The organism is Rhizobium sp. WYCCWR 11128 (genome assembly GCF_013416305.1).
GTDB classification, from domain to species: domain Bacteria; phylum Pseudomonadota; class Alphaproteobacteria; order Rhizobiales; family Rhizobiaceae; genus Rhizobium; species Rhizobium indicum.
Genome location: NZ_JACCEZ010000005.1, coordinates 115,344 through 230,686, shown reverse-complemented (window position 1 = coordinate 230,686; position 115,343 = coordinate 115,344). Strand labels below are relative to the sequence as shown.

The 115,343-nt window shown below is 61.8% G+C and carries 103 protein-coding genes and 2 pseudogenes (2 of these 105 cut by a window edge); 55 read left to right on the top strand and 50 right to left on the bottom strand.

Going from position 1 to position 115,343, the window contains the following annotated elements; all coding sequences use genetic code 11:
• The 8 genes from HX898_RS17925 to HX898_RS17890 all read right to left on the bottom strand — a co-directional run.
• Window positions 1-194, bottom strand: the 5' portion of a protein-coding gene (locus HX898_RS17925) for a hypothetical protein (RefSeq protein WP_138389741.1). Its footprint begins 13 nt before the window's first position; the window shows 194 of its 207 coding nt (coding positions 1-194); it begins with the start codon at window positions 192-194; its stop codon lies off the left edge, out of view.
• A 64-nt stretch (window positions 195-258) separates the two neighbouring features.
• Complete coding sequence (locus HX898_RS17920; protein WP_138389742.1) at window positions 259-498, bottom strand: DUF982 domain-containing protein; 240 nt, start codon at window positions 496-498, stop codon at window positions 259-261.
• Window positions 499-855: 357 nt separating this feature from the next.
• Entirely contained in the window at window positions 856-2,226 is a 1,371-nt protein-coding gene (locus HX898_RS17915) for an alpha-glucosidase/alpha-galactosidase (protein WP_180195277.1), read from the bottom strand.
• Between the two features lie 22 nt (window positions 2,227-2,248).
• On the bottom strand, window positions 2,249-3,916 hold the full coding sequence (locus HX898_RS17910) for an ABC transporter ATP-binding protein (protein WP_130746810.1): 1,668 nt from the start codon (window positions 3,914-3,916) through the stop codon (window positions 2,249-2,251).
• 10 nt (window positions 3,917-3,926) lie between these two features.
• Window positions 3,927-5,063, bottom strand: a complete 1,137-nt coding sequence (locus HX898_RS17905; protein ID WP_180195276.1) for an ABC transporter permease — start codon at window positions 5,061-5,063, stop codon at window positions 3,927-3,929.
• A gap of 1 nt (window position 5,064) precedes the next feature.
• Entirely contained in the window at window positions 5,065-6,072 is a 1,008-nt protein-coding gene (locus HX898_RS17900) for an ABC transporter permease (protein ID WP_180195275.1), read from the bottom strand.
• Window positions 6,073-6,249: 177 nt separating this feature from the next.
• Window positions 6,250-8,337: an ABC transporter substrate-binding protein gene (locus HX898_RS17895; RefSeq protein WP_171598090.1), complete on the bottom strand. Its 2,088-nt coding sequence runs from the start codon at window positions 8,335-8,337 to the stop codon at window positions 6,250-6,252.
• 123 nt (window positions 8,338-8,460) lie between these two features.
• The gene (locus HX898_RS17890; protein WP_180195274.1) at window positions 8,461-9,927 is read right to left on the bottom strand and encodes an alpha-glucosidase/alpha-galactosidase; all 1,467 of its coding nucleotides are present in this window, start codon (window positions 9,925-9,927) and stop codon (window positions 8,461-8,463) included.
• 60 nt (window positions 9,928-9,987) lie between these two features.
• Between HX898_RS17890 and HX898_RS17885 the strand changes: the two genes are divergently transcribed.
• A complete protein-coding gene (locus HX898_RS17885) occupies window positions 9,988-11,013 on the top strand; it encodes an AraC family transcriptional regulator (RefSeq protein WP_180195273.1) in 1,026 nt (341 codons plus the stop codon).
• Window positions 11,014-11,038: 25 nt separating this feature from the next.
• On the opposite strand, the gene HX898_RS17880 is transcribed toward HX898_RS17885, so the two are convergent.
• Window positions 11,039-12,100, bottom strand: a complete 1,062-nt coding sequence (locus HX898_RS17880; protein ID WP_138389747.1) for a class I SAM-dependent methyltransferase — start codon at window positions 12,098-12,100, stop codon at window positions 11,039-11,041.
• A 250-nt stretch (window positions 12,101-12,350) separates the two neighbouring features.
• On the opposite strand from HX898_RS17880, the gene HX898_RS17875 reads away from it, so the two are divergent.
• From HX898_RS17875 to HX898_RS17850, 6 genes and pseudogenes are all read left to right on the top strand, one after another.
• A complete protein-coding gene (locus HX898_RS17875; RefSeq protein WP_180195272.1) occupies window positions 12,351-12,671 on the top strand; it encodes a helix-turn-helix transcriptional regulator in 321 nt (106 codons plus the stop codon).
• Window positions 12,672-12,674: 3 nt separating this feature from the next.
• Entirely contained in the window at window positions 12,675-12,935 is a 261-nt protein-coding gene (locus HX898_RS17870) for a hypothetical protein (RefSeq protein ID WP_171598094.1), read from the top strand.
• 9 nt (window positions 12,936-12,944) lie between these two features.
• Window positions 12,945-13,184 carry a hypothetical protein gene (locus HX898_RS17865; protein ID WP_164575672.1) on the top strand — a complete coding sequence of 80 codons (240 nt, stop codon included), beginning with the start codon at window positions 12,945-12,947 and terminating at the stop codon, window positions 13,182-13,184.
• Between the two features lie 53 nt (window positions 13,185-13,237).
• Window positions 13,238-13,360, top strand: a pseudogene (locus HX898_RS33250) (bifunctional methylenetetrahydrofolate dehydrogenase/methenyltetrahydrofolate cyclohydrolase); the annotation flags it as partial.
• Between the two features lie 100 nt (window positions 13,361-13,460).
• Window positions 13,461-16,022, top strand: a complete 2,562-nt coding sequence (locus HX898_RS17855) for an FAD-dependent oxidoreductase (RefSeq protein ID WP_180195270.1) — start codon at window positions 13,461-13,463, stop codon at window positions 16,020-16,022.
• Between the two features lie 380 nt (window positions 16,023-16,402).
• Window positions 16,403-17,923, top strand: a complete 1,521-nt coding sequence (locus tag HX898_RS17850) for a mechanosensitive ion channel family protein (RefSeq protein WP_180195269.1) — start codon at window positions 16,403-16,405, stop codon at window positions 17,921-17,923.
• A gap of 11 nt (window positions 17,924-17,934) precedes the next feature.
• Here HX898_RS17850 and HX898_RS17845 read toward each other — a convergent pair whose 3' ends face one another.
• Window positions 17,935-18,672: a phosphatase PAP2 family protein gene (locus HX898_RS17845; protein WP_171598097.1), complete on the bottom strand. Its 738-nt coding sequence runs from the start codon at window positions 18,670-18,672 to the stop codon at window positions 17,935-17,937.
• 192 nt (window positions 18,673-18,864) lie between these two features.
• On the opposite strand from HX898_RS17845, the gene HX898_RS17840 reads away from it, so the two are divergent.
• Window positions 18,865-19,407 (top strand): hypothetical protein, encoded by a 543-nt coding sequence (locus HX898_RS17840; protein WP_171598098.1) that lies wholly within the window; start codon window positions 18,865-18,867, stop codon window positions 19,405-19,407.
• Between the two features lie 6 nt (window positions 19,408-19,413).
• Here the strand turns inward: HX898_RS17840 and hutH (HX898_RS17835) are convergent, their stop codons facing one another.
• From hutH (HX898_RS17835) to HX898_RS17815, 5 genes are all read right to left on the bottom strand, one after another.
• Window positions 19,414-20,901 (bottom strand): histidine ammonia-lyase, encoded by a 1,488-nt coding sequence (hutH, locus tag HX898_RS17835; RefSeq protein WP_180195268.1) that lies wholly within the window; start codon window positions 20,899-20,901, stop codon window positions 19,414-19,416.
• Window positions 20,898-21,674 (bottom strand): ATP-binding cassette domain-containing protein, encoded by a 777-nt coding sequence (locus HX898_RS17830; RefSeq protein WP_180195267.1) that lies wholly within the window; start codon window positions 21,672-21,674, stop codon window positions 20,898-20,900. Before HX898_RS17830 ends, hutH (HX898_RS17835) begins: the two co-directional genes overlap by 4 nt.
• A 27-nt stretch (window positions 21,675-21,701) precedes the next feature.
• Window positions 21,702-22,406: an ABC transporter permease subunit gene (locus tag HX898_RS17825; protein ID WP_180195266.1), complete on the bottom strand. Its 705-nt coding sequence runs from the start codon at window positions 22,404-22,406 to the stop codon at window positions 21,702-21,704.
• Between the two features lie 10 nt (window positions 22,407-22,416).
• Complete coding sequence (locus tag HX898_RS17820; protein ID WP_180195265.1) at window positions 22,417-23,142, bottom strand: ABC transporter permease subunit; 726 nt, start codon at window positions 23,140-23,142, stop codon at window positions 22,417-22,419.
• 218 nt (window positions 23,143-23,360) lie between these two features.
• Window positions 23,361-24,203 carry a transporter substrate-binding domain-containing protein gene (locus tag HX898_RS17815; RefSeq protein WP_171598102.1) on the bottom strand — a complete coding sequence of 281 codons (843 nt, stop codon included), beginning with the start codon at window positions 24,201-24,203 and terminating at the stop codon, window positions 23,361-23,363.
• A gap of 196 nt (window positions 24,204-24,399) precedes the next feature.
• On the opposite strand from HX898_RS17815, the gene hutC (HX898_RS17810) reads away from it, so the two are divergent.
• Window positions 24,400-25,155 carry a histidine utilization repressor gene (hutC, locus tag HX898_RS17810; protein ID WP_011654961.1) on the top strand — a complete coding sequence of 252 codons (756 nt, stop codon included), beginning with the start codon at window positions 24,400-24,402 and terminating at the stop codon, window positions 25,153-25,155.
• A gap of 38 nt (window positions 25,156-25,193) precedes the next feature.
• On the opposite strand, the gene hutC (HX898_RS17805) is transcribed toward hutC (HX898_RS17810), so the two are convergent.
• Window positions 25,194-25,913: a histidine utilization repressor gene (gene hutC, locus HX898_RS17805; RefSeq protein ID WP_171598104.1), complete on the bottom strand. Its 720-nt coding sequence runs from the start codon at window positions 25,911-25,913 to the stop codon at window positions 25,194-25,196.
• A gap of 162 nt (window positions 25,914-26,075) precedes the next feature.
• Entirely contained in the window at window positions 26,076-27,422 is a 1,347-nt protein-coding gene (locus HX898_RS17800) for a formimidoylglutamate deiminase (RefSeq protein WP_180195264.1), read from the bottom strand.
• 122 nt (window positions 27,423-27,544) lie between these two features.
• Here HX898_RS17800 and hutI point away from each other — a divergent pair, with 122 nt between their 5' ends.
• From hutI to HX898_RS17770, 6 genes are all read left to right on the top strand, one after another.
• The gene (gene hutI, locus HX898_RS17795) at window positions 27,545-28,822 is read left to right on the top strand and encodes an imidazolonepropionase (RefSeq protein WP_180195263.1); all 1,278 of its coding nucleotides are present in this window, start codon (window positions 27,545-27,547) and stop codon (window positions 28,820-28,822) included.
• Window positions 28,819-30,354: a histidine ammonia-lyase gene (gene hutH, locus HX898_RS17790; protein WP_180195262.1), complete on the top strand. Its 1,536-nt coding sequence runs from the start codon at window positions 28,819-28,821 to the stop codon at window positions 30,352-30,354. The genes hutI and hutH (HX898_RS17790) overlap by 4 nt, the downstream gene beginning before the upstream one ends.
• 202 nt (window positions 30,355-30,556) lie before the next feature.
• Complete coding sequence (hutG, locus tag HX898_RS17785) at window positions 30,557-31,360, top strand: N-formylglutamate deformylase (RefSeq protein ID WP_180195261.1); 804 nt, start codon at window positions 30,557-30,559, stop codon at window positions 31,358-31,360.
• A gap of 24 nt (window positions 31,361-31,384) precedes the next feature.
• Window positions 31,385-33,058: a urocanate hydratase gene (gene hutU, locus HX898_RS17780; RefSeq protein ID WP_180195260.1), complete on the top strand. Its 1,674-nt coding sequence runs from the start codon at window positions 31,385-31,387 to the stop codon at window positions 33,056-33,058.
• A gap of 5 nt (window positions 33,059-33,063) precedes the next feature.
• The gene (locus HX898_RS17775) at window positions 33,064-33,639 is read left to right on the top strand and encodes a HutD family protein (RefSeq protein ID WP_180195259.1); all 576 of its coding nucleotides are present in this window, start codon (window positions 33,064-33,066) and stop codon (window positions 33,637-33,639) included.
• Window positions 33,640-33,814: 175 nt separating this feature from the next.
• Complete coding sequence (locus HX898_RS17770) at window positions 33,815-34,444, top strand: J domain-containing protein (RefSeq protein ID WP_180195258.1); 630 nt, start codon at window positions 33,815-33,817, stop codon at window positions 34,442-34,444.
• Between the two features lie 21 nt (window positions 34,445-34,465).
• Here the strand turns inward: HX898_RS17770 and HX898_RS17765 are convergent, their stop codons facing one another.
• The 5 genes from HX898_RS17765 to HX898_RS17745 all read right to left on the bottom strand — a co-directional run bounded on the left by HX898_RS17765 (window position 34,466) and on the right by HX898_RS17745 (window position 38,232).
• Window positions 34,466-35,167 (bottom strand): DUF899 family protein, encoded by a 702-nt coding sequence (locus HX898_RS17765; RefSeq protein WP_180195257.1) that lies wholly within the window; start codon window positions 35,165-35,167, stop codon window positions 34,466-34,468.
• Window positions 35,168-35,473: 306 nt separating this feature from the next.
• Window positions 35,474-35,734: a DUF982 domain-containing protein gene (locus HX898_RS17760; protein WP_180195256.1), complete on the bottom strand. Its 261-nt coding sequence runs from the start codon at window positions 35,732-35,734 to the stop codon at window positions 35,474-35,476.
• Window positions 35,735-36,087: 353 nt separating this feature from the next.
• Window positions 36,088-36,837 carry a sulfite exporter TauE/SafE family protein gene (locus tag HX898_RS17755; protein ID WP_180195255.1) on the bottom strand — a complete coding sequence of 250 codons (750 nt, stop codon included), beginning with the start codon at window positions 36,835-36,837 and terminating at the stop codon, window positions 36,088-36,090.
• 148 nt (window positions 36,838-36,985) lie between these two features.
• The gene (locus HX898_RS17750) at window positions 36,986-37,300 is read right to left on the bottom strand and encodes an EamA family transporter (protein WP_033183755.1); all 315 of its coding nucleotides are present in this window, start codon (window positions 37,298-37,300) and stop codon (window positions 36,986-36,988) included.
• A gap of 749 nt (window positions 37,301-38,049) precedes the next feature.
• The gene (locus tag HX898_RS17745; protein WP_138389764.1) at window positions 38,050-38,232 is read right to left on the bottom strand and encodes a hypothetical protein; all 183 of its coding nucleotides are present in this window, start codon (window positions 38,230-38,232) and stop codon (window positions 38,050-38,052) included.
• Window positions 38,233-38,302: 70 nt separating this feature from the next.
• On the opposite strand from HX898_RS17745, the gene HX898_RS17740 reads away from it, so the two are divergent.
• Window positions 38,303-38,944, top strand: a complete 642-nt coding sequence (locus HX898_RS17740) for an alpha/beta family hydrolase (protein WP_138389765.1) — start codon at window positions 38,303-38,305, stop codon at window positions 38,942-38,944.
• A 41-nt stretch (window positions 38,945-38,985) separates the two neighbouring features.
• Here HX898_RS17740 and HX898_RS17735 read toward each other — a convergent pair whose 3' ends face one another.
• From HX898_RS17735 to pcaQ, 3 genes are read right to left on the bottom strand one after another with little or no spacing between them, the layout of a single operon-like run.
• Window positions 38,986-39,657 (bottom strand): RES family NAD+ phosphorylase, encoded by a 672-nt coding sequence (locus HX898_RS17735; protein WP_138389766.1) that lies wholly within the window; start codon window positions 39,655-39,657, stop codon window positions 38,986-38,988.
• Entirely contained in the window at window positions 39,654-40,175 is a 522-nt protein-coding gene (locus HX898_RS17730) for an MbcA/ParS/Xre antitoxin family protein (protein ID WP_138389767.1), read from the bottom strand. The genes HX898_RS17735 and HX898_RS17730 overlap by 4 nt, the downstream gene beginning before the upstream one ends.
• 57 nt (window positions 40,176-40,232) lie before the next feature.
• Window positions 40,233-41,153, bottom strand: a complete 921-nt coding sequence (gene pcaQ / locus HX898_RS17725; RefSeq protein WP_138389768.1) for a pca operon transcription factor PcaQ — start codon at window positions 41,151-41,153, stop codon at window positions 40,233-40,235.
• Window positions 41,154-41,248: 95 nt separating this feature from the next.
• Here pcaQ and pcaD point away from each other — a divergent pair, with 95 nt between their 5' ends.
• From pcaD to HX898_RS17695, 6 genes are all read left to right on the top strand, one after another.
• A complete protein-coding gene (pcaD, locus tag HX898_RS17720) occupies window positions 41,249-42,058 on the top strand; it encodes a 3-oxoadipate enol-lactonase (RefSeq protein ID WP_180195254.1) in 810 nt (269 codons plus the stop codon).
• Window positions 42,055-42,459, top strand: coding sequence for a 4-carboxymuconolactone decarboxylase (pcaC, locus tag HX898_RS17715; protein WP_171598132.1), 405 nt, complete (start codon window positions 42,055-42,057; stop codon window positions 42,457-42,459). Before pcaD ends, pcaC begins: the two co-directional genes overlap by 4 nt.
• A gap of 9 nt (window positions 42,460-42,468) precedes the next feature.
• Complete coding sequence (gene pcaH, locus HX898_RS17710) at window positions 42,469-43,218, top strand: protocatechuate 3,4-dioxygenase subunit beta (protein WP_012763508.1); 750 nt, start codon at window positions 42,469-42,471, stop codon at window positions 43,216-43,218.
• Between the two features lie 2 nt (window positions 43,219-43,220).
• Entirely contained in the window at window positions 43,221-43,832 is a 612-nt protein-coding gene (gene pcaG / locus HX898_RS17705) for a protocatechuate 3,4-dioxygenase subunit alpha (RefSeq protein ID WP_138389770.1), read from the top strand.
• Between the two features lie 173 nt (window positions 43,833-44,005).
• A complete protein-coding gene (locus HX898_RS17700; protein ID WP_138389771.1) occupies window positions 44,006-45,052 on the top strand; it encodes a 3-carboxy-cis,cis-muconate cycloisomerase in 1,047 nt (348 codons plus the stop codon).
• Window positions 45,053-45,119: 67 nt separating this feature from the next.
• Window positions 45,120-45,887 (top strand): SDR family oxidoreductase, encoded by a 768-nt coding sequence (locus tag HX898_RS17695; RefSeq protein ID WP_171598133.1) that lies wholly within the window; start codon window positions 45,120-45,122, stop codon window positions 45,885-45,887.
• 120 nt (window positions 45,888-46,007) lie between these two features.
• Here the strand turns inward: HX898_RS17695 and HX898_RS17690 are convergent, their stop codons facing one another.
• The 7 genes from HX898_RS17690 to HX898_RS17660 all read right to left on the bottom strand — a co-directional run bounded on the left by HX898_RS17690 (window position 46,008) and on the right by HX898_RS17660 (window position 51,629).
• On the bottom strand, window positions 46,008-46,838 hold the full coding sequence (locus HX898_RS17690; RefSeq protein ID WP_138389772.1) for a shikimate dehydrogenase: 831 nt from the start codon (window positions 46,836-46,838) through the stop codon (window positions 46,008-46,010).
• 4 nt (window positions 46,839-46,842) lie between these two features.
• Window positions 46,843-47,910, bottom strand: coding sequence for a Gfo/Idh/MocA family oxidoreductase (locus HX898_RS17685; protein ID WP_171598134.1), 1,068 nt, complete (start codon window positions 47,908-47,910; stop codon window positions 46,843-46,845).
• A gap of 43 nt (window positions 47,911-47,953) precedes the next feature.
• On the bottom strand, window positions 47,954-48,718 hold the full coding sequence (locus HX898_RS17680; RefSeq protein ID WP_138389774.1) for an amino acid ABC transporter ATP-binding protein: 765 nt from the start codon (window positions 48,716-48,718) through the stop codon (window positions 47,954-47,956).
• 53 nt (window positions 48,719-48,771) lie between these two features.
• Window positions 48,772-49,413, bottom strand: coding sequence for an amino acid ABC transporter permease (locus HX898_RS17675; RefSeq protein WP_011654831.1), 642 nt, complete (start codon window positions 49,411-49,413; stop codon window positions 48,772-48,774).
• Window positions 49,414-49,423: 10 nt separating this feature from the next.
• Window positions 49,424-50,092, bottom strand: a complete 669-nt coding sequence (locus tag HX898_RS17670; protein ID WP_017991876.1) for an amino acid ABC transporter permease — start codon at window positions 50,090-50,092, stop codon at window positions 49,424-49,426.
• Between the two features lie 31 nt (window positions 50,093-50,123).
• Window positions 50,124-50,567, bottom strand: a complete 444-nt coding sequence (locus HX898_RS17665; protein ID WP_138331593.1) for a type II 3-dehydroquinate dehydratase — start codon at window positions 50,565-50,567, stop codon at window positions 50,124-50,126.
• A 231-nt stretch (window positions 50,568-50,798) separates the two neighbouring features.
• Window positions 50,799-51,629, bottom strand: coding sequence for a transporter substrate-binding domain-containing protein (locus HX898_RS17660; RefSeq protein ID WP_062940503.1), 831 nt, complete (start codon window positions 51,627-51,629; stop codon window positions 50,799-50,801).
• 247 nt (window positions 51,630-51,876) lie between these two features.
• Here HX898_RS17660 and HX898_RS17655 point away from each other — a divergent pair, with 247 nt between their 5' ends.
• Window positions 51,877-53,772 (top strand): sugar phosphate isomerase/epimerase and 4-hydroxyphenylpyruvate domain-containing protein, encoded by a 1,896-nt coding sequence (locus HX898_RS17655; protein ID WP_171598135.1) that lies wholly within the window; start codon window positions 51,877-51,879, stop codon window positions 53,770-53,772.
• A 109-nt stretch (window positions 53,773-53,881) separates the two neighbouring features.
• Here the strand turns inward: HX898_RS17655 and HX898_RS17650 are convergent, their stop codons facing one another.
• Window positions 53,882-54,556, bottom strand: a complete 675-nt coding sequence (locus tag HX898_RS17650) for a GntR family transcriptional regulator (RefSeq protein WP_138331591.1) — start codon at window positions 54,554-54,556, stop codon at window positions 53,882-53,884.
• Between the two features lie 73 nt (window positions 54,557-54,629).
• Window positions 54,630-55,298 carry a GntR family transcriptional regulator gene (locus HX898_RS17645; RefSeq protein ID WP_029872168.1) on the bottom strand — a complete coding sequence of 223 codons (669 nt, stop codon included), beginning with the start codon at window positions 55,296-55,298 and terminating at the stop codon, window positions 54,630-54,632.
• Window positions 55,299-55,796: 498 nt separating this feature from the next.
• Between HX898_RS17645 and HX898_RS17640 the strand changes: the two genes are divergently transcribed.
• The 3 genes from HX898_RS17640 to HX898_RS17630 all read left to right on the top strand — a co-directional run bounded on the left by HX898_RS17640 (window position 55,797) and on the right by HX898_RS17630 (window position 58,153).
• A complete protein-coding gene (locus HX898_RS17640) occupies window positions 55,797-56,627 on the top strand; it encodes an MBL fold metallo-hydrolase (protein ID WP_171598136.1) in 831 nt (276 codons plus the stop codon).
• A gap of 257 nt (window positions 56,628-56,884) precedes the next feature.
• Entirely contained in the window at window positions 56,885-57,259 is a 375-nt protein-coding gene (locus tag HX898_RS17635) for a GFA family protein (RefSeq protein ID WP_131713100.1), read from the top strand.
• Window positions 57,260-57,283: 24 nt separating this feature from the next.
• A complete protein-coding gene (locus HX898_RS17630) occupies window positions 57,284-58,153 on the top strand; it encodes an alpha/beta hydrolase (protein WP_171598137.1) in 870 nt (289 codons plus the stop codon).
• A 10-nt stretch (window positions 58,154-58,163) separates the two neighbouring features.
• Here the strand turns inward: HX898_RS17630 and HX898_RS17625 are convergent, their stop codons facing one another.
• Both HX898_RS17625 and HX898_RS17620 read right to left on the bottom strand, forming a co-directional pair.
• Window positions 58,164-58,916, bottom strand: coding sequence for a polysaccharide deacetylase family protein (locus tag HX898_RS17625; RefSeq protein ID WP_171598138.1), 753 nt, complete (start codon window positions 58,914-58,916; stop codon window positions 58,164-58,166).
• Window positions 58,916-60,004 carry a glycosyltransferase family 4 protein gene (locus tag HX898_RS17620; RefSeq protein WP_138389782.1) on the bottom strand — a complete coding sequence of 363 codons (1,089 nt, stop codon included), beginning with the start codon at window positions 60,002-60,004 and terminating at the stop codon, window positions 58,916-58,918. Before HX898_RS17620 ends, HX898_RS17625 begins: the two co-directional genes overlap by 1 nt.
• A 179-nt stretch (window positions 60,005-60,183) precedes the next feature.
• Between HX898_RS17620 and HX898_RS17615 the strand changes: the two genes are divergently transcribed.
• Window positions 60,184-61,902: an adenylate/guanylate cyclase domain-containing protein gene (locus HX898_RS17615; RefSeq protein ID WP_138389783.1), complete on the top strand. Its 1,719-nt coding sequence runs from the start codon at window positions 60,184-60,186 to the stop codon at window positions 61,900-61,902.
• On the top strand, window positions 61,902-62,780 hold the full coding sequence (locus HX898_RS17610; protein ID WP_138389784.1) for an FkbM family methyltransferase: 879 nt from the start codon (window positions 61,902-61,904) through the stop codon (window positions 62,778-62,780). The genes HX898_RS17615 and HX898_RS17610 overlap by 1 nt, the downstream gene beginning before the upstream one ends.
• Before the next feature lie 154 nt (window positions 62,781-62,934).
• Here the strand turns inward: HX898_RS17610 and HX898_RS17605 are convergent, their stop codons facing one another.
• From HX898_RS17605 to HX898_RS17595, 3 genes are all read right to left on the bottom strand, one after another.
• Window positions 62,935-63,267, bottom strand: a complete 333-nt coding sequence (locus tag HX898_RS17605) for a hypothetical protein (RefSeq protein ID WP_138389785.1) — start codon at window positions 63,265-63,267, stop codon at window positions 62,935-62,937.
• Between the two features lie 186 nt (window positions 63,268-63,453).
• Window positions 63,454-63,897, bottom strand: a complete 444-nt coding sequence (locus HX898_RS17600; RefSeq protein WP_138389882.1) for a DUF805 domain-containing protein — start codon at window positions 63,895-63,897, stop codon at window positions 63,454-63,456.
• Between the two features lie 247 nt (window positions 63,898-64,144).
• A complete protein-coding gene (locus HX898_RS17595) occupies window positions 64,145-65,050 on the bottom strand; it encodes an NAD(P)/FAD-dependent oxidoreductase (RefSeq protein ID WP_138389786.1) in 906 nt (301 codons plus the stop codon).
• A gap of 130 nt (window positions 65,051-65,180) precedes the next feature.
• Here HX898_RS17595 and HX898_RS17590 point away from each other — a divergent pair, with 130 nt between their 5' ends.
• Window positions 65,181-65,636: an Rrf2 family transcriptional regulator gene (locus HX898_RS17590; protein WP_171598140.1), complete on the top strand. Its 456-nt coding sequence runs from the start codon at window positions 65,181-65,183 to the stop codon at window positions 65,634-65,636.
• Between the two features lie 344 nt (window positions 65,637-65,980).
• Window positions 65,981-67,771 carry an ABC transporter ATP-binding protein gene (locus HX898_RS17585; RefSeq protein WP_180195253.1) on the top strand — a complete coding sequence of 597 codons (1,791 nt, stop codon included), beginning with the start codon at window positions 65,981-65,983 and terminating at the stop codon, window positions 67,769-67,771.
• Window positions 67,772-67,839: 68 nt separating this feature from the next.
• Here HX898_RS17585 and HX898_RS17580 read toward each other — a convergent pair whose 3' ends face one another.
• Window positions 67,840-68,319, bottom strand: a complete 480-nt coding sequence (locus tag HX898_RS17580; protein WP_180195252.1) for a class I SAM-dependent methyltransferase — start codon at window positions 68,317-68,319, stop codon at window positions 67,840-67,842.
• 173 nt (window positions 68,320-68,492) lie between these two features.
• Here HX898_RS17580 and HX898_RS17575 point away from each other — a divergent pair, with 173 nt between their 5' ends.
• A complete protein-coding gene (locus HX898_RS17575; RefSeq protein WP_180195251.1) occupies window positions 68,493-69,719 on the top strand; it encodes a DUF3095 domain-containing protein in 1,227 nt (408 codons plus the stop codon).
• Window positions 69,720-69,790: 71 nt separating this feature from the next.
• On the opposite strand, the gene HX898_RS17570 is transcribed toward HX898_RS17575, so the two are convergent.
• Window positions 69,791-70,165, bottom strand: coding sequence for a tudor domain-containing protein (locus HX898_RS17570; protein WP_138331576.1), 375 nt, complete (start codon window positions 70,163-70,165; stop codon window positions 69,791-69,793).
• 166 nt (window positions 70,166-70,331) lie between these two features.
• On the bottom strand, window positions 70,332-71,669 hold the full coding sequence (locus tag HX898_RS17565) for a nucleotide sugar dehydrogenase (protein WP_138331575.1): 1,338 nt from the start codon (window positions 71,667-71,669) through the stop codon (window positions 70,332-70,334).
• Between the two features lie 455 nt (window positions 71,670-72,124).
• Between HX898_RS17565 and HX898_RS17560 the strand changes: the two genes are divergently transcribed.
• From HX898_RS17560 to HX898_RS17515, 10 genes are all read left to right on the top strand, one after another.
• Window positions 72,125-73,468, top strand: coding sequence for an adenylate/guanylate cyclase domain-containing protein (locus tag HX898_RS17560; protein WP_180195250.1), 1,344 nt, complete (start codon window positions 72,125-72,127; stop codon window positions 73,466-73,468).
• Between the two features lie 152 nt (window positions 73,469-73,620).
• Window positions 73,621-75,510 (top strand): ABC transporter ATP-binding protein, encoded by a 1,890-nt coding sequence (locus HX898_RS17555; protein WP_180195249.1) that lies wholly within the window; start codon window positions 73,621-73,623, stop codon window positions 75,508-75,510.
• Window positions 75,510-77,417 carry an ABC transporter substrate-binding protein gene (locus tag HX898_RS17550; RefSeq protein ID WP_180195248.1) on the top strand — a complete coding sequence of 636 codons (1,908 nt, stop codon included), beginning with the start codon at window positions 75,510-75,512 and terminating at the stop codon, window positions 77,415-77,417. Before HX898_RS17555 ends, HX898_RS17550 begins: the two co-directional genes overlap by 1 nt.
• A 3-nt stretch (window positions 77,418-77,420) precedes the next feature.
• On the top strand, window positions 77,421-78,419 hold the full coding sequence (locus HX898_RS17545; RefSeq protein WP_003548391.1) for an ABC transporter permease: 999 nt from the start codon (window positions 77,421-77,423) through the stop codon (window positions 78,417-78,419).
• Window positions 78,419-79,591 carry an ABC transporter permease gene (locus tag HX898_RS17540; RefSeq protein WP_164067319.1) on the top strand — a complete coding sequence of 391 codons (1,173 nt, stop codon included), beginning with the start codon at window positions 78,419-78,421 and terminating at the stop codon, window positions 79,589-79,591. The genes HX898_RS17545 and HX898_RS17540 overlap by 1 nt, the downstream gene beginning before the upstream one ends.
• A 96-nt stretch (window positions 79,592-79,687) precedes the next feature.
• Complete coding sequence (locus HX898_RS17535; protein WP_164048236.1) at window positions 79,688-80,896, top strand: glycosyltransferase family protein; 1,209 nt, start codon at window positions 79,688-79,690, stop codon at window positions 80,894-80,896.
• Window positions 80,897-80,905: 9 nt separating this feature from the next.
• A complete protein-coding gene (locus HX898_RS17530) occupies window positions 80,906-82,153 on the top strand; it encodes a glycosyltransferase (protein ID WP_180195247.1) in 1,248 nt (415 codons plus the stop codon).
• Window positions 82,135-83,295 carry a glycosyltransferase gene (locus HX898_RS17525; RefSeq protein ID WP_180195246.1) on the top strand — a complete coding sequence of 387 codons (1,161 nt, stop codon included), beginning with the start codon at window positions 82,135-82,137 and terminating at the stop codon, window positions 83,293-83,295. Before HX898_RS17530 ends, HX898_RS17525 begins: the two co-directional genes overlap by 19 nt.
• Before the next feature lie 182 nt (window positions 83,296-83,477).
• Window positions 83,478-86,192 (top strand): ABC transporter transmembrane domain-containing protein, encoded by a 2,715-nt coding sequence (locus HX898_RS17520; RefSeq protein ID WP_138331567.1) that lies wholly within the window; start codon window positions 83,478-83,480, stop codon window positions 86,190-86,192.
• A gap of 101 nt (window positions 86,193-86,293) precedes the next feature.
• Window positions 86,294-86,761, top strand: a complete 468-nt coding sequence (locus HX898_RS17515) for a cyclic nucleotide-binding domain-containing protein (RefSeq protein ID WP_029872144.1) — start codon at window positions 86,294-86,296, stop codon at window positions 86,759-86,761.
• Between the two features lie 35 nt (window positions 86,762-86,796).
• Here HX898_RS17515 and HX898_RS17510 read toward each other — a convergent pair.
• Window positions 86,797-86,991, bottom strand: a pseudogene (locus HX898_RS17510) (hypothetical protein); the annotation flags it as partial.
• Window positions 86,992-87,029: 38 nt separating this feature from the next.
• The gene (locus HX898_RS17505; protein ID WP_180195245.1) at window positions 87,030-88,361 is read right to left on the bottom strand and encodes an MFS transporter; all 1,332 of its coding nucleotides are present in this window, start codon (window positions 88,359-88,361) and stop codon (window positions 87,030-87,032) included.
• Between the two features lie 378 nt (window positions 88,362-88,739).
• On the opposite strand from HX898_RS17505, the gene cyoA reads away from it, so the two are divergent.
• Genes cyoA through HX898_RS17480 form a run of 5 tightly spaced genes read left to right on the top strand, consistent with a single transcriptional unit; the run spans window position 88,740 to window position 93,762 of the window.
• On the top strand, window positions 88,740-89,906 hold the full coding sequence (gene cyoA, locus HX898_RS17500; RefSeq protein WP_180195244.1) for a ubiquinol oxidase subunit II: 1,167 nt from the start codon (window positions 88,740-88,742) through the stop codon (window positions 89,904-89,906).
• A gap of 42 nt (window positions 89,907-89,948) precedes the next feature.
• Window positions 89,949-91,952: a cytochrome o ubiquinol oxidase subunit I gene (gene cyoB, locus HX898_RS17495; protein ID WP_138331564.1), complete on the top strand. Its 2,004-nt coding sequence runs from the start codon at window positions 89,949-89,951 to the stop codon at window positions 91,950-91,952.
• 6 nt (window positions 91,953-91,958) lie between these two features.
• A complete protein-coding gene (cyoC, locus tag HX898_RS17490; RefSeq protein WP_028756183.1) occupies window positions 91,959-92,579 on the top strand; it encodes a cytochrome o ubiquinol oxidase subunit III in 621 nt (206 codons plus the stop codon).
• On the top strand, window positions 92,576-92,977 hold the full coding sequence (cyoD, locus tag HX898_RS17485; protein ID WP_129419331.1) for a cytochrome o ubiquinol oxidase subunit IV: 402 nt from the start codon (window positions 92,576-92,578) through the stop codon (window positions 92,975-92,977). Before cyoC ends, cyoD begins: the two co-directional genes overlap by 4 nt.
• Window positions 92,974-93,762: an SURF1 family protein gene (locus HX898_RS17480; RefSeq protein ID WP_180195243.1), complete on the top strand. Its 789-nt coding sequence runs from the start codon at window positions 92,974-92,976 to the stop codon at window positions 93,760-93,762. The genes cyoD and HX898_RS17480 overlap by 4 nt, the downstream gene beginning before the upstream one ends.
• Here the strand turns inward: HX898_RS17480 and HX898_RS17475 are convergent.
• The 3 genes from HX898_RS17475 to HX898_RS17465 form a co-directional block, all read right to left on the bottom strand.
• On the bottom strand, window positions 93,757-95,685 hold the full coding sequence (locus tag HX898_RS17475; protein ID WP_171598149.1) for a PAS domain-containing sensor histidine kinase: 1,929 nt from the start codon (window positions 95,683-95,685) through the stop codon (window positions 93,757-93,759). The genes HX898_RS17480 and HX898_RS17475 overlap by 6 nt on opposite strands.
• A gap of 68 nt (window positions 95,686-95,753) precedes the next feature.
• On the bottom strand, window positions 95,754-97,160 hold the full coding sequence (locus HX898_RS17470) for an FAD/NAD(P)-binding protein (protein WP_171598150.1): 1,407 nt from the start codon (window positions 97,158-97,160) through the stop codon (window positions 95,754-95,756).
• Window positions 97,161-97,513: 353 nt separating this feature from the next.
• Window positions 97,514-98,131: an NAD(P)H-dependent oxidoreductase gene (locus HX898_RS17465; RefSeq protein ID WP_171598151.1), complete on the bottom strand. Its 618-nt coding sequence runs from the start codon at window positions 98,129-98,131 to the stop codon at window positions 97,514-97,516.
• 122 nt (window positions 98,132-98,253) lie between these two features.
• Between HX898_RS17465 and HX898_RS17460 the strand changes: the two genes are divergently transcribed.
• From HX898_RS17460 to HX898_RS17440, 5 genes are all read left to right on the top strand, one after another.
• Window positions 98,254-100,215, top strand: a complete 1,962-nt coding sequence (locus HX898_RS17460) for an ABC transporter ATP-binding protein (protein ID WP_171598152.1) — start codon at window positions 98,254-98,256, stop codon at window positions 100,213-100,215.
• Window positions 100,216-100,307: 92 nt separating this feature from the next.
• A complete protein-coding gene (locus HX898_RS17455; protein ID WP_171598153.1) occupies window positions 100,308-102,206 on the top strand; it encodes an ABC transporter ATP-binding protein in 1,899 nt (632 codons plus the stop codon).
• Window positions 102,207-102,417: 211 nt separating this feature from the next.
• On the top strand, window positions 102,418-102,717 hold the full coding sequence (locus HX898_RS17450; protein WP_138389802.1) for a hypothetical protein: 300 nt from the start codon (window positions 102,418-102,420) through the stop codon (window positions 102,715-102,717).
• Between the two features lie 212 nt (window positions 102,718-102,929).
• Complete coding sequence (locus HX898_RS17445; RefSeq protein WP_171598154.1) at window positions 102,930-103,970, top strand: LacI family DNA-binding transcriptional regulator; 1,041 nt, start codon at window positions 102,930-102,932, stop codon at window positions 103,968-103,970.
• 127 nt (window positions 103,971-104,097) lie between these two features.
• Window positions 104,098-105,135 (top strand): LacI family DNA-binding transcriptional regulator, encoded by a 1,038-nt coding sequence (locus tag HX898_RS17440; RefSeq protein ID WP_180195242.1) that lies wholly within the window; start codon window positions 104,098-104,100, stop codon window positions 105,133-105,135.
• Window positions 105,136-105,314: 179 nt separating this feature from the next.
• On the opposite strand, the gene HX898_RS17435 is transcribed toward HX898_RS17440, so the two are convergent.
• Window positions 105,315-106,514, bottom strand: coding sequence for a multidrug effflux MFS transporter (locus tag HX898_RS17435; protein WP_138331556.1), 1,200 nt, complete (start codon window positions 106,512-106,514; stop codon window positions 105,315-105,317).
• 268 nt (window positions 106,515-106,782) lie between these two features.
• Between HX898_RS17435 and HX898_RS17430 the strand changes: the two genes are divergently transcribed.
• Window positions 106,783-107,523, top strand: coding sequence for a TetR/AcrR family transcriptional regulator (locus HX898_RS17430; RefSeq protein WP_138331555.1), 741 nt, complete (start codon window positions 106,783-106,785; stop codon window positions 107,521-107,523).
• 29 nt (window positions 107,524-107,552) lie between these two features.
• Here HX898_RS17430 and HX898_RS17425 read toward each other — a convergent pair whose 3' ends face one another.
• Window positions 107,553-107,993 (bottom strand): response regulator, encoded by a 441-nt coding sequence (locus tag HX898_RS17425; protein ID WP_138331554.1) that lies wholly within the window; start codon window positions 107,991-107,993, stop codon window positions 107,553-107,555.
• 281 nt (window positions 107,994-108,274) lie between these two features.
• On the opposite strand from HX898_RS17425, the gene HX898_RS17420 reads away from it, so the two are divergent.
• Window positions 108,275-108,814, top strand: a complete 540-nt coding sequence (locus HX898_RS17420; RefSeq protein ID WP_138331553.1) for a L,D-transpeptidase family protein — start codon at window positions 108,275-108,277, stop codon at window positions 108,812-108,814.
• Window positions 108,815-108,880: 66 nt separating this feature from the next.
• Here HX898_RS17420 and msrA read toward each other — a convergent pair whose 3' ends face one another.
• Window positions 108,881-109,585, bottom strand: coding sequence for a peptide-methionine (S)-S-oxide reductase MsrA (gene msrA, locus HX898_RS17415; protein WP_171598156.1), 705 nt, complete (start codon window positions 109,583-109,585; stop codon window positions 108,881-108,883).
• 199 nt (window positions 109,586-109,784) lie between these two features.
• Here msrA and HX898_RS17410 point away from each other — a divergent pair, with 199 nt between their 5' ends.
• Both HX898_RS17410 and pbpC read left to right on the top strand, forming a co-directional pair.
• Window positions 109,785-115,253 (top strand): alpha-2-macroglobulin family protein, encoded by a 5,469-nt coding sequence (locus tag HX898_RS17410; RefSeq protein WP_180195241.1) that lies wholly within the window; start codon window positions 109,785-109,787, stop codon window positions 115,251-115,253.
• Window positions 115,250-115,343 carry the 5' end (the start) of a penicillin-binding protein 1C gene (gene pbpC / locus HX898_RS17405; protein ID WP_180195240.1) on the top strand. Its footprint extends 1,985 nt past the window's final position, so 94 of the gene's 2,079 nt are visible here — the first part of the coding sequence; the start codon lies at window positions 115,250-115,252; its stop codon lies beyond the right edge, outside the window. Before HX898_RS17410 ends, pbpC begins: the two co-directional genes overlap by 4 nt.

Sequence of the window (115,343 nt, the reverse complement as noted above, 5' to 3'; positions counted from 1 at the left end):
TTGTCGTTGAACGGCAGTCCGCGAGTTCTCCATTCGTCCCTCAGTATATCTTCCAGGTCCTCGACCGTGAATTCGTCGAAGTTTGCCCAGAGCTGCACGGCCAGCGCCTTCAAATTCGACGTTGTTTCTGAGTCAGCTTCGGCCGCCGCGGCAAGCCGATAGATTTCCTGGCGGAGTGCATCAATCTCTGTCATGTCGCTCCTCATGGCACTGCGCCAGCACCTCCTGTTCGATGGCAGGCAACGAACAAGGTAATCCCTAAGTTTGTCGCAGGATGCCGGCCTCCTTCGCCGCAGCCTCAAACGCAGCTCGCGCTTCCGCACCGGGAACAACGCCATTCGCCGCGTCCAGGCATACCTTCCGCGCTGTCGCGTAGCTCGGGCTTCTGTTGTCGGGCCAGGATTTCTTCAAAAATGCGACCGCCTCTCGAGCGCTCCTGATGACGTGAAAACGATCATCTATCTTCAATTCGACGTTCGCATCCCAGATGCTGATCATGGCGTCCTCCGTGGGGCAGGCTTCCCACAAACGTATATTAGGAAGATCTGTTCCAAGCGGACGATCCGGCCGGAATTTCGGCAGCAGCATGAGGCTCTTTCGTTTTAACCCAACAACCGCTCGCGATAGCCGTCGCTGTCGCGCTGCGTCCTACCGCCGTGCTTCGAAAGCTTCGCCTTATCTTCGGTTAAGCGCCTTCGATTCGGCTCTGAAGGTGCATTCAAGAAAGTGGTGACAGGATGTCGATCCGGCCAGGCGAGTCACGTCCCCAAATCGCAAAACGCCCCATCCCCACACAAAAAACCCCGCGGTTGTTGCGACCGCGGGGCTTCTTGACGCCTCACCTGGGAGAGGGGGTCAGGCGGCCTGGACTTTGCGAGCCGTGCGTGCCCATTCGGGCAGCCAGTCGCCGTGGGTGGCGAGCAGATCGTCGACCAGCGACCAGATCTGGTCGAGGTCGAGTTCGGCGGCCGTATGCGGGTCCATCATCGCGGCGTGATAGATGTGCTCTCGATTCTCGGTCATCAGAGCCTGCACCGTCAGTTCCTGGACGTTGATATTGGTGCGGATCAGCGCGGTCAGCTGCGGCGGCAGGTCGCCGATGAAGGTCGGCTGGATGCCGGAGGCATCGACGAGGCAAGGCACTTCGGCGGCGCAATTGGTCGGCAGCGAGGTGATGCAGCCATTATTGCGGACATTGCCGTAGATCACCGAGGGTTCGCCGGTCCAGACCGAGTTGATGATCGAGGAGGCATATTCCTTCGACGGCGCGACCTCGATCTTGTCGGCCGAGCGATAGGCCTCCGCCTGGCCTTTCCAGCGCTCGATCTGCTCGATGCAACGCTTCGGATATTCATCGAGCGGAATGCCGAATTTCTCGATCAGGTCCTCGCGGCCCTCCTTGATGAAATAGGGCGTGTATTCGGCGAAATGCTCCGAGCTTTCGGTGACGAAATAGCCGAGCCGCGTCAGCATCTCGTAGCGCACCTTGTTCGGGCAGCGCGGGTTCCAGCCGGGCTTCGGCGCCCTGCCCTCGCGATAGGCGCGAAGCAGGTCGGGATAGAGGTTGCGATAGGAACCGTCCGGCTGGCGATGCTCGAATTTGAGATAGAAGGCCATGTGGTTGATGCCGGCCGCGCGGTAGCGGATTTCCTCGTAGGGGATGTCGAGGTCATGGGCCAGTTCCATCGCCGTGCCCTGCACCGAATGGCAGAGACCGACCTGGCGGATGGTCGGATATTTCTCGGCGATTGCCCAGGTGTTGATCGCCATCGGGTTGACATATTGCAGCATGATCGCCTCGGGGCAGACGGCGAGCATGTCCTCGCAGACCTTCCAGAGATGCGGCACGGTGCGAAGCCCGCGCATGATGCCGCCGACGCCGAGCGTATCGGCGATCGTCTGGCGCAGCCCGTATTTCTTCGGCACCTCGAAATCGGTGACCGTGCAGGGTTCATAGCCGCCGATTTGGAAGGCGACGACGACGAAATCGGCGCCCGAAAGCGCCTTGCGCTGGTCGGAATAGGTTTCCGCCTTCGCCTTCACGCCGAGCGTCGAGATCAGCTTGTTGACGACGACGGCGCTTTCTTCCAGCCGCTGCGGATTGAGATCCATCAGGGCGATCGTCGCACCCGACAGGGCCGGACGCTGCAACACGTCGCCGACGATGTTCTTCATGAAGACGGTGGAGCCTGCTCCGATGAACGTGATTTTGGGATTTGCTGCCATTATAACCTCCGGCATTCGGCAATTATGCTACCTCGAAAGCGGCCTTGACGAGCCGTTCGGTGTAGGCGGTCTTGGGATGGGATAAAACTTCGTTGACGGGACCCTCTTCGACGATCTTGCCATGCTGCATGACGATGACGCGATGGCAGAGCGCCCTGACGACCTTGAGATCGTGGGAGATAAACAGGTAACTTAAGCCCCGCTCGTCCTGCAGCTTGCGCAGAAGTTCGATGATCTGCGCCTGGACGGAAAGGTCGAGCGCCGATGTCGGCTCGTCGAGCAGAATGAATTCCGGTTCCAGCGCGATGGCGCGGGCAATGGCGATGCGCTGGCGCTGGCCGCCGGAGAATTCGTGCGGGAAGCGCGACAGGATATTGCCCGGCATGCCGGCGGCAATCAGCGCTTCGCGCACCCGGTCCTGCCGTTCACCCTTGGTTGCGCCCAGCCTGTTGACGACGAGCCCTTCCTCGATGATCTGGCCGATCGTCATGCGCGGATTGAGCGATGAGAAAGGATCCTGGAACACCACCTGCATGCGGGCGCGCAAGGGCCGCATCTCGGCCCTGGAAAGGCCGTGGATCGGCTGATGGTCGAAATGGATCTCACCGCTGTCGGGCGTGTTCAGCCGCAGGATCGCCTGGCCGAACGTCGTTTTGCCGGAGCCGGATTCACCGACCAGCCCCAGCGTCTCGTGACGGCGCAGCGTCAGGTCGAGGCTATCGACGGCGACAAGCTCACGCATCGCCGGCTTGAGAAAGGTACCGTGACGCATCATGAAGGAGACGCGCACGCCCTTGGCATCGAGGATGACATCCGACCCTTCGGGCAGCGGATTGGCCTGGCCACGCGGCTCGGAGGCGAGCAGATGCTTGGTATAGGCGTCCTGCGGATTGGCAAACAGCGCTTCGGTGGTGTTGTGCTCGCGCACTTCGCCGTACTGCATCACATAGACGTAATCAGAGAACTGCCGCACCACGGTCAGGTCGTGGGTAATGAGGATGACCGCCATCCCCAGTTCTTTCTGCAGGTTGCGGATCAGGTTCAGGATCTGCGCCTGAACGGTGACGTCGAGCGCCGTCGTCGGCTCGTCGGCGATCAGCACATCGGGATCGTTGGCAAGCGCCATGGCGATCATCACGCGCTGGCGCTGGCCGCCGGACAGCTGATGCGGATATTGCATGAGCCGCGCGGCGGGATCGGGGATCTGCACATGTTCAAGCAGTTCGAGCGCCCGCTTTTGCGCATCCCTCTTGCTGATCCGGCGATGGACGCGGATCGCTTCGACGATCTGGCTGCCGATCGTATAGATCGGGTTGAGCGAGCTCATCGGCTCCTGGAAGATCATCGAGATGCGGTCGCCGCGCAGCTTGCGGCGCGCCCGCTCGGAGAATTTCAAAATATTGCTGCCGTCATAGGCAACCGTCGATTTCTCGGAGACGACAGCGCGCTTCGACAACAGCCCCATCACCGTTCGCGCCGTTACCGACTTGCCGGAGCCGGATTCGCCGACGATCGCGATCGTCTCGCCGCGATAGAGCTGAAAGGAGACGTCTTTGACGGCTTCGACCATGCCGTCTTCGACCTTGAAGTTCACCGCCACATTGCGGGCGTCGATAATCGGCGTGTCCGAACGGCCATCATGGTCGTGGCGGACGGGCGGGGCGAAGGAATTGACCAGTGCAAGAGCCATATCAATCACCTCAATAAGGATCGACGGCGTCGCGCAATCCGTCGCCGAGCGCATTGAATGCGAAGACGGTGATGAGCACGAAGCCGACGGGGGAGAGAATCCAGGGATAGGAGCCGATCACCGAATAGGTCGCCGTGTCCTGCAGCATCAGACCCCAGGAGATCAGCGGCGGCTTGACGGCGAAGCCGAGGAAACCGAGGAAGGATTCAAGCAGCACGACGCTCGGTATATGCAGCGTCACCGCGACGATGACGTGGCTCATCACATTCGGGAAGATGTGCTGCATGATGATGCGCGTGTCGGTGGCGCCGACGGCCATCGCCGCCCGGACATAATCGATGCGGGCGAGCGCCAAGGTCTTGCCGCGCACCTCGCGCGACATCTGCGCCCAGCCGAGCGCCGACATCACGGCGATGACGAAGGCAAGGAAGACGTTGGTCGGCGCCGTCACCGGGATCAGCGAGGTCAGCGCCAGATAGAGCGGCAGTTGCGGGAAGGCGAGCACCAGTTCGACGAAACGCTGCAGCCAGACATCGAAGGTGCCGCCGAAATAGCCGGATACCATGCCGACGGTCGTGCCGATGATGGTGACGATGAAGACCACCGTCAGGGCGATCGTCAGCGAGATGCGCGAGCCGATGATGGCGCGCGACAGCACGTCGCGGCCGAACTTGTCGGTGCCGAGGAAATGCACCGGCTGGCCATCTGTCGAGCCGAAAAAGTGCCGGTTGGCCGGTATCAGGCCGAAAAGCCGGTATACGGCGCCCTTGACGAAGAAGCCGAGCAGCCTCGGATTGTCGTAGTCGATGCCGACGATCGGCTGGAAGGTGACCGGGTCGAGCTCTTCGGAATCCGACAGCGCGTAGACGCGCGGCTGGAAGACGAAATTGCCGTCCTTGTCGTGGAAGCTCATCACCTGCGGCGGCGCGAAGCCGACATCGGTCGCCTTCGGGTCCATCGGCGCAAAGAAATCGGCAAAGATCGCCATGACGAGCAGCAGCACGACGAGCACGAGCCCTGCCATGCCGGTCCAGGAGCGCCTCAGCCGGCGCCAGACAAGGGCGATATAGCTCTCATGCCCACGCGATTGTTTTTTGGTCTCGATGTCGGTTGTCGGCGGCGTTGCAGAAGAGTCGAAAGCCAACATCTCAGGCTCCTCCATATTGGCGGACGCGGGGATCGAGCAAAGCGAGCAGCATGTCGGCGATGATGTTGCCGACGATCAGCGTCGCCGACAGCACCATCATGAAGGTGGCGGTGACATAGACGTCGCCGACCGCCATCGAGCCGACGATCGCCGGGCCGACGGTCGGCAATGCGAAAATGATCGCGGTTTCGATCTCGCCAGTCAGCATGTAGGGCAACACGACGCCCTGGTACATCACCAGCGGGTGCAGCGCATTCGGTACCGCATGGTGCATCACCACGGCCGCGCCGGAAAGCCCCTTGGCCTTGGCCGTCTCGACATATTGGGCATTCAGCGTATCAAGCAGATTGCCGCGCATGACGCGCATATTGTAGGCGAGCCCACCGAAGGTGGCGATCGCCACGACCGGCCAGACATGGTGAACCAGGTCGACGAATTTCGCCCATGACCAGGGCGCTCCGCCATATTGCGGCGAGAAGAAACTGCCGATCTCGGTGACGTTAAGCTGGAAGACCAGGAGATAGACGATGATCAGCGCCATCAGGAAGCGCGGCACCGTCATGCCGAGGAAGGAAATCCCCGAAAGCAGGCTGTCGATCCAGCTGTATTGGCGCGTCGCCGCCCAGATGCCGAAGCCGATGCCGAGCACCGAGGCAAAGAGATGGCAGACAAGCGCCAGAAGCAATGTCCGCGGCAGGCGTTCACCGACGACATCGGCGACCGGCTTGTTGTAAAACATGCTGTAACCGAAATCGCCGCGCGTCACGATCCCGCCGATCCAGTTGACGTACTGGACGACCAGCGGCTTATCGAGGCCATGTTCAACCCGGTAGAGCTGCGCCTGCGCTTCGGCCTGGGCATAGGACGCGCCGCCCTGGTTGATCAGCTGGGAGCGGATGTAATCGGCGTAGTCGCCGGGCGGGGCCTGGATGATCGCGAAAGTCACCACGCTCAGGATGAAGAGAATGGGGATCGCAGAGGCTATGCGCACGAGCAGGAATCGTAACATCGAACGGTTCGCTTCTCCTTGCCGCCAGTCGCTCCTTGTCAGCGCGGCCGGCTTGTTGGTTTTGCCCGGCCGCGCGCTGCACGCGCGGCCGGAAGCTCACTTCAGCTGGGAGGGAGCTCTCCAGCGCGTCGCATCACATGCGACGCGCTTTAACTCTTTGTTTCCGGGCGGCATGCATCAGTTTATGGGACCCTTTTCGCCGGGTTTGCCGGGCAGCTGTTCGGGGAACAGCTCGTATTTGCCCTGCTTGTCGGCGGCCACCCACAGGCGTTCGCGGATCACCGAATCTTCAGCCCAGTTGAACATCATGATCGGCGTACCCTGGGGCACGTTGGAGAACCGCTTGTTGACGATCAGCGCGCCCGGATATTCCGTCAGGCCCACAGTGTTGACATGCTCCGTCGAGATCTTCTGATACTGCTTCATCAGATCGACGCGCTCGTCGTTGTTCTGGCTCGTCCTGAACTTGTTGACGACGTCGACAAGCTCCTTTTCGAAGGGCATCAGATCGAGCTGATCATCCTTGCCGGCGCGATGGTGCCAGCTGGTGCGCGGGCCGACAGGGGCAAGCTGTTCGGTATTCTGCACCACCGACGACAGTTCCGTCGTGTTGCGCTGGATCAGCCAGTCGAAGCGGCCGGCATAATGGGCGTCGTCACGCTTGGCACCATCGAGCGAATTGATGACGATCTTCAGCCCAAGTTTCTCCATCTGGCCGACGACACCTTCGGCAAGGCTCTTGTCGGTCGTGTACTGATTGTTGATCAGCATGACGATTTCGACATCCTTGCCGCCGAGCGTCCCGGCCGGGAAGTTCACGATGCCGTTGCCGTCGGTGTCCTTAAGACCGGCTTTGGCGAGTTCCGCCTTGGCGCCCTCGAGATCAAAGGGGTAGTAGACGGTCGAGTTGCGGTCGTAGAAGCTGGTGCCGGAGGAGAGCCCACCGGGATAGATCGCGGTGAACGGTCCCTTGACCAGCGAGTCGCCGATTGCCTTGCGGTCGAGCGCCATGGTGACGGCCTTGCGGAAGTCCTCGTTGCGGTTCAGCTCGCGGATCGCCTCACCGCGCTCGTCCGGGCTGCCCCAGCCGTTGGCGGAGAAGTTCATGCGGAGATTGTAGCCGATCAGGCGCGGGCCGAAGGCAAGGCGGGCGGGCGCCGTTTCTTCCGCGGCACGCTTCAGCGAGGCGACGAAGTTTTCCGGCTGCTCGAGGTTCGAGAAATCGGCGGATCCTGCCACGGCCTGAACGTCACGGTCGGCCCAGGTCGAGAGCTTGTAGTGCAGCTCATTCAGATAGGGGAGCTGATCGCCCTTCTCGTCGACCTTCCAGTAGTAGGGGTTGCGGCGCATGACGATGATGTCGTCCGGGCGATATTCGACCGGTACCCAGGCGCCCATGACCGGCATGTTCATGAACTCGGGCGGGAAGGCGTTCTTGAACTGGTCGTAGGTGTTCTTCGAATATTTCGGATGCTTCGCCTTCAGGATGTGCGACGGACCCGGGCAGAAATTCGGGTAGGACATCGTGTAGAGATATTGCTTCGGGAAAGCTTCCTTGAAGGTCCATTCGACGGTGTAATCGTCGACCTTCTTCAGCGTCGTCCCGGCGCCGAAGGCTTCCGGCGAGGCCCCCCCGCCGAGCGGCGAGACGTTCGGGTCGACGACTTCATCGTCCCAGTAGAACATGATGTCGTCGGCATTGAACGGCGCGCCGTCCGACCATTTGGCGCCTTCGATCAGGTGCATGGTCAGCTTATGGCCGTCTTGCGACCAATCCCAGCTCTTGGCGAGGTTCGGCAACGGCTCAGTGTCTGAGGCCTGCACCTGGAACAGCGGCGCGGTGCGCGTCAGGCATTCGGAAAGGCCGATATCGATGCCACCCCAGCCCTGCGTCTGGCCGGCGCCATAGTTCCAGCCTTCCGGCCGGCCGCCGATGACGTGGCGCATCGTATCGCCGTAGACACCGATGCCGTCTGGCATATTGCCGGTCTTGAAGACCATAGGCTCCTTCGGCAGGCGATCCTTGACCGGCGGCAGCTTGCCGGTGGCGACGAAATTCTTCGTGACCCAGTCGGGCTCGTGATATTCGGGCAGCGCCTTGAACTCCAGGATGGAGTCGCGCGCCACATAGTTGATCTTGCCTTCGGCCGGAAAGTCCGCCGGTGCAGGTGGGATGGTTGGCTCGGAGGCATATGCATTCAGCGCCGCGGCTGAGACGCTGAGCGCCAGTCCGGCCAGGATGCCTGCGTTACGGAAATTCATCATCGTTTCTCCCTCTTGTTCCGGAGCGCGATCACGCGGCTCCTTTTTCCTCGAACGACATGAAAGCGGGCCTGACGCCATGGATTTCCCTCCCGGAAACCCATGACGACCCATCCTTCAAGAAAATCAGACGGCCTGTTTCAGCGCCGCCTTTTCCGCGCGCAGCTCCTCGATTGAGCGAACGTTGCGGCGTGCGGCCCCCGCCCAGTCGCGGGTCTGCACCTTCGATTTCGACAACCGCTCCTTGGCGGCCGGCACGGCATGGGCATATTGCGGCAGCCAGCGCGCCTGGGCAACGACCATTTCATCGACCATCTGCCAGACCTCTTCCGGCGTCGAGACGGCGCCGACCAGCGGATCGTGCAGCACGGCAAGCTTCAAGAGGTCGATATCGCCCGATATTGCCGCATGCACCGACATGCGCTGGACGTTGATCGAGGCGATGCAGGTGGCTGCACAGGCTTCCGGCAGGGTAACGCCGGAGACCATGTTGATGCCGAAGCGATCGACGAAGCCGGGGGATTCGATGATCGCATCGGACGGCAGGTTGGTGATGACACCATTGTTCTTGACGTTGAAATGGCCGCGATAGACCCGGTTCGTCTCCAGCGCCTCAAGGATATGGCTTGCATGTTCGTTCGAGCGCTTGGCGGGATCGATCGGCTTTGCGGCGGATTCCAGGAATTGCGGATATTCCGTCTCGAACCAGTTGCGCGTTTCGGTGGAATGGCGGAGATAGCCGCCGGTCTCGCCGTGGATCCAGTCGGACATGTCGATCCAGCGGGTGATTTCGTCCGGCCGCTTGCGATACCAGGGCAGGTATTCCGAGAGATGGCCGTTGCTTTCGGTGGAATAGACGCCGAAACGCTTCAGCACGTCGATGCGCAATTTTTCCTGCTGCGAATAGACCGGATGCGCCTCGAAAGCGGCGACCAGTTCGTCCTTGCCGATCCTGCGGCCGTTGAGGCGCAGGTCGATGAACCAGGTCTGGTGGTTGATGCCGGAGCAGATATAGTCGAGCTCGCTCAGCGACTTCGCGCCGAGCACCTCGGCAATCTGTTCGGCGCCATGCTGGACGCCGTGGCAGAGACCGACGGTGTCGACCTTGCCATATTCGATCGCCGCCCAGGTGTTCATCGCCATCGGGTTGGCATAGTTCAGGAATTTCGCGCCGGGCTCGGCGACCTCGCGGATATCCTTGCAGAAGTCGAGGATGACCGGGATGTTGCGCTGGCCATAGAGAATGCCGCCGGCACAGATCGTATCGCCGACGCACTGGTCGATGCCGTACTTCAGCGGGATTCTGATATCATCGGCATAGGCCTCGAGCCCACCGACCCGGACGCAGCTGATGATGTAGCGCGCGCCTTCCAGCGCCTGGCGCCGGTTGGTCGTCGCCGTCACCTTCGTCGGCAGCCCGTTCGCCTCGACGACGCGGTCGAGGATCGCCTTGATCATTTCCAGATTATGCTCGCTGAGATCCGTCAGCGCGAATTCGACGTCGCGAAACTCGGGAACGCACAATATATCGGTAAACAGCTTCTTGGTGAAACCGACGCTGCCCGCACCGATGATAGCGATTTTGAAACTCATGATCTTCACCTCGACCCAATCGAATGCTAAGGAAAAGAAGGTTATGGAGGATCAGGCCGCATGCTGACGCATGTGGCTGAAAACGCCGTAAAATCTGCCTTTTTCCTCCCGGCCGCTCTATCGGCCGTGGTCTCTTCCTCTTGTCGGCCGGGATTATGCCCGAAATCGGCAGGGCGACCAGAGAAGGATTATGCTTTCAGGGGTAAATTTGTGCTGCAGGATTTGATCGCCAACGGACAGTCGATGAGGACGGTTTCGCTGCCCCGCGGCCGCCAGCGATTGCACGCCATGCCGACCAGCGCCGGCTACGAAGTGCGCGAGAACGAGAGCTATGACTGGGACGGCCGCCGGCGCGGCCAGACGCCCTTCACCGTGCTGCAGCACACGATCAGCGGCAGCGGCCAGCTGCGCTACCAGCACCGCAACTATCGCCTTCAGGGCGGCGACACGCTGCTCGTTCTGGTGCCGCACAATCATCGCTACTGGCTGGAGAAGGGCGATCGCTGGGAATATTTCTGGATCTCGATGAATGGCGAGGAAACGCTGCGCATCCACCAGATGGTGCTTTCCACCGCCGGCCCGGTGCTGAAGCTGCAGCCCTCGACCATCGACCATCTCGCCGATTGCAGCCTGCGCCTCGTCAAGGGCGCGACGTCGCCGGGTGCTGCCTCGGCGATTGCCTATGAAGCGGCGATGGCGCTTTACGACGACGTCTTCGGCTCGCCGGCCTTTGCCGCCGAGCTCAGCCTCATGCAGCCGGTGATCGACCATATCAATGCCAATCTCGAAAAGCCGCTGCCGGTCAGCGAGCTTGCCGGCATCGTCGGCCTCAGCCGCGCGCATTTCTCGCGCAGCTTTGCCGAGAGCGAGGGCATGCCGCCGGCCGAATTCGTGCTGCAGCAACGCCTGCAGCGCGCCGTCAAGCTTCTGACCAAGGCCGACTTCCTGCCGGTCAAGGAAGTCGCCATCATGTGCGGCTTCGAGGACCCCAACTATTTCTCCAAGGTCTTCCGCCGCGTCTACGGCACCAATCCCACCGAATTCCGCACGACGGGCATGTATGCCAGCATCGGAAAACTGAGATAGCCGGCCGCCTGGCAACCCAGAACCTTCAGGCCCGCACCTCGAACACCATGTTGAACGGCGTTTCCGTGGCGCGGCGGAAATGCGTGAATCCGGCGTCGAGCGCGACCTTTCGAAGCTTCATTTCTCCCGCCTGTGCGCCGAGCCCAAGCCCCACCTCCTGGGAGAGTGACGCCGGCGTGCAGATCATCGTCGACGCTCCGTAATAGACGCGGCCGACCGGGTTGAGATTGTCCTTGAGATGGTCATGGGCAAAGGGCTCGACGATGAGCCACGTGCCGTTCGGCCCAAGCGTTTCCTTGACATGCCGGCCGGCGCCGACCGGATCGCCCATGTCGTGAAGGCAGTCGAACATGGCGACCATATCATAGCCGCGCCCCGGAAATTCCGCCGCAGAGCCCTGCTGGAAGGTCACGCGGTCCGAAACACCCGCATCCTTCGCGGCGGCCTTTGCTCTTTCGATCGACGGGCCGTGATAGTCGAAGCCGGTAAAGCGGGAGGCGGGATAGGCCTGCGCCATCAGGATGGTCGATGCCCCATGACCGCAGCCGACATCGGCGACACTGGCGCCGGCCTTGAGCTTTGCCTCGACCCCGGCAAGAGCCGGAATCCATTCGGCCACGAGATGGCTGTTGTAGCCCGGGCGAAAGAACCGTTCGGTGCCTCGGAAAAGGCAGGTGCTGTGCTCATGCCAGCCGAGACCCTTGCCGGTACGGAAAGCATCGGCGACCTTTGACTCGTCCATCCACATGGATTGCACGACCTCGAAGGCGCCGACGAAAAAGGCCGGGCTGTTTTCCTCGGCAAACACCATCGCCTGTTCCGGCGTCAGGCTGAAACGATCGGTCTTTTCATCGTAAGCGACATAATCGGCAGCCGCCTGGGCGCTCAGCCATTCCCTGAGATAACGCTCCTTTATCCCCGTTTTCGCGGCAAGGTCCTGGACGCTCATCGGCGTTCCGTCGGCCATCGCCTTATAGATTCCGACCTGGTCGCCAAGCACGACCAAGGCACCTGACATGGCGGCGCCGACGTCCCCAACAAGACGGCCGACAAGCGCATCGAGTTTTTGCATATCTGGCTCACGCATTGTTACCTCCCGGGTGCGTGATAAAGGTAATCTAAATTAGACTTTAATAATATTCAGTCAATCAACCTGGTCGTTCGATAGATGAGCGTGGAGTATTAAAGGCCGAAAGAATGGAATAGGCGTGCCCATTCCAGGGCTCACAACATGCTGTGCCGTCATGCACCCGCTCTCATCATCGCTTGTATCGAGATTACGTTTTTAATATAATCTCCCCGAGGCAGAATCACACTTTTGATGCAAGGTTATTGTTTTGCGTCTATCTTCCGCTCAATGCCGCGCCGCTCGTGCCCTCTTGGCTTGGTCTCAGGACGATCTCTCGTCGGCCTCAAAAGTCGCCAAAGCGACGATTGCTAATTTCGAGGCCGGGAAGCGCTCTCCCTACGAACGAACCCTTCAGGATATGAAACACGCCCTGGAAGGCGCAGGTGTTGCTTTCATCCCCGAAAATGGCGGGGGTGCAGGTGTTCGCCTTGCAAAACGCGCCGATGCGTCGATCGACACGAATGAGACCGAGACGGTTCAATATGAAGAATATCTCAAAAACGACGCACCGCCCGGTGCAGGTGGCTGAATGATGGCAAAGAAAGAAAAGCTCGAACACTCCGAACTGGCAGGAGAATTCACCGATGACGGGATCACCGTGCTCGTCGATATCTTCCGTACATCGGGCAGCAATGAAGACTGGACGATGGAGGTGGTCACGCAGGCGGAAGATCTGATCCGCTGGGACGAGCCATTTGCGACTGACCGGGATGCCTTCGACGAATTCCTGGCCATCGTCGCGCGGGACGGCATCCGATCGTTTCTCGAAGATGAAGAACCATCCGTGCATTGAGGAATATTTGTGAAAAGCATCAATGATCTCGTCGCATCGGCGAAAACCGTCTGCGATCGATACCGGGCCGGGCGGATGGAGCGCGAGACCGTGCGGGAATGGGTTCTCGGACTTGGCGCCTATCCGCCGCCGCATGGAGAGCGCGTGCGGGAAGCAGCGGAATGGTTCCGGCTGCACAATCGCGAGCCTGTTTCCGAAGACATCGTGCTGGTGGACATCGACCGACTTGCAGCGATTGCAGCGCCTTGATCCTCGCGGCGCTGGCGCTGTTTTGCGGTTGTCTCGCCGCCTCGATCCGGACTGGCGCAATTACACCGTTACTAGGCGGCGTAGGACCAATGACGATCATCAGCCTTATGCATAATACCCTCATCGCAGCGTCCATGCAGAGCGGTCTGGGGGTTCCGCTATTTCGGCAAATGTGACACCCCTACCGCTGACATGGCTCCTGCATCTCACGCGCGAAGCGTACGTCAAGCGCGGCTAGGTCATTTTAATTCGTGCGATAAATAGAAGGAACAGCACGTGGCAGCATTTCCGGAAAAGGCAAAGGTCGTCATCATCGGGCTCGGCGGTATCGTCGGCGCCTCCATCGCACATCATCTCGTCGAGCGGGGATGGGACGATATCGTCGGCATCGATAAGTCGGGCATACCGACGGATATCGGCTCGACAGCCCATGCCTCGGACTTCTGTTACACCACGAGCCACGACTATCTCTCCGTCTGGACTACGCAATATTCGATCGATTTCTACGAGAAGATGGGGCACTACGCCCGCATCGGCGGCCTCGAAGTGGCGCGCACCGGCGACGATGCCTGGATGGAGGAAATCAAGCGCAAGCTTTCCTCGGCGCGCGCTTTCGGCACGCGCGCCCATTATGTCAGCCCTTCCGAGATCAAGGAGAAATTCCCGCTGATCGAGGAAGATCAGGTGATGGGCGGCCTTTACGATCCGGATGCCGGCCTCGTCATTCCGCGCTCGCAGACGGTTGCCGGCAAACTGGTCGATGCCGCCGAAAAGGCCGGCAAGCTGCAGGTGTTCGGCAACACGCCGGCCAAGTCGCTGATCGTCGAAGGCGGCCGCATCAAGGGCGTCGTCACCCATCGCGGCACGATCATGGCCGACCACGTCATCGTCTGTGCCGGCCTCTGGGGGCGCCTGATCGCGGAGATGGTCGGTGAAGACCTGCCCGTCATGCCGGTCGACCACCCGCTTACCTTCTTCGGTCCGTATAACGAATTCGAAGGCACCGGCAAGGAAATTGGCTTCCCGCTGCTGCGCGACCAGGGCAACTCCGCCTATATGCGCGATACCGGCGACCCGGCAACGACGGAGGGCGGCCAGATCGAGTGGGGCTATTACGAAGCTACCAATCCGCGCATGTGCCATCCGCGCGATATTCTCGAAAAACACGAAGCGCGCCTTTCGCCCTCGCAGCGTGACCTCGAGATGGAACAGATCATCGAGCCGCTCGAGCGCGCCATGGAACTGACGCCGATCCTCGGCGAACTCGGCTATAACGAGGGTCACTCCTTCAACGGCCTGCTGCAGGTTTCGGCCGGCGGCGGCGCATCCTGCGGCGAGAGCCAGAAGGTGCGCGGTCTCTGGTATTGCGTTGCCATCTGGGTCAAGGACGGCCCGGGCTATGGCAAGCTGATCGCCGACTGGATGACCGATGGCCGCACTGAAATCGATCACAACAGCATCGACTACGCTCGCTTCTATCCGCATCAGTTGACGGAAGAGTTCATCGAGGGCCGCTGCTACGAAGCCGCCCAGAAGATCTATTTCCCGGCTGTTCACACCCGCGAACCCTATGCATCCGGCCGCAACGCCAAGCGCTCGCCCTTCTACGAGCGCGAAAAGGAGCTCGGCGGCTACTTCATGGAACTTGGCGGCTGGGAGCGTGCGCATGGCTACGCCGCCAACGAGCACCTTCTGGAGAAATACGCCGACCGCGTCCCGGTCCGCGAGAATGAATGGGACAGCCGCCATTTCTGGCGCGTTTCGAATGCCGAGCATCTGGCGATGAGCGAGGATTGCGGCATCGTCAACCTCAGCCACTTCCACATGGTCGATATCGAGGGACCTGACCATGTCGAACTGATGGAATGGCTGTGCGCCGCCAAGGTCGGTGGCGATGCGAACATCGGCAAGGGCGTTTACACCCACTTCCTCGACGACGAAGGCATGGTGCGCGCTGACTTCACCGTCTTCCGCATGGCCGACCGGTGCCGTCTCGTCAACGGCGCCGATGCCGGCCCGCGCGACCTGCACTATATGAAGCGCGTCGCCGAAGACCGCGGCCTTGACGTGATCATCACCGACGTCTCGGAAAAATTCGTGACGATCGGCATCTGGGGGCCGAACGCGCGCGACACGCTGAAGAAGGCCGTGGCCGATCCGGCCGGGCTCGATCAGGAAAACTTCGCCTTTGCGGCGATCAAGCCGATCGAAATCGCCGGTAAGCCAATCACCGCCTTCCGCATCTCCTATGTCGGCGAGCAGGGCTGGGAACTGCACATGAAGTATGAGGACGGCCTCGCCGTCTGGGATGCGCTGCGCTCGACCGGTGTGATGGCCTTCGGCGTCGAAACCTATGCAAACTCGCGCCGCATGGAAAAGAGCCTGCGCCTGCAGAACGCCGACCTCTTGACCCAGTACAACCTGATCGAAGCCGATCTCGCCCGTCCGAAGGTCAAGGAAGCCGATTTCCGCGGCAAGGCAAAACATCTGGAATACAAGGCGCGTGAGCACCAGCCGGCCATGCTCTGCACCCTTGTGATGACCGAGAATACCGACAAGTCAGGCGTGAAGCGTTATCCCGTCGGCAGCATGCCGGTTGTCGATCCCGCCACCGGAGAGGTTCTGGTCGACGAGCTTGGCCGTCGGTCGTACACGACCTCGGTCGCCTACGGCCCGACGGTCGGAAAGAACATTGCTTTGGCCTATCTACCCTGGTCGCATTGCCAGGTCGGACGCAGGCTGAATGTCGAGTATTTTGCCGAGAGCTATCCGGTGGAGGTTGTCGGCGTCGGGTACAAGCCGATCTATGACCCAGAAAATCTGAAGCCGCGCACCTAAGCGCATCGGCCCCGCAAATCGGAATCGATTTTCGGAAAGCACGTGCGAGGATTGAAAGTGTTACAGCGCCGCGTGTCTTAAAAGACGCGCGGCGCTGTAAGCGCTCCAGCACTTGTGACGCCGCAAGGATGGAACACCACAGACATGAGGTTGATCGTCAGCGCCACGCTGAACGGCGGCTCGGATGGTCGCTGGTGACCCAGATCCGTCACCTGTCCGCTTCCGATGCTCTGGGTGCTGGCGCTATTTTACGGTTGCCTCGCAGTCGGATTGGAAGTCAGGATGCGGCGAAGCCATCATTAGAATTCAAGAGTGAGGCATGATGTCGTCCGAAAACCGCTCACACTTTTCAGCATCATGCTCTGGCGAGTGCACAGTCGATGCTTGATAATCCCACATGGTCCGGAGTGCTTGCCGATCCTGTCGTCCAGGCCGGGACGTTGGCCGTGGTCGGTGCGATCATCACGCGCATAGCGCTTCGGCCCTTCCCGAGCTGGAAGCTCGCCGGCCAGGTGTTTTTCTTCGCGGCGCTCACCGTCCTGCTGCTTTATCACGACATCGTGCCCTACGAAGTCGGGCCGACGACGGCTTCGACCTTCGAACGCGTCTTCATCGCCCTTGCCAAGGTGGTCTGGTGGATCAATGCCGCCTGGGCGCTGATCGCCTTCGTCCGCGTCTTCCTGATCTTCGAGCGCCAACCGCGCGAAGGTCGTCTCGTTCAGGATCTGGTCATCGGCCTGATCTATCTCGGCGCGATACTCTCGGTGGTCGCTTATGTCTTCAGCTTTCCCGTCGGCACGCTGATCGCCACCTCGGGTGTCTTTGCCATCATCCTCGGCCTTGCGATGCAGAGCACCCTGAGCGACGTCTTTTCCGGCATCGCGCTCAATCTCGGCCGGCCCTATACGATCGGCGACTGGATCGTGCTGAATGACGGCGTCGAGGGTCGTGTCGTCGAAACCAACTGGCGCTCCACCCATCTGTTGAACGGCTCGAACGACCTCGTCGTCCTGCCCAACAGCTTTCTGGCCAAAGTCGGCCTGACCAATCTCAGCAGCCCCGACCGCAGTCACGGCGCCTCACTGACGGTCCGGGTCGTGCCGACGATCGGGCCGTCGGCGATCATCGAGGTCATGCGCGCCGTGCTTTTGAGCAGCGGCTCCATCCTGGCCGAGCCGAAACCCGGCGTGCAGATCAAATCGCTGACATCAGATGCAGTGGAGCTGGAGCTCTCCTTCCGCGTCAGGGATATCGGCCAGACGGGGCCGGCGAAGAACGAGATTTTCGATCTCATCTACCGCCATATCAAGGCCGCCGGCCTCACCTTGGCACGGCCGCTCGACGCCGCCGGCCCACCGCCCGACCAGTTGCAGTCGGAAGAGGTGGTGAAGCCGCACCGGCCGACGCCGCTCAAGCTTCTCGACGCCATCCCGTTGTTTTCCTCGTTGACCGAGGACGAGAAGGAAACGATCGCAGCCTCGATGACCAGGCGAACCTACAAGAAGGATTCCATTCTTATCGAGCAGGGCGATACGGTCGCATCGCTGATGATCGTGCGCAGCGGCGCCCTGGTCGCCACGCGTCAGGAAGGCCATAAGGAAATCGAACTCGGCCGGCTGGCGCCGGGCGATTATTTCGGTGAGAGCGGACTGTTGATCGGGGTCGGCGAGGCCGCCAGCCTGCGGGCGCTCACCTTCGTCGTCGTCTACGAGATCGCCCAGGCAAGCCTGACGCCGCTGCTGCACGACCGGCCCGGCATCGCCGAAGAGCTTGCCGCTACCCTCTTACACCGTATCGAGACCGGCCAGCATTCCTTCGCGGCCGAAGGCGCCACGTTGCACGGCCGCTCGGTGAGCTCGCTGGTGACGCGTATCCGCCACCTGTTCCAGGTGCCGCAATAGGCTCCGCGCTGCTATCTGCTGTCGCCGTTTCCAGCCTCGACGGCCTCATCTGGCGCGCGGCTCGGAATGAACCGCTTCGAGATCAGCCAGCAGCCGAGCGCCCAGAGCGCGCCGGCGCACCATCCGGCGAAGACGTCCGTGGGGTAATGAACGCCGAGATAGATCCGGCTCAAACCGACGACGACGGCAAGGAAGACGCCGGCACCCATGACGAAGATCCGCGTCGACGGATAACGCTGCGTTCGCGCCACGAGCGCGCCTAGCGTCAGATAGGTCACCGCCGAGACCATCGCATGTCCGCTGGGAAAGCTGAGATCGCTCACTTCGACCAGATGCGGCACGATATCGGGACGCGGCCGGGCGACGAGAATCTTCAGCGTCGCGCTCGCCAGCCAGCCGGTCAGCACCGAGGAAACGACGAAGATGGCGATCGGCCAGCGCCGGTCGAACAGAAGATAGATGGTGATCAGTGCCGTCAGCAGCGAGAGGACGGTAATGCCGCCGAGGGCGGTGATATCGTCGACGGCATGCGTCAGCCAGTCGGGGCCGATCGGCACGGCAAGATCATCCGCGCGTCTCAACGCCAGCAGGATCACCTCGTCGAAGCGAAAGGTCTCGCCTTCCAGGACTTCGCTGGTCAGCCGCTGGAGCACGAACAGCCCGCCGGCGATCGATGCGAGCGTAATCAGCGTCAGCGGTTCATAGGCGGTAAGCCTTGTCAGAAAACCTCGTCGTTGAACCTCGGTCATGCCTGCCGTCGAGCTCCCTTTAATCGTGCCGGTCCTCGCCAAATCGGCAATGTGAAGCGAGGTTTCAAGACCTTGCGGGATTCAAGGACATTCCCGAGGGCGGCCGTAACCTGATCTGGACACGCTTGGTAGCAAAAGCTCAACCTTCTTTTGCTATCGCTGGAGACGATTGCGGTGGAGGTGATTTCGGCGATGAAAATTCCGACAGTGATGGTTCTGATGGCAGCCCTCCTGCAGCCGGTCTCAGCCTTCGGCGAGACCGAATGGATCGGTGGCGCGAGACAATGGTCGGTCGGTTTCGCCAATGAGAGCCCGCATCCCTATTGCCGCCTGCTGTGGGACAGCGAAATCGGCAAGACCATGGAATTCCGCCAGAGCGCGACCGAGACGTTCTGGCTGGTCGCAAAGACCACATGGGACATTCCGGCCGGCACCAAGACCGAGGTGACGCTGACCGACCGCATGGCGACGAAGGTAATCGCTGCCGATTTCTTCGACAAGAACACGCTTCGCCTCTGGGGTCCGGCCAGCAAGGGGAGCGCCGGACTGAAGAAGATCATCAAGAATTCCTTTGCCGGAATGCCTGACGTGCAGATCACCTTTGCCGGTGACGAAGGCGACTGGACGCTGCCGCTCTCGCGGGTGGAGCAGCTCTACCCGACCTTCGTCCAGTGCCTCAAACGTCTCGAGGCCGGCGAAAAACCAAAGCAGAATTCCGAGACCCAGCCGTTCTGAGGCCGATTATAGCGGCGGCGCAGTCTCGCGGATCAGGCTGCGGACAGCCTCGATATCGCCGTTGAGCGGCCGCTCGTCGCCGTAATGGGAAACATGTTTCCGCACGGCTTTATAGACAAGGTCCGTGCCTGCCGCCCGCGCCGCCGTCGCCGCCAGGAAATCATGCGCCTGTGCCGCCGCCATCAATTCGATCGCCAGGATATATTCGGCGTTGTCGATGACGGTGAGCAGCTTGCCGGCCGCGGCCGTCGGGTGCGCGAGAAAATCCTCCTGCAGGCCCGAGGTCAGCCCGCCGTCCATGGCCGCGGGTGCGGCAAGGCGGCGGTTCTCGTTGCTGAGTGCGGCAGCGGTATATTGGGCGATCATGAACCCGGAATGGCTGCCGGCATCGCTGGCGAGGAAGGGCGGCAGGCCGCTCACCAGCGGATTGACCAGCCGGTCCATGCGCCGTTCGCTGATCGCGCCGATCTGCGCGAGCGCAATCGCCAGGCTATCTGCCGCCTGCCCGAGCGCCGGGGCAACCGCATGGGCCTCGGAGGAGACGATCGGTTGTTCCGGCGTGCCTGAGACAGCCGGATTGTCCGTCACCGAAGCAAGCTCCTGATTGACGACGCGGGCGGAATTGTCGAAGACATCGCGGGCGGCGCCATGCGCATGCGGCACCGAACGAAGGCTGAGCGCATCCTGCGTGCGCCGGCCGAAGGCGGCGGCGACAAGGCCGCTGCCCTGAAGCCGCGCACGCAGCGTCGCGCCCACTTTCTCGATTCCCGCCGATGGGCGCAGCGCCAGCACGGTCGCGTCGAAGGCGGCGATCTGGCAGCCCGCCGCTTCCAGCGTCAGTGCTGCGATCGCATCGGCCCAATCGAGCAGCCGCTCGGCGCGCGAAAGCGCGACAGTGGTCAGGCCCGTGGCGCAGGCCGTGCCGTTGACCAAGCTCAAGCCCTCCTTGGCGCCGAGCACCAGTGGTTCGAGGTCGATCGCGGCAAGCGCCTCGCGGCCGCTCATGCGCCGGCCGGCCAGGTGAGCGCTGCCTTCGCCGATCAGAACAAGCGCAATATGGGCATTGTGGACGAGATAACCGGCGGAGCCCTTGGACGGCACGTCGGGAATGCAATTATGTTCCAGCAGGGCCGCAAGATGCTGGACGATCGCGCGCCGCACGCCGGAATGACCATGGGCGAAATTGGCAATTTGTGCGGCGATGATGGCGCGCACCTCGCGGGCAGCCAGCAATGGCCCGACGCCGCAGGCATGGCTAAGCACGATGCTGCGCGACAACAGGCTCTGCGAGGCGCGATCGACCACCGTATCGGCCAGCGCCCCGACGCCGGTATTGACGCCGTAGGCGCGCACTCCCGTCTCGACGATACTGGCGACGATGCGGCTTGCCTGCTCGACGCGTACCCAGGCGGTGGGCGACAGCGCGAGCGCTTCCCCTGCCCCGACGCGCGCGACGTCGCGCCAGGTCAGCACTTTATCGATCGTGATCGTCATTGACCGCTTCCGAAATGGCCGATGAACTGGCGGAAAGCGGGTGTCGCGCCGCCGGTGAACATTTCGTCCGGCTTGCCGCTGCTTTCGATCAGGCCTTCGCGCATGAAGACGACGCGGTTCGAGACGTTGCGGGCAAAGCTCATTTCATGGGTGACGACGAGCATGGTCATGCCTTCCTCGGCAAGCGCGCGCATGACGCGCAGCACCTCGCCGACAAGCTCCGGATCAAGCGCCGAAGTCGGCTCGTCGAAGAGCATGACCTTCGGTTTCATCGCCAGCGCGCGGGCGATTGCCGCACGCTGCTGCTGGCCGCCGGAGAGATGAGCCGGATAGGCGTGGCGCTTATCGGCGATGCCGACCTTTTCGAGCAGCGCTTCGGCCTCGGCGATGCAGTCGGCGCGCGGCCGCTTCAGCACGTGGATCGGACCCTCGATGACATTCTGCAGGATCGTCATGTGGGACCAGAGATTGAAGGACTGGAACACCATGCCGAGTTCGGAGCGGATATGGTCCACCTGCTTCTGGCTGACCGGCTTGCTCCGCCCGTTCTTGTGCACCATGCGGATCTCCTCGCCGTCGACCCAGATCTCGCCGTCGCTTGCGGTTTCGAGCATGTTGATGCAGCGCAGAAAGGTCGACTTGCCGGAGCCGGAGGCGCCGAGCAGCGAAATCACATCGCCGTCTTCCGCATCGAGGGAAATGCCGCGCAAGACCTCGTGCGTACCGAAGCTCTTGCGGATATTGCGGACCGATAGTCGGGTTACGCCTGGCATGGGTGCTCCAATCGGGTCAAAAACTGCTTACGCCTTTAGCGCGTGCGGGGCCGCGCGGCGGTGTCGGGAGAGCGAATATTCGAGCAGAGCCATGCCCTGCAGGATGATGAAATTGAGGACGAGATAGATGACCGCCGCGCAGAGAAAGACTTCCATCGTGCGGTAGGTCTGCGAGATCAGCCGCTGGGCGACGCCGGTCACTTCCCAGACGGTGACGAGGCTTGCGAGCGCCGTCGACTTCATCATCAGGACGATCTCGGTGGAGTAGGCCGGCAACGCGTGGCGGAAGGCGATCGGCGCCAGGATGCGGCGGACCAGCAGGAAGCCGGACATGCCGATCGAGCGCGCCGCTTCGATCTCCTTCGGCGAGACGGCGCGAATGCCGCCGCGGAAGATCTCCGCCGTATAGCCGGCCGTGCAAAGCGCCAGCGACAGCACGGCGCAGACCATCGGCTCGCGCAGGAACGGCCAGAGGAAGGAATAGCGGATGAAGCCGAACTGGCCGAGGCCGTAGAACACCAGGAACATCTGGATCAGCAGCGGCGAGCCGCGGAAGATGAAGATATAACCCTTGGCGAAGCTCGTAAGCACCGGGTTGCCGCTGGTCCGCATCCAGACGATGACGAGCGCCAGCAGGCCACCTGTGATGATCGACAGCGAAAACAGGATGAGCGTCGTCGGTACGGCTTTGAGCAGGGTGACCATGGTCGAGGCGATGAAGGTGAAATCCATTGTCGCCTCCTTACGCCTGGCCCATGGCGGATGCCGGCATGCTGCGATTGGCGCGGCGCTCCGCCCCGTTGAAGATGCGGTCAGAAAGGCTGGTCAGGAGAAGATAGAGGCAGCCGCCAGCGATGAAGAACAGGAAATATTGCCGGGTCGAGCCCGCCGCCACCTGGCTGGTGCGCATCAGCTCGGCAAGCCCGGTGACGGAGATCAGCGCCGAATCCTTGAGACTGAGCTGCCAGACGTTACCGAGGCCGGGAATGGCGAGGCGAAACACCTGCGGCATGATGATGCGGCGAAGGCGCATGCCACGATGCATGCCGATCGCCGAGGCGGCTTCGAGCTCGCCCTTGGAGATGGCAAGGAAGGCGCCACGGAACACCTCCGCCTGGTAGGAGCCGGAGATGATGCCGACGGCAAGCGCGCCGGCGATGAAGGAGGGCAAGCCGAGGAAACCCTCGTAACCCATCGCCTGGCCGATCGCGGTGACGGCCGAGGAGCCACCGAAATAGATGAGATAGATGATCAGCAGTTCGGGCACGCCGCGAAACACGGTCGTATAGACATTGCCGAGCGCGACGAGGATAAGATTGCCGGAGAGTTTCGCCGCCGCGACAATCGCGCCGAGTACCGCGCCGATCGCCAGCGCCGTTGCCGTGACGGCCAGCGTCATCAAGGCGGCGGCAATGAGCAGCGCGCCCCATCCGGTCGAGCCGAAGCCGAGCAGTTCCAAGCTTGCCATATCGTCCGTTCCCCGTCCGTGGCAGTGTTTTGCGGATTGACACCAGAGCATGATGCCGAAAAGTGTGAGCGGTTTTCGGACGACATCATGCTCTAACTCTTTTATTTAGAACAGGATTCAGATTTTAGGCCGGCCCGGCCTAAAATCATCCTGTTCGAGCATGCTGTCTCCGGCGATAAAGCCGGAGACAGGTGTTTGCGGCCGAAAGGCCGAAACGCTTATTCCTGCGGGCTGACGTCGACCTTGAACCACTTCATCGACAGGTTCTTGACCGTGCCGTCGGCAAGCGTCGACTTGATCGCCTCGTTGAACTTGTCGCGCAGATCCGTATCGGCCTTGCGGATGCCGAGACCTTCGCCCTCGCCCCAGATCGAGCCGACGATCTCCGGGCCGGTGAAGTCGAGCGTGTCGTTGGCAGCCTTAAACGCGTTGGCGAAATAGACGGCGTCATCGAAGCCGAGGTCGATACGGCCGTTCTGCAGGTCGAGGTCGCGGTCGGCGCCGGTCTTGTATTCGCGGATCTCGGCAATGTCGCCGAAATTGTCATAGACGAACTTGGCATAGACGGTTGCCGCCTGGATGCCGATCGTCTTGCCCTTGAAGACTTCCTTCAGCGCGTCGATCTCCTTCACGCCGGTCTGGCCGGGTGTCATCTTGATCGTGGCGCCGGTGCCGGCGGCCTTTGCCAGCGGGCTGTCCTTGGCGGTGGCAAACGCTGCAGGGGTGGCGGCATAAGGAATGGTGAAACCAATCACCTGCTTGCGCTCCTCTGTGATCGACAGCGCATCCATGATGACGTCGAACTTGCCGGCGTTGAGCGCCGGGATCATGCCGTCCCAATCGGAGGCAACGAGCGTGCATTCGATCTTGGCGCGCTCGCACAGCACCTTGGCGAGTTCCGGTTCGAAGCCGCCGAGCGTGCCGTCGGCATTGGTGAGGTTCCAAGGCGCGTAGGCGCCTTCGAGGGTAATCGTCGCCTTCGTCCAGTCTTTGGAAAAGGCAGGCGCGGCAAAGGCGGAAAAAGCCGCCACACCGCAAAACAGGATTGCGCTGAATTTCATTTGTGAATTCTCCTCTGGAGTTGAAACAGACCTTGCGGCACCACGGCCGATCTTCGCCGGCTTGCCCTTTCTTGTCCTATTTTTCTCAAAGGACCGATTGGGAGGTTGTATATGGTACCATATGAGATATTTTGTGATATGCAAGAGGGAAAGTCGAATTATGTGGCGAATTCCCTTCGTGCAAAAGGAATAGGCAATGAAACGTCCCGGCGAGATGAAGCGCGAATTGGCGGAAAATGACAGCACCCCGCTCTATGCCGGCGTCAAGCAGGTGATCCTCGACCGCATCCAGAGCGGCGAGTGGCCGCCGAAATACCGCGTGCCCTCGGAAAACGAGCTGGTCGTCGAACTCGGCGTCAGCAAGATGACCGCCAACCGGGCACTGCGCGAACTTGCCAATGAGGGCGAGCTCATCCGCATCCAGGGCGTCGGCTCCTTCGTCGCCGAGCGCAAGGGCTATTCGGCGCTGTTCGAAGTGCGCAACATCGCCGAGGAAATCGCCGAACGCGGCCATGTCCATGAGGCCGCCGTCGTCGTTCTCGCCCAGGAAACCGCCTCTCCCGAGGTTGCCGACGCGCTCGAATTGCCGATCGGTGCGGCAGTTTTTCATTCGCTGATCGTCCACAGCGAAAACGGCGTTCCGGTGCAGATCGAGGACCGCTTCGTCCATCCGGAAGCCGCCCCAGAATATCTCGCTCAGGATTTTTCGACGCTGACACCGAACGCCTATCTGACGGCCGCGGCCCCGCTCAGCGGCTCCGAGCATGTCGTCGAGGCGGCGATGCCGCAGGCCTGGGAATGCAAGCTCTTGACCATCATGAAGACCGAACCGTGCCTGACGATCCGCCGGCGCACATGGTCGGCAAAACAGGTGGTCTCAACCGCCCGTCTCGTCTATCCCGGCCACCGCTATCGGCTCGAAGCGCGCAGTGGCAAGATGTTCGAGGAATGAAAACACTGCCCGTGTTGTATATGGAACATGGGCAGCTATTAGGATGCCGGCGTGAAACGTGCCACCAGCGCGTGACGATCGCCCGGATAGGTGAAGCGCACATGCGTCACTGGGCCGGCATTGCTCCAGGTGCGGCGTTCTACCACGAGGCAGGCGGTATTGCGTGGTATATCGAGAGCCGCGGCCAGCTCGGCACCAGCTGAGACGGCATGGATCCGGTGTTCGGCCGTGCTCCACGGCACTTGGTTGAGCAGCCAGGGGCCGGGCGCCATCGTCAGGAAATCGGCATCGGCGGCTTCAGGTACCGTCGCAAGACTGATCAGCCGCTCCTCCAGGCAAAAGGGCCGCGCGCCGGCATTGTGGATGCAGACGACCTCGACGACCGAGGACGCCACAGGCAGTTCCAGACGGCGGCTGTCGTCCGCCTTGGCCTTGCGGCTCACCTTCTTCGAAACCGCATAGGAATAAGGCAGGTTCAGCGACTGCACCTCAGCCTTGATGTCGTGGATTTCGAGAATGGCCGATTGCGCCTGCGGCTGGGTGACGAAGCTGCCGGACTTCTTGCGGCGCTCGATGAGGCCGGCCTTGGCGAGCTGGGTCAGCACCTTGTTCACCGTCATGCGCGAGCAGTCATACTGCGTGGCGAGATCGACCTCGAAGGGAATGCGGTGCCCCGGCGGCCATACGCCCGAGACGATATGGCCCTCGATGTCGCTCAGGATGCGCTGATGCAAGGTCGGATCCCTGCTTTGGTCCATTGCCACGCTCCGGTTGGTCTCCCGCTCTAGCGCATCGGCCCGAAAATCGAAATCGATTCTCGGAAGCACGATGCATCGATTCAAAGTGTTACAGCGTCCTTTGCGCGCCTGAAAAGACACGCGGCGCTGCAATTCCAATAGCCCGCCAGGAAAAGCTCCTTTTCAGGCAGCAAGCAATTCCCCCATCGCAGCGAGGAATCGCCGGTCGATGGCGTCGCGCCTGAGATGGCGTCCGCCCTCCACCTGCTTGCGGCCGCGCGCCCAGACGCAATCGACGGAAATGCCGCCTGCAAACAGCCAGTGATCGAGGGCCTGGTCGCCTGCGAGATAAGGAACGGCCGTGGCATCGAGCGATACGATATCGGCGTGATAGCCCTCGACGAGACCTGCCGGTGCTTTCAATGCGGCACCGCCGCCGGCAAGTGCATGGGTAAACAGCGAAAGCGCCGTCGAACCGCCGGGTGCTGCGATGACGTTGCGGGCGCGAAGCGCCAGGCGCTGCGAATATTCGAGCTGGCGCAGTTCCTCCGGCACGGAGATCAGCACGTTGGAATCCGAGCCGATGCCGTAACGCCCGCCCTCTTCGAGAAAGAGCGGTGCGGCAAAGGCGCCATCACCGAGATTGGCTTCGGTGATCGGGCAGAGGCCGGCGATCGCGCCGCTTTTCGCCATCCGCCGTGTTTCGTCCTCGGTCATATGCGTCGCATGGATCAGGCACCAGCGCTCATCCACAGGCGCATGATCGAGCAGCCATTGCACCGGCCGCGCGCCGGACCAGGCGATGCAGTCCTCGACTTCCTTCACCTGCTCGGCGACATGGATATGGATGGGGCCGTCCCCCGCGATCGGCACGAGCCGTGTGAGCTCGTCCGGTGTTGCAGCGCGCAGGCTGTGCGGTGCCAGCCCGAGCTCGGCGCCGTCGAGCCGGCCGATGACTGCCCGGCATCCCTCCATCAGCCTTTCGAAGCTTTCGAGCGAATTGATGAACCGCCGCTGGCCGTCGATGGGGGCAGCACCGCCGAAGCCGGAATGGGCATAAAAGACCGGCAGCAGCGTCAGCCCGATGCCGGTCTCTTCGCTCGCTGCGCCGATGCGTTCGGCAAGCTCGGCGATATTGGCGTAGGCGCTGCCATCTCTATCATGGTGGAGATAGTGGAACTCGCCGACGCGGGAAAAACCGGCTTCCAGCATCTCTGCATAGAGCTTGGCCGCGACCGCCTCGACATGATCAGGCGTCATCGCCAGGGCAAATTTGTACATCACCGTGCGCCAGCTCCAGAAGCTGTCATTTGCCGGGCCGCGCACTTCCGCAAGGCCGGCCATCGCCCGCTGGAAGGCATGGCTGTGCAGGTTCGCCATGGCGGGAATGAGAAGGGCATGGCGTTCGTCGCCGGGCCTGGGAGAAGTGCCGATTTCGACCCGCGCGATGCGCCCGGCCTCAAGCGTCAGCCGCACGTCCTTCTGCCAGCCCTGCGGGGTCAGCGCCGTGCCTGCGTGAAGTGTGGTCATGACCTTCCCTCTCCTCTTGTCGTGCTGCCGATCTTTCTTTTCCAGAAAAGCGCACAAAATTTCTCTTGTCACCTATCGATTATGTATATACATGTTTTGGCATAAGGAAAGGCGCAAAGCTGATGACCGGGAACAATTTTTCAGAGGAAGCCCCACCTGCCGACACCCGCCCAGTGCTGTGGCGCAACGCGCGGCTCGCCACGCTCGCGCCGACAAAATCGGGGCTTGGCCAAGCGGGACTGGGCATCGTCGAAAAGGGCGCCGTGCTGATCGAAAACGGCCGCATCGCCTTTGCCGGCGCCGAAAGCGAGCTGCCGGCATCGGCCATCGAACATTCCGACATCGTCGATCTCGAAGGCCGCTGGGTAACGCCCGGTCTCGTCGACTGCCACACCCATATCGTCCATGGCGGCAATCGCGCCCGCGAGTTCGAAATGCGTCTTGCAGGCGCGACTTATGAGGAGGTCGCACGCGCCGGCGGCGGCATCGTTTCCTCGGTGAAGGCAACCAATGCGCTGTCGGTCGAGGAGCTTGTCGCGCAGGCTCTGCCGCGGCTCGACACGCTGCTTGCCGAAGGTGTCACGACGATCGAGGTCAAATCCGGCTACGGGCTGAACCGAACCGGCGAAGTGAAGATGCTGCAGAGCGCCCGCCTGCTCGGCCATATCAGACCGGTCCGCGTCGCCACCAGCTATCTCGGCGCCCATGCGACACCTGTGGAATATAAGGGTCGCAACGGCGATTATCTCGATGATGTTGTCCTGCCCGGTCTCGACGACATGCATGGCCTCGGTCTTGCCGATGCCGTCGACGGCTTCTGCGAGGGCATCGCTTTTTCCACGACTGAGATCGCCCGCGTCTTCGACAAGGCGAAGGCGCTTGGCCTGCCGGTCAAGCTGCATGCCGAGCAGCTCTCCAATCTTGGCGGCGCCAAGCTCGCCGCGTCATACGGCGCACTGTCAGCCGATCACCTCGAATATCTCGACGAAGATGGCGTTGCGGCGATGGCCGCAGCTGGCACCGTCGCCGTACTGCTGCCCGGCGCCTTCTACGCCATCCATGAAAAGCAGAAGCCGCCGGTAGAGGTGTTGCGGCGGGCAGGCGTGCCGATCGCGATCGCCACCGATTGCAATCCCGGCACCTCACCGCTCACCTCGATGCTGCTCACCATGAACATGTCGGCCACACTTTTCGGCCTCACCGTCGAGGAATGCATCGCCGGCGCCACCCGCGAAGGCGCCCGGGCGCTCGGCCTGCTCGACAAGACGGGAACGCTCGAACCCGGCAAATCCGCCGATCTCGCCATCTGGAATATCGAAAGCCTTGCCGAACTCGTCTACCGCATCGGCTTCAACCCGCTTCACGCACGCGTCTTCAAGGGCGAAAGGAACGGCCGATGACCATCACGCTCCACCCAGGCTCCGTCTCGCTCAAGGATCTCGAAACCATCTACTGGACCGGTGTGCCGGCAAGGCTCGCTCCCGCCTTCGATGCGGGGATCGCCAAGGCCGCCGCCCGTATCGCTGAGATCGCCGCCGGCAACGCGCCGGTCTACGGCATCAATACCGGCTTCGGAAAACTCGCCTCGATCAAGATCGACAGCGCCGACGTGACCACCTTGCAGCGCAATCTCATCCTGTCGCATTGCTGCGGCGTCGGTGCGCCACTGCCCGACAATATCGTGCGGCTGATCATGGCGCTGAAGCTGGTCTCGCTCGGGCGCGGCGCCTCCGGCGTGCGGCTGGAGCTGGTGCGGCTGATCGAAGGCATGCTGGAAAAGGGCGTCATCCCGCTGATCCCCGAAAAGGGCTCGGTCGGCGCCTCCGGCGATCTTGCGCCCCTTGCCCATATGGCGGCGGTGATGATGGGCGAGGCCGAAGCCTTCTTCGCCGGTGAACGGCTCCCAGGCGCTGAAGCCCTCGAAAGGGCCGGGCTGAAACCGGTGGTGCTCGCCGCCAAGGAGGGCCTCGCTCTCATCAACGGCACCCAGACGTCGACTGCGCTGGCACTTGCCGGCCTCTTCCGCGCCCATCGTGCCGCGCAGGCGGCGCTCATCACCGGCGCCATGTCCACCGACGCCGCCATGGGCTCTTCAGCGCCCTTCCATCCGGATATTCACACATTGCGTGGCCATAAGGGCCAGATCGACACGGCGGCTGCACTTCGCGCCCTGCTCGAAAACTCCATCATTCGCCAGAGCCATATCGAGGGTGACGAGCGCGTGCAGGATCCCTATTGCATTCGCTGCCAGCCGCAGGTCGACGGCGCCTGCCTCGATCTGCTGCGCTCGGTCGCCCGCACCCTCGAGATCGAAGCCAACGCGGTCACCGACAATCCGCTGGTGCTCTCGGACAATTCAGTCGTCTCCGGCGGCAATTTTCATGCCGAACCCGTCGCCTTCGCCGCCGATCAGATCGCGCTCGCTGTCTGCGAGATCGGTGCGATTTCGCAGCGCCGCATCGCGCTGCTGGTCGATCCCACCCTCTCCTACGGTCTGCCGGCCTTCCTCGCCAAGAAGCCGGGCTTGAATTCCGGCCTGATGATCGCCGAGGTCACCTCGGCGGCGCTGATGTCCGAAAACAAGCAGATGTCTCACCCCGCTTCAGTCGATTCGACGCCGACCTCGGCCAACCAGGAAGACCATGTCTCCATGGCCTGCCACGGCGCGCGTCGCCTGCTCGGCATGACCGAGAACCTGTTCGGCATCATTGGCATCGAGGCGCTGACCGCCGCCCAAGGCGTCGAACTGCGCGCGCCGCTATCGACCAGCCCAGAGCTTGGCAAGGCGATCGCCGCGATCCGCAGCAAGGTTCCGAGCCTCGACGTCGATCGCTACATGGCAAACGACCTCGCCGCCGCCGCCGAACTGGTGGCAACGGGCGCCCTGAACGCCTCGGTTTCGAATGGTATTCTGCCGGTTCTGGAGGGTTGATCGTGATGGTTCTGGACTTGGTACCCCCCTCTGCCCTGCCGGGCATCTCCCCCACAAGGGGGGAGATCGGCTGGTTGGCCCCGCTCGCTCCGACATCAATTGTTTGGCAAAGCCCCATCCACGAGTCAATCTCCCCCCTTGTGGGGGAGATGTCCGGCAGGACAGAGGGGGGTAGCGCCCCAGACACCGGAGCGCTTTGCCTATGACCACACCATACGAAATCCGCCAGGGCACCTCCCCCGTCATCCTCGGCTTCCCCCATACCGGCACCGACGTGCCGCCTGAGATCGCCGACCGCCTCAACGACAATGGCAGGATCCTCGCCGACACCGACTGGCACATCCACCACCTCTATGACGGCCTGCTCGACAATGTCACAGTGGTGCGCGCCACCTTCCACCGCTATGTGATCGACGCCAACCGCGATCCGGCGGGCGTGAGCCTTTATCCCGGCCAGAACACCACCGGCCTCATTCCCCAGACGGATTTCGACGGCAAGGCGATCTGGAAGGAAGGCGCGGCACCCGATGAGGCCGACATCGCGGCACGGCTGCGGGATTTTCATGCCCCCTATCATGCTGCGCTTGCCGCCGAGATCGAACGCGTCAAGGCAATCCACGGCGTCGCAATCCTCTACGACTGCCACTCGATCCGGTCGCACATTCCCTTTCTCTTCGAAGGCAAGCTGCCGGATTTCAATATCGGCACCGATATGGGCAAGACGTGCGACAGCGCGATCGAGCAGGCGACGCTGACCGTCGTCGAAGCCGCCGAAGGCTACGACGGCGTGCTCAATGGCCGCTTCAAGGGCGGCTGGACGACACGCCACTATGGTCGGCCCGACACTGGTGTGCACGCGATCCAGATGGAGCTCGCGCAATCGACGCATCTCCAGACCGAGGCACCACCCTTTGCCTACGACGCCGCCAAGGCAGACAGACTTCGCGTTCATCTCAAAAACATTCTGGTGCGCATCGAACAGATTGCGCCAGGCCTGAAACGATAACGATCTCTCGACAGGGGAACCGCCATGAACAATCCACGCCATAATATCCGCGAAATCCGCGCACCCCGCGGCAACGATCTCAATGCCAAGAGCTGGATGACCGAAGCGCCGCTGCGCATGCTGATGAACAATCTCGATCCCGACGTCGCCGAAAACCCGAACGAACTCGTCGTCTATGGCGGCATCGGCCGCGCCGCCCGTACCTGGGAGGATTTCGACCGCATCGTCGCGACGCTGAAGACGTTGACGGAAGAAGAAACGCTGGTCGTGCAATCCGGCAAGCCGGTCGGCGTGTTCCGCACCCACAAGGATGCGCCGCGGGTGCTGATCGCCAATTCCAACCTCGTACCGCATTGGGCGACCTGGGATCATTTCAACGAGCTGGATAAGAAGGGCCTTGCCATGTACGGCCAGATGACGGCCGGCTCGTGGATCTATATCGGCACGCAGGGCATCGTGCAGGGCACCTACGAGACCTTCGTGGAGGCCGGCCGCCAGCATTACGGCGGCAATCTCAAGGGCAAATGGATCCTGACCGGCGGCCTCGGCGGCATGGGCGGCGCCCAGCCGCCCGCCGCCGTCATGGCCGGCGCCTGCTGCCTGGCCGTCGAATGCAATCCCGATTCGATCGATTTCCGCCTGCGCACCCGCTATGTCGACGCCAAGGCCGAGACGCTCGATGAAGCGCTTGAGATGATCGATCGCTGGACCAAGGCCGGCGAGGCAAAGTCCGTCGGCCTGCTCGGCAACGCCGCCGAAATCCTGCCGGAGATGGTCCGCCGCGGCATCCGCCCGGACATCGTCACCGACCAGACCTCGGCGCACGACCCGATCAACGGCTACCTGCCGAAGGGCTGGACGATGGCCGAATGGAAGGCGAAGCGCGAAAGCGATCCGAAGGCTGTGGAAAAAGCAGCGCGCGCCTCGATGCGCGAGCATGTCGAAGCGATGATCGCCTTCTGGAATGCCGGCGTGCCGACCCTCGATTACGGCAACAACATCCGCCAGGTCGCCAAGGATGAAGGCCTCGAAAACGCCTTCGCCTTCCCGGGCTTCGTGCCGGCCTATATCCGCCCGCTGTTTTGCCGCGGCATCGGCCCCTTCCGCTGGGCGGCCCTTTCCGGCGACCCGGAGGATATCTACAAGACCGATGCCAAGGTGAAGGAGCTGTTGCCTGACAACAAGCACCTGCATCTTTGGCTCGACATGGCCAGGGAGCGCATCGCCTTCCAGGGTCTGCCGGCACGCATCTGCTGGGTAGGCCTCGGCGACCGTCACAAGCTCGGCCTCGCCTTCAACGAGATGGTGAGAACAGGCGAACTCTCCGCCCCGATCGTCATCGGTCGCGACCATCTGGACTCAGGCTCCGTCGCTTCGCCGAACCGCGAGACTGAAGCGATGAAGGACGGCTCCGACGCGGTCTCCGATTGGCCGCTGCTCAACGCCCTGCTCAACACGGCATCGGGCGCCACCTGGGTGTCGCTGCATCACGGCGGCGGCGTCGGCATGGGCTTCTCGCAGCATTCCGGCATGGTCATTTGCGCCGATGGCACCGACGATGCCGCAAGACGCCTCGAGCGTGTGCTCTGGAACGACCCGGCGACCGGCGTCATGCGCCACGCCGATGCCGGTTACGAGATCGCCATCGACTGCGCCAAGGAAAAAGGCCTGCGCCTGCCTGGCATTCTCGGGAACTGAACCCGGTGAGGATCCTGCGCGCCGGCGATCACAAACGCATGCCCTGGAAAAACGGCAAGGGAGAGACGGTGGAGATCGCCGCCTTTCCACCCGGCGCTTCGATCAACGACTTCGACTGGCGCATCAGCATGGCGACGGTCGCGGAGGATGGCCCGTTTTCGATCTTTCCCGGCATCGACCGCACGCTGGCGATCCTTGATGGCAACGGCATGGTGCTCGATGTCGCAGGTAGTTCGCCCGTGCTGCTGACAACGACAAGCGATCCGCTGGCCTTCCCGGCGGATATCCCCGTCGCGGCCAGGCTCGAGGATGGAGCTATCACCGATCTCAACGTCATGACACGCCGTGACGGGCTCGCCCATACGCTGATCAGGATCGACGTCGATGGCGGCAAGACCGTGGGGCTTTCGCCCTCGACATGCCTGTTGCTTTGCCATCGCGGCGCATTGTCATTCCGGCGGGACGGCGAGACCGGCGCGCTCGCGGCAGGCGATGCGCTGCTGATCGAGGGCGCAGCCGCAACCGTGCTGGAAATCGATGGCGAAGCCAGATGTTATCTCGCTTCGATCACCGCAGGCTGATCTTCGAACAACGAATTGAAAACATTAAACAATCGAGGATTTGGCGAAGCATTTGCATAAACCATCGCCATCTCGGGCCATGGACGTCATTCCTCGTTTCGGTCTAAACTTCGCCCTTCTGATGCAGAAGAAGACCTAGACTGCCCGCGACGTGCCGGGGAGCAAGGGAGCAGGCGTGACGGATCCATACGATATTCTCGGCGTTGAACGCGATGCGGACGAGACGCAGTTGAAGGCCGCCTATCGGCGCCTGGCGAAGGTTGCCCACCCCGATTCGGGTGGTGATTCGGACGCCTTCGCCAATCTGCAGAAAGCCTACGGGCTGCTTCTCGATCCGGTCCGGCGCAAGGTCTACGACGATACCGGCTACGACGTCGAATTCGCCGATGCGGCCGAATTGCAGGCGCTCGTGATGATCGAGAAGCTCGTCACCGACGCAGTCCTCGACGAGCGTGCACCCGGAAGTTTCGATCCCGTCGCCGTCATGCAGGACAGCCTTTCCGAGGAACTGCGCAAGGCGCGTTTCAGCAAGAGCGAGCTGGAACGCCACGCCTCGCGAATCGGCCTGCATCTGGAGCGGCTCGAAAAACAGTCCGGCCGCGATGTGCTCGCCCACATGTTCCGCGCCCGCATCGAAGCGATCTCCAAGGCGGTCGCGGAAACCGAGGCGAAGATCAAGGCGACGGAACGCGCCGCCGACATGCTCAGCGGCTATGTCTACGACATCGATCCGCCGCCGCTGCCGGATGACGCGGTCACCAGCATCGAATGGGCCGAGCCCTCCAGAAACCGCTCCACCGGCTGACGGCGTACGACGCCGCTGATCTTAATAGGACAACTTCGGATACCAGTCCGCCGGCCGGCCTTCGGGCGTCGAATCGATGACGGTCCAGAGCGGCATCAGGTCTGGTGCGCCGCGCGGGTCCTCGCCGGGGTCGGCCGTCACCTCGCCCATCTCCTGGCTCCAGAAATGGCGGAGGGTGCCGTCGCGGCGCGTGAAGACGTTGAAGGCCGCGTCATCGCCGCCATCCCCGCCGATTGCGTGATAGTCGCGGCTGTAACCGTCCGTCATGTCGGAATAAAGCGGCAGGTGATGCCAGCCACGCTCCTTCTTGAAGGCGAGCAGCTTTTCAATCGGCGAGCGGGCCACGACGGCCAAGGCTGCGCGCTGCTGGATGTCGGGCACCTCGCCGTCCCAGGCCGACAGCAGCGAGGTGCACATCGGGCACGGGCGCTCGCGTTGCGGGCCGAACATATAGCTGTAGACGATCAGCGTCTCCTTGTCGGCGAAGAGCTCGCTGAAGGATATCGGCCCATCGCTGCCTTCGAAGCGGTAGTCTTTCGTGACCTCGCCACCCGACGGCAGCGCCCGGCGCTGTCTTGCCACGCGCTCGATGTGCCGGCGCAATTCGATCTCTTCGGCCAGCAGCGCGTCGCGGGCGCTGCGATACGCTTCGCTCTCATTGGGGAAACGTACGCCGTTCTTGGCCGCAAGCACGGCGGCGGGGACCAGATTCCGATTATCCATGACGATATCCTCCTTCTGTTGCCGCGCGTCTCAGACGCGCAAAGGACGTGCTGAAGCGACGACCGGATCGTAGCACATCATTGCAAGGACGATCGGCTGATGCGAAAATCGACAGAGCCGACGGAAAATATTCGCCCCGCGCTTTGGCCGGCTCGGTGCCCGGAGCGCCAAGCCCAGCTGCCGGTGCACAACCTCGACGAAGACGGACGAGACGGCTTGATCCAGCTGCACCACGTGGTGAGATTCCAATTCCTCAGAACATGACCATCGAAGTCGAGCAGATAAGGCCGAAGAGCGTCGTGAAACTCAGTGAACGGTGATCACCGGAATGCCAGCTTCGTCGGCGGCACGGATAAGCGCTGCTCGCGCGTCCTGAGCCGGAATTTCCCCATGAATTGCATTTCGGCACGCCCTAATCGCTATAAGATATTCTTCTCCGTCGTCGATCGGCCAGCCAGCCGTCAACATCTCGGCAGCCTGGCAGAGGGTTGCGACAAGCTTGTATTTTTCCGGCCCATCCACAACGAGCATCAGAGGGGCAAACTCTCCGGATGTGTGCCAATTCATGACATTAGGTCTCCCCACAGTAAACATATTAGTAACCGTGCAAGAACCGTTCCGTGATCTTCGCCGGCATGCCGAAGCTCGTTTCGGAGGCCGCAGAATGGAAAGGAGAACATTTCTTAAAGGGCGCTTTAGTCGCCTCAGCATCGCCAGCGTCAGCATGGGCACCTGTTGGCAGGGAAACGGTCGTCGGCCTCATTACCCGCCATGCTGAAGCCGATAAGGCGCCGAAAGATCGATCAGCTTTGTCTTCGGCCGGCTGGCTCCAATGGAGGCGGCGCGCAATCGCAGGAAGCTCAATACCTATAAAACAAGAGAGTTATTGACTGAGAGTCTGAGGGGTGCCGGACCTCCGCTCAAAGGTAAGCTCGCGAAAAGAACACCGCGGTCGTCAAAAAGGCGACCGCGAGGGTTAGCACCCGGACGACCGATGATGGGAGCCTTCGTCCGATATGCGCTCCGATCCACCCGCCGATAACGGCTCCGATCGTCATGGGAATGCACTCCTGCCATACGATTGCCCCGGCAAGTACGAAGACGACGACGGCGACCGCGTTGGCGGCGGTTACCATCACCATTCTTGTCGGGTTCAGGCTCTTGATGTCCCCGCCCCCGAGCGCGCTCCATGCCGCAAGCATCATGAGACCCACCGCGCCGCCAAAATAGCCGCCATAAAGACCGAGAAAGAACTGAACCGTTGCGAACGCCAGAACACTCGGACGTGCCTGCGTCTGGAACCGGGCGCTGAGCCTCGGACCTGCAGTCAGCATCAATGTCGCCACCAGCAAAAGCCATGGCAGGAGACCATCGAAAATCCTGGATGGGGTTAGCAGCAATAGAATACTTCCGGCCACGCCACCCACGACTGTCACGATGGCAATGGGCACGACATTGACGCCGCACACACTCCTAACCCCGTCACGGTAGACCCACGAGCTCGCCATACCGCCGGGAAACAAGGCCAGGGTGCTTGTCGCGTTTGCGGCTACCGATGGCACTCCGACCGATATCAGCGCAGGCAGGGAGACGAACGATCCGCCGCCCGCCAACGCATTCATGCTGCCTGCTAACAAGCCAGCAAGGAAAAGAAGCATGATATCGTACATGTTCAGGTCGCCTTAGCCCCCAATGCTGAGTCCGGCCGAGCCTCTCGTCCAATACCGCAGTCAACTCGCCGCACGCCGTTGCGCGTCCAGAAGAGTCCGCCCCACGACTGCCATTCGCCGTAGTCAGGGAAACGCAATTGAGAGCCATTCATCCGATCACCATGAGCGTAACCGATGCTATCCCGAGGAGTACGCCAACCGCCTGATGCCAGCCGAGCCTCTCGTCGAAAACCAAAACGGCGATCGCGTTGATGGCGATGAGCTGCGCGACCGACGATAACGAAATAGCAAGGGAAAGCCCGCTTGTCCGCATGAGAGCGATCATCGAAAGATTGCCTAATGTGTAGAGGACAAGCGCGGTGGCGAGCAGCCAAAGGTTCGAGTTGCTCACATATGCGCGGGAAGCGGTCGCTCCCGCCAGGAATAGGCAGACGGCTATGAAGAGGATGGCGGCAACACGCATCGATAAACTCCTGCTGACGCGTTTTGTCTAACGCCGGGCGGCCCGTCAATCCATCAGAGACTATCCCCTGTCCTCGATCGCGACGCACGGCTACATGGTGATCAGTTTATTTTACACCCAGCTCGACGTTAGCTACCAATAAGAAGGCTCTCAAGCCGTCCAATCGTCCAAGGCGGCCAGGGGCAAAAAGGACGACGCCGCAAAGCTTTTCGAACGTCATCAACATCATGGATGCCCTCAAGAAGAGCGTCGAAGCCGACATGAAACGTCGAAAGAAAGCGGCCTGATAAAATCCCCGAGCTGACGAGCGGTCCCGCTATGTGGAATGACTATGAACAACATTCGCATGAAAGAGTTCCTGCGACATGATGCAGTCTCTCGCGACCTCGCTTCTCCGCCGCTGAAATCCCTTCCGCCAACGACAAGACGAAAACGGCGATATGCGCAAGGGCTGGAAAACAAAAAGGGCGCTCGACCCTTGCGGGGAGCGCCCTTATCCTGTCGGACAACGAACAGTTCGACGACGTCGATACCGCGCGCATCCATTTTTCAGGCAGGACGGGTATATGGACCCTTTCCACCGGGGTTTCAAGAGGCGGTTCAGCGGTTCTACACGATAATTGACCCTAGAACAGGATTCAGATTTTAGGCCGGGTCGGCCTAAAATCTGATCCTGATCTAAATCAAAGAAGTGGAGCATGATGTCGTCCGAAAACCGCTCACACTTTTCGGCATCATGCTCTAGTCGATCAGGAGGCGACCCCGGTGATCGGATTGACCACAGGTCGTTCGCTTTTGTCTCTGACCCCCGCCGGCTGCACCACCGGCGGCGCCATCGATTCTGCATCGGCGGGCTCCGGCTTTTCAGGAACGGCGCCGACATCTTTGGGGCGCCGCTGCCCGGGCTTTACGTTTTGATCATTCGTCGACATTGTCGGTCTCCCTTCCAGGAAGAAGTCACGGCCGTCGACATGGTTCCGACGATGGGATGGAGGATTACCGATGCTTGACAGGTTTCTGCTTCAAGGCGCTCCCGATGCGCGCTTCACCATCCTTCTTGCGCATGGCGCCGGCGCGCCGATGGATTCGGCATCGATGACAGCAGCGGCAAATGCCCTCGCTGGTGTCGGCTTCCGCGTCGCCCGTTTCGAATTCGCCTATATGGCCGCCCGCCGCACCTTAGAAGGTCGCAAGCCGCCGCCACGCGCCGAAACGCTCAATCCCGAATACGAGGCGGCCATTGCCGAACTCGGCGCCAGCGGTCCGCTGATCATCGGCGGCAAGTCGATGGGCGGCCGGGTCGCCAGCATGGTCGCCGACGACCTTCATCGTCGGGGAAAGATTGCCGGCCTGCTCTGCCTCGGCTATCCCTTCCATCCACCCGGCCAGCCGGAGAAGCTGCGCACCGGCCATCTCACGGGGCTGACGACTCCCGCGTTGATCTGCCAGGGAACACGCGACGAATTCGGCACGCGGGACGAGGTGCCGGACTACGATCTGTCCGACAGGATCGAGATCCTCTGGCTCGAGGACGGCGACCACGATCTCAAGCCGCGCAAGACGATCTCCGGCTTCTCCAGTGCCGACCACCTCGCCACGATGGCGAAGGCGGCAAAGGCATGGGCCGAAGGTTTGCCGGTTTAAGCATCACCATCCCCGGTGCCGTCAGCCTGCCGGCGCCGCCGTCAGGCAGCGAGCTTCCTGACATCGATGCGTCGGTCGGTGGCGGAAACGGTGATTTCGAAGTGGTCGGCCTGCACCACGCCCCGAATATTGCGCGGCCGATGGGCGACGATCGCCACTCCACCTCTCAGCCGGACACTGTCATAGAGGATACCGGCGCCGCCGCTCGAGCGCACCTCTTCTCCCAGAACCTGCGACGCCGCATAGCTGGTGCCGTCATAGACATTGGGCCGTAGCGTCTGCTCTCCACGAATGTCGAGATAGTCCCCCAACAGAGTGGCTGCGTAGCTTCTATAGGTGCGGGCCACCGTCGCCACTCCGCGCGCGACAGCCTCGCGCCGGAGATGATGGCCAACCTCGGCTGCGGCTGTCCTGAGATTGTCGGCGGCATACCAGGCGCCGAGATCGGGGCCGTTGAAGCGCATTCCTCCCGGCGCAACATGCAGGAATGCCGCCATGACAATGCTGGCATTGGCAACGCCATAAACCCATTGGTCCTCGGGAAGCCGTTGGATGCGGTCGGCGACGAGCCGGTCGTTGGTCCAGCCGACGAGCTCCATCACGGCTTCGAGATCTGCCGCCCGCGTCACCGTCTCAAAAAGCCCGATCGGTGGAAATTGCGACGGGATCAGCCGATATGACGGACGCGGCGCTTCAGCAAAACGATCGCTCACCGGAAGACGATGTCCGCATCTTCGTAAGGTGTGAAGGCCTCGTCGAGCGCATTTGGCTGCATATAGAGACCGCCGCGGGCGCCGTCGAGAAACCGGCGGACGGTCATCAACCCGTCCTGGGTCCCGTTCGTCATGATATCAAGCGGCGGATGGCCGCCGAAAACCGGCGCCTGATGCGGCGTGCGCAGCCAGGCGACGCCGGCGCGTTCATCGGAAAACAGCACGCCGAGCGCCTGATGGATACCGAGCACGGCGGAGATGCGGGTCAGCGTATCGACATCGAGCGTGAAAGCGCCGTGCTCGCGCGCCTGTTTGGCCCAATTGTGATAGGTCGACCGAGAGGGATAGCCGAGCATGAGCAGACGCTGCTCCTCGCTCAGCCCCCAGAGATCGGCGATCGCCAGAAAGGTTCGCAGGGCCGGGGCGCTCAGCCTCTTGCGGTTTGCCGGAGCAAACCGCTCCATTTCCAGCCGCTGTGGCCCTTGGTCTTCCCGTTGCTCCCGTCGCGCATGCTGCATGAAAGCCTCCTGTCTTGAATTAGACTTAGTCCAAATCTGGGCATTCATCAAGCAAATTTAAAGGGCCGCCTCGCCTGCCGCCTCGCGGATCGTCTGCATCAGGATCGATTGCGGCAGTGACGGCACGGCATCGGCGCGCATCGTCAACCCGACCGGCCCCTTGGTCTCGCCGGTATCGACCGGCAGAAGCGCCAGCCGCCCGTCGGCGACATCGTTGGCCACGACGCCGTTGGAAATGATCCAGATCGCATCGCTTGCCCGCAGGAATGCGCGGCCGAAGGAATCCGAAACCGTCTCGATCTGGTTCGGCAGGCTGGAGACGCCGTTGGCGATGAGGAAATTTTCGACCACCGGCCGAATAATCGAACCCCGCGTCGGCATCAGCACCGTATAGTTGCCGAAGCCGGCAAACAGTGCTTGCCGGCCGTCGAGCAGCGGATGGCCGGCGCGCACGGCAAACACCACCTGCTCGGAATAAAGATGCTCGAAGGAAAACCCTGCCATATTCTCGGCGCCGGCCAGACGTCCGACGACGAGGTCGAGATCACCGACGCGGAGCTGTTCAAGGAGCACGGCGTTCTCGCCGGTGACGATCTTCACCCGGCTCCAGGTCTTTTCCTTGAGGAAGAGTTCCATCGCCCGCGGCATGATGCGCGATGACACCGTCGGCAGCGCGCCGATCCGGATCGGCGGCGCATCTGCGAACTGCTCCTGCGAGACGGAATCGAGACCCTGGCGCAGCGCCGTCAGCGCCGCACCTGCATGCCGCAGGAAGACCTCGCCGTAGCGGGTGATCTTGATGCCGCGGCCATCACGCTCGAAGACATCGACGCCCAGCACCTGTTCCAGTTCGCGGATCGTCTTGGTGACCGCCGGCTGGCTGACATGCAGCAATTCGGCGGCCTTCATGACGCTCTTCTGCCGCGCCACCTCGACAAAGGTTTGCAGATGGCGGAACTTGACCCGGCTGTCGATCATCGCTCGCATAACTCCAGGGTTATCGAAACGCCAATAAATATCATTTTACTTAACCGGATCAAGCAGTCAATTTCACCATTCAGGAGGAGAGTGACGTGCAATTCGCCCGCATAAACGACGTGACGATCCATTATCAGATCATTGGCGCGCCTGCCGACAGGCCGGTAATCGTCTTCGCCAACTCGCTGGGCACGGATTTCCGCATCTGGCGCGACGTCGTGGTACGGCTTGCCGGTGAATTTGCCATCGTGCTTTACGACAAGCGCGGCCACGGCCTTTCCGATGTCGGCCAGCTCCCCTCATCGATCGAGGACCATGCGACGGATCTCGCCGGCCTTCTCGATCTGCTGTCGGTCAAGGATGCCGTCATCTGCGGCCTGTCGGTCGGCGGCCTCATTGCCCAGTCGCTCTACCATCGCCGGCCGGATCTGGTCCGCGCGCTGATCCTCTGCGACACCGCCCACAAGATCGGCACGGCGGAGAGCTGGAACGCCCGTATCGCCACCGTCGAGCAAAACGGCATCGGCAGCATCGTCGACGCGGTCATGGAGCGTTGGTTCACGCCCGCCTTCCGCCGGCCCGAGAGCACCGCCTATGCCGGCTATTGCAACATGCTGACGCGCCAGCCCGTCGAGGGCTATGTCGCCGCCTGCGCCGCGATCCGAGACGCCGATTTCACGGAGGTCGCAAAGACGATCACCGTCCCGACGATCTGCATCGTCGGCGACCAGGATGGCTCGACGCCGCCCGATCTCGTGCTTTCGACCGCGAAGCTGATATCAGGCGCTCGCTACGAAGTGATCCGCGATTGCGCGCACATTCCCTGCGTCGAGCAGCCGGAGGCGCTAACGGCGATCATCCGCGCCTTCCTCACATCCATTCCGCCTGGAGAAGTCAGCCCATGAATGAGACCGCGTCCCCTTCCGAGCGCTATCGCCAGGGCATGGCGACCCGCCGCGCCGTGCTTGGCGACGCCCATGTCGACCGCGCCGCCGCCACATCGACGGAGTTCGACCGCCCCTTCCAGGAACTGATCACCGAGGCCGCCTGGGGTCATGTCTGGTCGCGCCCGGCGCTGACGAAGCGCGAGCGCTCGATCATCACGATCGCTCTGCTTGCCGCGCTCGGCCAGGACGACGAGGTCGCCATGCATGTGCGTGCCACCGCCAATACGGGGGCGACCCGCGAGGATATCTGCGAGGCGCTGCTGCATGTGGCGATCTATGCCGGCGTTCCCGCCGCCAATCACGCGATCAAGATCGCAAAGCAGGCTTTTGAACAGATGGACGCCGAACAGGCGGCCTGAGGGAGGAACATGTCCGAACGACCGAACCGCAAGCCCGAGACCGGCGGCTTCTTCGCCCGCGACCGCGCCTGGCATGCGCCGGCGCTGACCCCCGGCTACAAGACCTCCGTGCTGCGTGCACCGCAGCGCGCGCTGCTCTCCCTCGACGGCACGATTTCCGAGACCACCGGCCCGGTCTTCGGCCATTCGATGATCGGCGAACTCGACAACGACCTGATCCTGAACTACGCGCAGCCCGGCGAAAGTGCGATTGGCGAGCGCATCATCGTCCATGGCCGCGTGCTCGACGAACGCGCCAAGCCGGTTGCCGGCGCCTTGGTCGAGTTCTGGCAGGCCAATGCCGGCGGCCGCTATCGCCACAAGAAGGAAACCTATCTGGCGGCGATCGACCCGAATTTCGGCGGCTGCGGCCGCGCCATCACCGACGAGGATGGCCGCTACCATTTCCGCACCGTCCGCCCCGGCGCCTATCCCTGGCCGAACGGCATCAACGATTGGCGTCCCGCCCATATCCATTTCTCGATCTTCGGCCATGGCTTTGCCCAGCGCCTGATCACCCAGATGTATTTCGAAGGCGACCCGATGATCTGGAAATGTCCGATCGTCGGCACCATCCCCGACAAGGCGGCGATCGAGCAGCTGATCGCGCCGCTTGACTGGGGCAACACCATTCCGATGGATTCACGCGCCTATAAATTCGATATCGTGCTGCGCGGCCGCCGCTCGACGATGTTCGAAAACAGACCGGAGGGCAACTGACCATGCAGCAGCTCGGCTATCTCAAGGAAACCCCGTCGCAGACGGCGGGTCCCTATGTGCATATCGGCCTGACGCCGAATTTCTGCGACATAACGGGCGTCTACGACACCGATCTCGGCATCGGGATGGTCAACGACAAGACGCTCGGCGAACGCATCACCGTTACCGGCCGGATCTTCGATGGCGCCGGGGCATTGGTGCGCGATGCGGTCATCGAGATCTGGCAGGCCGACAGCGCCGGGCTCTATAACAGCCCGTCGGAAATGCGCGGCGCCGCCGACCCGAATTTCGCCGGCTGGGGCCGCTGCCCGACCCGCGCTGAGGACGGCGTCTACAGCTTCGAGACGGTCAAGCCCGGCCGTGTCCCCTTCAAGGACGGCCGCAGACAAGCCCCGCACATCACCTTCTGGATCGTCGCCCGCGGCATCAATATCGGCCTGCACACGCGCATGTATTTTCCGGAAGAGACGGAGGCCAACGCCGCCGACCCGCTGCTTTCCCGCATCGAACATCGCGAGCGCGTCGCAACAATGGTCGCCACCCGCGACGGCGCGACCTGTCACTTCGACATCCATCTGCAGGGTCCGAAGGAAACGGTGTTTCTGGATATCTGAAGGCCGGCGTCGCCATCGGCTTGCTGGGGCGGTGATGTGCGGGTAGCGTCCGCCAGGGGATGTGCCGTACGAGATCACCCGCCCATGAAGCGCGGACGCCGCCTCGAGCCCCTTCAGCGGGGAGAAGGTGGCGGCAGCCGGATGAGGGGCCACAACCACGAACCGAGACGATCATGACTGCATCGCCCTTCGACCACCCCTTCCTTTCCAGCCTGCTCGGCGACGATGAAATCGCGCCCTATTTCTCCGCCGAGGCGGATATACGGGCCATGCTCTCCTTCGAGGCCGCGCTCGCCAAGGCTGAAGCCGCTCACGGCCTCATTCCCGCCGAAGCCGCAAGGCGCATCGCTGACACCTGCGCCGCCTTCTCGCCCGATGTGTCCAGTCTTCGATCAGCAACGGCAAGGGACGGTGTCGTCGTTCCCGACCTCATCAAGCAGCTGCGCACCGATGTCGGCGAGGAAGCGGCAAAAAGCCTGCATCTCGGCGCGACCAGCCAGGATGTCATCGATACCAGCCTGATGATCCGCCTGAAGGCCGTCGTCTTCCTGTTTGCCGGCCGGCTTTCCACCATCGCCGTGGGGCTCGATGCGCTCGACGGCCAGTTCGGCCGGAACCAGCTGATGGGTCATACCCGCATGCAGGCGGCGATCCCGATCACCGTCGCCGATCGCCTCCGTGCGTGGCGGGAGCCGCTGGCGACCTATCGCGACCGCCTGACCGAACAGGGTTTTCCCGTCCAGTTCGGTGGTGCGGCCGGCACGCTTGACAAGCTCGGGTCGCAGGCCGCAGCCATCCGGGCCTCGCTCGCCCAGGAACTCGGTCTCACCGATGCGCCGCAATGGCAGAGCGGGCGTCTGCCGATCGCCGATATCGCCGGCCTGTTCGCGTCGATATCGGGCAGCCTCGGCAAGATGGGGCAGGATATCGCGCTGCTTGCCCAGGCTGGCGGCGAGATCGAAATCTCAGGCGGCGGCACGTCGTCGGCGATGGCGCACAAGCAGAACCCCGTTTCCGCCGAAGTCCTCGTCTCGCTCGCCCGCTTCAACGCCACGGCTTTATCGGGCGTTCACCAGTCCCTCGTCCACGAACAGGAACGCTCGGGCGCTGCCTGGACGCTCGAATGGCTGCTTCTGCCGCAAATGACGATGGCAACCGCCGCCAGCCTGCGGCTAGCCGGAGAGCTTGCAGGAAATATCAAGAGGCTTGGAACGGGCTGATCCAGCACCTTTGCATGTAATGCCGGAAACCGGCTATGCAGAGTGCAATGAAATCAGGAGCAGCCTCGTGACCTTTCCCCTCTTCGACCTCTCCGGGCGCCGCGCCCTCGTTACCGGCTCCAGCCAAGGCATCGGCCGCGCGTTGGCGGTCGGGCTTGCCGAGCATGGCGCTTCGATCATCATCAACGGCCGCAACGCGCAGAAGGCTGAGGCCGCCGCCGAGGATATCCGTCGCAGCCATCGCCATGCCGTCAGCGCCGCCTTCGACGTCACCGATGCCGAGGCCAGCCGCACCGCCATCGCCTATATCGAGGCGGAGATCGGCCCGATCGACATCCTCGTCAACAATGCCGGCATGCAGTTCCGCACACCGCTGGAGAACTTCCCGGTCCACAAATGGGACGAGATCTTCAAGACCAATGTCTCCAGCCTGTTCTATGTCAGCCAGCCGGTCGCCCAGGCGATGATATCGCGCGGCCGCGGCAAGATCATCAACATCGCCTCCGTCCAGGCCGAACTCGCCCGCCCCGGCATCGCGCCCTATACCGCGACCAAGGGCGCGGTGAAGAACCTCACGCGCGGCATGGCGACCGACTGGGCGAAATACGGCCTGCAGGTCAATGCGATCGCGCCCGGCTATTTCCGCACGCCGCTCAACCAGGCGCTTGTCGACGATCCGAAGTTTTCTGGCTGGCTGGAAACCCGCACGCCGGCCGGCCGCTGGGGCGAGGTCAAGGAGCTCGTCGGCGCCGCCGTCTTCCTCGCCTCGGATGCCTCCTCCTTCGTCAACGGCCATATGCTGACCGTAGACGGCGGCATCACCGTCTCGCTCTAGAACAGGATGTCGTCCGAAAACCGCGCACACTTTTCGGCATCATGTTCTATCTCTTTGTTTTTACGCAATTCCGAAAGCAAAACCGCTGCACACTTTTGCTGGAATTGCTCTAAATTCGCATCATCCGAGTTTGGCGATTGCCCGCAGATTGTCGGCCGTCGTCGTCGGAAATTCGAAGAATTCGAGATAGGCGGGGATCTGTTCGAACAACATGTCCGTCCCAACCTGAAATGCACAGCCGCGCGCCCGCACGGCCTCGAGAAAAGGGGTTATCTCCTTGGTCAGCACGACTTCGCCGACGAAGGTCGATGGAGAAATGCGGTCGATATCGATTGGCAGCGGGTCACCCCGTCGCATTCCGAGAGGTGTCGCATTGACGACAATGTCGAAACCTGCCGGATCGGCGGAGCCGACCGTCACTTCAAGCTGTGGATAATATTTCTTCAGCCTGTCCAGCAGCGCGGTCGCGGTCGTCTCGTTGGCGTCGAAGATGGCGAGATGGTCCACGCCCGCCTGTGCCAACGACGCCGCGATCGCCGAGCCGACGCCGCCGGCACCCGCAATGAGCGCATGGGCGCCTTCAACCTTTTTACCCTTGCGCAACACGCCGCGAACGAAGCCCTCGCCATCGAACATGTCACCGATCAGCCTGCCGTCCGAACCGAGGCGCACTGCATTGCACGAGCCTGCGACTTTCGCGTTGGTCGACGTTTCGTCGAGCAGCGCCATCGTCGAAATCTTGTGCGGCATCGTGATCAGAGCGCCGTGGATATTGGATAGCCGGAACAGAAGCTTCAGAAATACCGAATAGTCCTCCGGCCTGCAGCCCATCGGCACGACGACGGCATCAATTCCGTTCTTCTCGAAATACGGATTGTAGATCAGCGGGGCCTTGAAGGACTCCGTCGGATAGCCGAGGTGAGCGATGAGTTTGGTCGTCCCGGTGATCATGTGGTCAGACTTTCTGGGGATCGGAAGAGGCGCGGGCGTCAGCGAGGTGGATCATCCGTCCCGAGCGCGCCGATCTCTTGATCGCCTCGACGACCCTGAGCGTGGCGAGGCCCTCCCGGCCACTCACCAGAGGCGTGGCATCGCCACGAATGACGTCGCAAAAATGTCCGAGCTGAACGCGAAGGGGATCGGCTGCCGCGTAGGGCACCCGCTCCTGGTCGAGCCGCTCCAGCCAATCGGGCCTCGAAGGGCTCGTCCAAAGCGTCAAATCGGGAATTCCGAGCGAACCCCTGGTGCCGCCGATCTGGTAGCAGAATTGATCGTAATGGGGAAAAGCGGGGTTCTCACCGGTGGTCGTCTCCCAGCTCCAGGGCGCGGCCACGGCATCACTGCCGTTGAGGGTGGCAAGCACCCCGCCTGCAAAACGCAGCGTGACGACGGCCGTATCCTCGACGGCATGGTTCCGCACGGCGTGCGATTCCAGCGCATGGACGGCTTCGACCTCGCCGAAGAGATATCGGAAGAGATCGACATCGTGGATCAGGTTGACGAAGACCGGGCCGGCGCCCGCTTCGCGCCGCCAGGGGATATCGAAATAGTTGTCGGGCTTGGCGACCCAGAACGTGCCGTGCACCGCGATGATCCGGCCAAGCCTTCCGCCGTCGACGATCTGCTTTACCGCCTGGATCATCGGATTGTGGCGCCTGTGATGGCCGACCAGCAGCGGTATGCCCGCCTTCTCGCCGGCGGCGACCAGCGCCGCGGCGGCATCGACATCGTCGGCGATCGGTTTCTCGATCAGAACGGGGATGCCGGCGGCGACGATCTCCATTCCGTTCTCGACGTGAAGCTGGTTCGGCGTTGCCACGATGACGCCGTCAGGCCTATCCTCGACGCGAATGTCCGAAAAGCTCCGGTACCATCGGGCGCCGACAGTCTCGGCAAAGTCGCGACCGGCGGCGGAAGGATCGATCACCGCCGAGAGAACGGTTCCGGGCTCGGACATGACACGCTCGACGTGGCGCCTGCCGATCAGGCCGGCTCCCATGACTGCAATCTCCAGCGGCTTCATTGCCGGCTCCCATAATTTGCCAGACGCATCGACCTTGAGACCCCTACTTCCGCAGGATTTCTCCGAGGAATTTCCTGGTTCGCTCATGCTGTGGGTTCGTGAAGAACTCGGCGGGCGGGGCTTCCTCGACGATCGCGCCGCTGGCCATGAAGATCACGCGATCGGCGACCTGGCGGGCAAAGCCCATCTCGTGCGTGACGCAGATCATCGTCATGCCCTCATCAGCAAGCGCGATCATCGTATCCAGCACCTCCTTGACCATCTCCGGATCAAGCGCCGAGGTCGGCTCATCGAACAGCATGACTTTCGGCCGCATGCAAAGCGCGCGGGCAATGGCCACGCGCTGCTGCTGGCCACCAGAAAGCTGCACCGGATATTTGTCGGCCTGCTCCAGGATCTTGACCCGCTCGAGCAGCCCGCGTGCCCGTTCCTCGGCCTCCGCCCTGCCAACGCCGGCTGCCTTCATCGGCGCCAGCATGCAGTTCTGCAGCACGGTCAGATGCGGAAACAGGTTGAACTGCTGGAAGACCATGCCGACCTCGCGACGGATCGCATCGATGGTCTTGGCCTGATTGCCGAGAAGAATCCCGCCGACGCGGATTTCACCTTTTTCATAGGTCTCGAGATGGTTGATGCAGCGAATGAGCGTCGACTTGCCGCTGCCGGAAGGCCCGCACAAGACGATCCTCTCGCCGCTGCGAACCGATATGTTGATGTCGTGCAGGGCTTGAAAAGCGCCATACCACTTCTCCACCCGCTCCATGGTGATCATGGTTTCCGCGCCTTGAGCAGGACTGGGAATGGTCATCGGTAGAACTCCATATTGGCGGGCTGGACCGCATCGAAGACGAGGGATGCGGATCAGCGCGCGGAGGCGGCGAACTTTCGTTCGAGGCGAGCGCCAAGAATCGTCAGTGGGCAGCACATCAGGAAATAGAGAATGCCGACGATGCCGAAGACCGTCAGCGGTTGGAAAATCTGGTTGGAGATGATGTTGCCGGCCCGCGTCAGCTCGGTGAAGCCGACGATCGACGCAAGCGAGGTGCCCTTGATCAACTGGACGAGGAAACCGATCGTGGCGGGCAGCGAAATGCGCAGCGCCTGCGGCAGGATGACATCCTTCATGCGCGAGATGTATCTGAGGCTGAGAGCCTTTGCCGCTTCCGTCTGGCCGCGCGGAACCGCTTCGATCGATCCGCGCCAGATCTCGCCGAGATAGGCGCTCGCATGCAGCGTCAGGCCGATGGCGACGGCCACCCAGGAATCGAGCATCAGCCCCACCAGCGCCAAGCCGTAATAGACGACGAACAGCTGCATCAGCAGCGGGGTTCCCTGGAAGACGGCGATATAGCCGGCCGTGACGCGTTCCAGCAGCGGTATGCCCGAGGCACGGGCAAGGGCGACGCCGAGCCCCGCGATGCCGCCGCAGACAAAACCGACGGCGGACAGGAGCACTGTCCATTTCAGGCCGATCAGGAGGAAGACGAATTCTTCGTGACCCATGGAATTCCTCCTACTTGACCGGATATTTGAAGTAACGCGCCGAAAACAGCGCGAAGATGCGCATCATCAGCCAGGAGATCACGAAGTAGAAAACCGTGACGGTGAAGTAGACCTCGAAGCTGCGGAAGCTCTCCGACTCGATGCGCTGCGAAACGGACGTTAGCTCGTAGGCGGAAATCGCCGATGCGATGCTGGTGGTCAGCGTCAACAGGACGAACTGGCTGGTCAAGGACGGATAGATCGCCCGTAATGCCGGCTTGAGGATGATCAGCCGGAAGACCTGAGCCTTGTGCAGACCAAGCGCCAGACCCGCTTCCATCTGTCCCTTCGGGATCGACTGGACGCCGCCGCGAATGATCTCAATTGCGTAGGCACCACCGTTGATGCCGAGCGCGATAATCGCCGTCGGTGTCGGATCCAGCCTGATGCCTGTCAGCGGAAGCGCGAAGTAGATGAAAAAGATCTGCACCAGAAACGGCGTGTTACGGATCAACTCGACGAAGGCGATGACCAGCCATCGCGCCGGCTTCAGGGCGGAGTCGCGCAAGGCGACGCCGCCAATTCCGATGATGATCGCCAGCAGCATCCCACAAATGGCAAGCAAGAATGTCCCGAGGCAGCCGAGCAGAAGGCTCGGCAGGCCATCTATGACCGGGGTGAAATCCAACTTATAATTCATGGCGATCCTTCTGGTCCGTCTTCCTGAAAGTTCAGTCCTGCTTGACCATTCCAGCCATCGCCTGGATAGCCAGCTCGTAGCCATCCGCTCCAAAGCCGATCATGATGGCCGTGGCAACGCGCGAGATCAGCGAATTGTGGTAGATGCTTTCGCGCGCATGAACATTCGAAATATGCAGCTCGATCTTCGGCGGGTCGAACATTTTCAACGCATCGAGAAGAGCGATCGATGTGAAGGTATAGCCGGCGGGATTGATGATGATGCCACAGGCGTCGGTCCGGGCCTGGTGCACGCTCTCGACCAGTTCGCCCTCGAAATTGGTCTGCCGGAACTCGACGTCGAATCCCAAGGACTTTGCCTTGGTCACGCACCGTTTCCTGATGTCGGCCAGCGTCGTGGTTCCATAGATCGCCGGTTCGCGCTGGCCCAGCAGGTTCAGGTTCGGTCCGTTGAGCACAAAGATGGTTTTGGTCATGTCGCGCACCTCAAACGGGGCAGAGCCTTAAGCATGGCGGTTGCGTTGCCGGGCATTGGCATGCCCGGCCTTGCTTGGTGAGAGACTGCCTCTTTCTGGACGTCATCCTCGGCCTGTGCCGGGGATCTGCCGCCGTAGATGCTCGGGACACGAGCCCGAGCATGATGGCGAGCGGTTGGCAGACCCTGTCATCAGCCGGAAGGCCGGGCCTCGTCCGCCTTTGCGGTTCGCTCAGTTCGCCGCGAACGGAATGCCTTCCAGCGTTTCCGGGAATTCCGGGACCGGAACCTTCATCCACTTGTCGTAGACTGCCTTGAGTTCGCCGTTTGCCTTGATCTTGTCGATGAAGGTGTTGAGCGCCGCATTGATTTCCTTTTCGCCGAGACGCGTGCAAGCACCGTTGTAGAGCTTCTGGAATTCAAGCTTGTTTTCGAATTCGCCCGGACGGGCCTTCTCCACCCGGTCCATGTAGAAAATGTTGCCACCAAGCGTCTCGACCTGGCCGGACACCAGGGCCTGGACGCTCGCGGCGTCTCCATCATAGCGCCGGATGGTCGTGCTCGGCGGCGCGTTCTTGGTGACCTGCGTGTCCTGGGCTGCACCCTTGGCGACGCCGACCGTGAACTTGGCCATGTCGTCATTCTTCTTGATCTCAGCCGATTTCGGACCAATCAGAACGATGGCATTAGCAACATAGGGCTTGCTGAACTGCACGGCCTTTGCGCGATCCGGCAGCATCGCCATCGTCGCGAACAGAACGTCGACGCGGCCGGCCGTCAGTGCGGGAATGCGGTTGTTGACTTCAAGCGGCACGAACTCGACGGAAACACCCAGTTCCTTGGCAAACAGCGTCGCGATGTCGGCATCGAGGCCGTCCTGTTTGCCGCCGCTGGTCACGAAGCCCCAAGGCGGGTTGTCACCCTGAATTCCGACGATGATCTTGCCGCGAGCCTTGATTTCATCAGGCGTGATGGCGGCGGCCGGTTGCGCTAGGGTGACGGCAGCCACCAGGGCCGCGGCTCCGAGCATCGCGTTTCGGCGCGTCAGCATAGATTTGAACATGTGATTCCTCCTCCTTTGGCGGTCACTCGACCGGACAGCCACCTCACCTTTTGACTGTGTGAGCAATGATTGCCAGAGACGAGCGGTCAAATCAACAGAGTTTTTCAAAATCATATGAGAATTTATAATAAGACACGCTATTTGAATTCCTCACGACATTTGCCATAATAGTAGCGAGCGATTTTCCGTGACGCATCGTGGTGTTCGGCGCTCGTTTAATCTCGCACGGATATCGGAAGGGTTTGACATGAGGACCTCGATTGCGACTGTAACGATCAGCGGCGAACTTCCGGAGAAGCTCGAGGCGATCGCCCGGGCGGGCTTCGACGGCGTCGAGATCTTCGAAAATGACTTCCTCGCCTTCGACGGAAGCCCGGCCGATGTCGGAAAACTCGTCCGCGACCATGGCCTGGAGATCACCCTGTTTCAGCCATTTCGTGATTTCGAGGGCATGCCGGAGCCCTTGCGAAGCCGTACGTTTGACCGCGCGGAACGGAAGTTCGACGTGATGCAGCAGCTCGGAACGGAGCTGGTGCTTGTCTGCTCCAACGTCTCGCCGGCCGCTATCGGCGGCATCGACCGGGCGGCAGCGGACTTTCATGAACTTGGCGAGCGTGCTGCCCGGCGTGGACTGAGGGTGGGCTATGAGGCGCTTGCCTGGGGCCGCCATATCAGCGACCATCGCGACGCCTGGGAGATCGTCCGTCGCGCCGATCATCCGAATATCGGTCTTATCCTCGACAGCTTCCACACCTTGTCGCGGAAGATCGACGTCAATTCGATCCGCTCAATTCCCAAAGAGAAAATCTTCATCGTCCAGCTTGCCGATGCCCCTGATATCGACATGGACCTGCTCTATTGGAGCCGCCACTTCCGAAACATGCCGGGTGAAGGCGACCTTCCCGTCACGGCGTTCACCGAAGCCGTCGCGGCAACAGGTTACGACGGATATTTCTCCCTGGAGATCTTCAACGACCAGTTCCGAGGCGGTTTGTCGCGCGCGATCGCGGCCGATGGCCACCGCTCCCTGATCTATCTCGGCGATCAGGTACGACGCAATCTCGGCATCGGCAGCATGACCGGGGCGGCGATGCCGGAAAGGCCTTCCGTCAAGGGCGTCGGCTTCGTCGAGTTTGCCACAGACGAGGAAGACGAAGTCGAGCTGGTTGCATTGCTGCGCACGCTCGGATTCAAAAAGACGGCGGTCCACCGCACGAAAAAAGTCTCCCTCTTCGAGCAGGGCGAGATCCGCATCCTCGTCAATGTCGATCAGGCAGGATTCGCCAACGCCGCCTACGCCGTTCACGGTACTTTTGCCTATGCCATGGCCCTGATCGTCGATGATGCGGCCAAGGCCTATGAGCGCGCGCTCGCCTTGGATGCCGAGCCATTCACCCAGCCTGTCGCAGACGGTGAGCTTGAGCTGCCCGCCATTCGCGGTGTCGGGGGCGGAATCGTCTATCTCATCGACGACAAGAGCGCATTGGGTCGCTTCTCCGAAATCGACTTTCAGCCGGTCACCGACGACAGCGACGCGCCGCCTGCAGGCCTTTTGCGCATTGATCACGTCGCCCAGACGGTCGGTTACGATGAAATGCTCACCTGGCTTCTATTCTACACGTCCATTTTCGAGACGCGGAAGACCCCGATGGTCGATATCATCGATCCGGCCGGGGTGGTGCGCAGTCAAGTCGTCGAGAACGACACCGGGGCGCTGCGCATTACCATGAACGGCGCCGAGAATCGCCGCACTCTGGCGGGACATTTCATCGCCGAGAAATTCGGGGCCGGCATCCAGCATCTGGCGTTCTTGACCGACGACATCTTCGCGACCGCCGAAAGCCTTCGTGTTTGCGGTTTCAGATCACTGCACATTTCGCCGAACTACTATGACGACGTCGAAGCACGCTTCGGCCTCGATCCTGCATTGACTGAGCGGCTGAAGGCGGAGAACATCCTCTATGACCGCGACGAGCATGGCGAATATTTCCAGCTCTATAGCGGAACCTATGGAGAGGGTTTCTTTTTCGAGATCGTCGAGCGCCGCGGCTACCGCGGCTACGGCGCCCCGAACGCAATTTTCCGGATCGCCGCTCTGAAGAAACAGATGCGTCCGGAAGGAATTCCTAAAGACGCCTCTTGAGCCATGGTTTAGGAGCGGCTCAGCTTTTCATGAAAACGCAGAGCCGCTCCAACCTCTTGTTTCGCGCATTCCGGACGGAAAACCGCGTCGCACTTTTCCTGGAATTGAGCTAAGTAATCCGGCCGCTCTTCAGCACATGGTCCACGCCGCTTTGAACGTGCCGCCTGACGATGTCGGTCGCGCCGGCGACGTCGCGCCGAATGGAAAGCTCGAACAAAAGCCTGTGGTCATCGACCACGGGCTTGCCGCGAAAACTCTCGGCCAGCATATGGTAGCGGAGAAAGCGGTCGAAGACGGATGACAATGTCGCCATCAGCGTCGCCGAATTGCAGGCCGAGACGATCGCCTGATGGAACTCCCAATCGTATCGAACCCAGTCGACTGTCCGCGAGACGTCGCCGGCAAGGAGCTTGCGTTCGGCGGCAGCCAGCCGGTGATGGGCGGCGACGATGCGCCCTTCCCATTCAAGATTTCCCGCAGCGAAGGCAAGGCCGATCGCATGTGTTTCCAGAACAATCCTGAGGTCGGCGAGTTCGAGGAGTTCGCGGCGCGAAGCAGGGCTGACTTCAAAACCGCGCTGCCCCTCGGCGACGACGAGGTTTTCCGTGGTCAGGCGGCTCAAAATTTCGCGCAGCGATGAAATGCCGATGGAGTAGCGCTCCTTTGCCTGCTCCAGCTTGATCTTGGCCCCGGGCGGCAATGTGCCCGATATGATATCCTCGCGGATCTGTCGGAAGACGACATCGCTTACTGTTTCCGCCGGGTCGTGGACTTGCTTGAGCATGGCTTTTCCTGATTTCGCCGAAATGCAATTTACGTCGGGACCTGAAGCTCGAAGAGAAACGTCCGAACCATGTCTATCTCAGCGTCCCTCTCGCCAGCGCATGTTCGACCCCGCCTTGAATATGCAGGACAAGCACCCGCTTGGCCGTCTCCGCGTCCCGTCGCAATGCCGCATCCAAAAGCTGCTGGTGTTCATTGGCCGCGACATCGCCTCGATAGGACAAGGCAACCATCTGATATCTGAGATATCTGTCGAAGATCACCGAATGCGTCTCCATCAGCAGTTTCGACCCGCAGGCGGATATCAGGGCTTGATGGAACTCCCAGTCGTAGCGCTTCCAGTCCTCGGCCCGGCTGGTATCACCGGAGGCCATCACCTGTTCCATCCGCGCCAATTTGTAATGCGCCGATACCAGCGGAGCTTCCCACTCCACGTCGCCATGCACGAACGACTGCTCCAGCGCATGTGTTTCCAGGAGAAGCCTTAGCGCCGCCGTCTCCTTGAGGTCTGAAACCGACACCGGGGACACTTCGAAACCTTTTTGCCCCTCGGCGAGGACAAGCCCCTCGGAGGAGAGCCGGTTCAGCACTTCCCGAAGTGTGCTGATGCTGGTCTCGTAGCTCTCCTTCAGGCTTTCCAGCTTCAACTTTTGTCCGGGAGCCAGCCGGCCAAAAATAATGTCGGCCCGAATGCGCCTGTAGCTGCTTTCGGCGATGGTCTCGTTGATAACCGGCTGCAACATGGCGAGTCTCTTATATTTCCTGTATCGTCGGATATATCGCTTTTTGCCATTCCCAATCAAGGAAACATTCGCGGAATAGGAAGCACAATTTTCTCATATGATGGCGGTTTTCCCGGAGAACCGGGCGAGCGGGCCGAACGAGAATCCACGCGCCACATGTCGTTTCGGACAGCCCCTTCGGCGCCGCGTTCGTGCTGCTTTCAAGACGGGATTTTCGGCTCAACATGGCGGCAATTGTTTTTTCAATCGCGCGCAACCATCTAATAGGCATGACTTACGGGAAAATGTCCCCCGTCCTCAGCAGCCTGTTTACCGAAAACCAACCATACCGGGTTGCTTTCCGAGCCGAAAGCCGATTGCTTAGGAAAATCTACTTCTTCTTCCGCTAGCGGTTAGGAGAATACAAAGGGGAACAGACAAACCCGTGGAATTCTGCTGCTTCGCATAGAGACGAACTATGACTACGATGGCGATGCGGGAAGGCCGGTTTGAAGAACGATGACGACAGAACTGTTTCAAATAAAATTTTGGGGCGTCCGCGGCAGTATTCCCGTGTCAGGCCCCGAGTTCGATCGCTACGGCGGTAACACTTCCTGCATCGAAATTCGCTGCGGAAAACATCGGATGATCTTCGACGCGGGTTCGGGCCTGCGCGAGGCCGGGCTGTCGATGCTCGCCGACGGCGTCAGCGACGTCGACCTGTTCTTCAGCCACTGCCATTACGACCACATCATTGGCCTGCCCTTCTTCAAGGCGATCTATTATCCCTCGATCAACGTCAACATCTGGTCCGGCCATCTCGATGGCAAGATGAGCACGCGGGAAATGGTCGAGCAGTTCATCAGCCCGCCCTGGTTTCCCGTCAAGACCGACATCTGTCAGGCGACGATGAACTTCCGGGATTTCCATGCCGGTCAGGTGCTGACCCCGCATGCGGGCATCGAGATCAAGACTTTCATGCTGAACCATCCGGGCGGCGCCATCGGCTACCGCATCGAATGGCAGGGCCGTTCGGTCGCTCTCGTCTATGATATCGAGCATATTCCCGGCAGCTATGATCCGGTCTCGCTGGAGATGATGCGGGACGCCGATCTCGTCGTCTACGACTGCACATACAATGAAGACGAGATGCAGCGTTTCAAGGGCTTCGGCCATTCGACGTGGCAGCATGGCACCGAGCTTGCGAAAATGGCGGGCACCAAGCGCTTCGCGCTGTTCCACCACGCCCCCTCGCGCACGGACGAACAGCTGGCGGAGATGGAAATGCAGGCGCAGGCCGCCTTCCCCGAATCTTTTGCCGCCCGCGACAATCAGACCGTGGTGATCTAAAGCACGTCGCGATCTTTCAGATTCGCTCGTCGCGCTTTAGATCTTTGTTTTTACGCATGTCGTTGTCGCAAAACCGCTGCACACTTTTGCGCGACATGCTTTAGCAGGCCGCCGAAGGCCGCCTTCATCTTGCCAGTCCGAAGCTCTTCGACAGAGAGCCCATTCGTCGAACTGGCATGCCGGCGACGTCACGAAGGAACAGATGCCGGGCCGGACCGTTTTCCCGGCAGCGCAAATCAACGAAACAGGGATCCGTCATGACCGTGCTTTCCGGAAAGTGTCTTTGCGGGCAGGTGCGTATTTCTGTCCGGGGCGAACCCTTGCGCGTTGGAATTTGTCATTGCACGGACTGCAGGCAGGAAAGCGGTTCGGCTTTTACCTTTTATGGGATCTGGCCCGCCGGCCAATTCGAACATTCAGGGGAAACTGGCGCGTTCCAAGGTCGGCATTTCTGTACCGGTTGCGGCTCGCGGCTGTTTTCCGCCGATGACCGGGAGGCGGAAATCAAGCTTGGCATCCTCTCCGAGGCGCCGACGCCTCTGGTGCCGAGCTACGAACTCTGGATCAAACGCCGTGAACCGTGGCTGCGACCGGTGGAAGGCGCCAAGCAGTATGACGAAGACCGAAAGTGAAGAACGGTTCTGAGGAGCTTTCTGATGGCCACTCTCGTCCGACATCGCTGGATGACGGTTGCAGGCGTCGAGACTTTTTACCGCGAGGCCGGCCGGGAAGATGCACCGGTCTTGTTGCTGCCGCACGGATATCCCTGCTCATCCTATGAATTTCGCAATCTAATGCCGCGCCTTGCCGACCGTTGGCGCCTGATTGCGCCGGATTTCCCGGGTGCGGGCTATAGCGGTACGCCGGATGATTTCGACTATAGCTTCGATGGATATGCCGCCTGGCTGGAGGCCTTCGTCGATGCGATGCATGTCGACCGGTTTGTGCTCTACCTCCACGACTTCGGGTCGCCTATCGGTGCGCGGTTGGCAATCAAAGACCCTCACCGCGTCGCCGGGCTGATCATCCAGAATGGCGATATCCCCTATGAAGATGCCCTCGGACCGAAATATGCGGATATCGAGGCGACATGGACGCTTCCGAGATCGGAGATGAGGAAGGTGCTGGCGGAGGCGATCAGCGAGGCGGCCTTCAAGGAGGAGTTCCTCAACGATCTGCCGCCTGCTTTGGCCGATACGATCCCGCCCGATCTCTGGAAGCTGCATTGGTCGCTGATCACGCCGCGGCGCAAGGACATCGCCATAGACCTCATCGCCGGACTGAAGGAGAACCGGGCCTGGTTCCCGGAACACCGCAAATATCTCAGCGAATACCGGCCGCCGACCTTGATCGTCTGGGGTCCGAACGACCACTACATGCCGGAAAAGTCGGCTCGGGCCTATCTGCGCGATCTGCCGGATGCCGAACTCCATCTGCTCGGCGGCGGGCACTGGCTGCTCGAGACGCATCTCAATGATGTCGTAGCACTCATGCGAGAGTTCCTCGGACGCGTTCACGCCGCCTGATCGGCAATGTCTAAGGCCCTAGCAGTTCCGACGCCGGCGACCAGCGGACGGTCGGATGCCGGCCCGTCACTGCAAACAAGGCCGACAGGAAGTCCCACGCGGCTGCATCATGCACCAGATGGTGGGTGAGCACGCCGACAGGCTCGTCGCTCCCGGCAAACCGGTGGCGAAGCTCGGCCACCAGCTCGGCCACCAGGTCCGCCTCGCTTCGTCCGCCGCGCGTGCCATGCCAGTCGATGATGTCGACATGGGTGTTGAGGAGCGGCACCGGGCCACCCTGATTTGCCCGCCCATAGACCGACAGTGCTGCAAATCCGAGACCGGGCAGCGCCGGGATGAGGGCCGCGTCGATCCGGTTCCACGGCGGCACCAGCACCGGCAGGAAGCGGGCCGGATGCAGCCGCTGCAGCAGCCGGAACCCTTCACCCAACTCGCCGAGCACGACATCTGCCGGCCGGTCGCCGCCGAGTTCCTGCTTTTTTCTCTCCGGCCCCGCATGGTTCGTATGAGACCAGCCATGCACCGCGACAGCGACGGCTGCGTCTTCCACCAGGCGCGCGGCCAATGCCTCGCCGGTCAAGCCGGGAATGACGGCGAGTGTCAGCGGAACCTCGCTTTGACAGGCGAGCGCCATCAACGTCTCCAGCGCCTGGGTCGGCTCAACGGCGTCGTCGTCCCGCAGCCAGAACCGCGCCACCCGGTCGGCGGCCTGCCAGCGGTCAAGCTCATGGTGCAGGGGGTCCCAGGCTATCCAGTCGGTCATCACGTCACTCCTGTTGCTGCGCTGTCGCGCAAAATTCCGTTCAATACCTGCGCCGCCGTCGCAAGCGATCGCTCGCCGAGCACGAAGCGCCGCGCCGCCTGCCCCATGGCGTCGCGCCTTTGCCTGTCGTCAAGCAGGGCAGCCAGGGCCTCGGCATAGGCAGTGACATCGCCATCCGGCGTCAGCAGGCCGGTCACGCCAGCCTCGACCACCGCTGGCACGCCTGCCGTTTCCTGAGCGACGACAGGCAGGCCGGCGGCCTGGGCTTCCAGGTAGGCAAGGCCATAGGCCTCACCGCATCCGGGCCAGACATAGACGCCGCCGCGCCCGAGCAGTTCGGCGATCTCGACGGCATTGCGCTCGCCCAGCCATTCGATCCGGCCAGGAAACTCGGCAAACACCGCCTGTACCTCCTGGCGCATCGGACCATCGCCGATGACGGCAATCGTCCAGGGCCGGTCTTCGATCAGCCGCAATGCTCTCGCAAGCATCGCATAACTGTCCATCTTGTCGCCGGCCCGCATCATCGCGACCGTCATCAGCCGGCGCGGATCGGGCGCCGGCGACACGTTCTCGAACAACGCCGTGTCGATGAAGGGTTTCAGCCTGGCAAGGCCCGCCTGCGGAAAGACGGCGGCAAGCCCGGCCTGGTCACGCTCGGTGAAGCTGATATTGACCGCCGCCTGCATGATCGCCTCGCCCACCAGCTTCTGTGATGTTGCCCAGCCGGTTCGGTCGCGTTTTGCCGCATAGGAGGCTTCGGCAGTGACATAGGGAATGGCGAATTCGGCAGAAATCGCCGGCCCGAAGGGATCGGGCGATTTGTAATAGGGGTGGTAGCAGAACCAGAGTTCCGGTCGCGGCCCAGATTTCCATCTCAGCCGCAGCCGCTCCAGTTCGGCGCCGATGGCGGGTTCGAGCGCGGCTGCCGCCTCCGGTGTCGAGGCATGGGTGCGGAATTCGGAGGCGACTTCGACCTGATGCCCGCCAAGCTCCAGCGCCCGGATCAGCAGCCGCGCCATCAAACGGTCGCCCGACGGCACCGGATGGTTCGGCGATTTCATCGGCGCGTAGAAAGCCACCTGCATTGGGACACCTCAGGTAAGACACACTGTTTACAACTTTCGCGCCTGTCGGGAAAATTCCGCTATTGTCCCTTTGCCGAAAACTTGCGCATAAGCATATGGAATGTGATCGCCATCGAAGCAATTCCGCCTCTTTCCCAATCTCTATGGGCCTGCGGTTACATCGACAAGAACGGGAATGAATGACGACGGTCTCGGCCACAGGGATTTTTTCGGAACGTACGATCAGAAGGGCGAGGCTCGGTTCCGGCCTCGTCATTTTCATCTTCGTCGTGCTGCATTTGTCGAACCATGCGATTGGCCTGATTTCCGTCGCAGCCGCCGATAAAGCCGCCCACCTCTTCCTGGCGATCTGGCGTAATCCCCTGGGGACCACCGTCTTCTATTCGTCGGTGCTAATCCATATCGCGCTGGTGCTGCGCGCCATCTACATGCGCCGCAGCCTGGTCATGCCGAAGGGGGAAATGGCGCAGATTGTGCTCGGCCTGATGATCCCGCTGCTTCTCCTCGATCATGTCATCGGCACGCGCATCGCCCACGAGTTCTATGGCTATATCGACGACTACGAGACGGTCGTCAGTTCGCTGTGGATCAGGTCTCCGGCGAACGGCGCGCGGCAGGCGCTCGCCGTCGTCGCCGTCTGGATCCACGGCTGCATCGGCATCCATTTCTGGCTGCGCTACCGCTCCTGGTACCCGGACTTCGCACCGCTCATGCTGGCACTCGCCATCCTCGTGCCGGTGCTCTCGCTGCTCGGCTTCGTCGAAATGGGCAGGACGCTCGCCGACCCTTCCTACCAGCAGTCAATGACGGTCAGCGCTTACAAGGAGGGCGTCAACACCCGTTACGCCTCGAACCCGGAGGTTCACCGTCAGGTCGCCATGATCCGCGCCGGGCTCTACGGCGCCTTCTCGGCCTCGCTGCTCATCGTCGTCGTCGCCCGCGCCCGGCGCAAGTTGAAGGAGCGGCTTGACCAGGTCGCCGTGAATTATCCGGGCGGCGAGGTGATCCGTGTGCCGCGCGGCTTCTCGGTGCTGGAGGCAAGCCGGCTCGGCGGCCTGCCGCATTATGCCGTCTGCGGCGGCAAGGGCCAGTGCTCCACCTGTCGCGTGCAGATCCTTGGCGATTACGAAAGCCTGCCTGCCCCCGACAAGATGGAACAGACGACACTGAGGCGCATCAATGCCGGCCCGGATGTCCGGCTCGCCTGCCAGCTTCGCCCGAACGGCAACGTTGCCGTCGCGCCGCTTCTCGTGCCGGCGATCGAGGCGGCCCTTCCCGCCAACAGCCAGGAGACGAGCCCCGGCCGCGAGCGCGAGATCGCCGTGCTCTTCGTCGATATCCGCCATTTCACCACGCTGACGGAAACCCGCCTGCCCTTCGACGTCGTCTTCCTGCTGAACCGCTATTTCGCCATCATCGGCAAGGCGGTGGAGCAGTCGGGCGGGCGGCTCGACAAGTTCATCGGCGACGGCGCCATGGCGCTCTTCGGGCTCAACACCGCACCGGAGGAAGCCTGTCGCCAGGCGCTCAACGCGGCCGCGGCGATCGTCGCCGAGATCGAGAAACTCGCCGCCGAGCTGGCCGACGAACTGGCGCTGCCGTTGCGCATCGCGATCGGCATTCACACCGGCCCGGCCGTCGTCGGCACGATGGGATACGGCCGGGTGCGCAGCATGACGGCGATCGGCGATACCGTGAATGTCGCGAGCCGGTTGGAAAGTGCTGCCAAGGAGTTCGAGGCGGCGATCGTCATCTCCGAGCCGGTGGCGAGCCTTTCGGGTGCTAACCTCGCCGGCATCGAAAGCCGTGAAATCAGTGTACGCGGCCGGGCCCTGCCCTTGAAAGTCTACGTCATTCCGAGAGAGAAAGCGGCAGAGCCGCTCGAAGGAAAAGCCTGATGCCTGGCAAGCCCTGGCTGACCGCCAAATACTGGAGCCGCCGGCTGCGCAAGGCGCGCAATGCGGCCGCTTCGCGCTTCTTCGACACCCGCTTCGGCCGCCGCCTGCTGATCGAGAATATCGGCCCGCGCGTCGTCTCGATGACGGTCGATGCCGGCGACCACCTGATGACCTTCTCGCCGGCCGACTATATCGGTCGCAAGGTGTTCCGGAAGGGCCATTTCGAGCGCGAGGCCGTCGACCGGCTGATCGTCATCCTGCGCGAGCGCGGCCTTTTGCGAAAAGACGCGACGCTGCTCGAGATCGGCGGCAATATCGGCACCCAGACCGTCTATTTCGCCCTCAGCGACACCTACATCAAGATCGTCAGCATCGAGCCCGATCCACGTAATTTCCCGCTGCTTCAACTTAACATTCGCCAGAACCGGCTGGAGGAAAAAGTCCGACTCGTCAATTGCGCCGCCGGCGAGAGCGAAGGCGAGATCGACTTTTTTCTCAACCTCAATAATCACGGCAAGAGCAGCGCCATCCGCCAAAGCCCGACGGACAGGAAGATCAGCGTGCCGGTAAAGCCGATTTCCGAGATCCTTGCCGGACTTTCGATCGACCCGGTCGCAATCGGCCTCGTCTGGATGGATATCGAGGGCTACGAGCCGGTCGCCTGCCGCTCAATGCAGCCGCTGCTTGCCCGCCGCGTGCCGCTCTACATGGAGTTCACGCCACTCTTTTACGGGCGTGAGGGAACGAAAGCCTTCATATCCATGCTATCAGGCTTCTACGAGGATTGCCTGGTCCTCTTCGAGGATCGCGAGGAGGAGATGAGGGTGCGGGACCTGCCGAGCGATGTCGATCAGTACAACGTGCTGTTTTTGCCTTAGATGTTCGGCCGTGAATGCCGGAGAGACTATTTCCCCTGCGGCAATTGAGTCATTCACCGCGAAGACACGCGGTGAATATGCAGCACTTGTCACTTCCTTGGGTATCCAGCAGTTACAGCAGGTTTGTCATCTCCGCCAAGCCCTGCCGCTCTCATCATGCTTGCCACCACTTGGCTCTTTCAATCATGACTTTCCGAAGCACTTTTCGGTTGTCGGGAACCTGGATTACAATGGTTTTGCTTTTGTTTCCTTTTTTTACCTCTCCACAAATTGCAACCACCGCAGAAAGCGATGGCTCGCTAATAGGATCCGACATTCCAAGAGTGGTTGCAGCTTTTAACGCCGACTCTGGCGTCATCTTGAAACCGCATGTCGATTTCGTCACATCACGAAAGAAGGTTGCTGCCGCGGCTGTGCGATCGCCAGCCTGAGCGTGACCCGTAGCAGCAAGAACAAGCGCGAAAGCGCCTAAAATACGTAGCTTCATTACCCCTGCCCTTAAAATACAATCCTTCGGCGCCATACACCTCGGCGAATTTCCGAAGTCAATTCGCCGCTCAGAACCACTATTCTTTCAGAGTTACATCGATAGGAGGGATCGGATCCCACCGTCCAATCATCATTTGCGGCGAGCACACAGCCACAGCAGGTCGGCCTTGCGAATGGTCATGCTCTAAGCAAAGACCTCCGCGCTTCGTTCCGGACGCAGCGGATCCGCCCCGAACTTGTTCGGACCTTCTGTGCCCGGGAGCACGGAAATAACAATAGTCACTGGGGCGGTGACGAGAACGACATAGGGAACGAAGCTCCCGATAAACAGCGCGAGATACCACCAACCGGAAATGTTGCGATCATGGAAGCGGCGAACCTGAAGAGATGTCAGCGGCAAAAAAATTGCGAGTGTGAACAACATCCAGATGACCACGGTATAGTGAACCGGTGACGGGGCTCCGCCGCCACTGGTAGCGAAGGCGAGTATAAAGGCCGGAATTATGAGTGCGAACAGCGCCAGCAGATAGAATAGCACGAACCACCAATATTCCGACCGGGAAGCCCTGCCGGAAAAGGTCGCATATTTCTGCTTCAGAACAGTCCGAACAGCTTCAGTAAACCCCATTGAAATCCCCCCATTTCTGCTTGCTGCAAGCGCGGTGATCCACGGTCTCACCATCGTCTTGCTTGATAGTCATTCAGATGAAAACAGCTACAATTCAAACGTAGAAATTGCAATAAGTCGGTTGCATCGGCTCATTATTTTAAAAGCAATGATTAACGCGTTGAGATTTTCACCTCGATGACCGCGAGGTGCACGTGTCCCTGACCTGTTGGGGAGAATTCCACCCGTTTAACGTGCTGTTTCCGCCCTAAGCGGCCGACTGCATGACAAGCGATTGATGGCAGTGCACGCCGGCGAGCACGCCTGAGGCGGAGGCGAGCGTGGCATTGTGCATGGCGCTTGCCGCATCGCCGGCGGCAAAGACGCCCTTGATGGTGGTTTCCTTGTTATCGGCGATCCGAACGATTGGCCCGAACGGGCCGTCGTCGAAGGCGCAGCCGAGCTGTTCGGCAATCGTGCTCGCCATCGCCGTTCTCGGAGCGACGAAGATGGCGTCCAGCGGCACGACGCGGGCATCGGCGAGGCGAACGGCCTCAAGCTTCGGTTTGTCGCCCAACAATTCCACGATAGGGCTGCGTTCGATCCGGACGTCACGGGCCGTCAACTTCACCAATTGCTCTTCATCGGGCTCGAACAGCGCTTGGGTGAAAAAGGTCGTCGCACCCCAGTCCGGGATCATCATGGCCGAATGAGCCGAATGCGGATGGTTTGCGAGAACGCCGAGCTTGCCGCCGCCGACCTCAAAACCGTGGCAATAGGGGCAGTGCAGCGCGGAGCGGCCCCATCGCTCCTTGAGGCCGGGGATTTCGGGCAGCGTGTCGCTAACACCGGTTGCGAGCACGATGCGCGCGGCTCGTTCCTCGCCGCCGTCTTCGGTGCCGATAGTGAAGGCGTCACCATCGCTTTGCGCCCGGACGACTTTCCCCTCGCGGATGGTGATGGTCGGATAAAGCGAAAGCTGCCGTTTTCCCTCCCGCATGATCGCCGCCGGCGTCTGGCCGTCCTGGCCGAGGAAACCGTGCGAGGCTTCAGAAAAACGATTGCGCGGCGCGCCGGCATCGACGAGCAGAACGCGCCGCCGTGCCCGGGCCAGCTGCATCGCTGCCGAAAGGCCGGCAAAGTTTCCGCCGATGATGATGGCTTCGAACGACATGGAACTCTTCCTTGATATTGGACTCATGACTCAACATAAGTTACATGAATCAATGTCGTCAAGCATCATGTTACTTGTCTTGTTACGATCCCTTTGCGATAATGGCCGTCCGATCGACAGGAAGAGACCCATGCGCAATGACAGCCGCCTTTCACGCATGCTGCACGTGCTGATCCACATGGATAAGCACCAGCATTCGGCGACCTCCGACATGATTGCAAAGATGCTGAACACCAATCCCGTCGTCGTCCGCCGCACCATGGCCGGCCTTCGCGAACAGGGCTACGTCCGCTCCGAAAAGGGCCATGGCGGCGGCTGGACGCTGGTGCGTCCCTTGTCCGACATCACCCTGCTCGACGTCTATAACGCCATCGGCGAACCGCATCTCTTCGCCATCGGCCCGGCCGACGACCAGCCGCAATGCCTGGTGGAACAGGCGGTGAATGTCGTCCTCGGCGACGCGATGAAAGAAGCCCAGGCCCTGCTCCTGCGGCGGTTGGACAGCGTGACGCTAGACAAAATCGCGGCCGACTTCGAGGCGAAACTGGCCAAGCGCCCGGCCACATCCCATTCCTGCGCCTCCTGAGCGGTCGCAAGCTCACAAGGTGTGTCGTTTCCGCATCACTTTCCGTAAGGTTGCAAATATCCGCTTGGCAATGGCGAATTGCTTCGGTACAAAACGCTGACCGCTTTAGTTCGAACATAAGGGAGGCGTTGCATGACACCAGCAATCATCGAAACCTTCCCGTGCGGAATGTCCCGACACTAGGTCATTTCCATTCGCGGCCCGCCTCGAGCGCGCCCGACATGCGGTTTTCCCTTAATTCATAGCCCGATTGGTCCGCGGGATCATTTCGTCTCCCGCTTGGGCTGTGCCATCCAACTCTCGATTTTGAGGACCGGTCGCCGACACGGCGCCGAGCGATTAAAATGACTCGCAAGAAGCTCGATTTCCGCGCCGATGCCTATCGCCATGTGCTCGGCTTTGTTTTCCATCATTGGCGCCATCGGCCAGTATTGGTGGGCATCATCATCGTGTTGGTCATTGCCAGCACCCTGGCCGAAGTCATGGTGCCGGTGTTTTCCGGCCGGATCGTCGATGCCATTGCCGGCGGCGATGCGGCTGGCCGGGCGCTGCGTGCTTTCGTCATCGTCGTGGCACTGGGCCTGACCAGCGTGGCACTGCGCTGGTTCATCTTCAACGGCATTATCCGGCTGACGCTGCGCACCATGGCGGATGTGACGAATAACGGTTTCCATAAGGTGCAGCGGTTCTCGACCGACTGGCACGCCAACAGCTTTGCCGGTTCGACGGTGCGCAAGATCACCCGTGGCATGTGGGCGCTCGACCAGCTCAACGACCTGCTGCTGGTCGCCCTGCTGCCGTCCATCGTCATGCTGGTCGGCGCAAGCATCGTGCTCGGCAGCTATTGGCCGATCATGGGCCTGATCGTTGCTGCCGGGTCGCTGATCTATATCGGCGTGACCGTGGCGCTTTCCATGGGCTTCGTGTCGCCGGCGGCACGGCTTGCCAATGCTTGGGACACCAAGCTGGGCGGCGCGCTGGCGGATGCCATCAGCTGCAATTCGGTGGTCAAGGCCTTCGGCGCCGAAGGCCGCGAAGAGGTGCGCCTGCGCCACGTGATGGCGAAATGGGACAGCCGCACGCGGCGGACATGGAAGCGCGGCACATTGAGCGGCACGATCCAGGGTTTCCTGATGGTTTCCATGCAGGCCGGCATTCTGGGAACGGGCCTGATCATGTGGCGGCAGGGGCTGGCGACGCCTGGCGACATCACCTTCGTGCTGGCGATGTTCTTCGTCCTGCAGGGCTATCTGCGCAATGTCGGCCAGGACATCCGCAATCTGCAGCGTGCCGTCAACGACATGGAGGAACTGGTGCTGCTCGACAAGATGCCGCTCGGCATCGAGGACAAGCCGAACGCCAAGCCGATCGAGATTGGCGAGGGCGAGATCGTCTTCGATCGCATCACCTTCCAGTATGGCGCGCATCCCACCCCGCTTTATGAGGATTTCTCGGTCACCATCAAGCCGGGTGAGCGCGTCGGCCTGGTCGGGCATTCGGGCTCGGGCAAGACGACCTTCGTCAAGCTCATCCAGCGCCTCTATGACGTCAACTCGGGCGAAATCCGCATCGACGGACAGGATATCGCGGCGGTCAAGCAATCCAGTCTGCGCGGCCAGATCGCCATCGTGCAACAGGAGCCTATCCTGTTCCACCGCACGCTGGCGGAAAACATCGCCTATAGCCGGCCTAACGCCTCGCGGCGCGAGATCGAGCAGGCGGCGAAACAGGCGAGTGCCCACGACTTCATCATGGACCTTCCCAAGGGCTATGAGACGATGGTTGGGGAACGCGGCGTCAAGCTGTCGGGCGGCGAGCGGCAGCGTGTCGCCATTGCCCGGGCCTTCCTGGCCGATGCGCCGGTGCTGATCCTGGACGAGGCGACGTCGAGCCTCGACAGCGAGAGCGAGGTGCAGATCCAGCAGGCCATGGAACGCCTGATGAACGGCCGCACGACGCTCGTCATCGCCCACCGGCTGTCCACGGTGCGAGCGCTGGACCGGCTGCTGGTCTTCGACAAGGGAAAGATTGTCGAAGAAGGCGATCATCAGGCGCTGATCAGGCTCAATAACGGTATCTATCGCCGGCTGTTCGAACGGCAGGCGCTGGAACTGACCAAGGGTCTGGTGGCGTGAACCGAAACACGGCAGCGCCGCGCGTCTTTTCGAGAGCCGCGGCGCTGTAGCACTTTCAATTGCTGATGCTACTTCCTCCGATACAGGAAATACCGGCCTTCCTTGATGCCGTCTGGCAACGGCAGCGCCATCAGCTCGGGATGCTCCAGCGGCAGCCCGCTGACGGCGATGCCGTCATGGGCGAGCACGCCGGCCATCAGCTGCGGCAGCCAGGTCAGCGTCACCGCGTCGATCTCGTCATGACCGGTGCCGATATCGGCATGGGCAAGGGCTGCGCCGATGCCGACGAAGGCCTGGCCGGACTCGCGGATATTGCCGGTCACCATGTCTTCTGCCGATGGTGTCGAGGCCGAATAGGAACGGACTTCCCAGTCGAAAGCGACGATGCGCCTGCCGGGAAAGTTCTCGCGCAGGTGATCATAGGTGCGGCCGTTGCCGAGGCCGAACTCCAGCACCGGGCCTGGCGTTTCCCCCACCAGATCGATGATCGAGTTCAAAATGTCGCGTTGAGCCGTCAACCGGCGAATGAAGCTGTCGAGGCGGCTCATCTAATCTATATCCGTCATGAAATCGTCGGCGGTCCAGGAGGAATTCCAGCAAAAGTGCGAGAGCGGTTTTGCGTCCGGAATTGCGTAAAAACAAAAAGATAGCGCATTTCCGTACGTCCGAAAAAGCACGAAATGCTCTAACACATGAAACCTTGCCAAGTCGATTGCCGTAAATGGGAATTGGCGTTGCAGTGGCGACATGGGTCTGTGCTAAGCTGGACGATATGAAAACCGTGACCGACGAAACCTTCTTTGCCGAAGTGCCGCTCTTCAGCGAATTCGAGGGCGTGACCGACGCCGCCAATTACCGGCCGCTGCCGGACGGATGGGTGCTGGCGCTGGCCGACATCGTCGGCTCGACGCCGGCGATCGCTGCCGGCCGCTACAAGGACGTCAACATGGCGGGCGCCAGCGTCATATCGGCGGTGCTGAATTCCGTCGGCAAGGGCGACTATCCCTTCGTCTTCGGCGGCGACGGCGCGCTGATCGCGCTTCCGGGCTCGCTGGAAAAGGCAGCGCGCGACGCCCTTGCCGCCGTGCAGGTCTGGGTCGAGGAGGATCTCGGCCTGACGCTGCGCATCGCCATCGTGCCGGTCGCCGACACCCGTGCCGAGGGCCTCGACGTCCGCGTCGCACGTTACTCCGCAAGCCCTTATGTCACCTATGCGATGTTCTGGGGCGGCGGCACCAGCTGGGCCGAAAGACAGATGAAGCTCGGCCGCTACGGCATCGATCGCGCGGCCCCGGGAGCGCGCCCGGATCTCACCGGCCTTTCCTGCCGCTGGAGCCCGATCGACGCCAGGCACGGCGAGATCGTCTCGATCATCGCGATTCCCGGCGAGGGCCGGCCGGGGCAGGAATTCCGGGACCTCGTCAACGGCATCGTCGCCATCACCACCGAGCAGAACCGGGACAGCCACCCGGTACCGGCGGATGGTCCGAACCTTGCCTTCTCGCTGCACGGCATCAACCGCGAAGCCAAGGCCACCGCGCCGGCTGGCCGGCGATTGCGGCAGAAGCTCATCATCTTCCTGCAGCTCGCCATCACCGTCGTGTGCTACAAGCTCGGCATTCCGCTCGGCCGCTTCGACGCCCGCCGCTACAAGCGCGACGTCGCCGGCAATTCCGATTTCCGCAAGTTCGATGACGGGCTGAAGATGACGATCGACGTCGACGCCGAACATCTGAATCGGATCGAGACGCTACTGGAAGCGGCACGCGCCAAGGGCATTGCCCGCTACGGCCTGCATCGGCAGGCCTCGGCGCTGATGACCTGCTTCGTGCCGACGCCGATCTCGCGCGATCACATGCATTTCATCGACGGCGCGGCCGGCGGTTATGCGGTGGCCGCAAGCCGGATGACCGGCAAGGTGCTTGCGACAGCGCCGCATCAAACGTGATTGTCCGAAGAAAAATAAACCCGTCGCTTTGACGGCGACGGGCTGATCTCGCATCGGTTCAGGCAAAGACTTTATCGTGAACGGCAGCGGCCGGTTCGGGTGGTTTCCTTGTCGCCGTCATCGTAGGCAATACCAATCTTCTCGCCCCCAAGCGAGGTGATCTTCCCTGCATACCAATCGCCGGCACCCTTGTAGTTGCACTCGACCTTCATCCCGATGACCCAGTTGTAAGGACGCACATCGCTCAAAGGAACGGTTTCCCTATCGCCGTCATCATATCGGATGGTGACCTTCCCGCCGGAGGTGTTGTCGATAACGCCAGGGAACCAATAACCGGCTCCCTTCCAGTTTCCGAGAACCCAGTCGCCCTTCGTCTGCGCAGATGCGACAGAAGCGCCGGAGCACATGACACCGATTGCGATAGCCGCAGCAACAAAACTCTTCAAGATAGTCCTCCCTCGGAACTCACCCAATCCGCCCCCCGAAATGGTCGTGGCAAGGTCGGCAGCTTAAAGCGCGGGGATGAAGCCTGCCTTAACAACAAGAAGCCGCGCGGATCAGTATAAGAGGCCGTAGCACTTTGAGTTGCCGCATAATGCAGCAACGTTTCCGTCATGCCTTGATGACGTGATCGGCCGAAAGGCCGAGCCGGTTGAAGACGTTGCGCGTGTCGACGATCAACGAGGCACTTTTTGCGAGCGCCGCATAATCCACCCTGTCGTGATCGGTCGCGACCAGCACAGCATCGTAGCCGGCAATGGTATCAGGCGTCAGCGCCACCGATTTGCGGCCCTTCAGCGCCTGGTATTCGCGCGTCGGCGGGATCTCGGCGACGAAGGGATCATGATAATCCGCGTGTCCGCCACGCTCCTCGATGATCTCGATCAACCGCAGCGACGGGCTTTCGCGAATATCGGCGACGTTCTTCTTGTAGGCAAGCCCGAGCACCAGCACCTTGCTGCGGCTCAGCGCCTTGCCGGCGCGGATGTCGAGTGCTTCGGCGAGCTTGCCGACGACGTAACGCGGCATTGCCGAATTGATCTCGCCGGCGAGCTCGATGAAGCGGGTCGGCAGCTCGTATTCGCGCGATTTCCAGGTGAGGTAGAAAGGATCAATCGGGATGCAATGGCCGCCAAGGCCGGGGCCGGGATAGAAGGGCATGTAGCCGAAGGGCTTGGTCTTGGCCGCGTCGATCACTTCCCAGACGTCGATGCCCATGGCCGCATAGACGGTCTTCAGCTCGTTGACGAGGGCGATGTTGACCGAGCGGAAGATGTTTTCGGTGAGCTTCACGGCCTCGGCCGTGGCATTCGACGAGACCGGAACGACGGATGATACCGCCGCGCCATAGAAAGCCTTCATCAGCGCCAGCGCCTCGGGCCCGTCGCCGGCGACGACCTTGGGGATGGTGGCGGTATGATAATGCTGGTTGCCGGGATCCTCGCGCTCCGGCGAGAAGCCTACGAAAAAGTCCGAGCGGGATTTCAGCCCGGTGCCTTCGAGAATGACCTTCACCACGTCGTCGGTCGTGCCGGGATAGGTGGTCGATTCCAGCACGACGAGCTGACCGGCGCGCAAATGCGCGGCGATCGAGCGCGACGTCGCCTCGACGAAGGAAAGATCGGGATCGCGATGCTTGGTCAGCGGCGTCGGCACGCAGATGATGATGACGTCGCACTCGCCAAGGCCGGCGAAATCGGTCGTCGCCTTGAAGCGTCCCGCATCGATCTCGGCCGACAACGCCGCGTCGCTCACCGCGTCGATATAGGAGCGGCGGGCATCGAGAGCCACCATCTTCCCGGGATCGATGTCGAAGCCGGTGACGGCAAAGCCGCTGCGCGCCACCGCCATCGCCAGCGGCAGGCCGACATAACCGAGGCCGATGATGCCGGCACGGGCCGCGCGGGTTTCGATCTTCTGCAAAAGCGTATCGAAGGGGGAGATGGCCAAGGCGGGATCTTTCGAACGGGAACAGGGAAAGCTGATCTAATGCATGCTCCAGGCAAATTAAACCCAGGCCCCGTCTCTCCGCGTACGACAGGAGCTGAAAAACAGGGCCGCGACCCCTTGCGATGCTTATCGGGTGTGGCCGACCGGGTGTGGCCGAAATGACTCAGGCCGCTCCCTTCGCTGCAACTTGAGCGCACAAAAAAATGCGCATCCCATTGTTTCGCACTTGCAGCATCCCTATTTTGACTTTTGATAATGAACCACCGCGAAAGGACTACCCGTCCGATCCCGCTATGGGGGAACTGAGGGGCGCCGCTGCCGGGCTTTCGGCAGATCGTTGACACAATAATACCGCTCGTACATCCTGATTTCCTTGTGACCTGCGCATGAAAATGTGCCGGCCGGGGGACTTTTGGCTCTTGGGGATGGCGTGCCTTATGAGGATCATACCGAGAATGAGCACGATCGAATCCAGCGTGTCCTCCATCCTGTTGGACCGGGTCGCTGAATGGCTGACGAACTCTTCGCTGGCCGGAGACGAGCTTGAAAACATCGTCCGCGGTTTCTGCGAAAGGCTCACTGCTGCGGGCCTGCCACTTGCGCGCGTGCATCTTTCCTTCTCGATGCTGCACCCGCTCTACGATGCGCTGAGCTTCACCTGGCGGCGCGCCAGCGGCGTCACCATCGAGGGCTTCCGCATGCCCGCCGGGCAGAAGCCGGACCGCTTCCTGCAGAGCCCTTATTATTACCTGCTCGACAACAATCTGCAGCACATCCGCCGCCGGCTGATGCAGGATGGGCCGAACGAGTTCCCGATTTTCGAGGACCTGCGCAAGGACAGCATCACCGACTATCTCGCTTTTGTGCAGCCCTTCGGCGACGGCTCGGTGCAGGGCATGATGGGCTCCTGGTCGACCGACCATCACACCGGCTTTTCCGACGACATGATCGACGCGCTGCTCAGGATGCAGAACCATCTGGCGGTCGCCGCCAAGATGGCCGTGCTCGGCAAACTCGCCAACAACATGCTGACCACCTATCTCGGCGGCGACGCCGGCAAGCGGGTGCTGAACGGCCAGATCCGCCGAGGCGACGGCGAGACGATCCGCGCGGCCCTTGTCATGGGCGACATGCGCGAATCCACCGTCTATGCCGAAAAGGAGGGCCGCCAGGCCTATATCGACACGCTGAACCAGTTCTTCGACGCGATCGCCGCCCCGTTCAACCGCAATGGCGGCGAGATCCTGAGTTTCCTCGGCGACGGCTTCCTCGCCGTCTATCCTTGCGGACGCCATAAGGACCCATCGAAAATTGCCTGCGAGGCGGCTCTTTCGGCCGTCCATCAGGCGCAGGCGCGGGTTGCCGAGCTCAATAGGGACCGCGAGCAGAAGGGCCTGACCAGGGTCGGCTACGGCATCGGCCTGCATGTCGGCAACGTCATGTTCGGCAATGTCGGCCTCAAGGACCGCCTGACCTTCTCCGCCTTCGGCTCGGCGGTCAACGAGGTCCAACGTCTGCAGATCCTGACCAAGAAATACGGCCGCGAGGTCGTCGCCAGCCAGGCCTTCGCCGGCTATTGCGGCGGCGAATGGACGACGCTCGGCGAAGAGAAGCTGCGCGGCATCCGCCAGAAGGTGACCGTGCTGCAGCCGCGCGCGCCGGCGCCTGCGATCAACGTCGACGAGAGCTTCCGCGAGGCCGTGCAGAACGGACTTTCAGAAGCCGAGCAGGTCATTCTCCTGCATCGCGACGCCAAGAATCAGGTCAAGCGCACCAGCATGGAGAAATTCATCCAGTAAGCTTACAGCCCCTGTCATAATCTGCGCGTCTCGCCCGGGGAACTTCGGCGGGACATGCTGGTTTATCTATGATTGTCATCAGCTAGACACCCTGTTTGCGGTACGATAGTGTGCCTTAACGGGAACATAGAAGACTGGGGAATTTCATTGGTATGGCGTCTGCAGCGGATCTGTTGCGTATTGAAAATCTCGACGTCTCCTTCTCGGTTTTCGGTGACCGGCTACGCGTCGTAAAGCAAGCCAATCTTCGCATTCTTCCGGGCAAGGTCACCGCTCTCGTCGGTGAATCCGGCTCCGGAAAATCGGTGATCAGCCAGTCGATCATGGGCATCCTGCCCAATCCGGCCAAGGCCTCGGGCAGCATCCTGTTCACCGATCCGCTCGACGGCAGCACGACCGATATCCTGTCCTTTCCGCGCGACAGCGAGGAAATGCGCGACCTGCGCGGCCGCCGCATGGCGACGATCTTCCAGGAGCCGATGACCTCGCTCTCGCCGCTGCACACGATCGGCAATCAGATCAGCGAAGTGCTGCTGATCCATACCGAAGCCGACAAGCAGGAAGCCCGTGAAAAGACCGAGGAGATGCTTGGGCTGGTCGGCTTCTCCAATCCACATCGCACCTACGACATGTATCCGTTCGAACTGTCCGGCGGCATGCGCCAGCGCGCGATGATCGCCATGGCGCTGATCTGCAAGCCGGCGCTCTTGATCGCCGACGAGCCGACGACTGCGCTCGACGTGACGATCCAGGCGCAGATCCTCGAACTGCTCCGCGAGCTGCAGGCCAAGCTCGGCATGGCGATGCTGCTCATCACCCACGATCTCGGCATCGTCGCCAACATGGCCGACGAGGTGGTCGTCATCTATCACGGCGAGATCATGGAAGCAGGACCGGTCGAGGATATCTTCCGCAATCCGCAGCATCCCTATCTCAAAGGCCTGATGGCCGCCGTCCCGCATTTCGACATGAAACCCGGCGAGCGGCTGAAAGCGCTGCGGGAGGTAACGGTCAATCTTGAGTCCCTCGTCGGCAAGAAGAAGCCGCTCCAGGCAGAGGCGCCGGGCATCCTGCTTTCCGTCGCCAATCTCTCGAAGACCTACAAGACGCGCAAGCGCAGTTTCTTCGGCAAGCATGAAGCCACCGTCCTGCGCGCCGTCGACGACGTCAGCTTCGACATCCGCCGCGGCGAATGTCTGGGCCTGGTGGGCGAGTCCGGCTGCGGCAAGACGACGCTCAGCAAGATCCTGATGCGCGCCATCACGCCGGACAGCGGCGCAGTGGTGTTCAACGACGGCAAGGAGGTCGTCGACGTCCTCTCCGTCAAAGGCTCAGAATTGCAGGACATGCGGACCAAGATCCAGATGGTGTTCCAGGACCCGGTCTCCTCGCTTTCGCCGCGCATGACGGTGCGCAACATCCTGAGTGAACCGCTAGAAATCCATGACCGCGGCGACAGCGACGAGCGCAAGCGCAAGGTCGAAGGGCTGATGGCGGCAATCGGCCTCGACAAGCGTTATCTCAGCCGTTACCCGCACAGTTTTTCGGGCGGCCAGCGCCAGCGCATCGGTATCGCGCGGGCGCTCGCGCTCGGCCCGAAGCTCGTCATCCTCGACGAGCCGGTCTCGGCGCTTGACGTCTCCGTGCAGGCGCAGATCCTCAACCTGTTGAAGGACCTGCAGAAAGAGCTGGGGCTTACTTATCTGTTCATTTCGCACAATCTCGCCGTCGTCGATTACATGGCCGACCGCATCGCGGTGATGTGCAAGGGCCGCATCGTCGAGATCGCGCCGCGCGAGATCATCCTGCGCGATCCGGTGCACCCCTATACGAAATCGCTGCTCGCCGCCGTCCCCTTCCCCGATCTCGACCGGCCGCTCGATTTCAAGGCGCTCAGGGAAAACGGCGCCGCCGACAAGCAGAACTGGGGCGCGACCTTCACCGCCGAGCATGACGACGCTTCCGAACTTGCCTATGCCGACCTCGGCGACGGCCATCTGGTGCGCGCCCGCAAAGGCGCCGATGCCAAGGAGTTGCGCTGATGGTGACGCGTCGCATTTTTCTCGGCGGCCTCGTCGGCGCGGCGATCGCGCCCGCGGTGCTTCGCGCCGGACCGGTCGGCGAGCCGGAATTCCTGAAGGAGCGGCTGACATCAGGCAGCCTGCCGCCGATGGCGGAGCGCATTCCCGTCCGCCCGCGTATCGTCAATCTGAAGGAGATGGGGCTCGAACCCGGTGCCTACGGCGGCACGGTGCGCACCATCATCGGCAGCCAGCGCGACATCCGCTTCATGACGATCTACGGCTATGCCCGCCTGGTCGGCTACAACAAGCACCTGCAGTTCCAGCCGGACATCCTGGCCGGTTTCCAGTCCGAGGACGACACGGTCTTCACCTTCACACTGCGCGAGGGCCATAAATGGTCCGACGGCCAGCCGTTTACGGCTGACGATTTCCGCTACTGGTGGGAAGACGTCATCCTGAACGACAAGCTGACGCCCGGCGGCGGCGCGCTAGAGCTTCGTCCGCACGGCAGCCTGCCGCGCTTCGAGATGCTCGATCCGCTGACCGTGCGCTACACCTGGGAAAAACCCAACCCGATGTTCCTGCCGACGCTGGCAGGCCCGCAGCCGCTCGTCATCTTCGGCCCTGGTCATTATCTCAAGCAGTTCCACAAGAAATTCCAGCCGGACCAAGCGAAGATGGACGAGCTGATGAAGACCTACCGCGTCAAGAAATGGCAGGATCTGCACATCAAGATGGCGCGTTCCTACCGTCCGGAAAATCCGAACCTGCCGACGCTCGATCCCTGGCGCAATACGACGCCGCTGCCGTCCGAGCAGTTCGTCTTCGAGCGCAACCCGTTCTTCCACCGCATCGACGAGACCGGCAGGCAGCTACCCTATCTCGACCGCTTCATCCTCAACGTCTCCTCCTCATCGATCATCGCCGCCAAGGCGGGGGCAGGCGAAGCCGACCTGCAGGTGACCGGCATCGATTTCAACGACTACACCTTCCTGAAGGAGGCCGAGAAGCGCTTCCCGGTGAAGGTCAATCTCTGGAAGCTCGCGCGCGGCTCGCGCATCACGCTGCTGCCGAACCTCAACTGTGCTGACGAAGTGTGGCGCGGCCTTTTCCGCGACGTCCGCCTGCGCCGCGCTTTGTCGTTGGCGATCGACCGGCACGAGATCAACATGGTCGCCTTCTACGGCCTCGGCACGCCAAGCGCCGATACCGTCCTGCCCGATAGCCCGCTCTTCAAGCAGGAATATGCCGATGCCTTCGTGAAGTTCGATCCCGACGAGGCCAACCGCCTGCTCGACGAACTCGGCTTGACCAAACGCGGTGACGACGGCATTCGGCTGCTGCCGGACGGGCGTCGCGCCGAGATCACCGTCGAGACCGCCGGCGAGAGCAATCTCGACACCGACGTGCTGGAACTGGTGAGAGATCACTGGGCCAATATCGGCCTGGCGCTCTATACCCGGACCTCGCAGCGCGATGTCTTCCGCAATCGCGCCATGAGCGGTTCGATCATGATGTCGATCTGGTACGGCCTCGACAATGGCGTGCCGACGGCCGACATGTCGCCGGCCGGCCTTGCGCCGACACTCGACGATCAGTTGCAATGGCCGCTCTGGGGCATGCATTACCTCTCCGCCGGCCAGGAGGGGGTCGCACCCGACCTGCCGGAGGCAGCCGAGCTGGTCAACCTGCTCAGCCAATGGGGCTCGACGGCGAAATTCGAGGAGCGCCAGGTGATCTGGCACAAGATGCTGTCGCTCTATACGCAGCAGGTATTCTCGATCGGCCTCATCAACAGCACGCTGCAGCCGATCCTTCGCGCTGCCAAGCTGCAGAACCTGCCGGAGAGAGCGCTCTACGGCTTCGATCCCACCTCCTATCTCGGCGTCTACATGCCGGATGCATTCTGGTACAAGGAGGCCTGAGGCGTGCTCAGATACATTCTCTGGCGCATCGCCGCCATGGTGCCGACGCTCTTCGTCATTTCGGCGCTGGTTTTCACGATTATCGAGCTGCCGCCCGGCGACTTCTTCGAGAGCCAGATCGCCGAGCTGCGTGCCTCCGGCGAGACCGCCAACCTCCAGGAAATCGAGGAGATGCGCCAGCAATACGGCTTCGACAAGCCGGAGATCGTGCGTTATTTCTACTGGGTCGGCGGCATGCTGCACGGCGATTTCGGCTATTCCTTCGAATATCAGCTGCCGGTCTCCGACGTGGTCGGCGATCGCCTCTGGCTGACGATGCTCGTCTCCTTCACGACGATCCTGCTCACCTGGCTGATCGCTTTTCCGATCGGCATCTATTCGGCCACGCACCAGTACAGTTGGGGTGATTACGGGCTGACGTTCCTCGGCCTGCTCGGCATCGCCATTCCGAACTTCATGCTGGCGCTGATCCTGATGTATTTCGCCAATATCTGGTTCGGCATCTCCATCGGCCATCTGATGGACCAGCAATATATCTCGGCGCCGATGAGCTGGGAGAAGGCGCGGTCGATCCTCTCTCACCTGTGGATCCCTGTGATCATCGTCGGCACGGCCGGCACGGCCGGCATGATCCGGCGGCTGCGTGCCAACCTGCTCGACGAGATGCAGAAGCAGTATGTCGTCACCGCCCGCGCCAAGGGCCTGCCGCCGCTGAAGGCGCTGGTCAAATATCCGCTGCGCATGGCGCTCAACTTCTTCGTCGCCGATATCGGCTCGATCCTGCCGTCGATCATCTCGGGCGCCGAGATCGTCGCGATCGTGCTGTCGTTGGAGACGACGGGGCCGATGCTCATCAAGGCGCTGCAGAGCCAGGACATGTATCTCGCCGGCTCCTTCCTGATGTTCCTAGCCTTCCTCAATGTCATCGGCGTGCTGATCTCCGACATCGCGCTCGGCTTCCTTGATCCCCGCATCCGTCTGCAAGGCAGGAGCACCAAATAATGTCGCCCCTTCCCGCACCCGGCGCGCCGCTTCCGCATTACGTCTCGACCGCGCCTTTCGATCCGCTTGCGACCGAAAGCATGACGGCGGCGCAATCGCGCATTCATCTCGCCTCGCAGAAGCAGCTGATGTGGTGGAAGTTCAAGCAGCACAAGCTGGCCTTGATCTCCGGCATCTTTCTCGCCGTCGTCTACTTGATGATCCTGATCGTCGAGTTCTTGGCGCCCTACGGCCTGCACACGCGCAATGTCGATTTCATTCACGCGCCGCCGCAACCCATCCACTTCTTCGACAAGGGCAGCTTCGTCGGCCCCTTCGTTTACGGCCGCAGCATGACGCTCGATCTCGACACGCTGCATCGTGTCTATACGGATAGGCCGAACGACGTGCAGCCAATCCGATTCTTCTGCCGCGGCGATGCCTACAAATTCTGGGGCGTTGTTGCCTCGAACTATCATCTCGTCTGCCCGGCGATCGGCGGGCAGATGTTCCTGCTCGGCACCGACCGGCTCGGCCGTGACGTGCTCTCGCGCATCCTCTACGGCGCGCGGATATCGCTGACCATCGGTCTGATCGGCATTTCGATCAGCTTCGTGCTCGGTATCGTCATTGGCGGCCTTGCCGGTTATCGTGGCGGCATTTTCGATCTCATCGTCCAGCGCCTGATCGAGGTGCTGCAATCGCTGCCGAGCCTGCCGCTCTGGATGGCGCTGGCCGCCATCATGCCGGTAACGTGGAGCCCGATCGTCATCTATTTCGGCATCACCGTCATCCTCGGCATCATCGACTGGACGGGGCTCGCGCGTGCCGTGCGCTCCAAACTCCTGGCGCTGCGCGAGGAGGATTATGTCCAGGCCGCACAGCTGATGGGTGCCAGCACGCCACGCATCATCGGCCGGCACCTGGTGCCGGGCTTTATGTCGCATCTCATTGCTTCGGCGACGATTTCGATCCCCGGCATGATCCTTGGAGAGACCGCGCTCTCCTTCCTCGGCCTCGGCCTTCGTCCGCCGATCACCAGCTGGGGCATTCTGCTGACCGAGGCAAAAAGCGTCAGCGTCATCGCCTTCTATCCATGGCTGCTCTATCCGATCATTCCTGTTGTTCTTGTCATTTTGGCGTTCAACTTTCTGGGAGACGGCTTGCGTGATGCGGCAGATCCCTACAAATAGCAGGAAACGCGGCGGCGCATCACGGCACCGCCCCCACCTCTTGGCCTCCGGACGGTGGGGGTACTAACTATGTTGCTGACCCCAGAAGGGATGCCCATGTCCAGACGTCTCGAAGATGCGCGCATCCTCATGTACAGCCACGATACTTTCGGTCTCGGCCATCTGCGCCGCTGTCGCGCCATCGCCCATGCGCTGGTCGAGGATTATCGCGGCCTCAATATTCTGATCATTTCGGGTGCCACGATCGCCGGCGCCTTCGACTACCGCGCCCGTGTCGACTTCGTGAAGATCCCGAGCGTCATCAAGCTCCGCAACGGTGAATATACGTCGCTCGCCAGCCATATCGACCTGCACGAGACGCTGAAGATGCGCGAATCGAGCATTCGCCACACGGCCGAGACCTTCCAGCCCGATATCTTCATCGTCGACAAGGAACCGATGGGACTGAAGGGCGAGGTCGAGGATACGCTTGCCTATCTCAAGGCCCGCGGCACCGTTCTGGTGCTCGGCCTGCGCGAGATCATGGACGCGCCGCATCTGCTCGAGGCCGAGTGGAAGAAAAACAGCATCATGCAGAAGATCGACCAGTATTACGACAGCGTCTGGGTCTACGGTCCGCCGGAATTTTACGATCCGCTGATCGGCCTTGACGTGCCGGCCAGCTTGCGCCGGAAGATGGATTTCGTCGGCTTCCTGCAACGCAGCGTCTCCAGGGGCAAGACGTCGATCAACGCCCGCAAGGATAATTACATCCTCGTCACCACAGGCGGCGGCGGCGACGGCTCCGATCTCGTCCACGACGTCATGAACGCCTACGAGGCCGATCCGACGCTGACGCAGAAGGCGCTCGTGGTGCTCGGGCCCTATATGCCGGCCGCCGAGCGCGCCAAGCTGGTGCAGAAGGGGGAAGCCATTCCCTATATCGAGGTGATCGAGTTCGACAATCACATGGAAGAGCTGATCGACAGCGCCACCGGCGTCGTCGCCATGGGTGGCTACAACACCTATTGCGAGATCCTCTCCTTCGACAAACCGGCCCTCATCGTGCCGCGTGTCAAGCCGCGCGAGGAACAGCTGCTGCGCGCCCAGCGGGCAAGCGAACTCGGCCTCGTCGACATGCTGCTGCCGGAACAGTCGGTCGACCCCACAATCATGGCCGAGGCGCTGAAGCGCCTGCCCTCCCGCCAGCCACCGTCGAAGAGCGGCGGCAATATGCGTCTCGAAGGACTGGACCATATCTCGCAGACCGTCGGCCGGTGGATCGACGGCCGCGGCAGCCACCTTTCCCTCGTCGGCGCGGAATAGGGCACAGCCTTGCCGCCACGCCGCAAGATCCTCGTCGTGCTGAAAGGCTATCCCCGCCTTTCGGAAACCTTCATCGCCCAGGAGCTGCTCGGCCTTGAAAAGGCCGGCTTCAACCTGACGCTGATTTCGATGCGCCGGCCGACCGACAAGAAGCGCCATCCTGTGCATGACGAGATCCGGGCGCGTGTCGTCTATCTGCCTGAATATCTGCACGAGGAGCCGATCCGCGTGCTGAAGGGCCTCATCGCCGGTTTCTCCAAACCCGGCTTCAAGGCGCTGATGAAACGCTTCCTCGCCGACCTCAAGCGCGACATCTCCCGCAACCGCTTCCGCCGTCTCGGCCAGGCGCTGGTGCTGGGCCGCGAATGGCCGGACGAGGGTGAATGGCTGCATGCGCATTTCATCCACACGCCGGCCTCGGTGACGGAATATGCAAGCATCCTCACGGACACGCCCTGGACCTGCTCGGCGCACGCCAAGGACATTTGGACGTCGCCCGACTGGGAGCTGAACGAGAAACTCGGCAGCGCCCGCTGGACCGTCACCTGCACCAGGACGGGCTACGACCATATGCGGACGCTGACGTCACGCAGGGAGGCCGTGCACTTGAGTTACCACGGTCTCGATCTCGCCCGCTTCGGCCATTTTGCCGGCGAGCGTTCGGACCGCACCGGCAGCGACCCCGACGATCCGGCCTTCATCCTCAGCGTCGGCCGCGCCGTCGAGAAGAAGGGTTACGACGTGCTGCTGCACGCGCTGGCGCTGTTGCCCGCCGACCTTCACTGGCGCATGGACCATATCGGCGGCGGCGAGGAGCTTGCGAAACTGAAGGCGCTGGCCACCGAACTCGGCATTTCCGGCCGCATCGTCTGGAAGGGCGCCATGGCGCAGGAAGACGTGCTCGATCATTACCGCCGTGCCGACCTCTTCGCGCTTGCCTGCCGCATCGCCGCCAACGGCGACCGCGACGGCCTGCCGAACGTCCTGGTCGAAGCCTCGAGCCAGCGGCTCGTCTGCCTCTCGACCGAAGTATCCGGCGTGCCGGAGCTCCTGAAGAACGGTGAAAACGGCCTCGTCGTGCCGCCGGAGGACCCGGCACTGCTGGCCAGCGCGCTGGAGGCGGCGATCCGCGACCCGGCGCTGCGCAAGCGCCTCGGCGACGCCGCCGAAAGCCAGGTGCGCGAATATTTCGACTATCACTCCAGCATCAGACAGCTCACCGGCCTGTTCGAGGCCGAATGGCAGAAGCCGTCATGACGGCACCGCGTATTTTCTTCTATGTCCAGCATCTGCTCGGCATCGGCCACATAGCCCGCGCCAGCCGCATCGCCAATGCCTTGGTCAAGGACGATTTTGACGTGACTGTCGTGACCGGCGGCCTGCCGGTGCCGGGCTTTCCCGGCGAAGGCGTGAAGACCGTAGCCTTGCCGGCGGTCGTCGCCAACAATGCCGGTTTCTCCGGCCTCGCCGACGCCGATGGCCGGCCGGCCGGCGAGGATTTCCTCCATGCCCGCCGCCAGCTGCTACTCGATGCCTTCCATGCCGCAAGGCCGGATGTCGTCATCACCGAAGCCTTCCCCTTCGGCCGGCGACAGATGCGCTTCGAACTGCTGCCTTTGCTCGAGGCCATCGACAAGGCCGAACCGCGGCCGAAACTCCTAAGCTCGGTGCGCGACATCCTGCAGGAAAACCGCAAGGCCGGCCGCGACGCGGAGACCGTCACGCTGGTCAAGGACCATTTCGATGCCGTGCTCGTCCACGGCGATCCCGGTTTCGTCAGGCTCGAGGACACCTTCCCGCTGACGTCAGAGATCGCCGACAGGCTGCGCTATACCGGCCTCGTCGCAGCCCCGCCGGCGCCGGAACCCGCCGAAACATTCGACATCATCGCATCGGCGGGCGGTGGCGCGGTCGGCGCCGCGTTGATCGGCGCGGCCAAAGAGGCGGCAACGCTGCTGCCGGACAATCTTCGCTGGCTGCTGGTCGCCGGCCCGAACCTGCCGGAGGCCGATTTCGCCGCGCTGTCTGAGGACGCGGCCCCGAATGTGACGCTGGTGCGTTTCCGCAGGGATTTTCCCTCGCTGCTGCGCGGCGCCAAGGTGTCGATCTCGCAGGCAGGCTACAACACGGTCGGCGATCTCTTGCGCACCGAATGCCGGGCGATCCTCATCCCCTTCGTCGCCGGCGGCGAGACCGAGCAGACGGTGCGCGCCGAACGGCTGCAGGCGCTCGGCCTCGCCGATATCCTGCCGGAAAACGGACTGACGTCGGGCCATGTGAAAGAGGCGGTCGAAAAGGCGCTCGCCGCACAGCCACGGGGGCCGGTCTTGCTCGACCTCGACGGGGCGGAGAAAACCGCCCTCATCATTCGCTCCATGATTGCCGAATCCCTCGCCTAATCCAAAATTCCTGTGATATAAGCAATGTTCCGGCGAGAATCGGCATTTTTGCAGCCGGTCGCTTCGCCTTGTTTTCATTGCGATATCGGCGGTCCGGCTGCATGATCCTGTTCTCAAAATTCCTTCCCGTCCCGGCGCCCGGATCGCGCCCCCGGAATTTCCCAGCAAGCTGACGGTTAGCCATGGAAAAAAGCCTCGCCCGCTACATCTGGAAGAACACGCGGCTGCAGCAGCTGTGGATTCTGGCTGTCGTCGCCGCCTCGATGGTGCCTTACTTCCTGTCCTTCGACCTGCCGAAGCAGATCGTCAACGGACCGATCCAGGGTGACGGCTTCGAAGGTCCGGGCGCGACGCAGACCTTCATGCACATTGCCTACGACCTGCCGCTGATCGGCCATGTCGAGTTCTTCCAGGGGTTGCAGCTCAACCGCTTCCAGATGCTGATGGCCCTCAGCCTGGTGTTTCTGGCGCTGGTGGTGCTGAACGGCCTCTTCAAGTTCTACATCAACACCTATAAGGGCAGGCTCGGCGAGCGCATGCTGCGCCGTATCCGCTTCGAGCTGATCGACCGGGTGCTGCGCTTTCCGCCCATTCACTTCAAGCGGGTGAAATCGGCCGAAATCGCCACCATGATCAAGGACGAGGTGGAGCCCATGGGCGGCTTCACCGGCGATGCCTTCGTCTCCCCTGCGCTTCTCGGCGGCCAGGCGATCACGGCGCTCGCCTTCATCATCGTCCAGAATTTCTGGCTCGGCATGATCGCCGCCGGCATCGTCGGTGTGCAGGCGATCGTCATTCCCCGCATGCGCAAGCGCCTGCTGGATCTCGGCCGCCAGCGGCAGCTGACGGCGCGCGAGCTCTCCGGCCGGGTCGGCGAAATCGTCGAGGGCATCGGCACGATCCACGGCAACGACACATCCAACCTCGAACGCGCCGACATCGCCTCGCGGCTCGGCCGCATCTTCTCGATCCGCTACGACCTTTACCAGTGGAAGTTCCTGGTGAAGTTCATCAACAACTTCCTCGCCCAGGTCACGCCCTTCCTGTTCTATGCGATCGGCGGCTACCTGGCGCTGCAGGGCCGGCTCGACATCGGCCAGCTCGTCGCCGTCATATCAGCCTACAAGGACCTGCCCGGCCCGCTGAAGGAACTGATCGACTGGGACCAGATGCGCCAGGACGTGCAGGTGAAGTATCAGCAGGTCTACGAGCAGTTCAATGTCGAGCCGCTGATCGACAGCCGCATCCAGGAACTCGCAACCGCCCCGGTCGGCGCGCTGACGGGCGCGTTCGTCGTCACCAACCTGTCGCTCTCCGACGACAGCGGCGCCCGCCTCGTCGACCACGTCTCCGTCGAGATCAAGCCGAACGAGACGGTGGCGATCGTCGGGCCGAACGGCAGCGGCGCGGAAGCCTTCGCCGAAGCGCTCGGCCGCATGGTCTGGCCGGACTCCGGCCGCATCACCATCGACGGCCGCGATCTCCTCGACATGCCGGAATCGATCACCGGCCGTCGGATCTCCTATGCCTCGTCCGACACCTTCTTCTTCCACGGCACGCTCGCCAGCAATCTGCTCTACGGCCTGAAACATGCGCCGATGACCGATCCGGTTTACGACGAGCGGGAAGCGCTGGAGTATAAATGGCATTCCGCCGAGGCGGAGAAGGCCGGCAATCCGACGCTCGACCTCAACAGCGACTGGGTGGACTACAAGGCCGCCGGCGCCAGCGGGCCCGAGGACATTCTGAAAGCGATCCGCCCGGTGCTCGACGCCGTCCTGATCTCGCAGGACATCCTCGATCTGGCGCTGCGCTCGACCGTCAACACCGACGTGCATGTGGCGCTCGGCGACCATGTCGTGGCGCTACGCGCCTCGCTTAGGGACCGGCTGCGCGACGAGGGGCTCGACACGATCGTCGTGCCTTTCGATTTCGATGCCTATAACGGCCAGGCGACGGTCGGCGAGAACCTGCTCTTCGGCACGATGAAGCGGCCTTTGATGACCAACCGTAGGCTTGCCGCGCATCCCTATTTCCAGCAGCTCTTCCGTGAGACAGGCCTCAGCACCGATCTCTACGCCATGGGCCTCGAGATCGCCGAGAATGCGGTGGAACTCTTCCACGACCTGCCGCCGGACCATCCATTCTTCCAGCAGCTGACCTTCATGACGGCGGACGACATCCCGACCTATCAGGCGCTGCTGCAGAAGCTGCAAAGCCGCCGCTTCGAGGACGCCACGCCAGAGGAACGTTCGGCCATCATCCGGCTGAGTTTTGCCTATATCGAGCCGCGCCATCGCTTCGGCTTGCTGACCGACGAGCTCATGGACAAGATCGTCAGCGCCCGCAAGCAGTTCCACGAGCATATTCCGGCTGATCTCGCCGAGCTGATCGAGCGCTACGACGCCGAGCGTTTCACCCCGTCGGCAAGCCTGATGGACAATGTGCTCTTCGGCCGTATCGCCTATCAGCAGGCCGACGCCTCCGACCGCATCCGCGGCATCATGGGCGAACTCTTCGATGCGCTCGATCTTTATGACGACGTGCTGTCGATCGGTCTCGAATTCGACGTCGGCTCCGGCGGCAAGCGACTGACCATGGTGCAGCGGCAGAAGCTGAACCTGGCCCGCGCGCTGTTGAAGCGCTCGGACTATTTCATCTTCAATCGGCCGCTGTCGGCGCTTGACCAGCGCCTTCAGGATCAGATCACCCGCAACATCATCGAAGGCCTGCACGAAGAAGGGCATCGGCCGGCGATCATCTGGGTGCTCTCCAATGCCCGGCTGGCAGAGATGTTCGACCGCATCCTCCTCTTCGACCGCGGCGGATTGGCAGAAGCCGGAAACTATCCGGAACTTTCCGAGAAAAACGGGATGTTCAAGGAACTGTTATCGTAATATTCTATAGGGGCGGCGATGGTGGGTGTTCCCGATGGGGACGCCTCGGAGTTTGAAGATGCCTGGTCCTGCGGACCCTGCGTCAGGGGATTGAAACGCTCATGCTGTTGAGAGACGAAGTCGAAATGCTGCGAAGGGTGCCGATCTTTTCAAGGATCGCGCCAGCAAAGCTCAAGCTTTTAGCCTTTACCTCCGATCGCATGACCTACAAGGCCGGGCAGAACCTCTTTCATCAGGGCGATGTCGGTGATGCCGCCTACGTCATCCTCTCGGGTACCGCCGATATCGTCGTCGACTCGCCGGCGGGCGAGATCAAGGTCGCCGACGTCGAACCCAATTCCATCGTCGGCGAAATCGCCATCCTCTGCGATGTCTCGCGCACGGCAACGGTGCGTGCCACCTCACCGCTCGAGGTGCTGCGCATCAGCAAGGAGCACTTCCTGAAGCTGCTCAGCGACTTTCCCGAGATGGCCGTGGAAATCATGCGGGTGCTGGCCGACCGCCTGAACCATACCACGGCGGAACTGACCGCGGCCCGGGCGGCGAAACAACCGCAGATGGCGCAGTAGGATTCAGCTATAGGATTTGGGTGGCCAAACGATCCTCACTTGGCCTCATCCTTGAGCAAGGCAAGCAACTCGGCACGCTCGCGCGCCATCTCTCCCTTAATGACTTCATGCGGGATCCAGACAGCGTTCGGATCATCGGCTTCCCGGATTGCTTCCTCGACCCGTTCGAGAAACCATCCCTCGTATGCCGCCGCCTCGTGAGTTCGCCGCAAAGCCTCTGCACGATCCGGTCCCACTTCTCTCCCGGGCATGGCTTCCTCGCAAAGTCCTATTCGCGCTGCTCCAGCGCCCTGCTGAAGGCAAGTGCTGCCAGCGTGCAGACAGCGCCGGAAAGCAGGTAGTAGCCGACGAAGGTCAGGCCGAAGCGGCTGGAAAGGCTGAGCGCCACCAGTGGCGCGAAACCCGCGCCGATCAACCAGGCCAGATCCGAGGTGAAGGCGGCACCCGTGTAGCGGTAGCCGCGGCCGAAGCGGGACGAGATCGAGCCGGTCGCCTGGCCGAAGGAAAGGCCGAGCACGCCGAAGCCGATGATGACGAAAGCGTCATGGCCGCTGTTGCCGGATGCGATCAGGCTCGGCCCGATAAAGCTGAAGACAGCGATGATGACGGCGCAGATGGCAAGCTGGGCGCGCCGGCCGATACGGTCGGCGATCAGGCCCGAGGCGATGATCGTGAGGATGCCGACTGCGGCGCCGATCACCTGCACCACCATGAAGGCGCCGATCGGCTGGTTGCCATAGAGGCTCATCCAGCCGAGCGGGAAGATGGTGACGAGGTGGAACATGGCAAAACTCGCGAGCGGCACGAAGGCGCCGATCAGGATGTCGCGGCCATGAACGCGCAGCACGTCAAGGATGGGGGCTGCTTCCAGCTCGTGCTGCTCCAGCAGCGTGCCGAACTCCTTGGTCATCACGAGACGCAACCGCGCAAACAGCGCCACGACGTTGATCGCGAAGGCGACGAAGAAGGGATAACGCCAGCCCCAGGAGAGGAAATCCTCACTGGAAAGATTGGCGACGAAATAGCCGAACAGGGTACTGGCCAGCGCAAAACCGATCGGCGCGCCGAGCTGCGGGATCATCGCATACCAGCCGCGGTGCTTGGCCGGCGCGTTGAGCGCGAGCAGCGAGGCAAGGCCGTCCCAGGCGCCGCCAAGCGCGAAGCCCTGGCCAAGACGGAAGAGCGCCAGCAATGCGATCGACCACACGCCGATCTCGTTGTAACCCGGCAGGAAGGCGATCGAGGCCGTGGAGCCGCCGAGCAGGTAAAGCGCGATCGTCAGCTTGGTGCCGCGCCCATACAGCCGGTCGATCGTCATGAAGACGACGGAGCCGACGGGGCGGGCCAGGAAGGCAAGCGAGAAGATGGCGAAGGAATAGAGCGTTCCCGTCAGCCTGTCCGGCGCGAAGGGGAAGACCAGCTGTGGAAACACCAGAACCGAGGCAAGGCCATAGACGAAGAAATCGAAGAATTCCGACATGCGGCCGATCACCACGCCGATGGCGATACTACCCGGCGAAACCGGCTTGTCGTCGTGAATGCGCCGCGCGTCGCGTTCCAGCGACGACGATGACGGTCCGTAATGCGATGTTGTAGCCATGAAACGCCTCCCTCGATGAAGCGCTTTCGCCAAGGCGCCTCAGCCTGATCTTGATCAAACCCGCAGGCTTATCAAGTCCGTAAGACGTAAATAGTTCATCATCACGGCTCAAAATGAGGCCTGGGCGGAAAAAATAGCGTGATTGGCCCGGCGATTTTTCCCGGGAGACGCTGGCTTGGCCGCCTCTTGCGGATATATTGATTTGAAACAGCGCTGGCCAAAGAATCCTTCTTGAATCATCAGGATTCCAAAGCTGTAGTGCACCATGATTTGTGCCGCAGTGCGGCATGATTGCTGCACTGCGACCAAACACCTCATGTCGCTATCCGGTTCAGTGCGTTAGTCGCGGAACGAACGAAACAACAAGAGCTTAGAGACGTGCTAAAACTGGTGAAGTTTTCCCGCCTTCTATCCGTCTTGCCGCTGCTTTTCCTGGCAGGATGCAACATGGTGGTCATGGCGCCCTCCGGCGACATCGCCGCGCAACAGCGCGATCTCATCGTCATCTCGACGGTGCTGATGCTTTTGATCATCATCCCGGTGATCTTCCTGACGCTGTTCTTCGCCTGGCGCTACCGCCGCTCCAATACGGCTGCCACCTATGCGCCGGAATGGCACCATTCGACCCGCCTCGAAATCGTGATCTGGGCAGCACCGCTTGCGATCATCATCGCGCTTGGCGCCGTCACCTGGATCTCCACCCATAAGCTCGATCCCTACCGCCCGCTCGACCGCCTCGATGCGGAGCGCGCCATTCCGGCCGATACCAAGCCGTTGAACGTCGAGGTCGTGGCGCTCGATTGGAAGTGGCTGTTCTTCTATCCCGAACTCGGCATCGCCACCGTCAACGAACTCGCTGCCCCGGTCGACATGCCGATCAATTTCAAGATCACCGCCTCCTCGGTGATGAACTCCTTCTACATACCTGCCCTTGCCGGCCAGATCTATGCGATGCCGGGCATGGAGACGAAGCTGCATGCCGTCATCAACAAGGAAGGCGAATATGAGGGCTTCTCCGCCAATTACAGCGGCGCAGGCTTCTCGCATATGCGCTTCAAGTTCCACGGCCTTACCCAAGAGGGATTTGACGCCTGGGTGGCGCAGGTCAAGCAGCGGGGCACAATGCTCAACCGCGACGCCTACCTGAAGCTCGAGAAGCCGAGCGAGAAGGAACCGGTGCGTTATTATGCCGGCGCCGATGCCGACCTTTACAACGCCATCCTCAACATGTGCGCCACGCCCGGCAAGATGTGCATGAACGAGATGATGCACATCGACATGATGGGCGGCGGCGGCAAGGAAAGTGCCGAGAACCGCGAAAAGCTGCAATATGACAACCGTTATGCCGACGAAGGCATCGTGGCGCCCGCCGCCACCGTGCCGGCGACAGGGGCTCCGGCGCGAAGCGAGCCCGCCGAGCGTACCGACGGCAACACCATGCAGCACAACATGCCCGGAACTGACATGCAACATCAGGGTCATTCCATGCCCGGCATGAGCAATGGCGCCGATCCGGCGCCGGCGCAGCTCAACAATAACAATTAACCTGGCGCTTTGCGTCGCAAGACATAATGAACGGGTTGTTCCATGTTTTCCAATCCTGACCTCCTGAAGTTCGTCTTCGGCCGGTTGACCCTCGATGCCATCCCTTATCACGAGCCGATCCTGGTCGTGACCTTCATCGGCGTCGTCATCGGCGCCATCGCGTTGCTCGGCATCATCACCTATTTCAAGTTCTGGGCCCCGCTCTGGCGGGACTGGATCTGCAGCGTCGATCACAAGAAGATCGGCATCATGTATGTGATCCTGGCCGTCATCATGCTGTTGCGCGGCTTCTCCGACGCGATCCTGATGCGCATCCAGCAGGCGATCGCCTTCAACGGTTCGGAGGGTTACCTGCCGCCGCACCATTACGACCAGATCTTCACCGCTCACGGCGTCATCATGATCTTCTTCGTGGCGATGCCCTTCGTCACCGGTTTGATGAACTTCGTGGTGCCGTTGCAGATCGGCGCGCGCGACGTCTCCTTCCCCTTCCTCAACAACTTCTCTTTCTGGATGACCACCGCCGGCGCGATCATCATCATGCTGTCGCTGTTCATCGGCGAATTCGCCCAGACCGGCTGGCTCGCCTACCCGCCGCTGTCGGGCGCGGCCTACAGTCCAGGCGTCGGCGTCGACTATTATATCTGGGGCCTGCAGGTGGCCGGTGTGGGAACGACGCTTTCGGGCATCAACCTGATCGCCACCATCGTCAAGATGCGTGCGCCGGGCATGACCTTCATGAAGATGCCGGTCTTCACCTGGACGGCGCTTTGCACCAACGTGCTGATCGTCGCCTCATTCCCGATCCTGACGGCAACGCTCGCCCTGTTGTCGCTCGACCGCTATGCCGGCACGAACTTCTTTACCAACGACCTCGGCGGCAATCCGATGATGTACATCAACCTCATCTGGATCTGGGGTCATCCGGAGGTCTACATCCTCGTGCTGCCGGCCTTCGGCATCTTCTCGGAAGTCGTCGCCACCTTCTCCGGCAAGCGCCTCTTCGGCTACGCCTCGATGGTCTACGCGACCTGCGTGATCATGATCCTGTCCTACATCGTCTGGCTGCACCACTTCTTCACCATGGGCTCAGGCGCCAGCGTCAACTCCTTCTTCGGCATCACCACGATGATCATCTCGATCCCGACGGGGGCGAAGATGTTCAACTGGCTCTTCACCATGTATCGCGGCCGCATCCGCTATGAGGTGCCGATGCTGTGGACGGTCGGCTTCATGGTGACCTTCGTCATCGGCGGCATGACCGGCGTCATGCTTGCGGTGCCGCCTGCCGATTTCGTGCTGCACAATTCGCTGTTCCTCATCGCTCACTTTCACAACGTCATCATCGGCGGCGTACTCTTCGGCATGTTCGCCGGCGTGAACTACTGGTTCCCGAAGGCGTTCGGCTTCAAGCTCGATCCCTTCTGGGGCAAGATGAGCTTCTGGTTCTGGCAGATCGGCTTCTGGTTCGCCTTCATGCCGCTCTACGTGCTGGGTCTGATGGGCGTCACCCGCCGCATGAGCCAGTTCGAGGACCCGTCGATACAGATCTGGTTCATCATCGCCGCTTTCGGCGTCGGCCTGATTGCGCTTGGCATTGCCGCCTTCCTGATCCAGATCGTCGTCAGCTTCATGAGGCGCGAGGAATTGCGCGACGACAGCGGCGATCCCTGGGATGGCCGTACGCTGGAATGGTCGACCTCCTCGCCGCCGCCGGAATACAACTTCGCCTTGACGCCTGTCGTGCACGATCATGACGGCTGGTACGACATGAAGAACCGCGGTTACGCGCGTCCGCTGGAAGGTTTCCGGCCGATCCACATGCCGAAGAACACTGGCACCGGCGCGATCCTGTCGGGCATCAGTATCGCACTCGCCTTCGGCCTGATCTGGTACATGTGGTGGCTGGTCGTCGTCTCCTTCGTCGCCATGCTGGCTGTGGCGATCGGCCATACCTTCAACTACAGACGTGACTTCTACATCCCCGCCGAAGAGGTAACCGAAACGGAAGGCAAGCGCACCGCGCTGCTTGCCGAGCAGGTGTAAGAGACCATGAGCGATCACACCATCGACACGGCCGAAAAGCCTGAATTCTACCTGACGGAAGATCATCATCCGGAGAACAGCACCAATCTCGGTTTCTGGCTGTACCTGATGAGCGACTGCCTGATCTTCGCGGTGCTGTTTGCAACGCATGGCGTGCTCGGCCGCAATTATGCCGCCGGCCCGTCACCGGCCGATCTCTTCGATCTACCGATCGTTGCCCTCAACACCTCGATGCTGCTCTTCTCCTCGATCACCTACGGCTTCGCGATGCTGCAGATGGAGCGGAACGCAAAGGCGGAAACGCTGTTCTGGCTTGGTGTGACCGGCCTGTTCGGCGCGGCTTTCATCGGGCTCGAGCTCTACGAGTTCATCCACCTGATCCATGAAGGCGCCGGGCCGACGCGCAGCGCCTTCCTCTCCTCCTTCTTCACGCTCGTCGGCACGCACGGTCTGCACGTCACCTTCGGCATCATCTGGCTGATCACGCTGATGGTGCAGGTATCGATGCACGGGCTGATCGAGGCCAACCGCCGCCGCCTGATGTGCCTTTCGATGTTCTGGCACTTCCTCGACGTCGTCTGGATCGGCGTCTTTTCCTTCGTCTATCTGTTGGGAGTTCTCGGATGAGTTCGCAAGCACCTGCACATGAGGACGCCCACGAGGCTCATCACGGCCACAGCCACGGCCATCAGGCCGGCCATGGCACGTTCCGCAGCTACATGACGGGCTTCGTGCTCTCCGTCATCCTGACCGCCATTCCCTTCTGGCTGGTCATGTCAGGCGTCTTCGCCAGCCCGACGCTGACGGCGGTTCTGGTGATGGGCCTGGGTGCGATCCAGATCGTCGTCCACATGGTCTTCTTCCTGCACATGAATACCAGGAGCGAGGGCGGCTGGACGATCATGGCGCTGATCTTCACCCTCATCATCGTCGCCATCGCGCTCTCCGGTTCGCTCTGGGTCATGCATCATCTCAACACCAACATGATGCCGATGAGCCCCGAGATGATGAAGAACATGCCGTGACGGTCACGAAGGGGCGGCGGCAGCGTCATCCGCAGGCTCCCTCGGAAAAATCGGAAAGACGGCATTATCAGGTCAAACGCGCGATCTTCGCCGGCTGCCTGGTGCTGCTTGCCGCGGCACTTTCCGCACTCGGCACCTGGCAGGTCGAGCGGTTGGCTTGGAAACGCGACCTCATCGCCCGCGTCGACCAGCGTGTGCATGCGTCACCCGTGCCGGCCCCGGCGCGCGCCGACTGGGACCAGGTCAATGCCACTGATGACGAATATCGGCGGGTGACCGCGGCCGGGATGCTGGCGAACGACAAGGAAACGCTGGTCTATGCCTCAACCGCGCTGGGACCGGGATATTGGGTGTTGGCGCCGCTGACGCTTGCCGACGGGACATCAATCCTCATCAATCGTGGTTTCGTGCCGACCGACCGGCGCGACCCGGCCTCGCGCCGCGAGGGTGAACTATCCGGCCGGGTCGAGATCACCGGGCTGATGCGGATGACGGAGCCGAAGGGATCGCTGCTGCGGTCCAATGACGTCGCGGCCGACCGCTGGTATTCGCGCGATGTCGCGGCGATCGCTGAAAAGCGCGGCATCGGTGCGATCGCGCCCTATTTCATCGACGCCGATGCGGCTGCCAGTCCGGGAGGCCTGCCTGTCGGCGGCCTGACCGTCATCGCTTTCCCCAACAACCATCTCGTCTACGCGATCACCTGGTACGCCCTGGCGGCAATGGTGCTGGCATTGCTGGTGTTCATTCTTCGCGGTGAGAGGGATAGCCGACGCCGCTTATGAAGCGATCCGGCTGATCGCCTCGGCGAGCTGCGCCTGCGAGAAGGGTTTGCCCAGGCGGGGCAGATCGACGATGCCTGCCCCTTCGGGGATTTCGGCGTAACCGGTTGCGAGGATGATCGGCATATCAGGCCATTCGTCGCGGATCGCCTGGGCGAGCTGCGCGCCCGTCATGCGCGGCATGGCATGGTCGCAAATCACCAGATCGACCTGCTGCTTGCGCAGGATGTCGAGCGCCTCGGAACCCGCCATCGCCTCGAATACGGTATGGCCGAGATCCTCGAGCATCAGTGTCGTATTCATCAGCACCAGACCATCGTCATCGACGGCGACGATGCGCAGCCGACGCGGCGCGTTTTCCTCGCGTTGCGGCAGGTCTGCAGCTACCGCGGTCACCTGCTCGGCAATGACGACCGGGAACCACAATTCGGCCGTCGTGCCTTGGCCGAGGCTGCTCTTCAGGATGAGGCGGCCGCCGGACTGGGACGCAAGGCCCTGAACCATGGAAAGGCCGAGACCGGTGCCTTTACCGATACCCTTGGTGGTGAAGAACGGCGTGATTGCCTGCTCCACCGTCTTTGCATCCATGCCTTCGCCTTCATCGACCACCGCGATGCGCACATAGCGGCCGGGCGGCAGCGGACTCTTGCCTGACGGCACCGATTCCTCGGAAGCGCGAAGCGCGATCCGGCCGCCGGATGGCATCGCATCGCGGGCGTTGACGACGAGGTTCAGGATCGCCATCTCCAGCTGGTTCGGATCGGTCATGATCGTCGGCAGCCTGACGGGGAACGAGGTCTCGATCACGGTGAGCGGGCCGAGCGAACGGCTCAGAATATCCATCATGCCACGGACCAGTCCGGAGACGTCGATCGGCTCCATGTGCAGTTCCTGCCGGCGGGAAAAGGCCAGCATTCGCTGCGTCAACGCCGCGCCTCGCTGGGCACCCTGCATGGCATTATCAACAAGCGATGTCAGCGAGAGATCCTGCGGCATGCGTTTCTTCAGGATTTCGAGACTGCCGAGGACAGCCATCAAAAGATTGTTGAAATCATGGGCGATACCGCCGGTCAATTGACCGATCGCCTCCATCTTCTGCGACTGGAAGAGCTCTTCGCGCGCCTGCTCCAGTGCCCGCTGGGTCTCCATCTTCTCGGTGATATCGCGGGTGATCTTCGCGAAACCGAGCACATCGCCGTCGTCGCCCCGAATGACGTCGATGACGATGCTGGCCCAAAAACGGGTGCCGTCCTTGCGGACGCGCCAGCCTTCCTTTTCGAACCGGCCCTCGGCGCGCGCAATGCCGAGCGCGGTCTCCGGCACGCCGGCTTCGCGGTCCTCGGGGGTATAGAAGGTCGAGAAATGCCGGCCGATGATTTCTTGCGGTCGATAGCCCTTGATACGCTCGGCGCCGAAATTCCAACTGCTGACATGGCCGTGGGGATCGAGCATGTAGATCGCATAGTCCGAGACGCCCTGAACGAGCCGGCGGAACTGTTCCTCGCTCTGGCGGATCGTCTGTTCAGCTGCTCTGCGTTCGGTCAGGTCGCGGGTGATCTTGGCATAGCCGATGAGCTCGCCGGAGGGACGACGGATCGGATCGATGATCACATGCGCCCAGAAGCGGCTTCCATCCTTGCGCTGGCGCCAGCCTTCCCCCTCGAACCGGCCCTGCTCCGCCGCCGTGGCGAGCGCGCGCGCCGGCATTCCCGCAGCGCGGTCCTCTTCCAGATAGAAACGGGAAAAATGCTCGCCGAGAATTTCAGAAGGCTTGTAACCTTTAAAGCGCTGGGCGCCAGTATTCCAGCTGGTGACGATGCCTTCGGGGCTCAGCATATAGATAGCGTAGTCGGTGATGGCATCGACCAGAAGGCGAAAGCGTCCCTCTTCGTCAAGAGACGTGTCATGTCGATTCAGCACTTCCATCGGCCCCTCGGATTCACCAGCGCTTTATAACGCAGCAGGGGGCGGATGGTTCCGAAACGGCCCGAATTTCAGACGGCCTTGACCTGCGGGTAGAACCTCTCACTGATCCGCTCGGCAGCGGCATAGGCCTGCGAGACGATCTCCGGCACGAGATCGATATCGGGCAGGCTTCCGAGACCGAGCGGGCCGACTGCAAAGAGCCCGGCGACCGTCGAACCATCCTCCAGGAAGGGCTCACCGCGCGCATTGACCGCGAGCCCGAGCGAAAGCTCGTCCGGCATGGCGAGGCCGGCGGAAAGCAAGCTCTGCATCAAGGGTGCTGAAAGATCAGGCGCCTGGCAGCGGCAATCGAAGATGCGCTCGGCATGGATGACTTCCTCGGCAGCGGAACCGGCCGGTGTGAAGAACAGGCCGCTCAGGCCCCGGCGGCCGGCCCGGCCGCGGCGCAGCACCGTGCGGCCTTCGGCGAGTTCGCGTCCCAGGCGCAGGTGCATGGCTTCCGGCAGGCGGTTGCGATGGCTGTCATAGATCGCCCTGAGATGGCGGTTGAACTGATGCTTGTCGCGCGCCGGCAGCGAGCGCCAGAGCGAGCGGGCATGTTTTCTGAGGCCGTTCATCACCGATTGCCAGCTTCGTCCCGCTTCCTCGGCCTCGCGACAGGCTTCACGGATGAAGCGGACGATCTCCGGCAGGCTCTGGGGCAGCGCTTCGGCGGGGAAGACCGGATCGGCGGAATTCGGCGTATGGCTCTGGGGCAGGAAGCCGCGCCGGGAAATGATCGTCACCTGGCCGGCATAACCGGAATCGCGCAGCTGCAGCAGCTGGTCGACGACGCGGATGCCGCTGCCGAGCAGCACCGCATGCGGCCGCGCAACGAGGCGCTGGGCCCGGACCGGCGAAGCGTCCTCACCGCCGGCATCCGGCGCGGTCAGGCCGTAGCCGGTGGCGAGGATGACGGTATCGAACAGCGGATTGGCGGGATTGGCGCTTTCGAGCAGGAAGCGGTTGCCGTGGCTCCTGCGGATCGCCACCACCGGATCGTTGCAGACCTGGACGGTGATGTCCCTGCGCGCGGCGAGCGCCTCCGAAAAGCGCTGATAGACATAATCGCTGAAGATCTCCTTCGGCACGAAGATCTGCCGAAATCCGGGGATGGCGGCCGGCACGGCGGCGCGGAAGGCGGCATTGCTGCAGAGCCAGTCGTTGAAATCGTCGTTGTCGCCGACCGAAACCGAGAGATCGCGGACGCGGGTGTTGAGGATCGTCGAGGAACGGACTGAGGCCAGCGCCTGCCCACCGCTGACCGACGAATTCGGATCGAACAGCTGCAGGTGGAAGGGCGCGCGCACCGTCTTCATCAGCGCGATAGCCGTCATCATGCCGGAAAAGCCGCGCCCGACGATCGCAATGCGCGGTACGGCTGATATCTGCGCCGCCGCATTGGCTCTGGCGGAAAAGAGTCCCTGAACCGTCATCACAACTCCTTTGCGGCTTCATCCGCACCGTGGGTCGATCGAGGTTTCAACGCATAAAACAGCGGTTCACGCGTTGATGAGGTTCATGCGGCCATTCAAAACACCTGCCGCGGCATCCGGGTCCGAACCAGCGGCCCCGCAAGAGAACTAGGTGAGCAATCACGCTCATCCATAGTCTATCAAACTAGTAGTGTATGAAAGCGCTAAATGGCGCAGGTGGCAAGAGGTTTGTTGTTAAATCACTTCAAGATATTGAAATATATTAGAATTTAGAACTCTCCTGTGGGAAGTCTGGCGAGTTTTGCACCCCGAACTGCGAACTGATCGTTGCAAATGTCAGATCGCCAGCGACCTCAGCGGCCCTCGCCCGGATATTGTTTTGCCTTCAGCAGGCCCGCAAGATGCGCCGTGTTGCGCGCCAGCATGTCGACGGCTTTCGTCACGACCTTCGGCACCTTGTCGAGATCGACGAAATTGGTGGAACCCATCGCCTCGCCAACCCAATAGGCGACCGCATTCGCCGGAATGGTGAAGCCGACGTCGTTCAGCGCCTGAAAGAGCTCGGCCGATACATGATGGGCGCCGTCCTCATTGCCCACGACGGCAACAGCCGCGACCCTGCCATAGGAAACCATACGGCCATTTTCGTCCGTTTCCTCGAGGAAGGCGTCCATGCGCTCCAGCGCCCGCTTGCAGACACTGGACGGCTGGCCGAGCCAGATCGGCGTCGCCATCAGCAGGATATCGGCGGAGAGCACCTTGGCGCGGATATCAGGCCAATCATCGCCGGGGCCTTCGTCGGAGGTTACGCCCGGCTTGACGTTGAAATCGGCAAGGCGGAGCACTTCGGTCACAACGCCGTGTGCGGACATTGCCTTGTCGATAAGACCGATCATCCGGTCGGTCGAGGACGCCTCCTTGGCGTCGCTGCTCTTCAGCGTGGCGTTGAGGGCGAGGGCTTTCAGCGGCATGGGTCTCTCCGGCACCGGTCGGCGGTTGGCATTCGCCTGCTGCAACCCCTTCGCCCACAGATTGTTCCCGCCGGGATGCGAGGAGACCTCACGTAAAAATAACCAACTGGTGAATTCTTTACTTGAACCCCCAAATGGAATCGGCAAAAGTGAAGGTGCAATCAATCCCTTCATGGATTTGCCGTCTTTTCGGGCCAGCGTCCGACCACACATCTATTGGAAAAAATACCGTGAGCAGCGATGTGTTAACACGCGCGACGAAGCCTTCGGCTTCGATGGCGCTTGCAACTGCGGCAGGCTGGGGCCGAGGCCTCTTCACATTGGTGCGCATCACCATGATGGCCTTCCGCCACCCCTGGCAATCCGGCTTTGCAATCGGCGCCACGCTTGTTGCCTCCACCTTCCAGCTGATGATCCCGCGCCTTCTCGGCCAGGCCGTCGACCATACGCAGATGGCGATGAGCGGTGGTGCGGCGGGTCTGCTGGCACAGGACGCGCTTTTGACCACGGCATTGTTGCTGCTTGGCGCCAGCGTGCTGCGCGGCCTCTTCACCATGGTCCAGAACTATTACAGCGAAGCTGTCGGCCATCACATCGGATATGAGTTGCGGCTGGCCTGCTACGAGAAGATCCAGCGGCTCTCCTTCAGCTTTCATGACACCGTTCATTCCGGCGACCTGATCACCGTCGGCCTGCTCGATCTCGAAGGCGTGCGCATGTATTTTTCCACCGCACTAGTCCGGATGATCCTGCTGTCGACCCTGATCGGCATCGGCGCCTATATGCTGCTGTCGACCGATGTCGTGCTCGGCCTCCTGGCGCTGAGTTTCGTGCCCTTCGTCGGCTGGCGCTCATCGGTGACGCAGCTCAGGCTACGCGCCACCTGGCTCGACCTGCAGGAGCGGCTTTCGGTGCTGACCCGCATCATGGAGGAAAATCTCGGCGGCATTCGCGTCGTGCGCGCCTTTGCCGCCCACGAACACGAGATTTCGAAATTCGAGGCGGCGTCGAAGAGCGCGCTGGCGCTCGCGCATCAGCGCGTCGGCATCCGCGTCACCAACACCAGCGCCATGACCTTCTCCTTCTTCGCTGCGATGGGTCTGGTGCTCTGGGTCGGCGGCGGCAAGGTAATGTCTGGTGAAATCACCGTCGGCACGCTGGCCTCGTTCCTGACCTTCATGACCATCCTGCAGATGCCGGTGCGCCAGCTCGGCCTGATGGTCAATGCCTTTGCCCGCGCCTCCACCTGCGGCTCGCGCCTCTTTGCCCTTCTCGACCTCGACGTCGCGATCAAGGATGCGCCGGATGCGACAGAGCTGAACGTCACGGACGGCGTGCTGCGCTTCGAGAATGTCAGCTTCGCCTATCCCGGTTCGGAAAAGCGCACCGTGCTCGACGATGTCTCCTTCGAAGCCAGGCGCGGCCAGACGATCGGCATCGTCGGCCCGCCCGGCAGCGGCAAGTCGACGATCGCCCATCTCATTCCCCGCTTCTACGACGTCAGCGGCGGCAAGATCACGATCGACGGTCAGGACATCCGCAAGGCGACGCTGCAATCGCTGCGCCGGGCGGTTGCCGTCGTGCAGCAGGATTCCTTCCTGTTCACGACGACGATCGAAAACAACATCGCCTATGGCGACCCATGGGCGAAGGAAGGCCGCATCGAGCGCGCCAGTGAAAGCGCCCAACTTCACAATTACGTGCTTGGCCTGCCAATAGGCTACGGCACCGTCGTCGGCGAGCGCGGCGTTTCGCTGTCCGGCGGCCAGCGGCAGCGTCTTTCGATCGCCCGCGCGCTGATGTTGAAACCGGCGGTGATGGTGTTCGACGATTCGACAGCGGCTATCGACGCCGCCACCGAACAGCGCATCCGCGGCGCCATGCGCCGCTATGCCGCCGACCGGGTGACAATCATCGTCGCCCACCGCCTGAGCTCGCTGATGCATGCCGACCAGATCCTGTTCGTCGAAGACGGCCGGATCGTCGAGCGCGGAACGCATGAAGCGCTGCTTTCGCTCGGCGGGCGCTACAAGGCGCTCTACGACCTGCAGGTGCGGCCGGGCGACGAGGTCTTGAGCGCCTAGCAATGAATTCCGTTCTTCTGCCCACCAGGGAGAAGAGTGGACAAGCAATGACTATGCAGGCCACCGGACGTGATGGCCGCGGGAGGAATGGCATGGCCGAGGAACTGGAAACCGAGCGTCCCGACGTTCGCGAGGATGGACGCCGCCCGCCGCGGGCGGTGGTCGGTTCGCATCGCGTCGAGGAGGAGATGTTTGGCAAGGCCTTCGACGGCAATATCGTCAAGCGCATCTGGGTTTTCGTTCACCCCTATCGCCGCCAGGTCCTGTGGTCAGTCGTCGCCGTTCTGACCTTCACGATGATGCAGCTCACCATCCCGCTGATCATCCGCTATGCCATCGACCACGGCATGTCGCCGGGCGGCAACCATTCGGCCCTGGTGTGGTCGATCGTCGCCTTCACGATTGCCATCCTCATCAACTATGCGGCAAGCTATGCGCAGGAGACGCTGGTCGGCGGCGTGGCCGAGGACGTGCTCTTCGATATCCGCAAGGCGATGTTTTCGCATCTCCAGCGCGTCTCGCTGTCCTTCATGGACAAGACCGAAGTCGGCCGGTTGATGTCGCGCCTGCAGGGCGACGTCAACTCGATGCAGGAATTCCTCGAAACCTCGGTGCTGTCAGTCGGCGACATCGTGCTGCTCTTCGGCATCGTCTTCGTGATGCTCTATCTCGATTTCAAATTGGGGCTGCTGACGCTCTCGGTGCTGCCGGTGCTGTTCATCGTCCGGCTGTTCTGGCTGCCGCTGGCCCGCAAATCCTTCATGGCCGCGCACGAGACCAATTCGGTCGCGAACGGTGCGCTTGCAGAAGCGATCCATGGCGTGCGCGCCGTCCAGAGCATGGACAGGCAGGGCGTCAACTTCACGCTCTACGACGACAAGGCGCATGCCAACCTCAAGACGCATCTGACGGCGGCGCGCTATGCGCAGGTGATGGTGCCGATCGTCGACAGCCTGACCGGCGTGGCGATGGCGCTCGTCATCGTCGTCGGCGGCGCGCGCGTTCTCAATCAGGCGCTCGATGTCGGCGTGCTCGTCGCCTTCCTGTTCTACATCCAGCGCTTCTTCGACCCGATCCGTTCGCTGACCCTGCAATATTCGGTGATGCAGCGCGCCATGGCGTCCGGCCAGCGGCTGACCGAAGTGCTCGACGTGCCTGTCGACATCAAGGACGCGCCCGACGCCAAAGCCTTGTCGCGCGACATGGACGGATCGGTGGAATTCAAGGACGTCGTCTTCGGCTACAATCCGAAACACCCGGTGCTGAAGCACGTCAGCTTCAAGGTCAATCCCGGCGAGACGGTAGCGCTGGTCGGGCCGACTGGGTCCGGCAAATCGAGCTGCATGTCGCTGATCCATCGCTTCTACGACGTGCAGCAGGGCCAGGTGCTGGTCGGCGGCGACGATGTGCGTGATCTGACGCAGGATTCGCTCGGAGCGCAGATCGCCATGGTGCTGCAGGAACCCTTCCTCTTCACCGGCACCGTCTTCGAAAACATCCGCTACCACAAGCTGGAGGCGACGCGCGAACAGGTGATCGAGGCCGCCAAAGCGGTCGGCGCGCATGATTTCGTGATGCGCCTGCCCGATGGTTACGATAGTGTCCTCGGCGAGCGCGGCGGCAACCTTTCGCTCGGCCAGCGCCAGCTTTTGAGCTTTGCCCGTGCCTTGGTGGCGGATGCGAAGATCCTCGTGCTCGACGAGGCGACGGCCAATATCGACAGCTATACCGAGATGCTGATCCAGAAGGCGCTGGTGAAGCTACTCGAAAACCGCACCGGCCTCGTCATCGCCCATCGCCTCGCGACGATCCGTGAGGCGGACCGCATCATCGTGCTGCAGAACGGCGAAATCATCGAAAGCGGCGACCACCGCCAGCTGATGAAGAATGGCAAGCTCTATTCCAAGCTCTACAATTTGAACTACTCCTCCTTCGACGACATTCCCGAAGACGTGCTGGAAGAGACGACGACAGCGGAGTCGGCGACCTAGCGCATCGTGCTTTCCGAAAATCGGAATCGATTTTCGGAAAGCACGATTCGCGGATTGAAGGTGTTAGAGCGACCTTTGTGCGTCCGTGAGGACGCACGGCGCTCTAATCTCAGGCGACATGCATTAACGCCTGTCGCAAAGTTTGAACGAACCGACGACTTGCTGCCGCATTTCCCTTTTATCCGGGGCGAGTGCCACTGAGGAGAATATTATGAAGAGAGTTACCAGCAGCCTGTTGATCGCAACGGCCCTTGTTGGATTGGCCATTCAGCCCGCTGCGGCGCGTGATCGCCATCACCACGATAACACCGGTCGAATTATCGCCGGCGGCGTTGCCGCAGGTGTTGTTGGCGGGCTAATTGGCGGCGCAATCGCCAATGGCGGCGGCCCTCGCTATGTCGATGGTCCTCGCTATGTCGAACCCGCGCCGAGATGCTGGTATGAGGACCGCGATGTCCGCAACCGCTACGACGGCGGCTATCATGCCGAAACTGTACGCGTCTGCGAATAACGGGCAGACTTGGCCTTCCCTATGGCGGCGCGGATCTGATCATACGTCGTCGCCGCTGATTTTCGCCCATCAACCGAGGCTGCATCCGGCAGCCTCGGTTTTTCTTTGCTTGGCCAATCAGTTGGTTCGCAGTTACTCCCCACAGCAAAAATTTCTGGCTGCCTCGGCCGCCTGTCATCCGGCTGTTAGAGACGATCAATAGCTGAAAGCCGATGAATGATGGTCCAGTGAACGGCGACAAGACGCCAAAGAAAGAACGCATGCGCTTCGTCAGCGCCGAGCAGGTGGCGCAATTGGCGGGCGTTTCGCGCTCAGCCGTCTCGCGTACCTTCACGCCGGGCACCAGCGTGGCGCCTGCAACGCGCGAAAAGGTGCTGCGGGCGGCTGAAGAACTTGGCTACCATGTCAACGACCTGGCGCGCGGCGTGCTTGCCAACCAGAGCCGCCTTGTCGGCATCGTTGCGACCCGGCCGGAAGTGGGTTTTCGCGCGCATCTGGCCGCAGCGCTTGCCAAATGCCTGATCAAACGCGGCAGCATCCCGATTCTCATCAACACCGGCCAGACGGAAGACGAGCTGCTCGCCGCCCAGAAGATGCTGATCGGCCACCGTGCCGAGGCGATCATCATCCTGTCCGGCTCGCCGCCGGCGAGTTTCTTCGAGCTCGCGCAGCGAAATGGCCAACCGCTTGTGGTGATCGGCCGTTCGGAACCCGACGCCGACCATGTGCGCGCCGGCAACTCCGAGGCCTCCCGCAAGGCGGCGACGGCCTTTTACGAAAACGGCAGACGGCGGCTGGCGGTCATCGGCTCCAACACCGGAACGCCTGCTATCATCGAGCGCGAAAGCGCATTCCTGTCGACAGCCGAGTCGCTCGGTGTCTCCGTCGTCGTCGGACGTGGCGGCGATTCTGACTATGACGGCGGCGTCACCGCCGCACGCGCGCTCTTTTCGGAGACAATAAAGCCCGACGCCATCTTCTGCGCCAACGATCAGATCGCTTTCGGACTGATGGATGTCGTGCGCCTCGAAGCGCGACTGCGCATCCCCGAGGATGTCGCCGTCATCGGCTTCGACGACGTGCCGGAATCCTCCTGGCTGAGCTATCAGCTGACCACCTTCCGCCAGGACCCGCTGACCATGGCGCAGCGCGCCGTCGAACTGATGGAGCGGCGGCTTGAAAACCCGGACTTGCCTCCGGGTTACGAACGCGTCATTCCGGAGCTCGTCATCCGCCAGAGCTTCAGACTCTGACCCCTCCCTCTGTCTTTTCGCAGGCGCCATCCTGTGGCAAGAAGGGCTGACGGTTTGACGCATGTCGTTATCCCAAAAGCGCTGCACAGTTTTGGGCGACATGCATTGGGGAGGAAGATCGCCGCAGATGAAGGGAATTCGCCAGCTCGCCGAGCATCTCGACATTTCGATCGGAACGGTGTCCCGTGCGCTGAACGGCAAGCCCGACGTCAATGACGAGACACGTCGGCGCGTACTCGCCGCCGCCGAAGAGCTCGGTTACGTCGCCAACCAATCGGGCCGCAGCCTTCGCCAGGGCATGACCAACGTCATCGGGCTGATGCTTGAAGTGAGCCGCGAGACGGTCGAAAACAGCGACGACTTTTTCCTTGGCGTCACCGACGGGCTACAGAGCGTCTTTTCCCGCCACAAGCTCGATCTCGTCATGCTGCCCTGCCCCGATGACGAGGACCCGCATGAATATCTGAAGCGCATGGTGGCGCGCCGGCTTGTCGACGCGCTGATCATCTCGGCGACACGGCGCACCGATAGGCGCATCGAGCTTCTGGAAAAGGCCCGCATCCCCTTCGTGGCGCTTGGCCGCAGCGCGTCGGGCGGCAGCTACACCTGGATGGACCTCGATTTCGAGGGCGTGGCGGCGCGCGGCGTCGAGCGACTGGTCGCCAAAGGCCACCGGCGGATCGCGGTGGCCGCCCCCTCCTCCGACATCAATCTCGGTTACCTCTTCCTCGACGCCTACCGCCAGGCGCTGCAACGGCACGGTATTGCCTTCGACCCGACCCTCGTCATCCGGGTCAAGTCGAGCGAACAGGGCGGTTACCAGGCCGGCCACGAATTGCTGATGATCGAGGAGCGGCCGACGGCGATCATCCTGATCCACGAACTGATGGCGATCGGGCTTTATCGCCGGCTTGCCGAGGCGGGCATCGTGCCCGGCCGCGACCTCGCCGTCGTCGGTTTCCGCGAGGAGCCGCGCACGCATTTCCTGCAGCCGACGCTGACATCCTTCCGCATGTCGCTACGCGATCTCGGCGCGCAGCTCGGCGAAACCCTGCTCGCCACCATGCCGGCCTATGCCGATCACTATCCGCAGGGCGCCCGAAACAGGATCTGGCCGCTGGAACTCGTTCCAGGCGAAAGCGACGCTTTCACGCTGACGGCCTGAAGCCCGCCGCGTAGATACTTTTAGCGGCTTGATCAGACCCGGCTAGGAGCCGCCGAGATTTCCGACCGAATTGATGGCAGCAAGGCCCGCCGCAGCCCCTGCACCCGCGTTGCATTTTCTCCGAGGCCACGACCAGTCATGTGGCCGCACCTGGGGAACCGGGTGCGGCCTGTGGTTGACTATTCAGCAGCGGCAACAATGGCGCGGCGGCCGATCGTTGCCTGGGTCAGCACGAAGGCTGCGAAGGCGCAGAGTGCGATGCCGGCGGCCATCGGAACGGCTGTGCCGTCGAAGAAGATGCTCGATATGACCATGGCGACGGCAGCGATCACGAAATGCAGCGTGCCCATCATCGACGAGGCGGTGCCGGCGATCTCGCCGTGATCCTCAAGCGCGAGCACCGCGCTCGTCGGGATGACGAGACCGAGGAAGCCGTAGCCGATGAACAGGAAGGTCGCCAGGACAGGAAGCTGGTTGAAGCCCGCGGCCATCACCACCGCCATGACGACCATGGCAAGGGCAAAAGCGCTGACCGCAATCCGCATGACGCGCACGAGGCCGAAACGCTCGCCGAGCCAGCCCGTCGCCTGCGATACCGCGAAGAACGACACGGCGTTGATCGAGAAGGCGAAGCTGTATTGCGTCGGCGTCAGCCCGTAATGCTGAATCAGCACGAAAGGCGAGTTGGCGAGATAGACCAGGAAGCTCGAAATGCCGAGGCCGCCGATGAAGGTCAGCGTCAGGAAATTGCGGTCGGCAAGCAGCAGGCGGTAGGCCGCCATGGCGCTTTTCAAACCGCTGCCGCTGCGTTCGGTCGCCGAACGGGTTTCGTCAAGCTGGGTGGCAAGCAGGACGAGGCCGATGAAGGCGGCGATCGTCACGGCCCAGAATACGCCGCGCCAGCCGTAGAACTCGATGACGGCGCTGCCGGTCAGCGGCGCCAGGATCGGCGAGATCGAGAAGACCAGCATTAACAGCGACATCAGGCGGGCGGCCTGCACGCCGGTATGCATGTCGCGAACGATGGCGCGCGGAATGACCATGCCGGCGGCACCGCCGATACCCTGAACGAAACGGAAGGCGATCAGCGTTTCGATATCGGTCGCCAGCGCACAGCCGATCGAGGCGACGGCGAAAAGGCCGATGCCGAGATAGAGCGGCAGCTTGCGGCCCCACATATCCGACAGCGGACCATAGACGAGCTGGGCGAGCGCAAAGGAGATGAAGAAGGCAAGAAGGGTAAGCTGGGTGACGTTGTTATCGGCATGCAGGTCCTGGCCGATGGACGGCAGCGCAGGCAGATACATGTCGATGGCGAAAGGCCCGATGGCCGACAGAAGGCCGAGAATGAGGGCAATGCGAAAGAAGGGAGCCGTCATAATGGTGATCTTTCATAAAAGCGCAGCGGAAATACCGGATCGTCGCTCCGCGACATTGCTCTGAGAGCGCCGTGCGTCCTCTCGGACGCACAAGGACGCTCCAACACTTTAAATCTACGCACGTGCTTTCCGAAAATCGGTTCCGATTTTCGGCGATGCGCGGGCTCAATGATGATCGTTCGCGCAAAGACGAAGTTGGGAGCTCATATCTCAGCGGCGGAACCAGGAGTGTCAACAAATTTGGACACGTATGTAAAATTAGACGCCATTGTCTAAAACGTCAAGACGTCTTATCTTCGCTCTCATGAAAGATCGCATGACACCGGCAGTCCGGATGACGGGGCATACGCAGCGCGGACAATGCGCCAAGCGCATGTCGATCCTCGATGCCGCGGCAGACGTATTCTGCCGCCAGGGTTTTGCCGGCGCCAGCATCGACGAGATCGCCGCCGTTGCCTGTGTCTCGCGCCAGACGATCTACAATCACTATCGCGAGAAGGAAACGCTGTTCGTCGCCGTCGTCGAAGACGTCATGAACCGCGCCAACGCCATGCTCTTCTCCGTGCTGTCGACCTTCCCGGATCGTGCCGACAATCTGGAAGACGATCTGACGGCCTTCGCCGTGCGCCTCAACAAGAACTGCATCTGCAACCACGATGGAAAATTCCTGCGCAAGCTGGTGCAGACCGAGGGCGAGCGATATCCGCACCTCTTCGAAAGCTGGCGCCAGCAGGGGCCGGGCAAGCTGACCACCGCACTGTCCGCGCTTTTCGGACGGCTTGCCCATAAGGGCGCGCTCGCCATCGATGATTTCGACGTCGCCGCGAGGCAGTTCGTGGCGCTCGGCAATGCCGATCTGCAGATGATGATCCTGCTCGGCGGCACGCCCACCGACGAAGAACTGGAAAACGCGGCGCGTAACGCCGTCCATACCTTTCTCAAGGCCTATGGCAGGCCGGAGGCGGAAAAGGCCGGCCATCCGCCGCAGCTCGCAGCCATATCCGGCTGATCAGGCCCTTACGATCGGGCCCCGTCCGATCAGGTAAAGACCGTCATTTGTGAGGGTACGACCGCAAACATGCCGACACGGCGCGCGGCAAGGTATTTCACCAGCTGTTCGACAACCGAAGGCATGACCGGCTTCTGGACCACGCCGACCGCGCCCTTGACGCCGTCAGCCACCACTTCGGGATTGCCGGTCATGAAGACGACGGCAATGCCATGCTCCTGCGCCAGCCGCCGGCCGATCTCAGGCCCGGTCGGGCCGTCGGCGAGATTGACATCGACAAAAGCAATGTCGGCAAGCGGCGCCAGCCGCAGCGCCTGTTCGCGATCATTCGCAAGGCCCGCAACCTGCATCCCCATGCCTTCCACCGTCGCCTCAAGATCGAGGGCGATCAGGAATTCATCTTCGACGATCAATACTCTCTGTTTCATGAGATCATCTCGTTGCCAGCGCCGCACGACATTGGTGGCCATGATACGTCCCCTTGGTTACGCATAACTCGAAAGAGGTATCCGCTCCGGCAGTCTATCCGACGCGAAACTCATGGCAGTAACGGGCAAGTCGACGATATGTTCCGCGGTGGAACGCCGTTTCTTGTATTTAAGATATTGTTAACGTTGACAAATTCTTAAGAATAAAGAACATGAAGAAAAAAGCGGCACCCGATCGTGCTCAGTCTCAACTGCGCGCCTTCTGGATGGGGACGCGGTAAGGCGGTATTAGCCATTCTGTGAGCTCGAAGATGAGGATCAGGTTGAGAAGCAAATTTGTCATTTTAGCCGCGGTGGTCGTCAGCTTGTTCGCTTACACGAAATTGATGGCCAGGATCGGCGCGGGCTCACCACCTCCAGATGCGCCGTTGGAGCAACAGGCTGACAGCATTCGCGTTCATAAAGCCGAACGCCGGATGGTCCTTCTCAAAGGGGATACCCCCATCTCAACATACCGGATTTCTCTTGGGCAGGCTGCCGATGAGGGTCCCAAGCAACGAGAAGGTGACGAGAAAACACCTGAAGGGCGTTATGAAATAGACTGGCGAAATCCCAAGTCCATGGCGCATCTGAGCCTGCACATTTCATATCCAGGCCCTGATGATCGGCGCAACGCTGAAGCCGGTGGCTTTCCTCCCGGCGGCAATATCATGATCCACGGGCTTCCCAATGGCTGGGGCCTATTCGCAAACGCCCATCGACTGTGGGATTGGACGGATGGGTGTATTGCGGTCACCAACTCGGAGATGCGCGATATTTGGGCCCGCGTCCCCAACCACACGCCCATAGACATCATGCCCTGAACTGTTGCGACGAACGCATTGCATCCCTGTGTTCGGAGCCGACAATCCCAGGACCGACAGGATCGATCAGCCCTTGACCTTCATCACGAGGACCGGCTTGCCGCGGTAGTCGGCGGGAAACAGCGACTTCAGGTTCTCGATTTTCGGCAGGTCGTTGTAGACGATATAGGGATAGGTCGGATTGAGCGTCAGGAAATCCTGATGATAGGCTTCAGCGGGATAGAAGCCTGTGCCTTCAGACACCTTGGTGACGATCGACTGCGGGAAGACATGCGCCTTGTCGAGCTGGCTGATATAACTCTCGGCGACCTTGCGCTGCTCCGGATCGGCAACGAACAGCGCCGAACGGTACTGCGTTCCCCGGTCCGGCCCCTGAAAATTCAGCTGCGTCGGGTTGTGCGCCACAGAGAAGAAGATCTGCAGCAACTTGCCGTAGGTCACCTGTTTCGGATCGAACTTCACCTGGACGGCTTCGGCATGGCCTGTCGAGCCGGTGCTGACGGTCTCGTACTGCGCCGTTTTGGCGTCGCCGCCTGCATAACCGGAGACGGCGCTCTCGACACCCTTCACGTGCTGGAAGACGCCCTGGACACCCCAGAAACAGCCGCCGGCGAAAATGGCAGTCTCGGTGCCTGAGCCGGCCACCTCGTCGACGGCTGGCGGCGGGATGACGACGGCATCTTCGGCCGCGTCTGCGGCACCCGTACCGAGCGAGAAAAGAGTGGCTGCAAGGAGCGCGGCAAGGCTCCTGCGGTGGGAAAACGGGGACATTTGCGCTACCTCCTGCGATCACCCAAATCCTTGCTCATCCTTGCAAAAGCCGCAAATCACAAGGCGGTCACTCACGCCGATGTGACAGCCGGACGAAAGCGCCTGTGCGAAGTTGAAACAGCGCGCGAGTCGAGTTGACAATCTCGCGTGGAGTGAGGAGAGTGCCGGCCGGTCAGAGCCAGCATTCCGGGGGGAACCTATGTCCGTGCGCTCGTTCTTTGCATTCGCGACAATCGCATTTTCCATGATCGCCGTCAGTTTTCCCGCAGCCGCTGCGGATAACAAGCGCGACATCCAGACGATCAAGGACGCCGATTTCTTCGGCTTCGATCTTCGCACGGAACAGAATGTTTCGCTCGATCAGTGCAAGACCTCCTGCATCGGCGACAAGAGCTGCAAGGCCTTCACCTACAATCCCAAGGTGAAATGGTGCTTCCTCAAATCCGATTTCAAGACGATGAACGCTTTCCCCGGCGCCATCGCCGGCAAGATCGTCGAAACGGCCGGCCAGCAGGAACGGGACATCGGCGCCGCGCCGCGCCAGACCTTCCTGAGCAACGATCTCATCCAGCAGGCCCACGACTTCAAGGACAATCTCACCCTAGCCGACGACCAGCAAGGCCAAGGCGTTGACAGCCTGACGGCCAACGCCCGCCTCGACCTCACCGCCAACAACCTGGCTGACGCGCTGAAGTCCTTCCATGGTGCGTTGTCGATCACACCTGACGACGCCGATCTCTGGCTCGAAACCGCTCGTGCCGCAGCGTCGCTCGGCAGCGCCGAGAGCAGCACGACGGGACAAGCGGTAGTCGACGCGCTAAACGGCTACGAGCTGACGCGCACCACCGCCAAGCGCGCCGATGCGCTCGCCATACTCGCCAATGCACTGGAACGAAACGCCAATTACCGCCCGGCGCTCGACGCCTACAAGGCGAGCCTGGCGCTTGTCGGTGCCAAGGATGTGCAGGCCGCCTACCTGCAGCTGAAATCGACGCAAGGCTTCCGCGTCACCGAACATACTGTCGATGCCGACAGCGCCACGCCACGCGCCTGCGTCACCTTCTCCGAGGCGCTGGTCAAAACCACGGACTACACACCTTTCGTGACGCTGAACGGCGAAGCGCCGAAGGCACTCGAAACCAAGAATAAGCAGATCTGCGTCGAAGGGTTGACGCACGGCCAGACCTATAAGATCGGCTTCCGCACCGGGCTGCCGTCATCAGTCGACGAGGTGCTCGAAGCACCTGTCAGCATCGACGTCTATATCAAGGACCGCAGCCAGATGGTGCGTTTCACCGGCGACAGCTTCGTGCTGCCGTCAACGGCGCGCCGCGGCATCCCGATCGTTTCGGTCAACATGACCTCGGCCAACCTCAAACTCTACCGCATCGGCGATCGCGCCATTGCACCGCTGCTGACCAATTCGCAGTTCCTGAGCCAGCTCGACGGCTACAGCGCCCAGAACATCCAGGATCAGAGCGGCGAACTTGTCTGGCAGGGCTCGATCGACATCGCCAACGAGCTCAACAAGGACATCGTCACCAGCTTCCCGGTCGACGAGGCGCTGCCCGAGCGCAAGCCCGGCATCTATGTGATGACCGCAACGGCGGCAAACGGCCCAGCGCAGGAGTGGAATTCGCAGGCGACGCAATGGTTCCTGGTCTCCGATATCGGCGTCACCACCTATGCCGGCACGGACGGGCTCAACGTCTTCACCCGCTCGCTCGCTTCGGCCAAGCCGATCGCAGGCGTCGAGCTGCAGCTGCTTGCCAAGAACAACGAAGTGCTCGGCACTGCGACGACCGACGAAAACGGCCGCGCCACCTTCACCGCCGGGCTGATCCGCGGCACGGCGGCGCTGACGCCCGCCGTCATTGCCGCCAGGAACGGCACCTCGGACTACGTCTTCCTCGACATGACGCGCGCCGGCTTCGACCTTTCCGACCGCGGCGTGACCGGTCGTGCAGCACCCGGCGCGATCGACGTGCTGACGTTTACCGAACGCGGCATCTACCGCGCCGGCGAGACGGTGCATGCGCAGGCGCTCGCCCGCGACACCGATGGCAACGCCATCGAGAACCTGCCTCTCACCTTCATCTTCAGCCGCCCTGACGGTGTCGAGGACCGGCGGATCGTCAGCCAGACCAGCAATCTCGGCGGCTATACCGTCGATTTCCCGACCCAGGAAAACGCTATGCGTGGCACCTGGACGATGAACATCTATACCGATCCCAAGGGCAGCGCGATCGCCACCAAGAGTTTCCTCGTCGACGATTTCGTCCCCGATCGCACCGACATGGAGATCAAGACCGAGGCCAAGGAAGTCGGTCCGGACACGCCGGCGACGATTACCGTTTCGGGCAAATATCTCTACGGCGCCCCGGCCGCCGGCCTGACGCTCGAAGGCGACGTCGTCGTCAAGCCGACGCGTGAGAGTGCGGCCTATAAGGGCTTCTTCTTCGGGCTTGCCGACGAAGAAGCGAGCGAGGATTCGCGCCAGCCGATCGACGGCCTGCCGGAACTCGACGAGAACGGCGAAGCCTCGACGGATCTCACCATCAGCGAACTGCCGGCAACGACGCAACTGCTGAACGCCACCGTCTATATGCGCATGCAGGAGGCGGGCGGCCGGGCCATCGAGCGCACTTTGACCATTCCGGTGAAAAATCAGGGCGCATCGATCGGCATCAAGCCGGAATTTTCCGACGAGTTGCCGGAGAACTCGATCGCCAACTTCACGGTGATCGGCGTCAAGGCCGATGGACAGAAGCAGGAGGCGAAGGGCCTGCGCTGGAAATTCTATAGCCTCAACCGGCAATACCAATGGTATCGCGAAGGAACGGCCTGGAAATACGAGCCGGTCTACACTGCCGAGCAGGTCTCCAACGGCAGCGTCGACGCGACGATGGACGGCGGCAAGATCTCCGTGCCGGTGACCTGGGGCCGCTATCGCCTCGAAGTGGAAAGCCCCGATGCCGACGGCCCGACCTCCAGCGTCGAATTCGACGCCGGCTGGTTCGTGAGTTCGACCTCGACCGAAACGCCCGACGGGCTGGAAATCGCCCTCGACAAGGACAGCTACAAGATCGGCGAAACGGCCAAGCTGAAAGTCACCTCGCGCTACGGCGGCGAGCTGATGGTGACATCAGGAACCGAAAAGCTGGTTGCCGTACAGAACGCCACGATCGGCGAGACCGGCGGTGAGGTCGACATCCCCGTTACATCGGACTGGGGTGCCGGTGCTTATGTGACCGCCACGCTCTTCCGCCCTGGCGACGCCCAGGACAGCCACATGCCGATGCGCTCGATCGGCATCAAATGGCTGAAAGTCGATCCCGAACAGCGCGCGCTGCAGGTGACGCTCGACACGCCCGAAAAGATGCTGCCGCGCGGACCACTGAACATTGGCCTGCAGGTGGCGGGCGCCGGCGCCAACGAGGATGCCTATGTGACGGTTGCTGCCGTCGATGTCGGCATTCTCAACCTGACGCGCTACGAACCGCCGAACCCGGAGGACTGGTATTTCGGCCAGCGCCAGCTCGGCCTCGAAATCCGCGACCTCTATGGCCGCCTGATCGACGGCTCGCTGGGTGCGACCGGCAAGCTCCGGACCGGCGGCGATGGCGGCGCCATCGCGCTGCAGGCAAGCCCGCCGACGCAGAAGCTCGTCGCCTTCTTCTCCGGGCCCGTGAAGCTCGACGCCGAAGGCAAGGCCAATGTCTCCTTCGACATTCCGCAGTTCAACGGCACGGCGCGCGTCATGGCGGTCGCCTGGTCGAAATCAGGCGTCGGCCACGGCGTCAAGGACGTCATCATCCGCGATCCTGTTGTGGTAACCGCGAGCCTGCCGAAGTTCCTCTCCCCCGGCGACCAGGCCAATCTGCGCCTCGACATCGCCAATACCGATGCGCCGGCCGGCGACTACAAGCTGCAGCTGACCGGCAATGACGCGGTCGGCATCGAAGAAGCGTCCGCCTCGCAGACAATCCGCCTCGAGCCCGGCGCGAAATCCGAGCTGACGCTTTCGCTCATCGGCAAACAGCCGGGCGCCGGCAGCGTCTCGATCAACCTCTCCGACGCCTCCGGCCTTTCGCTCGACCAGACGGTCGACGTGCCGGTGCGCCCGGCCTCCTTACCGATCACCGAACGCAGGGTGCTGGCGCTGAAGCCGGGGGCAAAACTCACCGTCGACAAGAACTTGCTTGCCGACAGCGTGCTGCCCGGCGCCTCGATCAGCGTCAACGTCACCCGTTCGGCCGCCTTCGATATCCCAGCCCTGCTGATGACGCTCGACCGCTATCCCTTGGGATGCGCCGAGCAGACCACCAGCCGGGCGCTGCCGCTGCTCTATCTCGCCGAAGTGGCGAAGCAGGCGGGCATGGAAAACGACGAGGACGTGCAGAAGCGCGTGCAGGATGCGATCTACCGCGTGCTTTCCTATCAGGCCTCGGCCGGCAGCTTCGGCCTCTGGGGACCGGATTCGGGCGATGTCTGGCTCGATTCCTACGTCACCGATTTCCTGACGCGGGCCCGCGAAATGAAATATGACGTACCGGAAAGGGCTTTCGTGCAGGCGCTCGAAAACCTGCAGAACACGCTGTCCTACACCACCGACATCAAGGGCCAGGGCGACCAGATCGCCTATGCCATCTACGTCCTTGCCCGCAACAAGAAGGCTGCGATCAGCGATCTGCGCTACTATGCCGATACGATGATCAACGACTTCCCGACGCCGCTCGCCAAGGCGCATATCGCCGCCGCGCTGGCGCTCTACGGCGATGCGCAGCGTTCGAAGACCATTTTCCTCGACGCGCTGCAAATGTCGGAGCAGTCGATGGTGTCACGCGTGAACCTGTCGCGCACCGATTACGGCACGATCCTGCGCGACGGCGCGGCGATCTTGGCGCTTGCTGCCGAAAGCCGGCCGGTGCCGCCCGTCATCCCGGAACTCGCAAAGGCGGTCGGCAAGGAATGGGAGCGCAGCAAATACAAGAGCACGCAGGAAGAAACCTGGATGCTGCTTGCCGCGCGCGCCATCCAGGGCGGTGACGATGGCCTGAAGGTCGATGTCAATGGTGCCGCACACACTGGTGCCTACATGGCACGCATGACCGGCGATGCGCTGGCCGACCATCCGCTGACACTGACCAACCAGACAAACGACACGGTTTCGGCTGTGGTCACCACCGTTGCCGCCCCGACAGTGCCGCTGCCGGCCGGCGGCGACGGCTTCATCATCGAGCGGACCTATTACACGCTCGACGGCGAGGAGGCGAATGTCAGCGAGGCGAAGCAGAACGAACGCTACGTCGTCGTCATCCATATACGCGAAACCAATGACTGGCCGTCGCGCATCGTCATCACCGACCTTCTGCCCGCCGGCTTCGAGATCGACAATCCGAATCTCGTCGACAGCGCCCAGATGACGAATTTCGACTGGATCGGCGAGATCTCCGCTGCCCATACCGAATTCCGCTACGACCGCTTCGTCGCCGCCTTCAACCGCGCGGCAGGCGACAACCGAGAATTCAACGTCGCCTATGTCGTGCGCGCCGTTACCCCCGGCACCTACGACCATCCGGCCGCAAATGTCGAGGATATGTACCGGCCGGAGCTTTCGGCCCGCACGGCAACAGGCAAGATGGAGGTCGTGACGGCGCAACAATGAGGCGGCGGCACAAGTTTGCGATCGGGTCGGCTGCCGGCATCATTCTTGCCGGCGCGGCTCTCTTTGCGCTCGATGCCGCCGACAGGGCCT

Bases quoted from the DNA above. Each gene is read 5' to 3' on its own strand.
- HX898_RS17435 (WP_138331556.1), bottom strand. From the start codon at position 106,514: ATGACGGCTCCCTTCTTTCGCATTGCCCTCATTCTCGGCCTTCTGTCG.
- HX898_RS17685 (WP_171598134.1), bottom strand. From the start codon at position 47,910: ATGAAGCCGCTGGAGATTGCAGTCATGGGAGCCGGCCTGATCGGCAGG.
- pcaH (WP_012763508.1), top strand. From the start codon at position 42,469: ATGTCCGAACGACCGAACCGCAAGCCCGAGACCGGCGGCTTCTTCGCC.
- HX898_RS17600 (WP_138389882.1), bottom strand. From the start codon at position 63,897: ATGGGGTTTACTGAAGCTGTTCGGACTGTTCTGAAGCAGAAATATGCG.
- HX898_RS17840 (WP_171598098.1), top strand. From the start codon at position 18,865: ATGAAAATTCCGACAGTGATGGTTCTGATGGCAGCCCTCCTGCAGCCG.
- HX898_RS17450 (WP_138389802.1), top strand. From the start codon at position 102,418: ATGAAGAGAGTTACCAGCAGCCTGTTGATCGCAACGGCCCTTGTTGGA.
- HX898_RS17650 (WP_138331591.1), bottom strand. From the start codon at position 54,556: ATGCTCAAGCAAGTCCACGACCCGGCGGAAACAGTAAGCGATGTCGTC.
- HX898_RS17880 (WP_138389747.1), bottom strand. From the start codon at position 12,100: ATGCGTGAGCCAGATATGCAAAAACTCGATGCGCTTGTCGGCCGTCTT.
- HX898_RS17665 (WP_138331593.1), bottom strand. From the start codon at position 50,567: ATGACCAAAACCATCTTTGTGCTCAACGGACCGAACCTGAACCTGCTG.
- pcaQ (WP_138389768.1), bottom strand. From the start codon at position 41,153: ATGATCGACAGCCGGGTCAAGTTCCGCCATCTGCAAACCTTTGTCGAG.
- pcaC (WP_171598132.1), top strand. From the start codon at position 42,055: ATGAATGAGACCGCGTCCCCTTCCGAGCGCTATCGCCAGGGCATGGCG.
- HX898_RS17825 (WP_180195266.1), bottom strand. From the start codon at position 22,406: ATGGATTTCACCTTCATCGCCTCGACCATGGTCACCCTGCTCAAAGCC.
- HX898_RS17615 (WP_138389783.1), top strand. From the start codon at position 60,184: ATGACGACGGTCTCGGCCACAGGGATTTTTTCGGAACGTACGATCAGA.
- HX898_RS17920 (WP_138389742.1), bottom strand. From the start codon at position 498: ATGATCAGCATCTGGGATGCGAACGTCGAATTGAAGATAGATGATCGT.
- HX898_RS17760 (WP_180195256.1), bottom strand. From the start codon at position 35,734: ATGAATTGGCACACATCCGGAGAGTTTGCCCCTCTGATGCTCGTTGTG.
- HX898_RS17590 (WP_171598140.1), top strand. From the start codon at position 65,181: ATGCGCAATGACAGCCGCCTTTCACGCATGCTGCACGTGCTGATCCAC.
- HX898_RS17830 (WP_180195267.1), bottom strand. From the start codon at position 21,674: ATGCCAGGCGTAACCCGACTATCGGTCCGCAATATCCGCAAGAGCTTC.
- HX898_RS17505 (WP_180195245.1), bottom strand. From the start codon at position 88,361: ATGGCTACAACATCGCATTACGGACCGTCATCGTCGTCGCTGGAACGC.
- HX898_RS17740 (WP_138389765.1), top strand. From the start codon at position 38,303: ATGCTTGACAGGTTTCTGCTTCAAGGCGCTCCCGATGCGCGCTTCACC.
- HX898_RS17520 (WP_138331567.1), top strand. From the start codon at position 83,478: ATGGAAAAAAGCCTCGCCCGCTACATCTGGAAGAACACGCGGCTGCAG.
- HX898_RS17670 (WP_017991876.1), bottom strand. From the start codon at position 50,092: ATGAATTATAAGTTGGATTTCACCCCGGTCATAGATGGCCTGCCGAGC.
- HX898_RS17895 (WP_171598090.1), bottom strand. From the start codon at position 8,337: ATGATGAATTTCCGTAACGCAGGCATCCTGGCCGGACTGGCGCTCAGC.
- HX898_RS17900 (WP_180195275.1), bottom strand. From the start codon at position 6,072: ATGTTACGATTCCTGCTCGTGCGCATAGCCTCTGCGATCCCCATTCTC.
- HX898_RS17690 (WP_138389772.1), bottom strand. From the start codon at position 46,838: ATGATCACCGGGACGACCAAACTCATCGCTCACCTCGGCTATCCGACG.
- hutH (WP_180195262.1), top strand. From the start codon at position 28,819: ATGACCATCACGCTCCACCCAGGCTCCGTCTCGCTCAAGGATCTCGAA.
- HX898_RS17660 (WP_062940503.1), bottom strand. From the start codon at position 51,629: ATGTTCAAATCTATGCTGACGCGCCGAAACGCGATGCTCGGAGCCGCG.
- HX898_RS17455 (WP_171598153.1), top strand. From the start codon at position 100,308: ATGGCCGAGGAACTGGAAACCGAGCGTCCCGACGTTCGCGAGGATGGA.
- HX898_RS17700 (WP_138389771.1), top strand. From the start codon at position 44,006: ATGACTGCATCGCCCTTCGACCACCCCTTCCTTTCCAGCCTGCTCGGC.
- cyoB (WP_138331564.1), top strand. From the start codon at position 89,949: ATGTTTTCCAATCCTGACCTCCTGAAGTTCGTCTTCGGCCGGTTGACC.
- HX898_RS17525 (WP_180195246.1), top strand. From the start codon at position 82,135: ATGGCAGAAGCCGTCATGACGGCACCGCGTATTTTCTTCTATGTCCAG.
- HX898_RS17845 (WP_171598097.1), bottom strand. From the start codon at position 18,672: ATGACCGAGGTTCAACGACGAGGTTTTCTGACAAGGCTTACCGCCTAT.
- HX898_RS17870 (WP_171598094.1), top strand. From the start codon at position 12,675: ATGGCAAAGAAAGAAAAGCTCGAACACTCCGAACTGGCAGGAGAATTC.
- HX898_RS17555 (WP_180195249.1), top strand. From the start codon at position 73,621: ATGGCGTCTGCAGCGGATCTGTTGCGTATTGAAAATCTCGACGTCTCC.
- HX898_RS17675 (WP_011654831.1), bottom strand. From the start codon at position 49,413: ATGGGTCACGAAGAATTCGTCTTCCTCCTGATCGGCCTGAAATGGACA.
- hutH (WP_180195268.1), bottom strand. From the start codon at position 20,901: ATGACGATCACGATCGATAAAGTGCTGACCTGGCGCGACGTCGCGCGC.
- HX898_RS17630 (WP_171598137.1), top strand. From the start codon at position 57,284: ATGGCCACTCTCGTCCGACATCGCTGGATGACGGTTGCAGGCGTCGAG.
- HX898_RS17425 (WP_138331554.1), bottom strand. From the start codon at position 107,993: ATGGCCACCAATGTCGTGCGGCGCTGGCAACGAGATGATCTCATGAAA.
- HX898_RS17540 (WP_164067319.1), top strand. From the start codon at position 78,419: ATGTCGCCCCTTCCCGCACCCGGCGCGCCGCTTCCGCATTACGTCTCG.
- HX898_RS17635 (WP_131713100.1), top strand. From the start codon at position 56,885: ATGACCGTGCTTTCCGGAAAGTGTCTTTGCGGGCAGGTGCGTATTTCT.
- HX898_RS17680 (WP_138389774.1), bottom strand. From the start codon at position 48,718: ATGACCATTCCCAGTCCTGCTCAAGGCGCGGAAACCATGATCACCATG.
- cyoD (WP_129419331.1), top strand. From the start codon at position 92,576: ATGAGTTCGCAAGCACCTGCACATGAGGACGCCCACGAGGCTCATCAC.
- msrA (WP_171598156.1), bottom strand. From the start codon at position 109,585: ATGTCCCCGTTTTCCCACCGCAGGAGCCTTGCCGCGCTCCTTGCAGCC.
- HX898_RS17595 (WP_138389786.1), bottom strand. From the start codon at position 65,050: ATGTCGTTCGAAGCCATCATCATCGGCGGAAACTTTGCCGGCCTTTCG.
- HX898_RS17745 (WP_138389764.1), bottom strand. From the start codon at position 38,232: ATGTCGACGAATGATCAAAACGTAAAGCCCGGGCAGCGGCGCCCCAAA.
- HX898_RS17885 (WP_180195273.1), top strand. From the start codon at position 9,988: ATGCTGACGCATGTGGCTGAAAACGCCGTAAAATCTGCCTTTTTCCTC.
- HX898_RS17610 (WP_138389784.1), top strand. From the start codon at position 61,902: ATGCCTGGCAAGCCCTGGCTGACCGCCAAATACTGGAGCCGCCGGCTG.
- HX898_RS17440 (WP_180195242.1), top strand. From the start codon at position 104,098: ATGAAGGGAATTCGCCAGCTCGCCGAGCATCTCGACATTTCGATCGGA.
- HX898_RS17910 (WP_130746810.1), bottom strand. From the start codon at position 3,916: ATGGCTCTTGCACTGGTCAATTCCTTCGCCCCGCCCGTCCGCCACGAC.
- HX898_RS17580 (WP_180195252.1), bottom strand. From the start codon at position 68,319: ATGAGCCGCCTCGACAGCTTCATTCGCCGGTTGACGGCTCAACGCGAC.
- pcaG (WP_138389770.1), top strand. From the start codon at position 43,221: ATGCAGCAGCTCGGCTATCTCAAGGAAACCCCGTCGCAGACGGCGGGT.
- HX898_RS17410 (WP_180195241.1), top strand. From the start codon at position 109,785: ATGTCCGTGCGCTCGTTCTTTGCATTCGCGACAATCGCATTTTCCATG.
- HX898_RS17915 (WP_180195277.1), bottom strand. From the start codon at position 2,226: ATGGCAGCAAATCCCAAAATCACGTTCATCGGAGCAGGCTCCACCGTC.
- hutG (WP_180195261.1), top strand. From the start codon at position 30,557: ATGACCACACCATACGAAATCCGCCAGGGCACCTCCCCCGTCATCCTC.
- HX898_RS17905 (WP_180195276.1), bottom strand. From the start codon at position 5,063: ATGTTGGCTTTCGACTCTTCTGCAACGCCGCCGACAACCGACATCGAG.
- HX898_RS17470 (WP_171598150.1), bottom strand. From the start codon at position 97,160: ATGACGGTTCAGGGACTCTTTTCCGCCAGAGCCAATGCGGCGGCGCAG.
- HX898_RS17465 (WP_171598151.1), bottom strand. From the start codon at position 98,131: ATGCCGCTGAAAGCCCTCGCCCTCAACGCCACGCTGAAGAGCAGCGAC.
- HX898_RS17730 (WP_138389767.1), bottom strand. From the start codon at position 40,175: ATGCAGCATGCGCGACGGGAGCAACGGGAAGACCAAGGGCCACAGCGG.
- HX898_RS17850 (WP_180195269.1), top strand. From the start codon at position 16,403: ATGCTTGATAATCCCACATGGTCCGGAGTGCTTGCCGATCCTGTCGTC.
- HX898_RS17625 (WP_171598138.1), bottom strand. From the start codon at position 58,916: ATGACCGACTGGATAGCCTGGGACCCCCTGCACCATGAGCTTGACCGC.
- HX898_RS17560 (WP_180195250.1), top strand. From the start codon at position 72,125: ATGAGCACGATCGAATCCAGCGTGTCCTCCATCCTGTTGGACCGGGTC.
- HX898_RS17655 (WP_171598135.1), top strand. From the start codon at position 51,877: ATGAGGACCTCGATTGCGACTGTAACGATCAGCGGCGAACTTCCGGAG.
- HX898_RS17575 (WP_180195251.1), top strand. From the start codon at position 68,493: ATGGGAATTGGCGTTGCAGTGGCGACATGGGTCTGTGCTAAGCTGGAC.
- HX898_RS17750 (WP_033183755.1), bottom strand. From the start codon at position 37,300: ATGCGTGTTGCCGCCATCCTCTTCATAGCCGTCTGCCTATTCCTGGCG.
- HX898_RS17585 (WP_180195253.1), top strand. From the start codon at position 65,981: ATGACTCGCAAGAAGCTCGATTTCCGCGCCGATGCCTATCGCCATGTG.
- HX898_RS17765 (WP_180195257.1), bottom strand. From the start codon at position 35,167: ATGGATAATCGGAATCTGGTCCCCGCCGCCGTGCTTGCGGCCAAGAAC.
- HX898_RS17890 (WP_180195274.1), bottom strand. From the start codon at position 9,927: ATGAGTTTCAAAATCGCTATCATCGGTGCGGGCAGCGTCGGTTTCACC.
- HX898_RS17550 (WP_180195248.1), top strand. From the start codon at position 75,510: ATGGTGACGCGTCGCATTTTTCTCGGCGGCCTCGTCGGCGCGGCGATC.
- HX898_RS17605 (WP_138389785.1), bottom strand. From the start codon at position 63,267: ATGAAGCTACGTATTTTAGGCGCTTTCGCGCTTGTTCTTGCTGCTACG.
- HX898_RS17800 (WP_180195264.1), bottom strand. From the start codon at position 27,422: ATGACCACACTTCACGCAGGCACGGCGCTGACCCCGCAGGGCTGGCAG.
- HX898_RS17475 (WP_171598149.1), bottom strand. From the start codon at position 95,685: ATGGAAGTGCTGAATCGACATGACACGTCTCTTGACGAAGAGGGACGC.
- HX898_RS17640 (WP_171598136.1), top strand. From the start codon at position 55,797: ATGACGACAGAACTGTTTCAAATAAAATTTTGGGGCGTCCGCGGCAGT.
- HX898_RS17645 (WP_029872168.1), bottom strand. From the start codon at position 55,298: ATGTTGCAGCCGGTTATCAACGAGACCATCGCCGAAAGCAGCTACAGG.
- HX898_RS17815 (WP_171598102.1), bottom strand. From the start codon at position 24,203: ATGAAATTCAGCGCAATCCTGTTTTGCGGTGTGGCGGCTTTTTCCGCC.
- hutC (WP_011654961.1), top strand. From the start codon at position 24,400: ATGAAACGTCCCGGCGAGATGAAGCGCGAATTGGCGGAAAATGACAGC.
- HX898_RS17620 (WP_138389782.1), bottom strand. From the start codon at position 60,004: ATGCAGGTGGCTTTCTACGCGCCGATGAAATCGCCGAACCATCCGGTG.
- hutI (WP_180195263.1), top strand. From the start codon at position 27,545: ATGACCGGGAACAATTTTTCAGAGGAAGCCCCACCTGCCGACACCCGC.
- HX898_RS17515 (WP_029872144.1), top strand. From the start codon at position 86,294: ATGCTGTTGAGAGACGAAGTCGAAATGCTGCGAAGGGTGCCGATCTTT.
- HX898_RS17820 (WP_180195265.1), bottom strand. From the start codon at position 23,142: ATGGCAAGCTTGGAACTGCTCGGCTTCGGCTCGACCGGATGGGGCGCG.
- cyoC (WP_028756183.1), top strand. From the start codon at position 91,959: ATGAGCGATCACACCATCGACACGGCCGAAAAGCCTGAATTCTACCTG.
- hutC (WP_171598104.1), bottom strand. From the start codon at position 25,913: ATGGACCAAAGCAGGGATCCGACCTTGCATCAGCGCATCCTGAGCGAC.
- HX898_RS17755 (WP_180195255.1), bottom strand. From the start codon at position 36,837: ATGTACGATATCATGCTTCTTTTCCTTGCTGGCTTGTTAGCAGGCAGC.
- hutU (WP_180195260.1), top strand. From the start codon at position 31,385: ATGAACAATCCACGCCATAATATCCGCGAAATCCGCGCACCCCGCGGC.
- HX898_RS17445 (WP_171598154.1), top strand. From the start codon at position 102,930: ATGAATGATGGTCCAGTGAACGGCGACAAGACGCCAAAGAAAGAACGC.
- HX898_RS17535 (WP_164048236.1), top strand. From the start codon at position 79,688: ATGTCCAGACGTCTCGAAGATGCGCGCATCCTCATGTACAGCCACGAT.